Annotated in this window: 97 protein-coding genes and 1 tRNA gene; 56 read left to right on the top strand and 42 right to left on the bottom strand. The window is 62.5% G+C overall.

Annotated features, from left to right (window positions below):
* Nucleotides 1-193 precede the first annotated feature (193 nt).
* Nucleotides 194-514 (bottom strand): hypothetical protein, encoded by a 321-nt coding sequence (locus JWP26_RS18540; protein WP_299731222.1) that lies wholly within the window; start codon nucleotides 512-514, stop codon nucleotides 194-196.
* 336 nt (nucleotides 515-850) lie between these two features.
* Between JWP26_RS18540 and JWP26_RS18535 the strand changes: the two genes are divergently transcribed.
* From JWP26_RS18535 to JWP26_RS18525, 3 genes are all read left to right on the top strand, one after another.
* Nucleotides 851-1,465, top strand: coding sequence for an NADPH-dependent FMN reductase (locus JWP26_RS18535; RefSeq protein ID WP_299731220.1), 615 nt, complete (start codon nucleotides 851-853; stop codon nucleotides 1,463-1,465).
* 185 nt (nucleotides 1,466-1,650) lie between these two features.
* Nucleotides 1,651-3,549: a potassium transporter Kup gene (locus JWP26_RS18530; protein ID WP_299731241.1), complete on the top strand. Its 1,899-nt coding sequence runs from the start codon at nucleotides 1,651-1,653 to the stop codon at nucleotides 3,547-3,549.
* Between the two features lie 15 nt (nucleotides 3,550-3,564).
* Nucleotides 3,565-4,794: an NAD(P)/FAD-dependent oxidoreductase gene (locus tag JWP26_RS18525; RefSeq protein ID WP_299731218.1), complete on the top strand. Its 1,230-nt coding sequence runs from the start codon at nucleotides 3,565-3,567 to the stop codon at nucleotides 4,792-4,794.
* A gap of 86 nt (nucleotides 4,795-4,880) precedes the next feature.
* Here the strand turns inward: JWP26_RS18525 and JWP26_RS18520 are convergent, their stop codons facing one another.
* Nucleotides 4,881-5,312 carry a hypothetical protein gene (locus JWP26_RS18520; RefSeq protein ID WP_299731215.1) on the bottom strand — a complete coding sequence of 144 codons (432 nt, stop codon included), beginning with the start codon at nucleotides 5,310-5,312 and terminating at the stop codon, nucleotides 4,881-4,883.
* 114 nt (nucleotides 5,313-5,426) lie between these two features.
* Nucleotides 5,427-6,554, bottom strand: coding sequence for an NADH:flavin oxidoreductase/NADH oxidase (locus tag JWP26_RS18515; RefSeq protein WP_299731212.1), 1,128 nt, complete (start codon nucleotides 6,552-6,554; stop codon nucleotides 5,427-5,429).
* 195 nt (nucleotides 6,555-6,749) lie between these two features.
* Between JWP26_RS18515 and JWP26_RS18510 the strand changes: the two genes are divergently transcribed.
* The 3 genes from JWP26_RS18510 (at nucleotide 6,750) to ilvC (ending at nucleotide 9,458) form a co-directional block, all read left to right on the top strand.
* Complete coding sequence (locus JWP26_RS18510) at nucleotides 6,750-7,670, top strand: hypothetical protein (protein WP_299731209.1); 921 nt, start codon at nucleotides 6,750-6,752, stop codon at nucleotides 7,668-7,670.
* A gap of 112 nt (nucleotides 7,671-7,782) precedes the next feature.
* Complete coding sequence (locus JWP26_RS18505) at nucleotides 7,783-8,424, top strand: TetR/AcrR family transcriptional regulator (protein ID WP_299731237.1); 642 nt, start codon at nucleotides 7,783-7,785, stop codon at nucleotides 8,422-8,424.
* A gap of 14 nt (nucleotides 8,425-8,438) precedes the next feature.
* Nucleotides 8,439-9,458 (top strand): ketol-acid reductoisomerase, encoded by a 1,020-nt coding sequence (gene ilvC / locus JWP26_RS18500; protein ID WP_299731206.1) that lies wholly within the window; start codon nucleotides 8,439-8,441, stop codon nucleotides 9,456-9,458.
* Nucleotides 9,459-9,537: 79 nt separating this feature from the next.
* On the opposite strand, the gene JWP26_RS18495 is transcribed toward ilvC, so the two are convergent.
* Nucleotides 9,538-9,855, bottom strand: coding sequence for a hypothetical protein (locus JWP26_RS18495; protein ID WP_299731203.1), 318 nt, complete (start codon nucleotides 9,853-9,855; stop codon nucleotides 9,538-9,540).
* Nucleotides 9,856-10,064: 209 nt separating this feature from the next.
* Between JWP26_RS18495 and JWP26_RS18490 the strand changes: the two genes are divergently transcribed.
* From JWP26_RS18490 to JWP26_RS18465, 6 genes are all read left to right on the top strand, one after another.
* On the top strand, nucleotides 10,065-10,562 hold the full coding sequence (locus JWP26_RS18490) for a heme-degrading domain-containing protein (RefSeq protein WP_299731200.1): 498 nt from the start codon (nucleotides 10,065-10,067) through the stop codon (nucleotides 10,560-10,562).
* A gap of 78 nt (nucleotides 10,563-10,640) precedes the next feature.
* Entirely contained in the window at nucleotides 10,641-11,135 is a 495-nt protein-coding gene (locus JWP26_RS18485) for a heme-degrading domain-containing protein (RefSeq protein ID WP_299731197.1), read from the top strand.
* A gap of 66 nt (nucleotides 11,136-11,201) precedes the next feature.
* Nucleotides 11,202-12,095: a PhzF family phenazine biosynthesis protein gene (locus tag JWP26_RS18480; protein WP_299731194.1), complete on the top strand. Its 894-nt coding sequence runs from the start codon at nucleotides 11,202-11,204 to the stop codon at nucleotides 12,093-12,095.
* Between the two features lie 110 nt (nucleotides 12,096-12,205).
* The gene (locus tag JWP26_RS18475; RefSeq protein ID WP_299731191.1) at nucleotides 12,206-12,328 is read left to right on the top strand and encodes a hypothetical protein; all 123 of its coding nucleotides are present in this window, start codon (nucleotides 12,206-12,208) and stop codon (nucleotides 12,326-12,328) included.
* Nucleotides 12,329-12,440: 112 nt separating this feature from the next.
* Nucleotides 12,441-14,003 carry a 2-isopropylmalate synthase gene (locus JWP26_RS18470; RefSeq protein WP_299731189.1) on the top strand — a complete coding sequence of 521 codons (1,563 nt, stop codon included), beginning with the start codon at nucleotides 12,441-12,443 and terminating at the stop codon, nucleotides 14,001-14,003.
* A 51-nt stretch (nucleotides 14,004-14,054) separates the two neighbouring features.
* On the top strand, nucleotides 14,055-14,504 hold the full coding sequence (locus JWP26_RS18465) for a GNAT family N-acetyltransferase (RefSeq protein ID WP_299731186.1): 450 nt from the start codon (nucleotides 14,055-14,057) through the stop codon (nucleotides 14,502-14,504).
* 29 nt (nucleotides 14,505-14,533) lie between these two features.
* On the opposite strand, the gene JWP26_RS18460 is transcribed toward JWP26_RS18465, so the two are convergent.
* Nucleotides 14,534-15,670, bottom strand: a complete 1,137-nt coding sequence (locus tag JWP26_RS18460) for a pyridoxal phosphate-dependent aminotransferase (protein ID WP_299731183.1) — start codon at nucleotides 15,668-15,670, stop codon at nucleotides 14,534-14,536.
* Nucleotides 15,671-15,930: 260 nt separating this feature from the next.
* Here JWP26_RS18460 and JWP26_RS18455 point away from each other — a divergent pair, with 260 nt between their 5' ends.
* The gene (locus tag JWP26_RS18455; protein ID WP_299731181.1) at nucleotides 15,931-16,137 is read left to right on the top strand and encodes a hypothetical protein; all 207 of its coding nucleotides are present in this window, start codon (nucleotides 15,931-15,933) and stop codon (nucleotides 16,135-16,137) included.
* A 4-nt stretch (nucleotides 16,138-16,141) separates the two neighbouring features.
* Here the strand turns inward: JWP26_RS18455 and JWP26_RS18450 are convergent, their stop codons facing one another.
* The 3 genes from JWP26_RS18450 to JWP26_RS18440 are packed head-to-tail and all read right to left on the bottom strand — an operon-like array spanning nucleotide 16,142 to nucleotide 17,849.
* Nucleotides 16,142-16,408, bottom strand: a complete 267-nt coding sequence (locus JWP26_RS18450) for a mechanosensitive ion channel domain-containing protein (RefSeq protein WP_299731178.1) — start codon at nucleotides 16,406-16,408, stop codon at nucleotides 16,142-16,144.
* A gap of 19 nt (nucleotides 16,409-16,427) precedes the next feature.
* Complete coding sequence (locus JWP26_RS18445; protein WP_299731175.1) at nucleotides 16,428-16,934, bottom strand: mechanosensitive ion channel domain-containing protein; 507 nt, start codon at nucleotides 16,932-16,934, stop codon at nucleotides 16,428-16,430.
* A 54-nt stretch (nucleotides 16,935-16,988) separates the two neighbouring features.
* Complete coding sequence (locus JWP26_RS18440; RefSeq protein ID WP_299731172.1) at nucleotides 16,989-17,849, bottom strand: mechanosensitive ion channel domain-containing protein; 861 nt, start codon at nucleotides 17,847-17,849, stop codon at nucleotides 16,989-16,991.
* Nucleotides 17,850-17,988: 139 nt separating this feature from the next.
* Between JWP26_RS18440 and JWP26_RS18435 the strand changes: the two genes are divergently transcribed.
* From JWP26_RS18435 to JWP26_RS18415, 5 genes are all read left to right on the top strand, one after another.
* A tRNA-Lys gene (locus JWP26_RS18435) sits at nucleotides 17,989-18,064 on the top strand.
* 149 nt (nucleotides 18,065-18,213) lie between these two features.
* The gene (locus JWP26_RS18430) at nucleotides 18,214-19,077 is read left to right on the top strand and encodes a PDZ domain-containing protein (protein ID WP_299731169.1); all 864 of its coding nucleotides are present in this window, start codon (nucleotides 18,214-18,216) and stop codon (nucleotides 19,075-19,077) included.
* Between the two features lie 215 nt (nucleotides 19,078-19,292).
* Nucleotides 19,293-19,994 carry a YjbE family putative metal transport protein gene (locus JWP26_RS18425; RefSeq protein WP_299731166.1) on the top strand — a complete coding sequence of 234 codons (702 nt, stop codon included), beginning with the start codon at nucleotides 19,293-19,295 and terminating at the stop codon, nucleotides 19,992-19,994.
* Between the two features lie 108 nt (nucleotides 19,995-20,102).
* Complete coding sequence (locus tag JWP26_RS18420; RefSeq protein WP_299731163.1) at nucleotides 20,103-21,284, top strand: GNAT family N-acetyltransferase; 1,182 nt, start codon at nucleotides 20,103-20,105, stop codon at nucleotides 21,282-21,284.
* Entirely contained in the window at nucleotides 21,281-22,603 is a 1,323-nt protein-coding gene (locus tag JWP26_RS18415; RefSeq protein ID WP_299731160.1) for a lipopolysaccharide biosynthesis protein, read from the top strand. Before JWP26_RS18420 ends, JWP26_RS18415 begins: the two co-directional genes overlap by 4 nt.
* A gap of 4 nt (nucleotides 22,604-22,607) precedes the next feature.
* Here the strand turns inward: JWP26_RS18415 and JWP26_RS18410 are convergent, their stop codons facing one another.
* On the bottom strand, nucleotides 22,608-23,174 hold the full coding sequence (locus JWP26_RS18410; protein ID WP_299731157.1) for a hypothetical protein: 567 nt from the start codon (nucleotides 23,172-23,174) through the stop codon (nucleotides 22,608-22,610).
* Nucleotides 23,175-23,340: 166 nt separating this feature from the next.
* On the opposite strand from JWP26_RS18410, the gene acs reads away from it, so the two are divergent.
* The 6 genes from acs to JWP26_RS18380 all read left to right on the top strand — a co-directional run bounded on the left by acs (nucleotide 23,341) and on the right by JWP26_RS18380 (nucleotide 31,178).
* Entirely contained in the window at nucleotides 23,341-25,284 is a 1,944-nt protein-coding gene (acs, locus tag JWP26_RS18405) for an acetate--CoA ligase (RefSeq protein ID WP_299731154.1), read from the top strand.
* Nucleotides 25,285-25,537: 253 nt separating this feature from the next.
* Complete coding sequence (locus tag JWP26_RS18400; RefSeq protein ID WP_299731151.1) at nucleotides 25,538-26,632, top strand: glycoside hydrolase family 3 N-terminal domain-containing protein; 1,095 nt, start codon at nucleotides 25,538-25,540, stop codon at nucleotides 26,630-26,632.
* 150 nt (nucleotides 26,633-26,782) lie between these two features.
* Nucleotides 26,783-27,577 carry a UDP-2,3-diacylglucosamine diphosphatase gene (locus JWP26_RS18395; protein ID WP_299731234.1) on the top strand — a complete coding sequence of 265 codons (795 nt, stop codon included), beginning with the start codon at nucleotides 26,783-26,785 and terminating at the stop codon, nucleotides 27,575-27,577.
* Nucleotides 27,517-28,596, top strand: a complete 1,080-nt coding sequence (locus JWP26_RS18390; RefSeq protein WP_299731148.1) for a glycosyltransferase family 1 protein — start codon at nucleotides 27,517-27,519, stop codon at nucleotides 28,594-28,596. The genes JWP26_RS18395 and JWP26_RS18390 overlap by 61 nt, the downstream gene beginning before the upstream one ends.
* A 94-nt stretch (nucleotides 28,597-28,690) precedes the next feature.
* Nucleotides 28,691-29,881: an MFS transporter gene (locus JWP26_RS18385; protein ID WP_299731145.1), complete on the top strand. Its 1,191-nt coding sequence runs from the start codon at nucleotides 28,691-28,693 to the stop codon at nucleotides 29,879-29,881.
* Between the two features lie 97 nt (nucleotides 29,882-29,978).
* Nucleotides 29,979-31,178: an MFS transporter gene (locus JWP26_RS18380; protein WP_299731142.1), complete on the top strand. Its 1,200-nt coding sequence runs from the start codon at nucleotides 29,979-29,981 to the stop codon at nucleotides 31,176-31,178.
* Here JWP26_RS18380 and JWP26_RS18375 read toward each other — a convergent pair.
* Together JWP26_RS18375 and JWP26_RS18370 are read right to left on the bottom strand one after the other, a co-directional pair.
* A complete protein-coding gene (locus JWP26_RS18375) occupies nucleotides 31,175-32,359 on the bottom strand; it encodes a low temperature requirement protein A (protein ID WP_299731140.1) in 1,185 nt (394 codons plus the stop codon). The genes JWP26_RS18380 and JWP26_RS18375 overlap by 4 nt on opposite strands.
* 368 nt (nucleotides 32,360-32,727) lie before the next feature.
* Nucleotides 32,728-38,208 carry a hypothetical protein gene (locus JWP26_RS18370; protein ID WP_299731137.1) on the bottom strand — a complete coding sequence of 1,827 codons (5,481 nt, stop codon included), beginning with the start codon at nucleotides 38,206-38,208 and terminating at the stop codon, nucleotides 32,728-32,730.
* Nucleotides 38,209-38,608: 400 nt separating this feature from the next.
* On the opposite strand from JWP26_RS18370, the gene JWP26_RS18365 reads away from it, so the two are divergent.
* Entirely contained in the window at nucleotides 38,609-39,001 is a 393-nt protein-coding gene (locus JWP26_RS18365) for an Hpt domain-containing protein (protein ID WP_299731134.1), read from the top strand.
* Here JWP26_RS18365 and JWP26_RS18360 read toward each other — a convergent pair.
* Nucleotides 38,998-39,357: a VOC family protein gene (locus JWP26_RS18360; protein WP_299731131.1), complete on the bottom strand. Its 360-nt coding sequence runs from the start codon at nucleotides 39,355-39,357 to the stop codon at nucleotides 38,998-39,000. The two genes, JWP26_RS18365 and JWP26_RS18360, sit on opposite strands and share 4 nt — an antisense overlap.
* Before the next feature lie 95 nt (nucleotides 39,358-39,452).
* Here JWP26_RS18360 and JWP26_RS18355 point away from each other — a divergent pair, with 95 nt between their 5' ends.
* The 9 genes from JWP26_RS18355 to JWP26_RS18315 all read left to right on the top strand — a co-directional run bounded on the left by JWP26_RS18355 (nucleotide 39,453) and on the right by JWP26_RS18315 (nucleotide 48,998).
* Complete coding sequence (locus JWP26_RS18355; RefSeq protein WP_299731128.1) at nucleotides 39,453-41,054, top strand: peptide chain release factor 3; 1,602 nt, start codon at nucleotides 39,453-39,455, stop codon at nucleotides 41,052-41,054.
* On the top strand, nucleotides 41,051-42,229 hold the full coding sequence (locus JWP26_RS18350) for an SAM-dependent methyltransferase (RefSeq protein WP_299731125.1): 1,179 nt from the start codon (nucleotides 41,051-41,053) through the stop codon (nucleotides 42,227-42,229). Before JWP26_RS18355 ends, JWP26_RS18350 begins: the two co-directional genes overlap by 4 nt.
* 21 nt (nucleotides 42,230-42,250) lie before the next feature.
* A complete protein-coding gene (locus JWP26_RS18345; RefSeq protein WP_299731122.1) occupies nucleotides 42,251-42,571 on the top strand; it encodes a 2Fe-2S iron-sulfur cluster-binding protein in 321 nt (106 codons plus the stop codon).
* A 350-nt stretch (nucleotides 42,572-42,921) separates the two neighbouring features.
* Entirely contained in the window at nucleotides 42,922-44,316 is a 1,395-nt protein-coding gene (gene cysG / locus JWP26_RS18340; protein ID WP_299731119.1) for a siroheme synthase CysG, read from the top strand.
* A gap of 2 nt (nucleotides 44,317-44,318) precedes the next feature.
* A complete protein-coding gene (locus tag JWP26_RS18335; RefSeq protein ID WP_299731116.1) occupies nucleotides 44,319-44,639 on the top strand; it encodes a DUF2849 domain-containing protein in 321 nt (106 codons plus the stop codon).
* Entirely contained in the window at nucleotides 44,626-46,284 is a 1,659-nt protein-coding gene (locus tag JWP26_RS18330; protein ID WP_299731113.1) for a nitrite/sulfite reductase, read from the top strand. Before JWP26_RS18335 ends, JWP26_RS18330 begins: the two co-directional genes overlap by 14 nt.
* Complete coding sequence (locus JWP26_RS18325; RefSeq protein WP_299731109.1) at nucleotides 46,271-47,542, top strand: phosphoadenylyl-sulfate reductase; 1,272 nt, start codon at nucleotides 46,271-46,273, stop codon at nucleotides 47,540-47,542. The genes JWP26_RS18330 and JWP26_RS18325 overlap by 14 nt, the downstream gene beginning before the upstream one ends.
* A 95-nt stretch (nucleotides 47,543-47,637) precedes the next feature.
* A complete protein-coding gene (locus JWP26_RS18320; protein ID WP_299731106.1) occupies nucleotides 47,638-48,666 on the top strand; it encodes an NAD(P)/FAD-dependent oxidoreductase in 1,029 nt (342 codons plus the stop codon).
* Nucleotides 48,666-48,998: a 2Fe-2S iron-sulfur cluster-binding protein gene (locus JWP26_RS18315; protein ID WP_299731103.1), complete on the top strand. Its 333-nt coding sequence runs from the start codon at nucleotides 48,666-48,668 to the stop codon at nucleotides 48,996-48,998. Before JWP26_RS18320 ends, JWP26_RS18315 begins: the two co-directional genes overlap by 1 nt.
* Nucleotides 48,999-49,175: 177 nt before the next feature.
* On the opposite strand, the gene JWP26_RS18310 is transcribed toward JWP26_RS18315, so the two are convergent.
* Nucleotides 49,176-49,751: an NADPH-dependent FMN reductase gene (locus JWP26_RS18310; RefSeq protein WP_299731100.1), complete on the bottom strand. Its 576-nt coding sequence runs from the start codon at nucleotides 49,749-49,751 to the stop codon at nucleotides 49,176-49,178.
* Nucleotides 49,752-49,846: 95 nt separating this feature from the next.
* Between JWP26_RS18310 and JWP26_RS18305 the strand changes: the two genes are divergently transcribed.
* Nucleotides 49,847-50,263, top strand: a complete 417-nt coding sequence (locus JWP26_RS18305; RefSeq protein WP_299731097.1) for a helix-turn-helix domain-containing protein — start codon at nucleotides 49,847-49,849, stop codon at nucleotides 50,261-50,263.
* A gap of 170 nt (nucleotides 50,264-50,433) precedes the next feature.
* Here the strand turns inward: JWP26_RS18305 and JWP26_RS18300 are convergent, their stop codons facing one another.
* The 5 genes from JWP26_RS18300 to JWP26_RS18280 form a co-directional block, all read right to left on the bottom strand.
* Nucleotides 50,434-50,739, bottom strand: a complete 306-nt coding sequence (locus JWP26_RS18300) for a hypothetical protein (RefSeq protein WP_299731094.1) — start codon at nucleotides 50,737-50,739, stop codon at nucleotides 50,434-50,436.
* Between the two features lie 591 nt (nucleotides 50,740-51,330).
* Nucleotides 51,331-51,627: a hypothetical protein gene (locus tag JWP26_RS18295; RefSeq protein WP_299731090.1), complete on the bottom strand. Its 297-nt coding sequence runs from the start codon at nucleotides 51,625-51,627 to the stop codon at nucleotides 51,331-51,333.
* A 299-nt stretch (nucleotides 51,628-51,926) separates the two neighbouring features.
* Entirely contained in the window at nucleotides 51,927-52,934 is a 1,008-nt protein-coding gene (locus JWP26_RS18290; protein WP_299731087.1) for a YcjF family protein, read from the bottom strand.
* Nucleotides 52,931-54,382 (bottom strand): YcjX family protein, encoded by a 1,452-nt coding sequence (locus tag JWP26_RS18285; protein WP_299731084.1) that lies wholly within the window; start codon nucleotides 54,380-54,382, stop codon nucleotides 52,931-52,933. Before JWP26_RS18285 ends, JWP26_RS18290 begins: the two co-directional genes overlap by 4 nt.
* A gap of 84 nt (nucleotides 54,383-54,466) precedes the next feature.
* Entirely contained in the window at nucleotides 54,467-54,883 is a 417-nt protein-coding gene (locus JWP26_RS18280; RefSeq protein ID WP_299731081.1) for a hypothetical protein, read from the bottom strand.
* 161 nt (nucleotides 54,884-55,044) lie between these two features.
* On the opposite strand from JWP26_RS18280, the gene JWP26_RS18275 reads away from it, so the two are divergent.
* Entirely contained in the window at nucleotides 55,045-55,485 is a 441-nt protein-coding gene (locus JWP26_RS18275) for an SRPBCC domain-containing protein (protein ID WP_299731078.1), read from the top strand.
* A 21-nt stretch (nucleotides 55,486-55,506) separates the two neighbouring features.
* On the opposite strand, the gene metA is transcribed toward JWP26_RS18275, so the two are convergent.
* Together metA and JWP26_RS18265 are read right to left on the bottom strand one after the other, a co-directional pair.
* Nucleotides 55,507-56,418, bottom strand: coding sequence for a homoserine O-succinyltransferase (gene metA, locus JWP26_RS18270; RefSeq protein ID WP_299731075.1), 912 nt, complete (start codon nucleotides 56,416-56,418; stop codon nucleotides 55,507-55,509).
* 71 nt (nucleotides 56,419-56,489) lie between these two features.
* Complete coding sequence (locus JWP26_RS18265; RefSeq protein ID WP_299731072.1) at nucleotides 56,490-57,356, bottom strand: ATPase; 867 nt, start codon at nucleotides 57,354-57,356, stop codon at nucleotides 56,490-56,492.
* A 273-nt stretch (nucleotides 57,357-57,629) separates the two neighbouring features.
* On the opposite strand from JWP26_RS18265, the gene JWP26_RS18260 reads away from it, so the two are divergent.
* From JWP26_RS18260 to JWP26_RS18250, 3 genes are all read left to right on the top strand, one after another.
* Nucleotides 57,630-59,399 carry a flagellar hook protein FlgE gene (locus JWP26_RS18260; protein ID WP_299731069.1) on the top strand — a complete coding sequence of 590 codons (1,770 nt, stop codon included), beginning with the start codon at nucleotides 57,630-57,632 and terminating at the stop codon, nucleotides 59,397-59,399.
* 72 nt (nucleotides 59,400-59,471) lie between these two features.
* A complete protein-coding gene (gene flgK, locus JWP26_RS18255) occupies nucleotides 59,472-61,313 on the top strand; it encodes a flagellar hook-associated protein FlgK (RefSeq protein ID WP_299731065.1) in 1,842 nt (613 codons plus the stop codon).
* A gap of 11 nt (nucleotides 61,314-61,324) precedes the next feature.
* Complete coding sequence (locus JWP26_RS18250; protein ID WP_299731062.1) at nucleotides 61,325-62,941, top strand: hypothetical protein; 1,617 nt, start codon at nucleotides 61,325-61,327, stop codon at nucleotides 62,939-62,941.
* Nucleotides 62,942-63,094: 153 nt separating this feature from the next.
* Here the strand turns inward: JWP26_RS18250 and flaF are convergent, their stop codons facing one another.
* The 7 genes from flaF to JWP26_RS18215 form a co-directional block, all read right to left on the bottom strand.
* Nucleotides 63,095-63,433: a flagellar biosynthesis regulator FlaF gene (flaF, locus tag JWP26_RS18245; RefSeq protein WP_299731059.1), complete on the bottom strand. Its 339-nt coding sequence runs from the start codon at nucleotides 63,431-63,433 to the stop codon at nucleotides 63,095-63,097.
* On the bottom strand, nucleotides 63,417-63,842 hold the full coding sequence (gene flbT / locus JWP26_RS18240; protein WP_299731056.1) for a flagellar biosynthesis repressor FlbT: 426 nt from the start codon (nucleotides 63,840-63,842) through the stop codon (nucleotides 63,417-63,419). Before flbT ends, flaF begins: the two co-directional genes overlap by 17 nt.
* 129 nt (nucleotides 63,843-63,971) lie before the next feature.
* Entirely contained in the window at nucleotides 63,972-65,399 is a 1,428-nt protein-coding gene (locus JWP26_RS18235; RefSeq protein ID WP_299731053.1) for a flagellin, read from the bottom strand.
* Nucleotides 65,400-65,760: 361 nt separating this feature from the next.
* Nucleotides 65,761-66,108, bottom strand: coding sequence for a hypothetical protein (locus JWP26_RS18230; RefSeq protein ID WP_299731050.1), 348 nt, complete (start codon nucleotides 66,106-66,108; stop codon nucleotides 65,761-65,763).
* Between the two features lie 102 nt (nucleotides 66,109-66,210).
* Nucleotides 66,211-66,678 carry a flagellar protein FlgN gene (locus JWP26_RS18225; RefSeq protein WP_299731047.1) on the bottom strand — a complete coding sequence of 156 codons (468 nt, stop codon included), beginning with the start codon at nucleotides 66,676-66,678 and terminating at the stop codon, nucleotides 66,211-66,213.
* Nucleotides 66,675-67,007 carry a rod-binding protein gene (locus JWP26_RS18220; protein WP_299731044.1) on the bottom strand — a complete coding sequence of 111 codons (333 nt, stop codon included), beginning with the start codon at nucleotides 67,005-67,007 and terminating at the stop codon, nucleotides 66,675-66,677. The genes JWP26_RS18225 and JWP26_RS18220 overlap by 4 nt, the downstream gene beginning before the upstream one ends.
* The gene (locus JWP26_RS18215; RefSeq protein ID WP_299731231.1) at nucleotides 67,007-68,065 is read right to left on the bottom strand and encodes a flagellar basal body P-ring protein FlgI; all 1,059 of its coding nucleotides are present in this window, start codon (nucleotides 68,063-68,065) and stop codon (nucleotides 67,007-67,009) included. The genes JWP26_RS18220 and JWP26_RS18215 overlap by 1 nt, the downstream gene beginning before the upstream one ends.
* A gap of 324 nt (nucleotides 68,066-68,389) precedes the next feature.
* On the opposite strand from JWP26_RS18215, the gene JWP26_RS18210 reads away from it, so the two are divergent.
* Together JWP26_RS18210 and dksA are read left to right on the top strand one after the other, a co-directional pair.
* Entirely contained in the window at nucleotides 68,390-68,812 is a 423-nt protein-coding gene (locus JWP26_RS18210; RefSeq protein ID WP_299731041.1) for a flagellar assembly protein FliX, read from the top strand.
* A gap of 199 nt (nucleotides 68,813-69,011) precedes the next feature.
* Complete coding sequence (gene dksA, locus JWP26_RS18205) at nucleotides 69,012-69,431, top strand: RNA polymerase-binding protein DksA (RefSeq protein WP_299731228.1); 420 nt, start codon at nucleotides 69,012-69,014, stop codon at nucleotides 69,429-69,431.
* 1 nt (nucleotide 69,432) lies between these two features.
* On the opposite strand, the gene treZ is transcribed toward dksA, so the two are convergent.
* Nucleotides 69,433-71,334, bottom strand: a complete 1,902-nt coding sequence (gene treZ / locus JWP26_RS18200; RefSeq protein ID WP_299731038.1) for a malto-oligosyltrehalose trehalohydrolase — start codon at nucleotides 71,332-71,334, stop codon at nucleotides 69,433-69,435.
* A 384-nt stretch (nucleotides 71,335-71,718) separates the two neighbouring features.
* Here treZ and JWP26_RS18195 point away from each other — a divergent pair, with 384 nt between their 5' ends.
* Entirely contained in the window at nucleotides 71,719-74,154 is a 2,436-nt protein-coding gene (locus tag JWP26_RS18195; protein ID WP_299731035.1) for a methyl-accepting chemotaxis protein, read from the top strand.
* A 63-nt stretch (nucleotides 74,155-74,217) separates the two neighbouring features.
* On the opposite strand, the gene JWP26_RS18190 is transcribed toward JWP26_RS18195, so the two are convergent.
* The 8 genes from JWP26_RS18190 to flgF all read right to left on the bottom strand — a co-directional run bounded on the left by JWP26_RS18190 (nucleotide 74,218) and on the right by flgF (nucleotide 79,904).
* On the bottom strand, nucleotides 74,218-74,367 hold the full coding sequence (locus tag JWP26_RS18190; protein ID WP_299731032.1) for a hypothetical protein: 150 nt from the start codon (nucleotides 74,365-74,367) through the stop codon (nucleotides 74,218-74,220).
* 50 nt (nucleotides 74,368-74,417) lie between these two features.
* Nucleotides 74,418-75,908, bottom strand: coding sequence for a carboxypeptidase M32 (locus JWP26_RS18185; protein WP_299731029.1), 1,491 nt, complete (start codon nucleotides 75,906-75,908; stop codon nucleotides 74,418-74,420).
* Nucleotides 75,909-75,947: 39 nt separating this feature from the next.
* A complete protein-coding gene (locus tag JWP26_RS18180) occupies nucleotides 75,948-76,127 on the bottom strand; it encodes a hypothetical protein (RefSeq protein WP_299731026.1) in 180 nt (59 codons plus the stop codon).
* A 142-nt stretch (nucleotides 76,128-76,269) separates the two neighbouring features.
* Complete coding sequence (locus JWP26_RS18175; protein WP_299731023.1) at nucleotides 76,270-76,434, bottom strand: hypothetical protein; 165 nt, start codon at nucleotides 76,432-76,434, stop codon at nucleotides 76,270-76,272.
* Between the two features lie 217 nt (nucleotides 76,435-76,651).
* Nucleotides 76,652-77,389, bottom strand: a complete 738-nt coding sequence (gene flgH / locus JWP26_RS18170; protein ID WP_299731020.1) for a flagellar basal body L-ring protein FlgH — start codon at nucleotides 77,387-77,389, stop codon at nucleotides 76,652-76,654.
* Nucleotides 77,390-77,410: 21 nt separating this feature from the next.
* Nucleotides 77,411-78,355 carry a flagellar basal body P-ring formation chaperone FlgA gene (flgA, locus tag JWP26_RS18165; RefSeq protein ID WP_299731017.1) on the bottom strand — a complete coding sequence of 315 codons (945 nt, stop codon included), beginning with the start codon at nucleotides 78,353-78,355 and terminating at the stop codon, nucleotides 77,411-77,413.
* A gap of 14 nt (nucleotides 78,356-78,369) precedes the next feature.
* Nucleotides 78,370-79,155, bottom strand: coding sequence for a flagellar basal-body rod protein FlgG (gene flgG / locus JWP26_RS18160; RefSeq protein ID WP_299731015.1), 786 nt, complete (start codon nucleotides 79,153-79,155; stop codon nucleotides 78,370-78,372).
* 11 nt (nucleotides 79,156-79,166) lie between these two features.
* Nucleotides 79,167-79,904, bottom strand: coding sequence for a flagellar basal-body rod protein FlgF (gene flgF / locus JWP26_RS18155; protein WP_299731225.1), 738 nt, complete (start codon nucleotides 79,902-79,904; stop codon nucleotides 79,167-79,169).
* A gap of 284 nt (nucleotides 79,905-80,188) precedes the next feature.
* Here flgF and JWP26_RS18150 point away from each other — a divergent pair, with 284 nt between their 5' ends.
* The 5 genes from JWP26_RS18150 (at nucleotide 80,189) to JWP26_RS18130 (ending at nucleotide 86,887) form a co-directional block, all read left to right on the top strand.
* Nucleotides 80,189-80,668 (top strand): flagellar basal body-associated FliL family protein, encoded by a 480-nt coding sequence (locus JWP26_RS18150; protein WP_299731013.1) that lies wholly within the window; start codon nucleotides 80,189-80,191, stop codon nucleotides 80,666-80,668.
* Nucleotides 80,668-81,831: a flagellar motor switch protein FliM gene (gene fliM / locus JWP26_RS18145; protein ID WP_299731011.1), complete on the top strand. Its 1,164-nt coding sequence runs from the start codon at nucleotides 80,668-80,670 to the stop codon at nucleotides 81,829-81,831. The genes JWP26_RS18150 and fliM overlap by 1 nt, the downstream gene beginning before the upstream one ends.
* The gene (locus JWP26_RS18140; RefSeq protein ID WP_299731009.1) at nucleotides 81,828-82,265 is read left to right on the top strand and encodes a DUF6468 domain-containing protein; all 438 of its coding nucleotides are present in this window, start codon (nucleotides 81,828-81,830) and stop codon (nucleotides 82,263-82,265) included. Before fliM ends, JWP26_RS18140 begins: the two co-directional genes overlap by 4 nt.
* The gene (locus tag JWP26_RS18135) at nucleotides 82,262-83,374 is read left to right on the top strand and encodes a hypothetical protein (protein WP_299731006.1); all 1,113 of its coding nucleotides are present in this window, start codon (nucleotides 82,262-82,264) and stop codon (nucleotides 83,372-83,374) included. The genes JWP26_RS18140 and JWP26_RS18135 overlap by 4 nt, the downstream gene beginning before the upstream one ends.
* 153 nt (nucleotides 83,375-83,527) lie before the next feature.
* On the top strand, nucleotides 83,528-86,887 hold the full coding sequence (locus tag JWP26_RS18130) for a hypothetical protein (protein WP_299731003.1): 3,360 nt from the start codon (nucleotides 83,528-83,530) through the stop codon (nucleotides 86,885-86,887).
* 180 nt (nucleotides 86,888-87,067) lie between these two features.
* On the opposite strand, the gene fliP is transcribed toward JWP26_RS18130, so the two are convergent.
* Nucleotides 87,068-87,853, bottom strand: coding sequence for a flagellar type III secretion system pore protein FliP (fliP, locus tag JWP26_RS18125; RefSeq protein WP_299730999.1), 786 nt, complete (start codon nucleotides 87,851-87,853; stop codon nucleotides 87,068-87,070).
* Complete coding sequence (locus JWP26_RS18120; RefSeq protein ID WP_299730996.1) at nucleotides 87,828-88,490, bottom strand: flagellar biosynthetic protein FliO; 663 nt, start codon at nucleotides 88,488-88,490, stop codon at nucleotides 87,828-87,830. Before JWP26_RS18120 ends, fliP begins: the two co-directional genes overlap by 26 nt.
* Nucleotides 88,491-88,660: 170 nt before the next feature.
* Here JWP26_RS18120 and flgB point away from each other — a divergent pair, with 170 nt between their 5' ends.
* From flgB to JWP26_RS18080, 8 genes are all read left to right on the top strand, one after another.
* A complete protein-coding gene (gene flgB, locus JWP26_RS18115; protein ID WP_299730993.1) occupies nucleotides 88,661-89,068 on the top strand; it encodes a flagellar basal body rod protein FlgB in 408 nt (135 codons plus the stop codon).
* A gap of 11 nt (nucleotides 89,069-89,079) precedes the next feature.
* Nucleotides 89,080-89,493, top strand: a complete 414-nt coding sequence (gene flgC / locus JWP26_RS18110; protein ID WP_299730991.1) for a flagellar basal body rod protein FlgC — start codon at nucleotides 89,080-89,082, stop codon at nucleotides 89,491-89,493.
* 11 nt (nucleotides 89,494-89,504) lie between these two features.
* Nucleotides 89,505-89,840, top strand: coding sequence for a flagellar hook-basal body complex protein FliE (gene fliE / locus JWP26_RS18105; protein ID WP_299730989.1), 336 nt, complete (start codon nucleotides 89,505-89,507; stop codon nucleotides 89,838-89,840).
* A gap of 140 nt (nucleotides 89,841-89,980) precedes the next feature.
* Nucleotides 89,981-90,247, top strand: a complete 267-nt coding sequence (fliQ, locus tag JWP26_RS18100) for a flagellar biosynthesis protein FliQ (protein WP_299730987.1) — start codon at nucleotides 89,981-89,983, stop codon at nucleotides 90,245-90,247.
* Between the two features lie 3 nt (nucleotides 90,248-90,250).
* A complete protein-coding gene (fliR, locus tag JWP26_RS18095) occupies nucleotides 90,251-91,018 on the top strand; it encodes a flagellar biosynthetic protein FliR (RefSeq protein WP_299730985.1) in 768 nt (255 codons plus the stop codon).
* Nucleotides 91,019-91,024: 6 nt separating this feature from the next.
* A complete protein-coding gene (flhB, locus tag JWP26_RS18090) occupies nucleotides 91,025-92,110 on the top strand; it encodes a flagellar biosynthesis protein FlhB (RefSeq protein ID WP_299730982.1) in 1,086 nt (361 codons plus the stop codon).
* A gap of 156 nt (nucleotides 92,111-92,266) precedes the next feature.
* The gene (gene cckA, locus JWP26_RS18085) at nucleotides 92,267-94,834 is read left to right on the top strand and encodes a cell cycle histidine kinase CckA (protein ID WP_299730979.1); all 2,568 of its coding nucleotides are present in this window, start codon (nucleotides 92,267-92,269) and stop codon (nucleotides 94,832-94,834) included.
* The gene (locus JWP26_RS18080; protein WP_299730977.1) at nucleotides 94,831-95,226 is read left to right on the top strand and encodes a DUF2237 domain-containing protein; all 396 of its coding nucleotides are present in this window, start codon (nucleotides 94,831-94,833) and stop codon (nucleotides 95,224-95,226) included. The genes cckA and JWP26_RS18080 overlap by 4 nt, the downstream gene beginning before the upstream one ends.
* Nucleotides 95,227-95,230: 4 nt before the next feature.
* Here JWP26_RS18080 and JWP26_RS18075 read toward each other — a convergent pair whose 3' ends face one another.
* From JWP26_RS18075 to araD1, 4 genes are all read right to left on the bottom strand, one after another.
* On the bottom strand, nucleotides 95,231-95,743 hold the full coding sequence (locus JWP26_RS18075; protein WP_299730975.1) for an SRPBCC family protein: 513 nt from the start codon (nucleotides 95,741-95,743) through the stop codon (nucleotides 95,231-95,233).
* A gap of 10 nt (nucleotides 95,744-95,753) precedes the next feature.
* The gene (locus JWP26_RS18070; RefSeq protein WP_299730974.1) at nucleotides 95,754-96,107 is read right to left on the bottom strand and encodes a helix-turn-helix transcriptional regulator; all 354 of its coding nucleotides are present in this window, start codon (nucleotides 96,105-96,107) and stop codon (nucleotides 95,754-95,756) included.
* Nucleotides 96,108-96,176: 69 nt separating this feature from the next.
* Nucleotides 96,177-97,196 (bottom strand): aldo/keto reductase, encoded by a 1,020-nt coding sequence (locus tag JWP26_RS18065; protein ID WP_299730972.1) that lies wholly within the window; start codon nucleotides 97,194-97,196, stop codon nucleotides 96,177-96,179.
* A gap of 76 nt (nucleotides 97,197-97,272) precedes the next feature.
* Nucleotides 97,273-98,262 (bottom strand): AraD1 family protein, encoded by a 990-nt coding sequence (araD1, locus tag JWP26_RS18060; protein WP_299730969.1) that lies wholly within the window; start codon nucleotides 98,260-98,262, stop codon nucleotides 97,273-97,275.
* A 267-nt stretch (nucleotides 98,263-98,529) separates the two neighbouring features.
* On the opposite strand from araD1, the gene recA reads away from it, so the two are divergent.
* The coding region (gene recA / locus JWP26_RS18055; RefSeq protein WP_299730966.1) for a recombinase RecA at nucleotides 98,530-99,186 on the top strand (657 nt) is incomplete at its 3' end.

Here is a 99,186-nt window from a genome sequence, read left to right as displayed (position 1 = left end):
CGGCGCCTTCTTCGATGGCACCGCCAAGCCGATGGTTATCGGCATCGCCATCTGCGCCATCATCGCCTTCGCGCTGACGCGGCTGACGATCAAGAGCACGGTCGGGCAGCCGGTCGCCGCGGAATAGCTTCCGATAGGACACAACAAAAGGGGGCGCAGCCGCAAGCTGCGCCCCTTTGTCATGCATGGCCGGTTATGGGTTGAAGTTGAACTGGTTCAGTTCGCACACATTGTTGTTGCGCGAGACGACCTGGTCGTCGTCCTCGAACACAGCCAGGAAATCGAATTTGCAGTAGCCGCTGCCGTCATCGATATTGATGATGACGCTCTCGCCGGAGGGGAGGATGCCGCGGCCCAGAATGTCCTCTTGCCAGTCATTGGTGCCTTTATTGGAGGCATAGAACTGCACGATATCGTAGCCGGTATTGTTGTTGATCTGTACGCGCCGGTCCAGCGCCGAAGCCGATGAAATGCTCAGCGCCACCAACGCGCCGGCGACCGCAAGAGCGGTCAATTGTCGTGTCCACATGATTGTTCCCCAAAGCCGGCCCCCCGGCCCATGACTCATAGGGTGGTCGCGATCGCCGTGCACCCCCAATTCGGGGAGGGCGACAAAGAGTTACCACTGATCGATATTTGCGAACGGTTCGTTCCGTGCCCGAGCTTTATGGTGCTGAAGGCAGGCCCTAGAACGGGGTTCGACGGAAAAATCGCAAGTGGCACCAATACTTACCTTTAGGTGCCTATGGCAGTTCGATGTGCCTGCGCCACAACTTCGTGCCTCCTTGTGAGGATCTGACAAAGGCACATATATCGCCTCAGTTACGATTTGTTACCAAGGAGGGCTCAAATGTCCAAACTCAAGATTGCCGTGATTATCTCCTCGACCCGCCCGACCCGGTTCGGCGAACTGCCGGCCAAGTGGATCCTCGACAAGGCCAACGAGCGTCCCGAGATCGAAGCCGAGATCGTCGACATCCGCGACTTCGACCTGCCGTTCTTTGACGAAATGGCCTCCAATGCCTGGATGCCTTCGGCCAACCAGAACGCCGTCAAGTGGCAGAACAAGATTGGCGAATTCGACGGCTATATCGTCGTTACCGCCGAGTATAACCGCTCGATCACCGGCGCGCTGAAGAATGCTTTCGACCAGGCCTACAAGGAATGGACCAAGAAGGTCATCGGCTTCGTGGGCTACGGCACCGTTGGTGGCGCGCGCGCTGTCGAGCATGCCCGCACCATCGCTGTTGAGCTGCAGATGGTCCCTGTTCGTTCGGCCGTCCACATCGGCGGCGCTGATTTCGCCGCCGTGCATCCCGGCTTCGGCGGCACCAAGGCGATTGCCGACCTTGAGGGTTCGATCGGCAATTCGGCCAAGGACATGCTGGACCAGGTGATCTGGTGGGGCAATGCCACCAAGGCCGCCCGCGCCAATGACGCTGCGGTCGCCCAGGCGGCTGAATAAGCTTTACGAAGACCTCCAAAGTCGTCGTTTACCGGCAAGGGCCGCTCCGAAAGGGGCGGTCTTTGCTGTTGTGGCTTGAACCATCGCGGCGGGAAAGTGTTGTGTGTGTCCGGGGCCGGGTGTAGAGAGGCGCCGCCTTTGACCAAGAGAGCGCACGGTTCATGACGCAGACGAACACGCCCGGCATGACTGCCGGTGTCGATGCGAGCGACCAATCCGGACATTCCCGCAAAGACCTCAACATGCTCATTCTGGGCGCTCTGGGTGTCGTTTACGGCGATATCGGTACCAGTCCGATCTATGCGTTCCGCCAGGCGATGAGCATTCGCCCCGGCGCCTCATCACATACCAGCGAAATCCTGGGGCTGCTGTCGCTGATCGTCTGGGCGCTGACACTGACGGTTGCGGTCAAATACGTGTTCTTCGTGACCCGCGCCGACAACAATGGCGAAGGCGGCACGCTGTCGCTGGTCGCATTGGCCCGCAAGACTTTCACCAAGCCGCCAGCCTGGATTACGGCATTGGGGGTGCTGGGCGCGGCGCTGTTTTTCGGCGACGCCATTATTACCCCCGCCATTTCGGTGCTCTCTGCTGTCGAGGGCCTGGAACTGGTGGCGCCGGACCTGACCCGCTGGGTGGTGCCGATCACGCTGGCGATCATCGTGGGCGTATTTTTCGTGCAGCGGTTCGGCACGGCGAAGGTTTCGGCGGTGTTCGGGCCGATCACCGCGCTGTGGTTCATCGTGCTGGGGGTTTCCGGCCTCGTGCATATTGTTGGCGAACCCAGCGTGTTGCAGGCGATTAATCCGTTGCTCGGCGTGCAGTTTTTGATCACCCATATCGGCATCGCATTCGTGGTGGTTGGGGCCATTTTCCTGGCGGTGACAGGGGCGGAGGCGCTGTATGTCGATCTGGGGCATTTCGGGCGCAAGCCGATCGTCATCGCCTGGTTCGGGCTGGTGTTTCCCTGCCTGCTGCTGAACTATTTCGGGCAGGGCGCCTATGTGCTGCAGGTTGGCGTCGAAAACGTCAAAAGCCCGTTCTTTGAGATGCAGCCTGAATGGGCGCTGGGGCCGTTCGTGGCACTGGCGACGCTGGCCACCATCATCGCTAGCCAGGCGGTGATTTCGGGCACGTTCAGCCTCGCGCAGCAGGCCATCGCGCTTAACATGCTGCCGCGCATGGTGGTGCTGCACACCTCCGAGACGCAGAGCGGGCAGGTCTACATGCCGCAGATCAATTCCATGCTGATGGTGGGGGTACTGGTGCTGGTGCTGGCGTTCCGCAGTTCGGAGGCGTTGTCCAATGCCTATGGCATCGCGGTGTCCGGCGTGATGATCGTGACGCTGCTGCTGCTGCTGGTGGTGATGTGGCGCAACTGGAAGTGGCATCCGTTGGCGGTGATCGCCTTCGGGGCGCTGTTTACAGTGATCGATCTGGGGTTCTTTGCCTCCAACGCCTCCAAGCTGTTCCAGGGCGGCTGGATGCCGGCATTGGTGGCGGGCGTGGTGGCTCTCGTCATGGCAACCTGGATTTCCGGCCGGCGGCGCCTGGCCGACAAGACGCGGCGCGACGAGGTGCCGTTGCAGTTCCTGGTGGATAATCTGTCCAAGAAAAAGCCCACCATCGTGCCAGGCACGGCGGTGTTCCTGACCAGCGATATCGAGGGGGCGCCGACGGCGCTGCTGCATAGTCTCAAGCACTACAAGGTGCTGCATGAGCAGAACGTCATCCTGACGGTCAACACCTCGGCCTCGCCGCGCGTCAACGATGACGAGAAGGTGCGGATCGAGGCCTATAACGAGCTGTTCAGCCGCGTCATCGTCACCTTTGGCTATATGGAAACGCCGAATATCCCCAAGGCGCTGGCGCTGGGCCGCAAGCTGGGGTGGAAGTTCGACATCATGAGCACGTCGTTCTTCCTGTCACGGCGCTCGCTCAAGGCCGGCAACAAGCAGGGCCTGCTGCGGTTCTGGCAGGATCGGCTGTTCACGCGGCTGGCCCGTAACGCCAGTGACGCGACGGAATATTTCCACATCCCGACGGGGCGCGTGGTGGAGATCGGCACGCAGGTCGTGCTTTAGGCTGACAGGGGCGCGATGCCGAAAGTGCTCGACATCGCTGTGTGCGGCGCTGGACCGGCGGGTCTGGCAACAGCGCTCTATCTGCAGCGACTCGGACATGATCCGATTGTTTTCGAACGCTTCGATGCGCCCAAGCCGATCGGCTCGGGGCTGATCCTGCAGCCGACAGGGCAGGCGGTGCTGCACGATCTGGGGCTGCTGCCGGCCATTGTGGCGCTAGGATCGCCGATCGATCGGCTGTGCGGCACCGATGCACGCAGCGGCCGCATGGTGCTCGATGTCGGCTACAAGGCATTGCCGAAACTGGGTCGGGGTCTGGGCATTCACCGGGCAGCGCTGTTCGATGTGTTGCATGAGGCCGTGCGGGCCGCGGGCATTCCGATCCATACCAGCAGCGAGGTCGTGACACTCCGAGACGCGGCGGGGGGAAAGCGCGCGCTGGTGTTTGCTGGCGACCGGCAGTCGGAGGGCTTCGATCTGGTGGTCGATTGCCTTGGTGCGGGCTCGCCGCTCAAGAGCCACTCCCGGGCGCCGGGCAAGGCGCGTCCACTGGCCTTTGGCGCGATCTGGGCGACGCTGCCCTGGCACGGTGTGGGGTTTGACGCCGCCGCGCTGTTGCAGCGTTATCGCGCAGCGAGCGTGATGGCGGGGGTGTTGCCAATCGGGCAATCAAGCGATGGCGCGCCGCTGGCGGCACTGTTCTGGAGCCTGAAGGCGTCGGACTACGAGACGCTAAAGCGCGATGGCCTCGACGCCTGGAAGCGGGTGGTATTGGAGAACTGGCCAGAGACCCAGCCCTATCTCGACGCTATTGCGAATTTTGAGACTATGACCCTGGCGCGCTACGTGCACCACACCATGGCCGATCCGACGGGCGATGGGCTGGCGTTTGTCGGCGACAGCGCGCATTCGACCAGCCCGCAACTGGGGCAGGGCGCCAATATGGCACTGCTCGATGCGCGGGCGCTCTATCTGGGCCTGCGTGATAATGGCGACGACCTGACGGGGGCGCTGGGCCATTATGCGGGGCTGCGGCGGAATCATGTGCGGCTCTATCAGGCGCTGAGCGGCATGTTCACGCCGTTCTATCAATCCGATAGCCGCGTGCTGCCAGCTATTCGCGATGTGTTCGTATCGGCACTGGCGCGAATTCCGCCGGCACCACAGTTTCTGGCGGCCATGGTTTCGGGGTCGCTGCTGTCGCCGATCAGGAAGCTTGGGCTGGAACAGCCGCCGAAGTTTTAGCACCAATCGCCATTCCGCTGATGCTGGCCTGCCCCCAATGACGCAGGGGTTATCTCGACTAGCTAAGTCGGTTGGTGGGTTGGAGCTTACTTTACCATATCGGGGCACAGATAGGGCACGGTGGCCGCGACGAAGTGCTGTTCCTGGATGTCCTTGCCCAGCTTGAGGTTCAGCACGAGTTCGGTGGGGCTAACAGACGCAATATCGGCGTTGATGGTCATGCCGTCCTCGTCCCAACTGATGGCGGTTTCGGAGACCTGCTGCCATTTGGAGAGGCGGTAGGTTTCCCAGCAGCTATCGGTCACCAGGGTTCCGTCTTCGAGGAAAATCTGCATCGGGCCGGGCAGGCTGGGATCGGCATCAGAGCGCACCCAGACCTTGTTGAGCAGGGGGTTATCGGCATCGTCGCCGGCATCGTCGGTCGCGTCCTCGGTATCCTGGCCCAGTGCCGGGGCGGTCGCCGTAGCGCCTACGCCCCAGACGGTCAGCAATGCGATGATGGCTGCCTTGGTATCCATGCCCATACGAAATCTCCCTGTGCCCATCCTGATCTGGTGATCAGTTCGCGACGCTACAAGAGTGGCGTCGCGAAAGCGGCGATTTTGCGTTGCGGGAAGGGTCGTTTGACGATGCTATTGTGCGAAGGCGCGCCGCTGCAGCGAGCGGTCGAGGCTTTCCACACGCTTGGTCGGGTTGGGCCACAGATCATATTCGGCCGAGCCCAGTTCCAGCTTGGCATGGACGGCCCAATTGGGATCGTCCAGGGCACCGCGGGCCAGGGCGACAAAGTCGGCCTCGCCGCTGGCGATGATGGCCTCGGCCTCGGCGGCCTCCGAAATCAAGCCAACCGCCATGGTGGGAATATCGGCGCCCTTGCGCACGGCCTCGGCGAACGGCACCTGGTAGCTGGCGACGGATTTGATCTGGCCGCCGTGGAAGCCGCCGCTCGAGCAATCGATGGCGTCGACGCCGCGAGCCTTAAGTTCCCTGGCCAGCACCACGCTGTCCTCGACCTGCCAGCCATCGGGATGGTTGTCGCTGACCGAGATGCGCACCAGCAGCGGCTTGTCGGCGGGCCAGACGGCGCGCACGGCCTCCACCACTTCGAGGGGAAGGCGCATGCGATTTTCGCGGCTGCCGCCATATTGGTCGGTGCGCTTATTGGCCAGGGGCGAGAGGAACTGGTTGAGCAGATAGCCGTGCGCGGCGTGGATTTCCACCGTGTCGAAGCCGGCCTGTTCGGAGCGGATCGCGGCAGCGACGAAGGCATCGATGATGCCACGGATGCCGGCCAGGTCCAGCTCAGCTGGGAGTGAGAAGCCCGGCTCGTCGCTATGAGGCTCGGCGGTCGGCGCTACGGGCGTCCATTCGGTATAGGCGACGGAGGCGCGCCCCTCGTCGGTGGCCAGCAAATTGCCATTCCAGGTGACCGGGGTCGATGCCTTGCGGCCCGCATGGGCAAGCTGGATACCGGCAGCGGCGCCCTGGTCGTGCAGGAAATCGACAATGCGGGCCAGTGGGGCGATCTGTTCGTCCTTCCACAGGCCGAGATCTCCATAGGAAATGCGGCCCTCGGCGGTGACGCCGGTGGCTTCCAGGATAACCAGCCCGAACCCGCCAATGGCGAAACGCCCCAGATGCACCAGATGCCAGTCATTGGCGAAGCCATCCTTGGCCGAATATTGGCACATCGGCGCAACGACGGTGCGATTGCGCAGAGTGAGACCACGCAGAGTGGCGGGGGAGAACAGTTGGGACATTTTGGAAGCTCGTGGTTGTCGCGGCGGAAGATTTTTGGACCATGCACCGGATGACATCCATCGGCAAGTGCCGATGGAGTGAACCTGCTCTCCACCCTCTGCATGGAACAGGCAGCGGGCTTGGCGACAAGCGTGCGGCGCGGTATCAATGCGCGAAGTGGCGGGGGCCATCTGCTTGCTGAGGGATACGCCACCGTGAAAGTCACGCTCGATCTGGATGCGCTGGTCGCCGCCGGCAAACTTTCCAATGCCGAGGCCGCACGGCTCAAGACCATGGCTGCCGCCGATACCGGGGCCCTTGGCACCAATATTTTCCTTGCCTTCGGCGCGGTTGCGGTGGCGCTGGGTGTAGGGATTTTCCTGCCGACGCCGCAGACGGCGATCGTGATCGGCGCGCTGCTGGCCGGACTGGGACTAGCGCTGACGCTCACGCGCTCCATGCATTGGGCGGTGTTCGCGCAGATCGTCACAGTGATCGGCGCGCTAGGCATCCTGGGCGGCGTGTTCCTGCTTTCGGATGGGTCGATCTGGATCAACCTCGCGATGACCGCGCTGCTGGCCGTCGCGGCGGTGGTGGCATCATCCGGGCTGCTGGCCGCGCTCTCGGTCCTGATGCTGGCGGTGGCGCTGGGCAGTGGTTCGTCCTATTGGCAGGCGGGTTGGTTCCTGGGTTTCGACCGTCCGGCGCTGACGATCGGCGCGCTTTCGCTGCTGACGCTGGCGCTGTATCTGGTGTCGCTGCGGCTGAAGCCGGTGCAGGAGCGGTTGGCGATCATCGCCATGCGCACCGCCATCCTGATGATCAACGCTGTTTTCGCCATCGGCTCGCTGTTCGGCGATGCGCTTCTGGGCTGGCCCGCACAGGTGTTCAGCATCGGCTGGGCAATCGCGCTGCTCGCTGTTGGCGTCTGGGCGATCATGGTCAACAGGCGCTGGCTGGTGAATACTGTCGCGGTGTTCGCGGCCGTGCACTTCTTTTTTCGCTGGTTCGAGCTTCTCGGGCCCAACCCATTTGGTATTCTTGGTGCCGGCCTGCTGCTGATCGGTTTTGGCCTTGGGTTGGCGCGATTCAACCGCTGGATCGGGTTGCGGCGCGAAGGCATCGTTGCTGGTTAGGGTCTACATTCTCCCGGGGGGCGGCTAATCTTTCCCCTTGCGCAGAACCGTACCGTACGGTACGCCTGGGTTCCAGAATGAAGGTGGGATCAGGACAGTGTTGCGCGTGCCGATGATCAGCAAGATCGAAGAAGAGGTGTTCACGCCCCGCCAGCAGGCGGTGCTGACGGCCGCGCTCGATCTGCTGGTGGAGAACGGCGACGGGCTGACCATGACCGCGGTGGCGCGACGCGCCTCCTGCTCCAAGGAAACGCTCTATAAGTGGTTTGGTGATCGTGACGGGTTGCTGACCGCCACGGTGCAGTGGCAGGCGGCCAAGGTGCGCATGCCCCAGGTCAACCGCTCCAGCCTCAACGCCAAGGCGCTGCGCGCCAGTGTCGAGCAATTTGCCCGCGACCTGCTGACGGTGCTGATCGGGGAAATCTCGATCACGCTCAATCGGACCGCCGTGACGCACGCCGCGCAGGAAAAAGACAGCCTGGGGGCCATCGTGCTGGAAAATGGCCCGATGGCGATCCGCCGGCGGCTGAAGCCCATTCTCGAAGCGGGGCGCGATGCGCGGCTGCTGCGGTTCGACAGCAGCGAGGATGCGTATCGCACCTTTTTCGGGCTGGTGGTGCGCGATGTGCAGATCCGGCTGCTGCTGGGCGACAAGACGCTGACCCAAATCAATGTCGAGGCGAACATCGAAGCCGATGTGCAGACCGCGACGGACCAATTCTTTGCCCTCTATGGGGCGGATAAAACGCAATAAAAGGGAGAACTCCAATGCGCGTTTATTACGATCGTGATGCCGATCTCAACATCATCAAATCCAAGAAGGTCGCGATTGTCGGCTACGGCTCGCAGGGCCATGCCCATGTGCTGAACCTGCGCGACAGCGGCGTGACCGATGTCGTCGTCGCCCTGCGCCCAGGCTCCCCGTCGGCCAAGAAGGCCGAGGGCGAAGGCCTCAAGGTGATGTCGGTTGCTGACGCATCCAAGTGGGCGGACGTCATCATGATGCTGACCCCTGACGAGCTGCAGGCCGATATCTACAAGCAGCATATCGAGCCGAACATCCGCGACGGCGCGGCGCTGGCATTCGCGCATGGCCTCAACGTGCATTTCAACCTGATCGAGCCCAAGTCGACCGTCGACGTGATCATGATCGCGCCGAAGGGCCCGGGTCACACCGTGCGTGGCGAATACCAGAAGGGTGGCGGCGTGCCGTGCCTGATCGCTGTGCATCAGGACGCTTCGGGCAATGCCCATGACATCGCGCTGGCCTATGCGTCGGGCGTTGGCGGCGGCCGTTCGGGCGTCATCGAAACCAATTTCCGCGAAGAATGCGAAACCGACCTGTTCGGCGAGCAGGTCGTGCTCTGCGGCGGCCTGGTCGAGCTGATCCGCGCCGGCTTCGAAACGCTGGTGGAAGCCGGCTACGCGCCGGAAATGGCCTATTTCGAGTGCCTGCATGAAGTGAAGCTGATCGTCGACCTGATCTACCAGGGCGGCATCGCCAATATGAACTACTCGATCTCCAACACCGCCGAGTGGGGCGAATATGTCTCCGGCCCGCGCATCATCACCTCGGACACCAAGGCCGAGATGAAGCGCGTGCTCAAGGACATCCAGTCGGGCAAGTTCACCGCCGAGTGGATGCAGGAAATCAAGGCCGGCGGTAGCCGCTTCAAGGCGACCCGTCGCCTGGCCGACGAGCACCAAATCGAGGAAGTCGGCTCCAAGCTGCGCGACATGATGCCCTGGATCAAGGCTGGCGCGCTGGTCGACAAGGCCAAGAACTAAGGGTCTTCCGGGATTTGGAACGGGGGCTTTGGCCCCCGTTTTGTGTCTTAGGCCAGATCAGCAGCCTGCGGACCCGGCCTCATTTTGAGTCCTTCAGCTCTGTAGCAATGGTGGAAACTGCGGTCTGCAAAATTGCGCGGGCCAGACTGGGATCGCGGTATTTTATCATCGCGTGGCTTTTCGACCAGAGCTGGTTCAACTCGTCATCCGAAAGGCGGGCCAGCATATCCTCAAGGCACAGCTTGAGCTCCCCAAGAGAATTTGTGCGTCCAGGCCCGCCAAAAGCGCTAATGCCCCAGAGCACCCGCTCCTCATCGCTGGAGTCATAATCGGGTGCGGGATCAACAACGCTGTCGGCGAACTGGAAGAATATTTTTGGGGCCTGCACCGCAGTCATCGCGTGAACTCTTCATTTGGGATGTTATTTGAAGGGTAGGCAGTAACTACTCTGTACCCCGGATAAACTCCTGGAGTGCGAGCGATTAGGACCGCCACCCAGAATGTTGGTCTGATGATGGGCGTCGAGTGGCCATCGGTCCTATTGCCGCGACAAGAGTCCAGGTTATCGATAATACGATGAGCTAAAATCAAACGGGGAGTGGGTTCGTGTCTGTGCAAAGTGACCTGGAAATCATCGTCGAGCAGGAGCGTCAGCTGGTTTTCACGCAGTTCGACGAGGACGTGGCCTTCGCTATCGGGGCGCATGTGCGCGAGGCGGGCAGGGCGCTGGGCAAGGGCGTGGCAGTGGGGGTGACGCTGTGGGACCGGACGATGTTTTATGGCGTGACGGCGGGCGCTTCGGCAGGCAACCGTGCCTGGGTCGAGCGCAAGAGCAATACGGTGCAGCTGCAGATGAAAAGCACCTATCGCATCGTGCTCGAACGCGGCGACAAGCCACGCCTGTTCGAGGATAGCTGGGCGCTGGACCCGGCGCTTTATGTAATCGCCGGTGGCGCGTTTCCCATCGTGATGAAGGGGATTGGCATTGTCGGCGCGGTGGCCACGTCGGGACTCAGTGAGCGTGACGACCATGAATTGTCGCGCCGCGCCATTGCAGTAGCGATCGGCCGAAATCCGGACGATTTGGCGTTGCCGCCGGCATAGCGGCCTTCTACGCACTCGCGGTTTGGGCTAAGCCTGACGCGGTTCGATCCATCCGAATCGAGCGAGGGAGACGCTGACATGGCCGCTGCTGACGATATCGCGCTGATCAAGAGCCAGGAGCAGGAACTGGTCCTGCCGGCGTTCGACGAACATGTCGCCTTCGCGCTGGGCAGCTCGATCTATCAGCGGGCGACGGCCGAGGGGCTGAGCCTCGTGGTGGATATTCGCACCTGGGACCGGCAGATGTTTTTCGCCGCGACGCCGGGCACCAGCGCCGACAATGCCGAATGGGTGCGGCGCAAGATCAATACGGTGCGCCGCTTCCAGAAGGCGAGCTATCGCCTCGTTGCCGAGCGCGGGGGCGATGCGATGTTCTCCGAGATCGTCAATGCGCCGGCCACCGACTATGTCATCGCCGGCGGCGGATTTCCGCTGCGTGTGGCGGGGGCGGGCATTATCGGCGCCCTGACCATTTCGGGCCTGCCGGGACGCAGCGATCACGGCGTCGCGGTCGACGCGCTTTGCGATTATCTGGGGCGCGACAGGGCTTTGTTTGCTTTAGCGCAGGAATAAGCGCAGCAGCACGTTGACTATAGTGATGCTTTGGGCCGTGTTTATTCGTATCGATGAGGCCTGCAAATGAAACTCAATTACCTGTTGCTCGACGTGTTTACGCGCGAACCGCTCAAGGGCAATCCGCTGGCGGTGGTGCTCAAGGCCGATGGCCTGCTCGATGGCGAAATGCAGGCAATTGCGCGTGAGTTCAATCTCAGCGAAACGGTGTTCATCCAGAAGCCGCATGCCGAGCGTAACACTGCCTCCCTGCGCATCTTTACCCCCACCGTGGAGCTGCCCTTCGCGGGGCATCCGACGGTCGGCTCGGCGGTGGTTCTGGGCCTGCAGAACAAGCTCAGCGCGGTGCGGCTCGAAGAGCAGATCGGGCTGATCACCGCTTTGTTCGAAAAGAGCGACAAGCGCTCGGGCGAGGCCCGTTTCGCGCTGCCGCGCCTGCCCAGCCAGGTCGTGCCGCTCAATGACAAGCTGATCATGGCCCAGGCGCTCGGCATCGAGGTCGAGGATATCGGCTGCGGCTCTTACAAGCCGGGCGTGTACTCGGCCGGTGTCGAATTCCATCTGGTGCCGGTGCGCGACGCCAATGTGCTGCGTCGCATCGAGCGCAATATGGCGATCTGGCCGGTGGCGTTTCCGCATGGGCGGCACTCGGTCTATGTGTTCACCGAGACCCCAAATGAGCCGGATAACGACCTTGCTGCCCGCATGTTCGCGCCGGGCCTGGGGATGGGCGAAGACCCCGGCACCGGTTCGGCCGCTGCCGCGCTGATCGGGCTGTTGTCAGAGCATGTGCCGCTGGGCACCGGACAGGCCGATTTTGTACTGCGCCAAGGCACCGAGATGGGCCGTCCCTGCCGCATCACCATCCAGTTGCGCAAGGACAACGATGTTTTGGTGCATGGCGGGATTGGTGGCCATGCGGTGATCGTCGGGGAGGGCGTGCTGGATCTGGGCGACTGAAGCGCTCAGCTAGCGACGCGCCGTTAAAGGAAAAATCAGGATGCGCGGTTGGTTGTGCTTGCACGGCTGAAAAGATTCGCGCATTCTAGGGATGAACCGGGATCGGACCTATGCAGCGCAAGCGCGCTATCGCCATCGCAATCGAGCAGCAACAGACCCACAAGGTCCGCTTGATCGTGGCTTCCGGCCTGCTGCTCAGCACGGCACTTCTCCTCCTTCTTATCAGCCCCTGATAACCGACAGCTCGTTAGGCGAGCGGGTGGTCAGGGGATTGTGTCACATGCCGAACAGCAAATGTCCGGCCTGCAGAGCTTTGACTCTGGGCCGTTTGATAGGAATTCAGAGATGTCCGCCGTAACCTCCGACACCAATAAAGACCGCATCTTCATTTTCGACACCACGCTGCGCGACGGCGAGCAATCGCCCGGCGCCACTATGACGCTGGAGGAAAAGCTGCAGGTCGCCGAAGCGCTCGACGAAATGGGCGTCGATATCATCGAAGCCGGTTTCCCCATTGCCTCCAATGGCGATTTCGAGGCCGTGGTTGCCGTCGCCAAGCGCGCCAAGAATTCGGTGATCGCCGGGCTGGCCCGCGCCATTCCGGCCGATATCGACCGCGCGGCGGAAGCGGTGCGCCATGCGCCGCGCGGGCGTATTCACACGTTCGTATCGACCTCGCCGATCCATCTGGCCCATCAGATGCGCAAGACGCAGGACGAGGTGCTGGAGATCATTTCCAAGACCGTGGCGCAGGCGCGCAACCTGATCGATGATGTCGAATGGTCGGCGATGGACGCCACCCGCACGCCGATCGAATATCTGATGCGGTGCGTCGAGGCGGCGATCAAGGCCGGCGCGACGACGATCAACCTGCCGGATACTGTGGGTTATGCGATCCCCGAAGAACATTTTCAGATGTTCAAGACCATCATCGAAAAGGTGCCGGGCGCCGATAAAGCGATCTTCTCCACCCACTGCCATAACGATCTGGGCCTGGCGGTCGCCAATTCGCTGGCCGGTGTGCGCGGTGGTGCGCGGCAGATTGAATGCACGATCAATGGGCTGGGCGAACGCGCCGGCAATGCAGCGCTGGAGGAAGTGGTGATGGCGTTGCGGACGCGTGGCGACGCCATGCCGTACCAGACCCAGATCGAGACCACGCATCTGGCCCGTGCCAGCAAGATCGTCTCGGCGGCGGCCAATTTCCCGGTGCAGTACAACAAGGCCATCGTCGGCAAGAACGCCTTCGCCCACGAAAGCGGCATCCATCAGGACGGCATGCTCAAGAATGCCGAGACCTATGAAATCATGACCCCGGCCAGCGTCGGGATCAAGGAAACCACCCTGGTGATGGGCAAGCATTCGGGCCGCGCCGCCTTCAAGGACAAGCTGAAGGAGCTGGGCTACGAGCTGGGCGACAATGCCTTTCAGGAAGCCTTCGTGCGCTTCAAGGATCTGGCTGACCGCAAGAAGCATGTCTATGACGCCGATATCGTGGCGCTGGTGGATGACGAAGTCGGCTCGGTCGGCGACCGTATCCGCATCGTCGCCATGGAGGTCGTCTCCAAGATCGGCGGCGTGCATAAATGCGATATGACGCTGACCATTGATGGCGAGGAAACCAGCGTCAGCTATGAGGGCACCGGCTCCGTTGACGCCATTTTTAACGCCATCAAGCAGGCGGTGGGGCAGGAGCCGAACCTGGTGCTCTACGCCGTCGATGGCGTCACCGGCGGCACCGATGCGCAAGCCAGCGCCCATGTGCGGCTGGAAATGAACGGGCGCATCGTCTCCGGCAACGCCGCCGAGCCCGATACGCTGGTGGCTTCGGCCCGCGCCTATCTCAACGCCTATAACCGCCTGCTGATCGAACGCGGCGCGGCGGCACAAGGCGCCATGGCTGGCTAACCATAGAATTCCCGTGCCCCGACCCATCGTGGCTGGGGCACGGAGGATTGAATGGATTACGATCTGGTTGACGTCACCGACCCTGCCGACTGGCTGGCCTACCACGCCATCCGGCGCCAGGAATTGTTCGAGGGCAAAGGTCGGCACGGCATTTACGACGAGAATTATCCGGGCGAACGTGCGCCCAACATGCATCACTATTTGCTAAAGCGTGGTGGCGAGGCGCTTGGCACGACGCGCCTGGAGTTGCGCGAGGGCGCAACCGCAATATTCCGCCTTGTCGCGATCACCGCCGCCGCACAGGGGCGAGGGCATGGCCGTGTGCTCGGCCAGATGGTTGAAGAGCGGGCCAAGGCCTTCGGCGTTACTCTCCTGTTGGTCAACGCTGCGCCCGAAGCCGTTGGCTTTTATGAAAAGACCGGCTGGCACGCCCACGAATGGGACCGGGAGGAATTGGTCGGTATCGCCGCCACCTGCGTGCAGATGCGCAAACCACTATAATCGCCGCGAAATTCGCGGCCTTCCGAGCGTCAGCGACGTGCGGTGGTCAGCGCCTCCGGCAGCGCCGTCTCCAGCACGTTCAGCATCGCGTCCGTGCCTGCGGTGATGCGGATGCAGCGGTCGAGCCTCGGCGCCATCGGCTTGCGGATGAACACGCCAAGGTCGGTGAGGGCGTTGAGGACATTTTGCGCGAAGGCGCCATCGCGGCCACAGTCCACGGCCACGAAATTGGTCGCCGAGGGCAGGGGGATGAGGCCGTTGGCCCGCGCGATGGTGTCAATGCGTTGTCGCGCTGCGCCGGTCTGCGTCACGACCGAGGCGAGATAATCCTGATCGGCCAGGGCGGCGAGCGCCGCGGCCTGGGTGATGCTGGAGACGCCGAAATGATTGCGGACGCGGTTGAAGGCGCCGGTCAGCGGCCCGGGTCCGATGGCGTAACCGCAGCGCAATCCGGCCAGGCCGTAGGCTTTGGAGAAGGTGCGCAGGTGCAGCACACTACCTCGGCCGGTATCAATGGGCGGCAGTGTCCCCGGTGGGGCGAATTCGCCATAGGCCTCGTCGAGCAGCAGGAGCGTCGTCGGCGGTAGAGCATCGGCGAAGGCGGTCACGGCGTCGGCGTCCCACCAGGTGCCCATCGGGTTATCGGGATTGGCGAGGTAGACGATTTTCGCGTCCGTCTCCCGCACTGCCGCCAAGAGGGCGTCGAGGTCTTCGCGGTCGTCGCGATAGGGCACGGCATGCAGGCGCGCTCCGAAGCTGGTCACGTGATAGTTGAACGTCGGATAGGCGCCGATGGAGGTCACCACCACATCGCCCGGCGCGGCAAATAGCCGGATGCAGTGCCCCAATAGTCCATCGATGCCTTCGCCGACGCTGACCTCATCGGGGGTGACGCCATGATGGCGGGCCAGCGCCTGGCGCAGGTCGAACACCTCGGGATCGCAGTATTTCCAGCTTTCGGGCGCTGCGGCGGCGATGGCGGCGATCACTGCCGGCGAGGGGCCGAAACTCGATTCGTTGGCGCCGAGCCGAGCCCGAAAACGTATGCCGCGGGTTCGCTCGATGGATTCGGGGCCGACGAAAGGCACGGTTTCGGGCAGGCTGGCGGCGAGTGGCGTCAGGGCAGGCAAGGGCATCAGGGCGGCCTTGATTCGGGACTGCGCCATCGTAAATCCCGATTTGGGGGCCGCGCCAAGTGCGCTTCGGCGGCGGCGCAGATGGCAGCGCACTGGTTATGCACAGGCCGGGTAAATAGGTCACGCGGCCTATCCCCTTGTACTACAGGGCCTTGCGCCGGCTTGTCCGTTACTTGGCATTTGAAACAAATTGCGCCGGTCGCGGCAAGCTTGCGGAAGGCATGACGGCCCACATTGGACCCGTGCTGGTGCAGGCACTCTCCCCTCTGAATAACCATGGAGCTTCGTCGATGCCGCCAACCTTTGTGCACGCCCGCGATCATCTGGAACGTGCGGTAGCAATCCTGCAGGGGTCCGACAGCCGCTCCCGGCAGTTGCGCCATATCATTGAACGCACCATCGGACTGATCGAGGAATTCGACGGTCACGTGCCGCCCGAAGGCGACAATGTGCTCGATCTCGACGCCTTCCGTCGCACCAAGCAGGGCTGGATGTGACGCCCTAAACTGCCGGCGCGAACGCATCCTGCGCCAGCGCCGTATCCACCTCGGTCTTGACGCGCTCCTGCAGTGCCGAGCGCGCCACCGACCAGTCTGCGCTCTTGACGACCGCGCGCAGCACGACAGTCACGGCGGCGTCGCCGAGGCTCTCCACCCGGACCAGTGGTGCCGGATCGTTCAGCACATAATCAGATGCGGCGGCCTGCAGCAGGGTGTCGCGCACCCGTCCGATATCGGCGCTGCGCGGCACGTTGATGCTGATTTCCACGGCCCGGACCGGCTGGCGGCTATAATTGATGATCTTGGCATTGGACAGTTTCGAGTTGGGCGAACATGTAGACGCCCTCGGGCGTGCGCATCTGGGTCGCGAACAGCCCCACCTCGACGACACTGCCGACAATGCCATCGGCGTCGATATTGTCGCCCACATTGAACGGCCGCAGGAAGATCAACAGGATGCCGGCGGCGATGTTGGACAGAGTTCCCTGTAGCGCCAATGCGACCGCCAGGCCCGCGGCGCCGAGCACGGCGAGGATGGAGGCGGTCTGCACGCCGAACTGGCCGAGCACGATGATGACGGTCACCAGCAGCACGCCATAGCGCACCACCTGCGACACCAGGGGCGCAATGGTCTGGTCGCGATGCAGGGGGCGTGGGAGGAGCCTAGTGATGTGGTCGGACAGGAATTTGGCCAGTATCCAGCCGGCGATCAGTACAATCAGGGCGATGAGCGCCGACCAGACATTGGCGATAATCCAGGCGCTGGAAATGGCAAAGGCGTCACTATTGGGCATGTTCGGCTCCGTACATCCACCCGAGGCGAATGCAGCGGCGGCGCAAAGGTTGCCTCAATCGCGAGCTGGCGCGGGCTGGCTTTCGGGGCTCGGGTTTGCCGGATTGGGGGCGACGGTGATGTTGGATTTATCCTCGGCGCTGCCGCTCAATTCGCGGTTCAGCGCCAGCTTGGCCTCTTCGGTCAAGGAGTAGAGAGTCGGCAGATAATCGGGGGTCAGCACCCAGGCGCGCATCTGCATGTTGACGGCGGCGCCGCTGAAGCTTTCGACATGCACGGTCGGCACCGGATCCACCAGCACGCGCTTGTCCATGGTGGCAATGCGCAGCAGGATCTTGCGCGATTTGGGGATGTCGATGGTGTCGGGTACGCTGACATTAACGTCGATGCGGCGGCGCGGCTCGCGGCTGTGATTGGTGATCGCCGAGGCCCACAGCTTCTGGTTGGGGGTGAAGATGTAAAGCCCGCTGCTCGAGCGCAGCCGCGTGCCGAAGAGGCCGATTTCGACCACCACGCCGGCCACGCCATCGCCCTGGATGAATTCGCCGATGGCGATAGGCCGCAGCCAGATCAGCATGATGCCAGCCGCGATATTGGCCAGCGTGCCCTGCAGGGCTAGCGCTACCGCGAGGCCCGCGGCGCCCAATACGGTCAGAATCGAATTGTTGGCGACGCCCAGCAGGTTCAGCGCCGTCACCACTGCAAAGATGATGATGGCATAGCGCGCGGCCTGCGACAGCAGCGGTGCGAAATTCTTGTCCACGCCGTAGGCCAGTGGCAAAAAGCGCCTGATGGCCCGCGCGGCGATACGCGCCACGTACCACCCCACCACCAAAACCGCGATGGCCGCCAGCAGACTTCCGCCGTTATCGAGCAGCCAATTGCCGGCGAGAACTAAAAAATCGGGCAGGTGCATGTGGAAAAGCCTGACATTACAGGGCCAAACCGCCCCATTATCATCCTAACGAAGCCTCGTCCGCAGGAAAGTGGCGCTGGGCTGTAGACAGGGGAGAATCCCTTTGCTAGAGAGCGTCCACTTTGGAAGCCCAAGCAATGGGCGAGTAGCTCAGCTGGTAGAGCAGACGACTCTTAATCGTCGGGTCCACGGTTCGAATCCGTGCTCGCCCACCAAAGTATCCCCTTGATATCGATGTGATTTCGGCAACGCGCAAGCGTTGTCGGCGGCATGTGAAATGTGATCGTCACGGCCGCTGAACGCGTATTGTTTTACGCAAATACCAGCTAAGAATGCGCGTCTTAAATTCCCATGTGGAACAAAAATGCGCAAAGCCGCCCGGTCTCTCGTTCTCATCGCCGCCGCCGCCCATCTGGCCGTCGCGCCGATCGCCTATTCGACGCAGTCGTTCGCCTTGGCTGGCGATGTTCAACTGCCCAACCCCTATGTGTCGCGCGCGCTCGATGCGGTCCTGATCCCGATCGACGCCGTGGTGCGCACCACCTTCGCGCTCGATGCGAAGGACCAGGGCGTGCTGGTGCTGTCGGTGCAGCCCGGCGGCGTTGCCGACCAGCAGGGCATCCTGCCCGGCGACGTGATCTCGCAGGTGCGTGGCCACAAAATCGTCAACCCGATCGACCTGGACGAGGTGGTTTACTACTGGATCCAGAAGGGCAGCTTTGATTTCTCGCTCAGCTACTACCGTGCCGGGGTTCTGGCCACGGCAGCTGCGCTGATCACGCTGGAACTCTATAGCGAAGTGTTTGACATCGCTTCGATCGCCACTTGGCAATCGTGGTCGGTCGCGACCAGCTTTAGCTATGCGGAGTTCTACTCGGAATATTCCGAGGAAATCACGACCAGCTACGAAAGCTCCGAAACCACGATCGAGGAGACCACCAGCTCCGAGGAATTCTCCAGCGAGGTGACCTCCGAGGAAACCGCTTCCGAAGAGACCAGCTCCGAAGACGCCACGACCGATGATGCCGCCAGCGACCAGGATGGTGACGGCGTCGATGATGCGGTTGATACCGAGGACGGCAATGAGGGCACCGATGACGCGGGGGCTGACGACAGCGGCAATGATGCGGCCGATGACGCTGGCGCCGATGATGCCGCCGACGATAGCGACAGTGGCGGTGACGATAGTGGCAGTGACGATAGCGGTGGTGACGACGGCGGCGACTGATATCGCGCTGGTTTGATTGATGCGGCCCCGACCCTAACCGGTCGGGGCCGTTGTCTTTTCAGCCAATGCCAATGGTTTGTCCCTTGCAAACCGCTCGTGCGACCTCAATTTACGGTAAAGTTTGCAACTTTTGTAGCATCCGCCCGGTTCGGTCTTTCCCTGCAGCATCGTGACCGCTATAGCGCCAGCAACAGATTTTCGTCCCGAGGTCACTCATGCCGTTTCTCGACCCCAGCTTTCTTAGCTCGCTGCTGCAAGTGGTTCTGATCGACCTGGTGCTGGCCGGCGATAATGCTGTTGTCATCGGGTTGGCGGCCGCTGGGCTTGCCAGTGACGTGCGCAGGAAAGCGATCCTGATCGGCATCCTGGCGGCGACCGTGCTGCGTATCTTCTTCGCCCTGATAACCACGCAATTGCTCGCGCTGGGCGGCGGGCTGCTAATCGCCGGCGGCGTATTGCTGCTCTACGTCTGCTGGAAGATGTATCGCGAACTCACGACCTCCCATAGCGATGAGCATAATGCTCAGGAAGCGCTTGAGAACGTCGATAGCAACGCCGACGGCACCGTTGGCGGCAAGCGCCGCAAGACACTGCGCCAGGCCGTCATCCAGATCATCATCGCCGACGTCTCGATGTCGCTCGACAACGTGCTGGCCGTGGCCGGCGCGGCGGCGCACCACTTCGAAGCCCTCATCATCGGGCTGGCTCTTTCGGTGGTGATGATGGGCGCTGCCGCCACGTTCATCGCAGGCTTGCTGCACAAGCATCGCTGGATTGCCTGGGTCGGTCTGGCGATCATCCTGCTCGTGGCGGTCCGCATGTCGCTCGAGGGTCTGGGTGCATTCATCACCATCCCGGAAATTCCCTTGCTCTACACGCCCCACGTCGTAGGTGCAGCTGCTACCGCCGCGCATTAGTCTTTGGTAACCAAGGGCTGAGTTTTGCGGCATTTGTCGGGGCGGGATAGGGATTTACTCATCTTGCGGGACTAGTTTTGCGGCGATTGCTCCGCCGGAACCCGCAAGATGTCCGCCATTGCCGACCGCCTGGCCCCAGCCGCCGCAGTTCTGCCCGCGCGCCAGACCAGTGCCACGGCCGGGCTCCGGCTCGAAATGCGCCTTGTCAGCGGTCCGGAATGGGACCGCACGATCGCCGAATTCGACGAGGTCTGCCAGGAACAGTTGCACGTCTTTGCCAGCGCGCGCTGGCCCGCCGTCGAGCAGGAGCCGGTGATTTTTCTCGCCGAGGGCGAGGTGGTGGGCGGCTCGTTGATGATGGTCCAACGGCTGCCGTTGGGGATTGCCAAAATCGCGGTTTCCAAATGGGGCCCGATGCTCAAGGACGCCGCCAGTGCCGGTGCGGCCGATATCCGGGCGGGCATGATCGAGGCGCTGATCGGCGAATACGCCGTGCGCCGCGGGCTGATGCTGTCGGTGCTGCCGCGCGCTTCGCTGGCGCCGGGCAATCCTGAATATGCCAGCCTGATCACGCGCGGTTTTCAACGTGGGTCCGAGCTGGGCTTTCCGAGCCGCTATATCGTCAACCTACGGTTGAGCGACGGCGAGCAGCGCAAGAGCTTTGGGCAGAAGTGGCGCTACCATCTCAACAAATCCGAACAGGCCGGGCTGACCTTCGAGCGCGCCGGTGCGGAGCGGATCGGCGAGTTTGATGCGCTCTACACGGCGATGACGGATCGCAAGAAATTCACCGACCACTCGGCCTATGAAACGGTGCACGAGCTGATGGCGCTGGAGGTCGAGGCGCTACGGCCCGAACTGTTCTTCGTGCGCCACGAAGGCGAAGTTGTCGCCGGAGCGCTGATCTTCAAGGCGGGGGACCGCGCCGTCTATCTCTACGGCGCCACCAATGACCAGGCGTTGCCGCTGCGCGCCGGCTATTTCATCCATTGGAATGTCATCCGTTGGTTGCGCGATAATACCACGGCCAAGTGGTACGACCTCGGCGGCACGGATGGCTTTCACGGCCTGCATCAGTTCAAGAAGGGCATGGTGGGGGAGGCAGGCATCATCACGCCGGTACCGCCGGTGGCCAATTATGCATCGCGGCCGCTGCCTTTCCTGTTCGGCACAGCGGCCTTCTGGGGGCGTGACGTGATCCACCGCAGTCGCGCCAAGCTCAAGGGTCTGTTGCAGCCCAAGGCGCGCCCCGACCAGGCGCCGATCAGTTCGGATACGAGCGCACCATGAGCCTGCAGCGGCGGCTGGCTTCGCAATCCACCATGATCTTTGGTGCCCGCCTCGGCGGCTCCGGACTGGTGTTTCTTACCCAGGCGCTGATCGCGCGGTTTTGGGGCGCCGAGCTATTGGGTGAATATCTGCTCGTCACCGCTACGGTCAATCTGATCGCCGTGGTGATGCCGCTAGGCTTTCACACAGTGGGTGCGTATTTCGCTGCCGATTACCGGGCGCGCGGAGAAAAGCGTCAGCTCACTCAATTCATGACGCGTGCCTATGGCCACGTACTGGGCACCTTCGCGCTGTTGCTAGTGGCAGGGTATCCGTTGCTGAGCTTGCTCGGGCAGACCGATTCCGCGTTGGGCCAGCATTTTGCGCCGCTGGTGGTGTTGGCGCTCAGCACGGGACTGGTGCATGTCAACGGCTCGGTGCTGATCGGGCTCAAGCGGCCGCTGGCCGGCTATTTCGCCGATGCAATTTTTCGCCCCATGGTGGTGTTGGCGGCGTTTCTCGTGGCGCTGTCGTTCGCGGTGCCGGCCGAGGCGTTCGACCATATGCTGTGGATCATCGCTATTGCCTATGTGGCGGTGGCGCTCGGTCATTTCGGCTTCGTGATGGCAACGCTCAAGACGGTGCCGGATACCGCGGCGGTACGCACCGAGGACGTGCGCCGCTGGTGGCGGTTCGCGTTGCCATGGGTGCTGATTTCGTTGGCCACCGACTTCTTCTTCGATATCGACTTGCTGCTGTTGTCGCATTCACTGCCCAAGGAAGAGTTGGCGATTTTCGGCGTTTGCACGCGGATTTTCTCGCTGGTGTCGTTCGGAGTCGCTGCTGTCTATTCGGTGACGCTGCCGGACATTTTCGAGAGCGAGGTCAATGCCGATCGGGCGGCGTTCAATCGCAAGATCGGGGATGCGAACCTTGTCGCCAGCGGGTTGTCGCTGCTGCTGTTTGCCGGCATGGCCATTGTGGGGCCGTTCGCGCTGATGCTGTTCGGGCCCAGCTTCACTGCAGGCGCCATGCCGCTGGCGATCCTGTGCCTGGCGCTGGTGGTTCGCTCGGTGATGGGGCCGGCCTCGGTGGTGCTGTCGATGCATGACAGGCCCTATGCGAGCCTGCCGGCGGTTGGGTTGGGGATTGTCGCGCTGGTGGCGCTGAACTGGCTGCTGGTGCCGCCGATGGGCCTGATGGGCGCAGCCATGGCGGCAACGCTGGCGATCACGCTATGGTCGGTGGCACTGTGGTGGACGGCGTTGCGCACAGCGAAGCTCGATGTGTCTATCATGCAGCGGTTTCGGCGGGCGGCGGACGTGGCTGCGCCCGTCTAGGGCTTTACGCCCCCACCAAATTCCCCAGCCTCTGCTTCAATCGTCCCAGCCGCCCCAAATTAACGCCGTGGTCATAGCCTTCGCTAGCCTTGGTGTATGGCTTTTCCACGAACACGTAGTCTTGCCCGAACAGGTGCTTTTCCATGGTGAAAAGGGCCTTGTAGCCGTAGCGGCGCAGCAGGAGCAGGGCGACTTCGTTTTCGGGACGCACGAAGGTATAGGCCTTGTGGAAGCGGTTGTTGTCCCAGTGCTCGTCGAAGGCGCGCATGCCGAACATGCCCAGCTTGGTGTCGCGGAATTTGGGGAATACCCAGCTCCAATAGCGGAAAATCGCGCCATATTCGGGGCCCGACACCATGGCGCCACCGGGCTTGCCGTCGCTCATCATGATCATGATGTGCCAGGGATCGTGGGCGACCAGCGCCCGCAGGAAGGGCTTGGTCAGCCGGCCCATTTCATGGGCCTTGAAAATGTCGTTGTAATGCGGCGAGCTGGCGATCACGTCCATCAGTTCGGCATGGATCATGTCGATATCGGCGTTGGTCGCCGGTCGGATCTGCATTTCGGCCATGGCATCACCTCATCTGTCCAACATTGTAGCAAATTGAGAGCACAGCCCGAAGCGCGCGCCGCTGCCGCAGTTAATGGGTTGTGGTGGCGCGCGTTGGGAAACCTGCTTGCCCGGCGCGAGACCGGTCACTAGAACAGGGACGGGAGAGCCGAAGGGAGCCAAATCCATGACCGAACAACACATATTTCCGCCCAGCGCGGCCACCATCGATCACGCGCTGGTCAATCCGGAACAATATGCGGAAATGTATGCCCGCTCGGTCAGCGACCCCGACGGCTTCTGGGCCGAACAGGCCAAGCGCATCGACTGGATCAAGACACCGACCAAGATCAAGAACTCGACGTTCGCCTATCCGGATGTCTCGATCAAATGGTTCGAGGACGGGGTGCTTAACATTTCGGCCAATTGCATCGACCGGCATCTGGCGACGCGTGGCGACCAGGTGGCGCTGATCTGGGAGGGCGATACGCCCGGCAGTGACGCCAAGGTTACCTATAGCCAGCTTTATGCCGAGGTGTGCCGCTTCGCCAATGTGCTCAAGGTCCAGGGCGTCAAGAAGGGCGACCGCGTCACCATCTACATGCCGATGATTCCGGCCGCCGCCTATGCGATGCTGGCCTGCGCGCGGATCGGCGCGGTCCATTCGGTGATTTTTGGCGGCTTCTCGCCCGATGCCGTTGCCGGCCGCATCGAGGATTGCGCCAGCACCATCGTCATCACCGCCGATGAGGGCCGGCGGGGTGGCAAGACCATTCCGCTCAAGGCCAATGTGGATGCGGCGCTGGCGAAGGCGCCGGGCGTCAAGACGGTGCTGGTGGTCAAGAATACCGGTGCTGCCGTAGCCATGCAGGCGGGCCGCGATCTCTGGTATGACGAGGCGGCCAAGGGCGTTGCGGCCGAATGCGCGCCCGAGCCGATGAATGCGGAAGACCCGCTGTTCATCCTTTATACGTCGGGCTCCACCGGCAAGCCCAAGGGCGTGCTGCACACAACGGGCGGCTACATCGTCTATGCGGCGATGACGCATGAGCTAACCTTCGACTACCATGATGGCGATATCTACTGGTGCACGGCCGACGTCGGCTGGGTCACCGGGCACACCTATATCGTCTATGGCCCGCTCGCCAACGGCGCGACGACGCTGATGTTCGAGGGCATTCCGACCTATCCGGATGCAGGGCGCTCTTGGGCGATCGTCGACAAATACAAGGTCAACATCTACTACACCGCGCCCACAGCGATCCGCTCGCTGATGGGCATTGGCACGCAGTTCCTCGACGCGGCAGACCTCTCCAGCTTGCGCGTCATCGGTTCGGTGGGCGAGCCGATCAATCCGGAAGCATGGATGTGGTATCACACTCATGTGGGCCGCGGCCGTTGCGCCGTGGTCGATACTTGGTGGCAGACCGAGACGGGCGGCCACATGATCACCTCGCTGCCGGGCGCTATCGCCACCAAGCCCGGCTCGGCAAGTTTCCCGTTCTTCGGCGTGCAGCCGGTCGTGCTTTCGCCCGAGGGCAAGCTGCAGGAGCAGACCAAGGCCGAGGGTGTGCTGGCCATCGCGGATAGCTGGCCGGGGCAGGCGCGCACCATCTGGGGCGATCATGCGCGGTTCGTTTCGACCTATTTCGAGACCTACAAGGGTTATTATTTCACCGGCGACGGCTGCCGTCGTGATGAGGACGGCTATTACTGGATCACCGGCCGCGTCGATGACGTGCTCAACGTGTCCGGTCATCGTCTTGGTACTGCAGAAGTGGAAAGCGCTCTGGTGGCGCATCCCAAGGTAAGCGAGGCGGCGGTCGTTGGCTATCCGCACGACATCAAGGGGCAGGGGATTTACTGCTATGTCACACTGATGGGCGGCGAGGTTGGGACTGACGCGCTCAAGAGCGAATTGCGCAACTGGGTGCGCAAGGAAATCGGCCCGATTGCGTCGCCGGACCTCATCCAGTTCGCGCCCGGCCTGCCCAAGACCCGCAGCGGCAAGATCATGCGCCGGATTTTGCGCAAGGTCGCCGAGAACGACTTTGGGTCATTGGGGGATACGTCGACGCTGGCCGACCCGGCAGTGGTGACCGATCTGATCGAGAACCGGCAGAACCGGTAGACCCAAAAAAATCGGACGGGAACCCCAAGATTCCCGTCCGACAAATCGGCGGCAGCCCCGTGCTGAAAGGTTGAAAAACGGCACGGGCCCCTAACCGCCAGAATCGACATTTCACTGTTTTGCCAATGCCAGCATCCCCTATTTGGGGGGAACTGGGCAAATAATCTGAGCCGTACCACTTTGCTCACGCCATTGTTTCGGCTGGTTTTGCCCATCATCGTGCCAGCAGCGATTCGTTACCGGGATCTTCCTCTTGCGCACACTTTCGACCAGGCTGCTGCTGGCGCTGGCTCTTTTGGCCACGCCGCTCGTTTCCGCCAATGCGGCAACGCTCGAGCAGATGGCTGGGCAGATGATCGTGATCGGCTTTCAGGGTGATGACGCGGACGATGCCTCGGTGAAGGCCCTGCGTGACGAAATCGCGGCCGGGCGCCTGGGCGGCGTCATGTATCTCAAGACCAATGTGAAAAGCCTCGATGCCGTCAAAGCAATGAACAGCGCGTTCAAGGCCGCCTCGCCGGAATTGCCGCCGTTTATCACCCTCGACCAGGAGGGTGGCGCAGTCGAACGGTTGACGCGCGATGTCGGTTTCCTCGAAATTCCCAGTGCCGCGACCGTCGCCTCCGGCTATTCACCGCAGAAGGCCGAAGCGATCTATTCCAGCATGGCGCAGGATATCGCGGCGCTGGGGTTCACCGTCAATTTCGGGCCAGTCGCCGACGTCAACGTCAATCCGAACAATCAGGTCATCGCCAAGTTCGGGCGCTCGTTCAGCCCCGATCCTGCGGTGGTGACGCAATACGACCAGGCCTTTATCAATGCCCATCACAAGGCGGGGCTGCTGACGTCGCTCAAGCACTTCCCCGGCCACGGTTCGTCCACGGCCGATAGCCATGCGGGGTTCGTAGATATCACCGGCACCTGGAGCAAGGCCGAGCTTGATCCCTATCGCGGGCTGATCGCCGATGGCTACGAGGACATGATCATGGTTGGCCATCTCTACCATGCCGACTATTCCGGCACCGACCAGAAGCTGCCGGCTTCGCTGTCGCCGCAATGGATCACCGGTGTGTTGCGCGACGAACTCGGCTTCAAGGGTGTCGTCATCAGCGATGATCTGGAAATGGGCGCCATCCGCAAGCTTTTCGATTTGCACGACACGGTCACCCGCGCCGTCCGCGCCGGCACCGATGTGCTGCTGTTCTCCAATACCGCCGCCTATCACGCGGGGCTCGACAAGGAGATATTGGCTATCCTGGTCGACGAGGCCGGCAAGGACCCCGCCTTCGCGGCTCGCATCGAGGAAAGCTACAACCGCATCGTGGCGCTGAAATCGCGATTGCATTGATGCCGATTCGGTCCTGACCAAACGATCCTCGCCTTGTGAATCACCCGCGTTCCGGGTCTTTCACGCTGCCTGTTCCTTCTTGCGTGCGTGGCGGATAAGATAGCCGTCCGCGCTGGTCGCGGGGGGCAGCAGGAGACAGCGCGCTTGACGATCGAAGGCCGGGAAACGCGCCGCGTGCGCGCGATATTCATTTCAGATGTGCATCTGGGCATGCGCCCGATCCGCGTCGGTCAGTTGATCGCGTTTCTGCGCGCCCACGATGCCGATACCATTTATCTGGTCGGCGACATTCTGGACGGCTGGCGGCTGGCCAAGTCGTGGCACTGGCCCAGCGAATACAATGTGCTGGTGCAACTGCTACTCGACAAGGCGCTGGCCGGCACGCGTGTGGTCTATCTGCCTGGCAATCATGATGAATTCCTGCGCGAATATCTCGGCACCTATTTCGGCGAGGTCGAAATCGTCGACCGTACCATCCACACCACGGCGCTGGGCAAGACGTATCTGGTCATCCATGGCGACCAGTTCGACGTGGTGGTGATGAACGCCAAGTGGCTCGCCCATGTGGGTGACTGGGCCTACAATTTCGCCCTGCGCGTCAATATCGCTATCAACTGGACGCGGCGGCGGCTGGGGCTACAATATTGGTCGCTGTCGGCCTGGGCCAAGCAGAAGGTGAAGAACGCCGTCAGTATTATCGGCCGTTTCGAGGAGGCTTTGGTGCACGAGGCCAAGGTTTCGGGGGTCGATGGCGTTATTTGCGGCCACATTCATTTTGCCGACATGCACGACAGGTTAGGTATCCACTACATCAATACGGGTGACTGGGTGGAATCGTGCACAGCGATCGTGGAAACCCCGGATGGCCAGTTCGAACTGGTCAAATGGACCGAGATGGCGGCCGGAGAGCCGCGCAAATTCAGGCTGCGGCGCGCCGCGTCCTGATCGTTACCGATGCGTGGCGGCCCCAGACCAACGGCGTGGTTCGCACGCTCGAATCGCTCGGGCGAGAACTTGAGCGGCGCGATATCGAGGTGCGATATCTGACGCCGGAGCGGTTCTGGACCCTGCCGGTGCCGACCTATCCCGAAATAAGGCTATCGCTGGCGACGCAGAGCAGCGTGGGTGCCTTCATCGACGGGGTCGCGCCGCACCATATCCATATCGCTACCGAAGGCCCGCTGGGGCTGCAGGCGCGGCAATATTGCCTCGATCGGGGCCTGGCCTTCACCACGAGCTTCCATACGCGGTTTCCCGAGTATCTGGCCGCCCGCATGCCGGTACATCCTGATTGGAGTTACGGTTACTTCCGCTGGTTCCACCAGCCGGCCACGAGCACAATGGTGCCGACGCCGTCGCTGCTGGCCGAATTGTCCGAGCGGGGGCTGGGCAATCTGGTGCTGTGGTCGCGCGGGGTCGATTCGGCGCGTTTCTCGCCGGGGCCAAAATCGCGCTTCCTCGATCTGCCGGGGCCGCACCTGCTCTATGTGGGCCGGGTGGCCGCCGAGAAATCGGTTGAGGACTTTTTGCGGTTGAATGTGGAGGGCACCAAGATCGTGGTTGGTGACGGACCGGATCGTGCAGCGCTGGAGCGCGATTATCCCGACGCGGTGTTCCTTGGTTATCAGTTCGGCGAAGAACTAGCGGCGCTTTATCGCAGCGCCGATGTGTTCGTGTTTCCCAGCCGTACCGACACCTTTGGCAATGTGCTGATCGAGGCGCTGGCCTCGGGCGTGCCGGTCGCGGCCTATCCGGTCACGGGTCCCAAGGACATCGTCACCGATTCTGAGGCCGGCGCGCTGGATGTGGACCTCGGCGCTGCGGTCAGCCGGGCGCTGACCCTGTCGCGGCATGCCGCGCGCCGGCTGGGCGAGAGCTTTACCTATTCGGCCAGTGCCGCCCAGTTCCTCGGCGCACTAGTGCCGCTGGGGCAGATGATTTCACAATTGGCCACTGCCGGCTGAAATCGTCGCTCCTGTGGCCGATCCGCCCTTGCGCGGCGGGACGGTTGGCGGCAGGAAACGAACCGGGTGGTTATTTCGCCCGGAGTTCATTTTTATGTCGGCTGCATTGGCGCGCTGGGCGAGCCCCGAATTCCGCGCGTCGGTCTTTCACTTCACGGTCTTCGGCACTGGCGCCGTCGCCTCGGTTTATCTGGGCATCTGGCTGACGCTGAAGGGCATTCATCCCGACCAGATCGGTGTCATCAGCGCCGTGCCGGTATTTGGCCTGCTGCTTCTCAACCTGTTCATCGGGCGCCTGGCCGACAAGGCCGGCGACTGGCGCACGGTCATCCTCATCCTGTCGTTGCTGGGCGCGGCCTTTCCCATTGGCCTGTTCTTCGTCAACGAGTTCTGGGGCATCCTTTTGGTCTGGGCCTTCTGCACCATGTCGGCCGGGGCTATTCCGCCGGTCATCGATGCGGCCACAGTGCGGTTGACCCAGCGCAACGGCACCGATTTCGGCGCTGTTCGCGCCTGGGGCACGGTGGGTTATGTGGTCGGCGCTGCCGGCACGGGCGTGGTCGCCACCGTTTTCGGCCCGCATGCCTTCGTGCCGCTGTTCTTTGCGATGGCGCTGTCCCGCGCCCTGACCGCTTTGCAATTGCCGCGGTTCCGGGCTCCGCCGCAGGCCGCGACCCTGGCCGCCGTAAATGCGCGTCCCGGTGCTAGCCGACTGCGCGAGGTGCTCAAGCCTTGGTTCGTGCTGCCGCTGCTGGCGTTTGCCCTGGTCAATTCCAGCCACGCCATTATCGGGACGTTTTCGGCCCTGCTCTGGCACGTCGATGGCGTGCCCGATTACTATATCGGCCCGTTGCTGGCCATTTCGGCCGCCGCGGAAGCGGTGATGATGTTTGTCTGGCGGCGCATTGGTGGCCGGTTCAGCGCTCGCAATATGATCCTGTTGGCGGCCATTGCGGCAATCGTGCGCTATGCCATCATGGCGTTCAGCCCACCCGTGCCGGTGCTGTTCGTCATCCAGACGCTGCACGCGCTGACCTTCGGGGTCGGCTATTTCGGCGTCGTGCATTTTATCGCCAACTGGACGCGCGAGGAAATCGCAGCGGAGGCGCAGGGATTTGCCAATGTGCTGCAGCAGGGTGTCTCTGTCATCGCGCTGATGGGATTTGGTCTGCTCATTACCCACTTTGGCACGCATGCGTATCTCGCCTCCTCGATTGCGGGCGCTTTGGCGGTGGCCTGCGTGCTGGTGTCGCTGCGCCTGCGCCCCGCCAAGGATGCGCATTGACTGGCCCTATGAAATCGATATGGCTGGTCGATATTGACCGTTCTCTGACTTGCCGCCGCTCGAGCGCGGGCCGCATGCAACCGAGTTATTCTTCAGCATGGCTTTGACCGAGGTGGCTCCCCGCGTTTCCCCCGAACTGCGCACGACCGCCTTTTACTTTACCTATTTCATGGCCGGTGGCGCGTCGGTGGTGTTCCTGCCGATATGGTTGGCAGAGAAGGGCATCAATCCCGAACAGACCGGCATCATCAATGCGTTGCCGATTTTTCTGATCATAGCGCTCAACCTGGTGGTGGGCCGCATCGCCGACCGGGCCAGCGACTGGCGGCAGGTGATCGTCATCGGCGCGCTGATCGCCGGCATCATTCCCATCGGGCTGCTCTGGGTCAACGAATTCTGGGGCATCCTGCTGGTTTGGACGCTGGCCTCGCTGCCGCCCGGAGCCATCGGCCCAGTGATGGATGCCGCCACCATGCGCATGACCCGCCGCAACGGCACCGATTTCGGCACGATTCGCGCCTGGGGCACCGTGGGCTATATGCTGCTCAATGCCGGGACGGGGTTCCTGGTGGTTTGGTTCGGCTCCGATATTTTCGTGCCGCTGTTCATCGGCCTGGTGCTGCTGCGTGCCGCCGTGGCGCTGTTCCTGCCCAAATTCCGCGCTCCGGTGAACGAGGCCACTATCGGCGCGGCCCGGCCGGTAGCGAGCAAGCTGCGCGAAGTGCTCAAGCCCTGGTTCCTGCTGCCGCTGGCGGGATTCTCTATCATTTATGGCACCCACTGGATTCTCAACGCCTTCGCCGCCTTGCTGTGGAAGCAGCAGGGGATTTCGGAGGACATTATCGGCCCACTGATCGCGCTGGGGGCGTTTTCCGAAGCCGCAATGATGTTCGCGTGGCGGTTCTTTGGTGGAAGGGTGTCGGCGCGAACGGTGCTGTTGATCTCGGCGGGCGTCACCGTGTTGCGCTGGGTGGCGATGGCGTTTTCGCCGCCGGTCTGGCTGCTGATTCCGTTGCAGATGCTGCACGGCGTCACCTTTGCGCTGGGCTATCTGGGTGGGGTGCACTTCATCGCCAACTGGACCAGCGAGGACATCGCTGCCGAAACGCAGAGCTATTTCGTGGTGGCGCAGCAGGCCATGTCGGTCATCGCCCTGGTGGGCTTCGGCTGGATCGTCGGCGCCTTGGGGCCGCACGGCTATTTCGTCGCGGCGGCTTTCGCTGCCGTGGGCGCACTGTGTATCTGGTTGTCCAAGGCCATGGTGGCGCCCAAGAAGGATGCTCTGAGCGTCAACTAGGCGTGCGCGTTTGCGCGGCGTTCGCGCAAAATCGTATCCCACGCGCCAAGGCCCACTAGTACCAGCGCCGTTATCGCCGCCAGCGGCAGTGGTTCGACGTTGCCGCCGATCAGGCACAATCCGATCAGCAATACGATTGCTACACCGGTGGAGACTGGCCATCGCCGGCGCACCGTGCCCTGGAACAGGCTGGTGCCGCACAGATAGAGCAGGGGGCCGCCCACAATGGTCAGCACCGTGCCAAGGTCGGCATGGTGCCCGGTCGGATGGGCCAGCACCAGTTCGTCCCCCACGGCGGAGACGATGATGCCGGCGACGATGATGGTGTGGAAATAGGTGTAGGCATTGCGCGCCAGGTCGCTGCTGCGCTTGACCGTCTCGGCATCCATGTGGTCGGGCACGGTGTGGTGCTCGGCGCTGTTGTTGAAATAAATCCACCACATCGCCACCGAGCCGATAAAGGCCACGATGAACGCCGTCACGGTCAGTCCATCGAAATGGGCCTCACCGAAGGTAGCGCCAGTGACCAGGATCGATTCGCCCAGCGCGATGATGATGAACAGGCCGGCCCGTTCGGCCATGTGGCCGCCTTCGACATCGAGCGCGTTGAGGGCCGTCTTGCCCAGCCAGGGTGTCCAGAAGGCAAGCGCCGGGGAAGCGTATTCGACGATTACGGCGATGGCCCAGACCACCATGCGCTGGTCTTGCGGCAGGAAGGCGCCGCCAATCCAGAATACGCCGCCAAACGCCTGCCATGAACTGATGCGCAGGAAATTGACCGCGTTGTCGGGCGTGTCGCGCCGCATCGCCCAGGCGGTGAACAGGCAGCGGCCCACTTGCATGAACACATAGGCGAGTGCAAACGGCAGGCCGCGTTCGCCGAAGGCCTCGGGGATGGAGGTGGAAAACACCAGTCCCGCAAGCATCAGCACGAACAGCATCAGCCGGACCACGGGGCGCGTCGGATCGAGCCAATTGGTGGCCCAGGCGGTGTAGATCCAGACCCACCACATGGCGAATAGCACGATGGCCGCCTGGATCGCGCCCTGCCAGCTCAAATGCGCCAGCAGGGTGTGGGACACCTGGGTGACCGCGAACACGAACACCAGGTCGAAGAACAGCTCCGCAAAATCCACATGCGCCGCTTCACCGACGACGCGCTGGCGCAGGTAGGATCGCATGGTGGGCCCTCGGTCTACTGACAATGAGCCTAGATGGCCGCTACCACGCTGTCACCGCTCGACGGTCTTCTTGCACAGGCCTCTTTCGAGTGTTCTGCCGATGGGTTGATCTGGATTTGCCCCGAAAGAGTGGAGCGGCTCCTCCCCCTTTGACGGGGGAGGCAGGGTGGGGGTGCTCGGAGCTACGATTTTGGATCGTGGCTAAACATTCCCCCACCCTTGATCCCTGCCCGCAAGGGGGAGGGTGACGACTGCTCAGCAGGTTCATCCCGTCAGTTGAAGCACGCTCTTTCAGGCCCTAAAACCCCCCACAAACCAAAACGGCCCCGGTTTCCCGGGGCCGTTTTGGCGACGTTGCCTCAAAAAGCTTAGTTCAGGCGGCCGCTGGCATGGGCCAGGGTGGTGTAGACCTTGCCGCGGTCGGAGAGCAGGTATTCGTGGGTTTCGGCGGCGGCGCGGGGGCCGGCGGCGGCGCGTTTCAGAAGCTGCTCGAACTCGGACATATAGGCGTTGGCGGTGCGGGCGAAGTCGGCGTCGCGCTGGAACTTCTTTCGCACTTCATCATAGGTGCCCTGGCCGGTCAGCGAATAGATGCGGCGCGAGAACACGTTGGATTCGCCGGCCTGGTAGCGGGTCCAGGCATCGGCAAGGGCCGCGTCGTCGATGGAGCGGGCAATCTCATCGGTCAGGCCGGAGAGGCCCTGCTGCTGCGGCTGGGCGCTGGCCTGTTTGGCGGTGGCATTGCGCAACACGTCGCGCAGCCAGCCGCCGTCATTGGCCGACGGCGCTGCCGATGCGGCTTCCGCAGCCACGGGCTGGGGCTCGGGCTCGCGCTGTGGCGGTGCCTGGCGCTGGGGTTCGGGACGATAGGTGTCCGGGCGAGCCGGTTCCTGGCGCTGCGGGGTCGGACGCAGCACGTCCTGGATGGCCGCCTCCTGACGGACAGGCTCCTGGCGCACGGGTTCCTGACGGACTGCCTCCTGGCGAGCCGGCTCCTGCCGCTGAGGCTCTGGGCGATAGGTCTCGACCTGGCGCGGAGCCTGATAGGGGGCCTCGGCGCGGGGTTCCGGACGGCTCGGGGCCGGTGGGCGGCGGTCGTTAAGGTCGCGCGTTGCCGGCTGGGCCCGCACGATGGCGTTGAGTTCGCTCAGGGCCTCGATCTGCTCGGCCACGACGCGGCGCATGGCGGCGGCGCTGGCACGGGTTTCCTCTGGCAGTTCGCTGACGCCGCGCTGTAGCTCGGAACGGGTGGCTTCGAGTTCGCTGCCCACTTCCTTGGCGGTGTCGCGCATGGCCTTGGCGGTATCGTTGAAGCGCACGGTGGCTTCCTCGATGGCCTTCTGCATTTCGGCGATCATGGTCTGCTGGGCTTGGCGCAGGGCAGCATTGGCGCGCTGGCCCTGGGTGTCGGCAGTGTCGCGGAAATCGCCGAGACGGGCGGCCACTTCCTCGGTGGTCTGGTCCATGGCCTGGCGGAACGTGCCGGTGGTCTGGTCCAGCGCCTGGCGCAACTGGCCAGTATGGGAGGCCACGGTATTGCGCACGTTGGCCGAGCTTTCGCTGATTGCATCGGCCAGCGTGCCGGTGGTCGAGTTGAGGACGTCGTTGACGTTGCCGGTGGTGATGGCCAGCACTTCGCTGACCCGCTCGCTGGTGTGGCTGAGCGTATCGTCGATGCGCGCGCTGGTCTGGTTGAGGGTCTCGTCCACGCGGGCGGCATTGCTGCTGAGCGCCGCGTTGACCCGCGAGGCATTGTCGGAGAGCAGCGAGCTGACCTGGCCGGCATTGTCGGAGAGTGCGTTCTTGACGACGTTAGTGGTCTGGCTGAGCGCGGCGGCAGCGGCATCGCTGGCGCGGAGCAGGGCGCCATCGACCTGTGCCGAATTAGCGTTGAGCGTCGTGGTGAAGCGCTCGCTGGTCGAATACATCGCGTCGTTGACGCTCGACGTGGTCGAAGTCAGCACGTCGGTGATGTTGACCGAGGTGGTGGTCAGCGCTTCATTGACGGCCGCCGTCGTGGTGGTGAGCGCGTTGGTCACCGTATGGGTCGTGGCCTGCAAGGCATCGTCCATGGCGCGGCGGGCGCCGATCAGGCGGCGTTCGGTATCGTTGACCGTATCGGCGATCGATTGCGCAAACAGGCGCATGCGGCCATCAATGTCGTCGGCGCGCGAGGCGAAGCTGGAGGCCAAGGCATCCATGGCGCCGCGGCGGTCTTCGAGGGTTTCCAGAGCCACGCCGCTGGTATTGGCCAGCGAGTCCGAGGCTTGCTGCATGTTGACGGCTTCGGCATCGAGCTTGCCCAGAACGCTGGAGAATTCGCCGACCATCGAGCGGATGGTGGCCTGCAGGGCGCCGACGTGCTGGCTGACCATGGCGCCGGCCTGTTCGGTCTGGCCGATGGCCTCGCGGACGGTCGACGAATAGGTCGAGGTCTGTTGGGCGACGGTGGATTCCAGGTTCGCCAGGTTCGCGGTCGAGGCATCGAGCACGCGCTGCAGCAGCAGGTTGCTGTCGTTCAGCTTGCCCAGAGCGGCGGTGACGTCGGTGAGGATGCGCGAGGTCGAGACCGACATGATGGCTTCGGCTTCGCGGGCATTCTCGCCCAGAGCGTCGCGCAGCAGGTTGCCATGGCCGTGCAGGGCATTCTGCAACTGCTCGGATTTTTCGCTGACCAGCGCCGCGAAGGCATTGGTCTGCTGATCGACGGAGCGATTCACATCGGCCAGGCGCTGGCTGATAGTATCGACGGCGCCGACGGCACGGACCGAAACGAGCTGGTCGATATCGGTCGCGGCGACCCGGATCTGGTCGAGCGCCGAGCGGACAGCCAGGTCCATGCGGTTGGCAGTGCTGGTGACGTCGTTGGAGATGGCCTCTGTCGCCAGCGTGATGCGGGTGGAGATGGTTTCCTCGATCCGGTCGGCGCCGGCTTCGAGATCGGCCATCGACTGGGTGATCGAGGTATTGATCGAGGCATTGAGGGCCGAGAGGCGCTCAGCGGTGATATCGGCGCGGGCGGTGATGGCCTCGGGCAGGGTGCCCAGGCGCTGATCGACCAGATCGGTAATGGTCTTGCGGGCCGAGTTGACGTTGCTTTCGATCAGGTCGGCGGCCTTGCGGGCGCTATTGCTGACGGTCTGGCTGGCATGGTCGATGCGGGCGGTGACGCCGGCTTCGGCATCGGAAATGCGCTTGACCGCTGTGTCGATGCCCTGGCCCAGATTGTCGTTCACTTCGGCAACCTTGAGGGCGATCATCTCCGACATGGACGAGACGCGATCGGTCATGGTGTCGGTTGCGGTGCGCATCGAGCCGTCGATCTTGGCGCGGGCGTCTTCGCTCTGGTGAATGAGGGTGTCGGCCAGCTCGCTGGTGCGCAGGCCGATGGTCTCGCCGATCGAGGTGGTGTGGGTCGCCAGGGTATCGGACAGCTGCTGGGTGCGGGCGCCCAAGGCGTCTGCAAGCTGCTGGGTGCGAGTGCCCACCGCGCTGGCTAGCTTTTGCGTGCCGCCGTCCAGCGCGCTGGTCAGGGCTGCGCCGCGTTCATCCAACTGGCTGGTGAGCAGGCCGGCGCGCTCGTCGATCTGCGTCGAGAGTTCAGTGGTGCGCTCGGCCAAGGTGTCGGCCAGACGCTGCGTACGACCCGAAATGGCCTGGTCGAATGCCGACGTGCTACCCGCGAGGGTTTCGCCCAGCTCCTGCGAGCGCAGCCGGATGGCTTCGCTCATCTCCTGGCTGCGGCCAGACAGGGTCTCGTTCAGTTCCTGCGTGCGGGTGTCGAGCGCGGAATTGATTTCGCCAGCGCGCGTTGTCAACAACTCGTCGAGTCGCTGCGTGCGGCCGTCCATGGCCTCGGTGATGAGGTCGGCATGGCCGAGCAGCGAGTCGGTGATTTCGCGCGAATGGCCCTCAAGCGTGTCATGGATGGCCTTGGTGCGGCCTTCCAGTGCGTCGTTGAGCTGCCTGGTGCGGCTTTCCAGCGCTTCGCTGAGGGTAGCGGTACGGCCTTCCAGCGTATCGCCGAAGGTGGCCGTGCGACCCTCGAGGGCTGCGCTGAGCGCTGCCGTGCGGCCTTCCAGGGTTTCGCTGAGAATCTGGGTGCGGCTTTCCAGGGTGTCGTCGAGAGCTTTGGTGCGGCTGTCCAACGCATTGTTGACGGTTCGGCTGCCGCTTTCCATCGTTGCGGCAATCCCAGCCGTGTGCTGGGTGATGAGGTCGTTGAAGCGACCCGATTGTTCGTCCAGCGCCATTTCCAGCACATTGGCGCGGGCGGCAAAGCTTGAGCCCTGCGCGTCGAGACGCTCGATCAGGTTGTCGCCCTTGTCGCCGATAACGCCATCCAGCGTCTGCAGGCGCGAGTCGAGAATGCCTGCGATTTCAGTCAGCCGGGCGTCGAACTGGCCCAACGAGTCGGCACCGGCCGAGCTGAGGGTGATGCGGGCGCGCTCGGACGTATCGTCCAACGCGCCGTTGATTTCGATCAGCGCCGATTGCAGGCGGCTATCGAGCGAGTTGAGCTGGATGGAGACGCTCTCATCGAGCTGGCGCGTCAGCGAGGTCAGCATCGACTCGGCTTCGTTCGAACGCAGGCCGATATTCTCGGCAATGCGCGAGCCGACCAGATCGAGCGCGGTGCTCACCTGCTCGCCGCGGTCGCGGAGCTGTTCTAGCAGCGTCGAGCCGCCTTCGGTCAGCACGCTCGACAGCGCATTGGTGCGCTCTTCGATGGCGCCCGAGAGGGTGGTGGACCGGCTATCGAGCGCATCGGTAAGCGCCGTCATGCGGTTGTCGATGGTCGAGGACAATTCGATGGTGCGCGTTTCAAAGTCACGCGACATGGTGGAGGAATGGTCTTCGAAGGTCAGCGCCAGGCGGCCGGCGCTATCGTCGATGGCCGACAGGAATTCACCGGTGCGGTTATCCACCAGCGTGACGAAGCCTTCGGTGCGATCGCCGAAGGCATTGGTCAGCGTGTTGCCGGCGGTTTCCAGCGCCTTGGTGAGGTTGCCGCCGCTTTCCACGATGGTGCCGGCAATGCGCTGGCTGATCATGTCGAGGTCGAACACCAGGCCGGTATGGCTTTCAGTGATGGCTTCGCGGACCCGCTCGGTATTAGTCAAAACGCTTTCGCGCTGGCTGGCCAGTTCGGAGATCAGGGCGCGCATGCGTGATTCGTTGTCGGAATAGGTGCGTTCGAGCGCGGTGACCTCGTTGTGGATCATCACTTCGAGCTCGCCGGCACGCGACAGGGCGCGTTCCAGCCCGTCGCCCAGCGCGTTGACCTCGCGGCGAACGGCCTGGCCCACCGAGGCGACCTTGTCGGCAGCGGTGACTTCGGGCTCGGCCAGCCGGATCGCCGCCTGAGTGATCGATGAGGCGGCATTGCGCAGGTCGGCGGCACGGCGGAACAGGGTTGCGACGGCGAAAAAGCCGAGAACTGGCAGCACCAGAATGGCGACCATGCTGATGAAATCGAGGGTGCCGACAAAGCTGCCCAAATTGTTCAGCTGGGTGCCATAGCGGATATAGGCGGCGGCCCCGGTGGCCACCAGCCAGATGATCGACAGCACCAGCGCGATCACGGTCGGCGCGTTGGACGACTTGCTCTGCAGGCCATAGAGAATTTTGGACGTCGGGAAGCGGTCGTCATTGGCGATATTGCCGGCCTGACTGGCGATCTTATCGGCAGCGCGCAGGCGTTCAGAGCGGCCGGGTGACGGCGCAGCGGTCGTTGAGGTCGATGACGAATCGCTCAGGCGTCGTTCGGAAGCAGTTTCCTTGGGCGCCGGTGCATCCAGACCGAAAACCGATTCCTTGAGGGCATCCTCAACCGCTGAGAATGCCAAGGCGGCGGGATCGTTTGCTGGGGTGGGGTTATTCGCCATACTCTTTACAACTCTCGCGTCGGCTCGGCAGCGACTGTGCAGCTATGATGAGTTGTAATGACGCCACAGCCCTTTTCGGACCGCTCGCCATTTGGAGACAATTTGATGCAAAGGCATCCAACCGTCTCCCCAACCCTCCGCCGCCGCGCGCTGGTTAATTGCCAGTAATACATTCAATTTGAACCAAACCGAATGCTTTCTTACCCAAAGGTTAATTTTTTGAGTGGGAAACTCGGCGCACCAAACGGGCTAACAAAGGCGAACGTGTGGCTTAATGACCTGTTCACCCGCCTCTTCTAGGGTTGTGGCATGCGGAATTTTCCACAGCCGGAAGCTGGCCGCGTGAACGAGGTGATGCTGGATGGCCCAGAACGCAGTCTCCGCCGAAAATCCGGGCGCCGACATTTCCCGACGTCCAGCGCGCCCGATCGACCTGGTTCATCTGGCGCGCCAATGCCTGGGTGATGCCGGTCTCGAGCATGAAATCCTGCGGCTGTTCGACACCACTGCCAAGACGTATTTTGCGCGGCTGCAGCAATCGAGCACCTTCGATGATCTGGCGTTGAACCTGCACTCGCTCAAAGGCGCCGCCAGCGGCGTTGGCGCCTGGTCCATCGCCGAATTGGCCCGCGCCGCCGAGACCGAGCTCAAAGCCGGTCGGCCGCTCAGCCCCGAGCAGATTGATGACATTGGCGTAGCGGTGGAAGAGGTTAGCGCGTTCGTTGCGGAAATGCTGAGCAACGAGCCGATCTAGCTCTTCGCCGCGCGACCGACCCGGACCAGCGTCCCGCTGGGATCACTGACGGCGAACTCGTAGGTTCCCCAAGGCTTGAGGTGTGGCGCGCCTTTCTCGATGATGCGATCGCGCACCCTGGCCGCGACAGCGTCGACATCGTCCACATATAGATAGAGGCCGAACGGATTGTCCTCAGGCGTGGGCGGCCAGTTGGCCTGTTGCCGTAGGTGAAGATCCCAACCTCGCCCATCGGTCAGGATTCGATAGTCGCCGTAGTCGCTGGCCAACGTAAACCCGAGAAGCTCGTAGAAGGCCTGACTGGCATCAAGGTCGCTGGTCGGGATGATCGCCGTGGCGCGGTGCGTTTCGCTCAATGAGCTGCTCCTGCAATTTGACCCTGTCCGCGCCAGCGCCTATATAGCGCGCAACTTGCCGCCAATGCTGCGGCCGCAACAGTTCAGCAGTACCCATGACCATGTCAACCGCCGCCGAGGTCAAAGCCCGGCCCATCGTCGAAGCGTTCCGCACGCGCCGGACCTTCGCCATCATTTCGCACCCGGACGCCGGCAAGACCACGCTGACGGAACGGCTGCTGTCGGCTGCCGGGGCGATCCAGCAGGCCGGCGCGGTGCGCGGCAAGGCCGGGGCGCGTTCGACCCGTTCGGACTGGATGGAAATCGAGCAGCAGCGCGGGATTTCCATCACTTCGTCGGTGATGACGTTCGAGTTCGACGGGCTCACCATGAACCTGCTCGATACGCCAGGCCACTCGGACTTTTCCGAGGACACCTATCGCACGCTGACTGCAGTAGACGCCGCCATCATGGTGATCGACGCGGCAAAGGGCATTGAATCCCAGACACTTAAGCTGTTTGAGGTTTGCCGCCTGCGCGACATTCCGATCATCACCTTCATCAACAAGGTGGACCGCGAGGGCTTGGCGCCGCTCGACCTGATCGACGAAATCCAGAGCAAGCTGGCGCTCGACCTGACGCCGGTGCTGTGGCCGATCGGGCAGGGCGTCGATTTCGGCGGCTATTTGGACCTGCAAGAAAAGCGCGTCGTCAGCCCGCAGGGGAAGCCGATTGCGGAGTACAATGCCATCGAAGACCTGCTCGATAATGAGAGCTTGGTCGATAATGCCGTATTCATGACGGCGATTGAGACGCTGGAAATGGCGACGGCGATGCTGCCGGCGTTCGACCTGAAAACCTTTCACGAAGGGCATTTGAGCCCGGTGCTGTTTGGGTCGGCGCTTAAGGGGATTGGCGTGGCGGAACTGTTGCGGACGCTGGGTGAGTGGGGGCCGGAGCCGCGCCCACAGCCGGCAATTCCTGAGCCGATTCAACCAGATGACAGCAAGGTCAGCGGGTTTGTGTTCAAGGTGCAGGCGAATATGGACGCCAATCACCGGGACCGGATTGCGTTCGTGCGGCTATGTTCGGGCACGTTCGTGCGCGGGATGCGGCTGAAGAATGTGCGGTCGGGCAAGGACATGGCCGTGTCCAATCCTATGTTCTTTTTTGGGCATGATCGTGAGCTGGCGGAGCAGGCGGTGGCGGGCGATATCGTCGGCATTCCGAACCATGGCACGCTGAGCGTTGGCGATACGCTGACCGAGGGCGCCAATATCAATGTGACGGGCATTCCGAACTTCGCGCCGGAAATCATCCGCCGTGTGCGCCTGACCGATCATATGAAGACCAAGCAGATGGCTAAGGCCTTGAGTGACCTCGCGGAAGAGGGCGTGGCGCAGGTGTTCCGCCGCGTGCTGGGATCGGACTGGATCGTGGGTGTCGTGGGGCCGTTGCAGCTTGAAGTGCTGGGCGCCCGCATCGCCAAGGAATATGGCGTGCCGATCACCTTCGAGAGCCTCAATTTCGAGGTGGCGCGCTGGATCGAGAGTGACGATCCGGAAGAGCTGAAGAAGTTTATCGCTGTGCAGAAAACGAACATAGCCGAGGACCGTACTGGGGCTCCGGTGTTCCTGGCGCAGAACGCTTGGTGGGCCGATCGGGCTAAGCAGGACTTTCCAAAATTGCGGTTTATGACCACCAAGGAACGGCATTGAGTTCCTCCGAACGCACCGAAGAATTTCTGGGCGAAGTCAAAAACTCCTTTGCTAACAATGCGTTAGTGAAGTTGAAGCTTGCTGGTTACCACGGGGGCGAGGTCGATTTGAAGTCGATCGACGTCAAGAAGATCGTGGTCAAGGGCGGGGATAAGTTCAGCTTCACCTTCCACTACAAGACGCGCGATATCATCAAGAACCTGATCCAGCCGGAGGCGATCGGGGCTTTGCGGACGGCGCTGACAGCGGAGTTCCGCAGTGCGCAATTGGCGACGACGGGGTTCGATATGAGCTTCGAGCGGAACGGGGATAAGGTTCGGCTGAAGCGCACGGACGTGGCGGGACGCGAAGCGCCGTCGGGCGACCATGACCGGGCCAAGAACCGCATGATCGACGCGGGCAAGAAGCCGTATCTGCATGCGCTCAAGATCACAGGTGCCGATGGCAACGTGCTCAATGGCAGCCAGGATAAGTTCCGACAGATCAACAAGATGGTCGAAATCTTTGCGCCGCTGATTCAGGCCATCCCGGGGGATGTTCCCAGGATCGTCGATATGGGCGCGGGCAAGGGATATCTGACGTTTGCGCTCTATGACTACCTGGTCAACGTGGCCAAACGGCCGGTTGAAATGGTGGGTGTCGAGTATCGGGCAGAACTGGTCGAGCTGTGCAACGACATCGCTCGCCAATCGGGATTCGATGGGCTTCGTTTCGAGCAGGGTTCGATCATCGACTATGACGCCAGCGGCGCCGATGCGGTCATTGCATTGCACGCCTGCGACACGGCCACTGACGACGCCATCTTCAAGGGGATAAGTTCAGGGGCGTCTCTCATCACAGTTGCCCCTTGCTGCCACAAACAGATCCGCCGCCAGATGGAATCGCACCCGCAACCAGCCAGCATGCTGGATTTCTTGTTGCGCCATGGCACGTTCATGGAGCGGCAGGCGGAAATGGTAACGGATGGGCTGCGTGCGATGCTGCTGGAACAGCATGGCTACAAGACCAAAGTCTTCGAATTCATCTCCGATGCGCATACGCCCAAGAATGTGCTGATCGTTGCGGAGAAGCAGAACAAGCCCGCCGACGCGAAAACCGTCGCCGACAAGATTGCCGCCACAAAAGCGTTCTTCGGAATCGACTATCACCATCTCGAACGGCTGCTCGACGCTTGAGCGCCTCTATAGGATTTTGACATGGCTAAAGTGACTTTCGTCGAGCCCGATGGCGAGCGCATCGAGACCGAGGCGCAGAACGGTTCGACCGTGATGGAGACCGCGGTGATCAATGGCGTGCCCGGCATTATCGGGGAATGCGGCGGGGCGTGTACCTGCGCGACGTGCCATGTTTACGTGGATGATGCCTGGACCGAAGTCGTCGGGCCGCCGTCGAACATGGAAGAAGACATGTTGGATTTTGCGTTTGATGTGAAGCCGACGAGTCGGCTGGGGTGCCAGATCAAGATCAAGGATGTGCTTGATGGGTTGGTGCTGCATGTGCCGACGCGGCAGGGCTAATATGATGAAGCGCTGAGCGCTTCATAAACTCGATGCGGCTCCTCCCCCTCGACGGGGAGGTTGGGTGGGGGTGTTCGGAGCCACGATGTTGGGACCGGGCCAAACATCCCCCCACCCTTGATCCCTCCCCGCAAAGGGGGAGGGTGTCGACTGAGGGATTTGCTCCTTAAGCGAAGTAGAATTTTCTTCTCTCCGGCCCGGCAAAGATTCTTTTAGCGGGTTTGCCAACAAGTCCCGCGCGGCGTTCTACGGGCGCGCCTCAGCGGGAAATATAAAAGCGATTGAATTTCAATGCCTTGCTGTGAAGTCCGCATTTGCTGTAGTTTCCGGCTCTCACTGACAGGAATCCAATGGGCGACCTCAACACATTTCCGTTGAGCTACAAAGTTCAGGGCAAACGCATCGTCATCATCGGCGGTGGTGAAGAGGCCCTCAACAAAGTCCGATTGGTGACTAAGACGACCGCTAAGGTCGTGATTATTTCCCAGCACATTGAGATCGATTTTTCGGCGTTCGTGGTCGAGGTTTTGCAGCGCGGGTTTGTTGCGTCAGATCTCGATAATGCGGCGCTGGTTTTCGTGGCCGAGGACAGCGCCGATGCGGAGGCCGCCAAGGTCGCTGCGCGGGCGCGGAACATTCCGCTCAATGTGGTCGATGTGCCGGCCGAATGCGATTTCTATACGCCATCCATTATCGATCGGGCGCCGCTGACGGTGGCGATTTCGACCGAAGGCGATGCGCCGGTGCTGGCGCGGCTGGTGCGGGCGCGGATCGAGGCGATGCTGTCGCCAAGGATCGGCGAAATCGCCAGGCTCGCCGGTGGGTTACGTCAAAAAGTCGAGAGCCTGATTCATGAAGGTGCGGCGCGCCGGCGGTTCTACGAAGCGTTGGTGACTTCGCCCGAAATCGAGGCGGCGGAACTGCATGGCGGCGGCGAGGCTGCGGCTTCAGCTTTGCTGGAGCGGCATGCTGCAGGCCAGACCGGGCAGGGCGTGGTTTGGCTGATCGGGGCTGGTCCGGGTTCCGAGGATTTGCTGACGCTGCGGGCGCAGCGGCTGCTGCAGGAAGCCGATGTGATCGTGCACGATCAGTTGGTGCCGTCGGCGGTGGTCCAGATGGGTCGTCGGGATGCCGAGCAGATCGATGTCGGCAAGGCCAAGGGGCATCATTCGTTTAGCCAGGCGCAGATCAATACGCTGATCGTGCGGCTGGCGCGTGAGGGCAAGAAGGTGGCGCGGCTGAAGTCGGGCGATCCGATGATCTTTGGGCGCGCGGGCGAGGAAATCGCGGCGCTGCGCAAGGCCGGTATCGGCTACCAGATCGTGCCGGGCGTGAGCGCGGCTTTGGCGGCGGCGGCCGATACGGCGACACCGGTGACGCTGCGCAAGGTTTCGAGCGGGTTCGTGATGGCGACGGCGCATGGCGCCGATGACAGCGACCTGGCCCATTGGGCCTCTCTAGCGCAGTCTGGCCTGACGCTGGCGCTCTACATGGGCAAGTCGATTGCGCCTGAAGTGGCGGGCCGGCTGATCGGGCAGGGCGCTTCGGCAGGCCTGCCGGTAGGCGTGGTGGTGAATGCCGGGCGCGCCAATAAGTCATTCTATCGCAGCACGCTGGGCGCACTGTCGGCCGGCGCGCTGGAGCTGGCCGAGGGGCCGGCAATCATTTTCGTAGGCGAAGCCGTTGCGGCTGGCGATTGGGCAGACAATGCCGCGATCGCAGCGCAGGGCTTCAAGGTGGCATGAGCATGGAAATACTAGCAGCCAATGAGCTGACTTCGGGCGCGGCGGTATATCTCGACAAACACGGCGAGTGGCAGGACAGCCTGCAGGCGGCGCGACTGTTCGGCAAGGACGAGACCGAGGCGCGGGACGCAGCAATTGCTGCCTCCAAGGCGACCGGGCGTATCGTCGGGGTAGAAATCGAAGAGGTCGAGGACCTCAACGGGCACTTGATTCCCAAGCGCATGCGCGAGCGCATCCGGGCCGCCGGGCCAACGACAATCGCATGGAACGGCGAGACTTTCGGCCGCCAGCATCTGGATGAGGACGGTCATGTATCGATATGACGAATTCGACGCGGCTTTCGTAGAAGGCCGCACGGCGCAGTTTGCCGATCAGGTGGCGCGCCGTCTGTCGGGCGAATTGAGCGAAGACCAGTTCCGGCCGCTGCGGCTGATGAACGGGCTCTATCTGCAATTGCACGCCTATATGCTGCGCATCGCGGTGCCCTATGGCACGCTCAATGGCCGGCAGATGCGCAAGTTTGCCCATATCGCGCGGACCTATGATCGCGGCTATGGCCACTTTACCACGCGCCAGAACATCCAGTTCAACTGGCCCAAGCTGCGCGACGTGCCGGCGATCCTGAGCGAACTCGCCTCGGTTGAAATGCACGCCATCCAGACCTCGGGCAATTGCATTCGCAATACGACGGCGGATCAGTTTGCCGGAGCCGCTGCCGACGAGATCATCGATCCACGCCCTATCGCCGAGATCATCCGGCAGTGGTCGAGCCTGCATCCCGAATTCACCTATCTGCCGCGCAAGTTCAAGATTGCCATGACGGGCGCGCCGAACGACCGGGCGGCTATTCGTTTCCACGATATCGGCTTGCAGGCGGCCACCAATGGGGCCGGCGAAATCGGCTGGGAAGTCTGGGTTGGCGGTGGTCTCGGCCGCACGCCGATGATTGCCAAGCTGATCAACAGTTTTGTGCCCAATGAGCACCTGCTGGCTTATCTCGAAAGCATCATGCGCGTGTACAACCGCTATGGCCGCCGGGACAATAAGTACAAGGCGCGCATCAAGATCCTGGTGCATGAAGAGGGCCTGGAGACCATCAAGGGCCAGGTGGAGGCGGAGTTCGCCGAAGTGCGCGGGGGCGTGTTGACGCTGCCGCAGGACGAAGTGGATCGCATCACCGCCTATTTCGCGCCGCCGGAATTCAAGACCGGGACGGCGACCAAGATCGACGTGGCGTATGAGTCGATCATCGATCCGGCCTATGGGCGCTGGCTCGACAACAACATCAATTCGCATCGCCAGCCGGGCTATGCCTCGGTGACGATTTCGCTGAAGCCGATTGGCGGCGCGCCGGGCGACGCTACGGATGCGCAAATGGACGCCGTGGCCGATATCGCCGAGCGTTATGCGTTTGACGAACTGCGCGTCAGCCATGAGCAGAACCTGGTGCTGCCGCATGTGGCGATCAGCGATCTGCGCGTGGTTTATGATGGGCTGGTGGCTGCTGGGCTGGCCGAAGGCAATGCCGGGCTGATCACCGATATCATCTGCTGCCCCGGGATGGATTTTTGTGCGCTGGCGACGGCGCGCTCGATCCCTATCGCGCAGGAAATCGGGCGCAAATTCGCTGCGCCAGAGCGGCAGAAGGACATCGGCGATCTCAAGATCAAGATTTCCGGCTGCATCAATGCCTGCGGCCACCACCATGTGGCCCATATTGGCATTCTGGGTGTCGAGAAGAAGGGCGGCGAGCTGTACCAGATCACTCTGGGCGGCGACGCCACCGAGAACGCTTCGATCGGCAAAATCATCGGCCCCGGCTTTGAAGCCGAGCAGGTGCCTGACGCCATCGAGACACTGGTGGATACTTATATTGCGCGCCGCATGAGCGCCGACGAGAGCTTCATCGCCGCCTATCGGCGGCTGGGTGAGGCGCCGTTCAAGGAGGCCCTCTATGGCAACGCTTAATATGCTCCATTCAGAACGCAAACCCGACAAGCTGCGCTCGCTGGGCATTCTGGCGCTCAACGGCATGTTCGATGAGATGGACGCGGTTGCCGTGCTGCGGCAGGCGGCCCATGAAATCCTGCCGGGGGATCTGGCGATCGTGTCGTCGTTTGGGGCCGACTCGGCGGTGTTGCTGCACCTGGTGGCGCAGGTCGATCCGAGCCTGCCGGTGTATTTCCTCGAAACCGGCAAGCATTTTCCCGAGACGCTGGCTTATGTGGAGACGCTCAAGAAGCAGCTCGGGCTGATGAATGTGATCGCCATCCATCCCGATCCGACGGACATCAAGCGCTTCGATCCGACGGGCGAGCTGTGGGAAACCGATCCCGATAGCTGCTGCCATATTCGCAAGACGGAGCCGCTGGAGCCGATTACCGAGCAGTTCGGCGGCTGGGTGACCGGACGCAAGCGCTTCCAGACCAAGGAGCGCGGCGTGCTGCCGCATTTCGAATTGACCAGCGACGATCGGATCAAGGTCAATCCGTTGGCCTATTTCAGCGATGCCGATGTCAACCAGTACAAGATCGATCACGGCTTGCCCGAGCATCCGCTGTTCTCTATGGGCTATAAATCAATCGGCTGCGCGCCTTGCACCTCGGTGGTTGCCGAGGGGGAAGATCCGCGCGCCGGACGGTGGCGCGGCCTCAACAAGAAAGAGTGCGGCATCCACTTCGATTTCAACGGAGCGATTGCCTCGCCGATGAACGCTGCCAAGTTCACGCTTTTCAAGGATGGCGCCTTTATCGCCGATCCCTTCCATGCCTGGGAGGACAGCGACGAGGCTGCGTCCGCGCGCTACAAGCACGTGCCGCTGCTGGTGTTCCTGGCCAATCGCGAGGCGTTTCTGGATAACCAGGCGCCGCTCGGTTTGCTGGTGTCGCCGGGCGACAATGTCGAGACGGTGCAGGGCGATCTGGGCCGGTTCTCCTCGATCGCGATCAAGTTCCCGGCGTTTACCGATGGGCGGGGCTATTCGACGGCGCGGTTGCTGGCGGAGCGCTATGGCTATGAGGGCGAAATTCGCGCCGTTGGTGACGTGTTACAGGACCAGATCCCACTGATGCGCCGCTGTGGTGTCAATGCGTTCGTTGTGACGCACCAGCCGACGCGCGAGGCGCTGGAAGAGAACCGGTTGCCGGAAGTGGCGATCTTCTACCAGCCGGTCGGGATCACCGAAGTGCCGGTCGGCACGCGGCCTTACCTGCGCCGGGCGCACTAAAGGCGGGCTTGCCCTCTCGCGCGAAGATTGGCAGAACGCGCCAATTCCATGACCATTGAGGGCGTGACACCCTCTCAACGAGACTTGAGACCATTATGAGCGGAAATGAAATCGTCACCGATGTTGTCGTGATCGGCGCGGGGCCCTGCGGGCTGTTCGCGGCGTTCGAACTCGGGTTGCTCGATCTCAAATGTCATTTCATCGATATTCTGGACCGGGCCGGCGGGCAATGCGCCGAGCTTTATCCGGAGAAGCCGATCTATGACATTCCGGGCTTTCCGGTGGTGACGGGGCAGGCGCTGGTCGACAACCTGATGGCGCAGATTTCGCCGTTTGCACCGGAGTTTCATTTCAACCGAATGGTCAATTCGCTGGTCAAGCAGGACGATGGCTCGTTCGTGCTCACCACCGATGCCGATGAGGTTTTTCGCGCCAAGGTGGTGGTGATCGCGGCCGGCGGTGGCTCGTTCCAACCCAAGCGCCCGCCGGTGCCCGAGATCGAGCAGTACGAGAACAAGTCGGTGTTCTATTCGGTCCGCAAGATGGACGACTTCCGCGACCAGGACGTGGTGATCGTCGGAGGTGGCGACTCGGCGCTGGACTGGACGTTGAATTTGCAGCCCATCGTGCGGTCGCTGACGCTGGTGCATCGTCGCGATGCGTTCAAGGCGGCGCCGGCTTCGGTCAACAAGATGCGCGAACTGGTGATGGACGGGAAGATCAACTTCCTGCTCGGCCAGGTGGCCAAGCTCGATGGCGCGGACGGTCAGATCAACCATGTGCACCTGACGATGGATGCGGGCGATCTGTCGATTCCGGCGACGCGGTTGCTGCCATTCTTCGGGCTGACGATGAAGCTGGGTCCGGTCGCCGATTGGGGGCTGGAGCTCAACGACAACCTGATCGTGGTGGATACCGAGAAGTTCGAGACTTCGGTGCCCGGCCTGTTCGCGATTGGCGATATCAATACCTATCCGGGCAAGCTCAAGCTGATCCTCAGCGGTTTCCACGAAGCGGCGCTGATGGCGCAGCGGGCCAAGAAGATCGTGTCGCCCGATGAACGGGTGGTGTTCCAGTACACCACGTCCTCGACCAAGCTGCAGAAGAAGCTCGGGGTCGCCTGATGATCGTCAACGTCACGGATCAGGCGGGGGTAGACCACGAGCTGGAAGCTCTCGAGGGCTGGCGCGTGATGGAAGTGATCCGCGACTGGGGCCTCAACATCAAGGCCGAGTGCGGCGGGGCGATGGCCTGCGCGACGTGCCACGTCTATGTGGATGCCGATTGGCTCGATAAGGTGGGGGCGCCGAGCGACGAGGAAGAGGACATGCTCGATACGGTCGGGGATGTGCGGTCGAACTCGCGGCTGAGCTGCCAGATTTTGATGAGCGATGCGCTGGATGGGCTGAAGGTCACCTTGGCGGCCAGCGCCGCCAAGGATGACGTAGCGGCCTAGACACATATCCGGAGGCGAGGCTTGCCTTCCTTCACCTCTCCCTTTGGGGGAGAGGTCGGCGCGTAGCGACGGGTGAGGGGGCCTTTCCCAGGCATCGCACCCGGTAAAGGCCCCCTCACCCGACCCAAGAGGGTCGACCTCTCCCCCTAGGGAGAGGTGAAGAGGTGCCCAGTCAGCCTACTCGGCCGCGATGGCGCGGACTTCACGAGGACCGTGGTGGTCGATGAAGCGGGTGAACTTGTCGAGGTAGCCAGTGAGGAAGCCGCGAGTGGTGTCGTCGGTGACCTCGAAATGCTCGTCGATCAGGCCGGGCTTGGTCTGGAAATAGACTTCGGGCTGGCCCATGACGACCAGGTCGAACAGCGGCAGGATGGTGCGCAGGTGGCTTTGGCCAACGGCGGTGCCGACGGCGCCTGGCGTGGTGCCAACGAGCGAGACGGGCTTGCCCAGCCAGGCGCTCTGGCCCCAAGGGCGCGAACCCCAATCGAGGGCGTTCTTGATCACACCGGGGAACGAGCGATTGATCTCCGGCATAACGATCAGCACGGCATCGGCGGCGGTGATCTGAGCCTTGAGCTTGGTGACAGCCTCGGGCGGGTTATCCCACAGGTCGTTGTTGTAATGGGGCAGGCTGCCGATATCGAGATAGTCGAACTTGAGCTGGCCCGCAGCCAGCTTTTCCAAGGCCTTGGCAAAAGTGGCGTTGATGGAATTCTTGGTCAGGCTTCCGACCATGACTGCGACAGTTTTCACGATAATCTCACTGGTATCCGTTGGTGACTGACGCTATATGAGTGACTGTGAAATTCGCCGCAAGACGGCACTTTTTCGATACGTCAGGCACCAAAATGAAACCAATTGATCCCCACCACGATTGCCGTCCAGTCGGCGAAATTTTGCACCAGATCGGGGGCAAATGGACCGTGCTGATCATCACCCAATTGGCGGGCGGGCCAATGCGATTCGGCGAGATCAAGCGCACCATCGGCGGCATCAGCCAGAAGGTTCTGACAGCGACGTTGCGCGATCTGGAGATGGATGGCTTCGTGACCCGCACGGTGACCCCATCGATTCCGCCGCGGGTGGATTATGAATTGACCGATCTGGGGCGTGACCTGCAGGTGCCGCTCAAGGCAATCGGCCAATGGGCGACACAGAACCGACCGAAGGTGCTCGATGCCCGCCGGCAGTATTTTGCCGAGCATCCCGATGCCATGCCAGCCCGGATGGGCCGGGTGGCGGAGTTCAAGCAGGCGGCGGAATAGCCGAAGCAGCGCCTGCTGGGCAGCGGTGTCGGCAAGTCGCGTCCAGGGGGCGGGTGGTCGGATGGCGTCTCGCCCACTCCGGCCCGGAGCTCCGGCAATTCCGGGTCGGGGTATACAATCATCAGCGAGTGATTGCCCGGCGCCCGTGGGCGCCCTGGCATCGTAGCGAATTAGTCGCCCATGATGCTCAGCGGCATATCGTATTTGGGCGCTGCCACGGGGGCCTTCGGGGCCACCTTGATCGCCTTGGCGCCGGGCTGGCGGACCGAAACCTCGGACGCTACGACATCGCAGCGGAAGCCCTTAGCATCGGCTGCGGTGACAGCATCCTGCATGGCATCGCTGTGTTCGACCAGCGACTGGCTGGACTGGTCAGGGGCAAGGCAGCCGGGAGCGGCATAGGCGGAGCCGCCAGTCGCCAAAATTCCCAGGCCAACAACAGCAGCAGCAAAACCCGATTTCACATAGGTGTTCATGTTACTTCTCCTTTACTTCAGGCCATACCCGGCAGCGGGCGATCCAGCTGCGCTGAAAGCCATTGGGTAGGGTGGTGATGGCGGCTGATTTTCGTTTGTTTTCAGTCGTCTAGGTGAAATTTAAGCAGCGTCGGGGCGGCTTTCAAGTTAAGAGATGGTCATGCTTTGGCCATCTATGGCCAGCACCGGCGCAGATGTGGCGGTCGGCCGGGCGCAGATGCCCGGAACTGCCAAAAGTATCTCCCAAGAAACTGCCCGGCGTTTAGCAATATGCGGCCAGATCATTTCAGCTATGCGTCTATGTGCTGGCTTGGCTTGGTTGGGAACCGATAGCGCGGCATGGCAACTTCTGAGTTTCGAGCGACCGCGGGCCGCGCCTGAATTTTGGCGGTATAAGCGACAGGGCACAAAACAGCGCGCCGCCAACCCCGTGAGGGCAAGCGGTGACCGTCATTCAGATTTTTTGTGGATCAGGTGGTCGGAGGGCGTCTCGCCTACTCCGGCCCGGAGCCCCTGCAATTCCGGGTCGGGGTATACATTCGTTTGCGAGAGATTGCCTGGCGCCTCTGGGCGCCCTGGCATCGTGATAGATTAGTCGCCCATGATGCTCTGGGCCGTTTCCTGCTCAGGAGCGGCCTGGAAGTAGACCTTCGGGGTCACTTTGGCGGCGGGCTGCTGAACCGAATATTCGGAACCCACGACATCGCAACGGAAGCCCTTAACGTTGGCTGCGGCGGTGGCATCAAAGTCCGCGTCATCGTGGCCCATCAGCGACTGTGCAGTCTGGTCGGGGGTCAGGCAACCGGCGGCAAACGCAGAACCGGCACTCGCGAACAGGCCAAGGCCAACAACTGCAGCAGCGAAAGAAGATTTCAAATAGGTGTTCATTTTACTTTTCCTTTATTTACGGACACAGTTATTCTCTCGGCCCCCAGCTATGCTGAGGTCCGCTAGATATAACTGCGGTAGCGTTTGATTTTTTAGCGTTATCAATCGCGTACGGTGAAGGTAAGCACACTTACGATCGGTTTCAAGTCATCAGATCGTCATGCTTTTGGTGTCGATGGGCGGCTTCCCGCATAGATGTTGTAGGTCCGCATTGGCAGGCGCCCGGAATATCCAAAAGTATCTTAGAAGAAACTGCCCATATTTAGGTGATATGCAGCAATATCATTCCAGCCATGCGTCTAGGTTGCAGGTTGGGCGACTTTGGTCAGTTCCGGAATAAAGTCGCGGACCATGGGCTGTTTTTGCGTTTCGAAGGGCAGCGGGCGGACGACGCGCATTGCGGCGATGCCGACGCGAACCGTCATCAGGCCGTTAACGACGCCCTCACCGAGTCGCGCGGAGAGCTTGGCGGCAATGCCCTGGCCGACCAGTTGCTCGACAATGCCATCGGTGAGCACGAGGCCGCCGGTGACGGCGAGATGGGCGAGGATGGCCCCTGTGAGCCGCCAGAAGCCAAAGAAGCCGGGGCGGGCGCCGTAGAGGGCGGCAATGGCGCCGGCGAGGCGGATGCTTTCGTAGATGACGAAGGCAATGTCCACGAGGGCGCGCGGCGATACGGCGGTTACTAAGGCCACGCGGCGGGCGGAGGCGGCGGTCAGGGCCTTGGCGCGGGCATCGAGGGGCGCCATCAGGCTGCGTTCGGCGAGCGCGACGATTTCATGGCCGTCGAACAGGTGGGGGACATTGTCGGCGACGGACTGGCGCGCGCGGGCGAGGTCGGCGCGGCCGGAGTAGATACCCTCGAGGCGGCTGACGACGTGCTGGGCGGCATGTTGGTCATTGTTGGCGGTTGCGAGTGCGGCGTCGCGCTTGAGGCTGTCCAGGACCTTGAGGCGGCGCAAGGCGAAGATTTCGCGGGCGGCGAGGACGATGACGGCGAGAACGAAGATGGCCAGCACGCCGATGCCGGCCCAGCCGAGCCATGCATTGGCGGCGAAGAGGTCGCGGATCAGACGGTCGGCGGCTAGCCCGATACCGGTCGAGACCAGAATGTTGCCAGCGGTCCAGGCGGCGCGGGCGGCCCAGCCAATTGGTTTGGGGGCGGGGGCGACGAGGGCTTCGTCGGTTGCGGGATCGAAATCGGTTTCGGTGATTTCGACCTTGGCGGGCAGGAAGGCGCGGGGCAGGCGGATGCTGTCGTCGGGCTCGGCAGTGGTGTCGGTGGGGCGGGCGATGGGGCGCTTCATTTGAGCCAGTCTCCAATGAGGAAATCCAGCGCCCGGTCGAAGCGAATGTGCGGCAGGATGGGATCGCCCGCGGCGTTGCGGTCGAGCTTTTGCGGGGGCACGAAGCGCAGGAAATTCAGCGAGACCGGCGTGCCGTCTTCGAAGAGTGAATCCGGGCGTTCGGGCAAGTCACCGGGAAATAGAGCGATTTCGGTTTTGCCGTCATATTTGGTGCCATCGAGCACTTCGCCGGCCATGGGGGTGCCGATGATGGTGGGCAGGGTTTCGCCGGCTTCACTGATGGTGCCCTCGCGGGTGGCGCGAATGGCAGCCAGGGCGATGGAGCGGGTTTCGGCGCCGACGAAGCGGGCGCGCTTGCTGGCATCGGCAACGAGGCGGTTGAGGATGCTTTCCAGCCGGTCGTGGCTGGTGTGGTGGACGTGATCGGCCTTGGTGGCGGCAAACAGGATGCGGTCGATCTTGCGCACGAAGGGGCGCAGCAGCAGGTTGGCGTCGCCCTGGCGGAAGCAGGAGAGCACTGAAGTCAGCGCGGTTTCCAGATCGGCAACGGCGGCGGGGCCGGCATTGAGGGCGCGCAGGGTATCGACCAAGACGATCTGGCGATCGAGACGGGCGAAGTGGTCCTTGAAGAAGGGGCGAACCACCTGGTCTTTGTAGGCCTCGTAGCGGTGCTCCAGCATGGCGTAGAGGCTGGAATTGCGCTGCGGCTGGGTGGGTGGCGGCAGCGGGGCGAAGGTGAGGGCTGGCGAGCCCTCCAGATCGCCGGGCAGCAGGAAGCGGCCGGGGGGCAGGGTGGAGAGGGCGCCATGTTCGCGACTGCGGCGGAGATAATCGGTGAAGGCGGCGGCAAGCTTTTCGGCGTCGGGGTCGTTGGCGTCCTTCTTGGTGTCGATGCTGGCCAGGATGTCGAGGAAGGGGCCGGCCTCCTTGCCGGAGCCGGGGCGCTGGGCGCGCTCCAGGGCGTCGCGGCTCCAGTCGGCGAAGCTCATGGTCAGCAAGGGGAGGTCAAGGAGCCATTCGCCGGGGTAGTCGACGATGTCGAGGTTGAGCGTGGAGGGGCCGCGCATGCCCGAGAACCAGGCGGTGGACTGGTATTTGAGCACGATGCGCAATTGCGAGATACGCCGGGTGCTTTCGGGCCAGGTCGGGGTTTTGCCGGTCAGGGCTTCGAGGTGCTGCTCGTAGGCGAAGCGGGGAATGGTGGCTTCGGGATATTCTGCGAGGCGAGCGCCGATGAAGCGGCCCTCAGCCAGCGGCGCAAAGCCGGGCAGGCGGCCGCCGGTCAGCAGGTTATGGATCAGCGCGGTGATAAAGATGGTCTTGCCGGCGCGGCTGAGGCCGGTGACGCCAAGGCGCAGGGTTGGGGTGAAATTGCCGGTGGCGGCATCGGCGAGATTGGTGAGGGCAATGCCCAGTTCGTCGACGATGGTCGTCGGAGATTGTGCCAAGCGATCATCCTCGGTGTGCCGGCAGAAAGTAGGGTGTTGGTGGGGCAATGCAAGGGGCTGGAGGCAGCCCCTGCGCGTGCCGGTCTATTCGGGATCGTCCTTGGCCCAGGAATCCAGCCCCTGGATGTGGCGGCCGAGCGACCAGTTGAAATCGATGCGGCTATCGAGGTTGGAAAAGCTGTCTTCCTGCATGATCCAGTCCTGGCCGCCGTCTTTGGGCTGGCTATTCCAGATGGCGCAGAGCAGCAGTTCACCGCCTTCATTGTAGGCGGCATAGTCCTCGATGCGCAGGCCTTTCTCGCGCAGCTCGCCCTTGCGGTCGATCAGCCCCTTCCAGGTGTCGCGCAGCGATACGAGCTGGTTATAATCGCCACTTTCGTAAAGGCCCAGATACCAGCGCAGCTTGCCGTCGTGGAATGTATCGATCGAGACCAGCCGCTGGCGATTGTCGCGGCGCTGGCGCCAGTCCGAAATTGCACGATAAGGCGAAGCCAACCGCATGAGGCTCCGCCGGAAAGCGGCGAGGACTTACCCTAGGATAGTCCGGCTGGAGCGGCAAGGCAGGCCAGCGGCCAGGTCCGGGATGGGTAGGTGTTGGTGGGGCAATGCAAGGGCGGAACGGGTGCATGGCCCAGGCGTTTTCCTCTCAAAGGAGACGTGCCATGCAAAAACCTGTTGTCGAAGTCGATACCGTTATCGCGGCCGATCCCAAGACGGTGTGGTCAGCCATGACGGCCAAGGGGAAGTCGGCGCTGTTCGCCGGCACCGACGTGAAGACCGATTGGAAAGTGGGCCACGAGATCACCTTTTCGGGCGACTGGAAGGGGAAGAAGTTCGAGGACCACGGAGAGATTCAGCGGTTCGAGGAGGGCAAGGAGCTCAGCTTCACCCATTGGAGCGCGATGAGCGGGGAGCCGGATCGGCCTGAGAATTATCACGTGGTGCGTTATGTGCTGGAGCCCAGCGGGGGCAAGACGCGGGTGCGGCTGAGCCAGATCAATATGGACGACAAGCCGGATCTCGATGCCAAGACCAAGGCGGAATACACCAAGAACTGGAAGATGATGCTGGATGGGCTGAAGGAGAGCGTGGAGAAGCGCTGAGGGCGCCGAAGCGCCCCCATTCTATTTCCCGATCTCGGCCATCTCGTATGGCGTCGTCTGGTACATCTCGTTGATCCAGTTCTGGAACAGGAGATGGGCGTGGCTGCGCCAGCGGTTCTCGGGGATGGCGGTGACATCGCCATTGGGGAACAGGTTCGTGGGCTGCTTGGGCGCGAGGCCGACCTTGACGTCGCGTTCGTATTCGTCGGCGAGCGAGCGGTTGTCGTATTCCAGGTGGTTGAGGAAATAGATCGCGCGGCGCTGCAGGTCGCCCAGCATGCAGACGCCGATTTCGGCGTTGTCGATGAGGACTTCCAGGTTGGCGCCCAGTGTCGATTTGTCGATGTCGTTATAGCGTGACACCGGGATCATCGGGCTGTCGGAAAAGCCGCGGAGGAAGGGCGAGAGCGGGTTCGTCACCTGATGGCGGAACACGCCGAAGGCCTTTTCGGGCATGCGATAACGATGGGCGCCGTGGAAATGGTGCAGGGCGGCCTGCGCGCCCCAGCAGATGAACATGGTCTGGTGCACGTTGGTGGCGGTCCAGTCCATGATCTCGAGCATTTCGGGCCAGTAGCGGACCTCTTCGAAGGGCATGTTGGCCACAGGCGCACCGGTGACGATGAAGCCGTCGAACTTTTGTGTCCGCACCTCTTCCCAGGTTTTGTAGAAGGTCTTGAGGTAGTCCTCGGGGGTGTTCTTGGACTGGTGATCGGAGACGCGGACGAGCGTCAACTCGATCTGCAGCGGCGTCGAGCCGATCAGCCGGGCGAACTGGGTTTCGGTGCGTTCCTTGTTGGGCATCAGGTTGAGCAGGCCGACATGGAGCGGGCGGATGTCCTGGCGCGCGGCGCGGGTGGAATCCATGACGTTGACGCCCTCGGCCTCAAGCGTCTTGCGGGCGGGCAGATCATCGGGAATGCGAATAGGCATGTGACCCTCTTTCGGGTTCGTAATTGGCGACAGATGGCGATGCAGGCAGGCGCGTCTCCAATGGAGGCGCGCTAGCGCATTCGCTGCTCGATCGCGGCAGCCATCAGGTCGACGAATTCGTCGCCGTCGCGCACAATGGCGAGGTCGGAGGCCTCCACCACATAGCCGAAATTGTCGGCCAGCGTCTGGTAGCGCGGCAGCCGGTCGTGGAGCAGTGCCTCGAAGCCCCAGGCGCCAAAACCGGCTGGATCGACGTCGCAATCCTCGGCGATCTTGTTCAGCGCTTTGTATTCGGCCCATTTCCGAACGAGGAAAGCCGGGGTGTAATACATCGGCTTGGGGCTGGCCTTGAAGCGGGCGACAAGTTGGGCGGCGTCCTTTTCGGTGCCGCGGATGTAGAGCAGGGCGGTGCTGGCGGTCAGCGTCTCGATGACCGGATCATGCGGATCGGTAGGGTCGACGACCTCGATCAACGAGCCGCCGGTATCGGCGATGAAATCGTCGTAGCCATAGAGCGCCCTGGCGCGCTCGATGAAATGGGGCACGTCGCGCAGGGCGGCGATTTCGGAGACGCGGTGCTGCTCCTGCCGGCGCTGGTATTCCTCGAGCGGCAGGCCGCCTTTGTCGGGATTGCCGGGCGTGCCCAGATAGGTCGACAGCGGGTCGAGATTGGCGAAGGTGATGTTGGACGAGATGTAGATCGAGTCCGAGCGCAGCAGTTCGGCCAGAAAGGGGTTCTTCATGGCTTCGCGCTTGAAGTTGTCGACGATGTGCTCGCCCATATAGCGCGTGCCGATGCGGTAATCGGCCGAATAGTGGAACCAGTTCGAGCTGCGCAGCATGGCGCTCAGCCGCGTCTTGCCGACGCCGGCCATGCCGAACACGGTCACCGCGCGATGGGTGGATTTGACGAACTCATCGGCATTCTTGAACAGCATCGCGGCCCTTCCATCCCACCACGCCACGCCTTGCAAAGGGGGAATGACGCCGGGGGAGCAACTGGCTTTGCGTTTAATCGAATGGCGGCAACTTCACAAGCAGGCGGCAATTTCTACCATCGGCCCGGACGGAGTTGCCGGTTTGGGCGGTTGTGTGGCCGGGCGCCACGTTAATTAACCAACGAAATCAACGATTAACCAAGTTGGCACCGCAATTGCATTGCTATGGGCGAAGGCGTCGCCTGGCGCCAATGGATTCCACGGAGTTTTTTGATGGGCATTTACGGGGCTCTTTCCACTGCGGTCAGCGGTTTGCGGGCTCAGTCCCATGCGCTGGAGAACATTTCGGGCAACATCGCGAACTCGCAGACCGTGGGTTACAAGCGCATCGAAACCTCGTTCTCCGATATGATTGCCGATGCCCCGGTCAAGCAGCAGGTGGCTGGTGCGGTCTCGGCGCAATCGCGTGGCACCAATGGCGAGAAGGGCGATATCAAGTCCGTCACCAACGAGACCTTTATCGCGCTCAATTCCAATGGCTTCTTCGTGGTCGAGCCCAAGAGCGGCATGTCGGATGGTTCGCCAACCTTTTCGGGCGCTGATTTCTATACTCGTCGCGGCGACTTCGAGATCGACAAGGATGGCCTGCTGGTCAACGGCGCCGGATATTATCTCAAAGGCCTGCCGGTCGATATCAAGACCGGCAACGTCTCCGGCGCAGTCCCTGGCGTGATCAAGCTTTCCAATGCCTTCCTGCCGGCGCAGCAGACGACGCGCATCAACTATCAGGCCAACCTGCCTCAGTTGCCCAAGAATGCCAGCTATGACGCCACCGTTAGGGGCAGCGAGCTGCTGAATACGGTCGATTACGCCGCCCCGGCGACAACGACCGGTATGGGCGGGCTGAGCGGCGCTGCCACCATGGACAGCATTGTGAACGCCGGCGACATCGTCACCTTCAAGGCGAGCACCGGCACGGCAGTGAATTTTGAATTCTTCGATGGCGCCGCCGGTGCCTATGCGGGCGCCAATGTGGGTGTCGACATTCGTACGGTCCCGCCGGTCAGCATCGATGCCGCGCTGGCCGACATGCAGACCAAGTTCCGCACCCTTGGTGGTGCGGGCGCCGAAAGCGCGACCGTGGGGCTGAGCGGTGGACAGATCTCGGTTTCCCTGGGCAGCAACAAGACGGCGACGTTGAGCGCGACGGCCGCCGGTGGCGTTTTGGGCCTGCCAGCGACGGGTAGCCCCGATTCCATCCCGGCTCCGGTTCTGGCGCGTCTCTCCACGATCCCGGCCAGCAGCAATTCGCAGTTCCTGGCCGACTCCGTGGCTGGTGGCTCGCTCACCACCTACGCCAAGAACGGCGCGCCGGCCGTCGTGGTCATGCAGTGGGCCAAGGTGGACAGCGCGGCTTCGGGTGTCGGTCACGCCGATACGTGGAACCTCTATTACATGTCGGACAGCACCGCGACCGGCACTGCCCCCATGTGGACGCGCGTCGACCAGGAATATGTCTTTGGTCCCGATGGTTCGATGAACCCGCCGGTGACCTCCACCACCATTACCGGCCTCACGGTCAATGGCGTCAGTGTGGGCAATGTCGAGCTGCAGCATGGCGCTGGCGGCATGTCCCAGCAGGCCGACGTCAACGGCAAGGTAAGTACCTCGACGTTGAACCAGAACGGCTATGGCGCCGGCGAATTCGTGTCCGTGGGCATCAGCGATAACGGCCGTGTCGTGGCGACCTATTCTAACGGCGAGCGCATCGACATGGCCCAGGTGGTGACGGCGCAGTTCAACGCCGTCAACCAGCTCAAGCGTATGGATGGTGGCGTGTTCACGGCGACCAAGGAGTCGGGTGAGCCCATGCTGGATACCAATGGCACGGGCATCCTGGGTGGCTCGCTGGAAGCGTCCAACTCGGACATCTCGGACGAGTTCACCAAGCTCATCATCACCCAGCAGGCCTATGCCGCCGGCACCAAGATCGTCAGCACGGCGAACGACATGTTGCAGCAGGCTCTAAGCATGATCCGCTGATCCAGAATTTGGATCAACTCCGGGCCCGGTCAATTTTGATCCGGGCCCAAACCCTTTGTGAGGAACTCAAGAATGGGTCTTACAACGTCGCTGAATAACGCGGTTTCCGGCTTGCACGTCAATCAGGACGCGCTGGCGGTACTGAGCCGCAATATCTCCAATGCGGGGACACCGGGCTACCACAAGCAGTCGCTGAACATCATCGACTACAACTCGGCCAATTCGACCTATGGCCGAACGGCGGGTATCAACCGGGCGTTCAACACCAGCCTGCAGACCTATTATACGCGGCAGGTTTCCGACACAGCGACGTCCAGCGTGCAGGCGAACTACCTGGATCGCTTACAGGGTGTGATGGGCAAGCCGGGCTCGGCGGGTTCGCTCGATACGCTGTTCGGCAAGCTCCAGAACTCGTTGCAGACCCTGGCGACCAGCCCCGACGACTATACGGCGCGCGGGCAGGCCGTGCAGACGGCCCAGGACATGGCCAGCAACCTCAATAGGCTCTCCAACTCCGTGCAGGACCTGCGCCGCGAGACCGAGGGTCAAATCGCCGTCGACGTCGAGAGCCTCAACGGCTTGTTGTCGTCGCTGCAGGACGTCAATTCGCGCATGCTCGACCTGGGCACTGGCGACGCGTCGCGTGCCGCGCTGGCGGATCAGCGCGACCGGCTGGTGTCCTCGGTGTCCGAGCTGATCGACGTGCAGGCCGACTATCGGCCCAATGGTACCGTGGCGCTGATGACCCGCTCAGGCGTCGGTATTATCGACGGCGCCGTGTCGGTGTTCAGTTTCGACAGCGCCGGGAGTCTGGCGGCCACCTCGCAGTTCGACACCGATCCGAGCAAGACCAAGACCGGCAAGCTGACGCTGACGACGCCCTCGGGCCTCAAGGTTGACCTGGTCGAGCATAGCGTGATCCAGGGCGGCGAGCTGGGTGGACTGCTGACGTTGCGCGACAAGACGCTGGTCGAGGCGCAGTCGCAGCTCGACGAAATCGCCGGCAACCTGGCCCAGGCGTTTTCGACCGTCCAGACGCCCGGCACGGCGATCCCCAATGGCTATTCGTCGAACACGACGAATGTGGCCCCTGGCAACGATCTGATGCTGAAGGTCAAGGTCGGCGGCGTCGAGCAGACGGTCAAGATCGTCAATACCAAGCAGCCTAACGTGGATTACCGCGATGCCTCGGGGAACCGTGTCATCGGCGTCGACATGGCGTCGGGCGATGCGGCCGTGGTCAGCCAACTGACCGCAGCGTTTGCCAGCACCGCCAATGGGCCCTCGCTGGGCGTAACCGTCACCGCCAATGCCGGGCAACTGGACTTTACGGGCGCCGGCACTACGCAGGTGACGGGCCTCACCAAGCGCAGCACCTCCACGGGACTGCAGGGGCAGGGCCTGGCCCTCAACCTGTTCGTGGATTCCGACAACGGCGCCTTCACCAACGATCTGGACGGTAACCCGCCGCAGAAGCTCGGCTTCGCGGCGCGTATCTCCATCAACAATGCGGTGCTGGCCGACAATAGCCTGATGGTGCGGGCGCAGGCCGGCCAGACCCTGGGCGACGCGGCGCGGCCGAACATGATGATCGACCAGCTCAACAGCATGCAGTTCGTCGGCGGCGGTAATCCGGCGTCCGACAAGGGGCAGTTCCAGCTCAGCGGCAAGCTCGGCGATATCATCGGCCAGGTGATCGGCTTCCAGGGCTCCAGTACGCAGAAGGTGTTGACGCAAAGTTCTGACCGGCAGCTCGCTTTGGACACGATTGTTCAACAGATGGGCGTTGAATATGGGGTCAATGTCGATGAGGAAATGGCGCGCCTGATGGACCTGCAGAACTCCTATTCTGCCAATGCGCAAGTGGTGGGAGTGGTCAAGGAACTGCTGACCGCCCTGCTGAACGCCGTCTGAGGAGAACCAAGATGATCGTCAACAAAACGATGTTCCCGGTGCAGACCGGTTTCTCCGTGATCTCGCAGATGCAGCAGCAGCTATCGGACATGCAGATGCAGCTCGGCACCGGCCAGAAGGCATCAACGCTGGCCGGCATGGGGCGCGACCTGCCGATGTCGCTCAGCGTGCGCTCGCGGCTCGACAAGATCGAGGGCTATAAGGGCAATATCGACATCATCGACCTGCGCCTGAGCTTTCTCGACAAATCCATGACCCGGTTCGACGGGATCGAGAGCGAAGCGCGCACCGCGGTGACCACCGGCGACTACGGCACCAACGACATCAACATGGCGACGCTGCCGGGCCTGTCGCTTGCCCGGCTCGACGAAGTCGTCACCATGCTGAACCAGGATGTTGCCGGGCGCTATCTGTTCGGCGGCAATGTCACCGACAAGCCGCCGGTGCAGACCACCGACGTGCTGCTGAACGGTGAAGGCGGCCGGCTCGGCTATCGGCAGATCCTGTCGGAGCGCCTGGCCGCCGACCAGGGTACTGACAAGATGGGAAGGCTGAGCCTGCCCGCAGTCGTCGCCGGCAGCGGCGCGGTACACCTGGCCGAGGATGGCACCCATCCGTTTGGCTACAAGCTCTCCACGATCTCCACCAACGGCGCTCCGGCGATTGCGGTGACCCAGGCTGCCGGTACGCCGAAAGACCTGTCGGTGACCTTCTCTGCCGAGCCCACGCCGGGTCAGCATGTCATCATCGGCCTGACGTTGCCGGACGGCAGCGAGACGCAGGTTACCCTGACGGCCACGACCGATGCCATTCCGGGCGACGGCGCGTTCACGATCGATGCCGATCCGGACGTGATGGCGGCCAATTTCCGCACGGCGCTGGAGACCAGCCTCAAGCAGAAGAGCGGCGGGGAACTGCAGGCGGCATCGACCTTCGCCGCCGCCAACGATTTCTTCGACGATAATGGCGTGCCCAAGCGCCCCGCGGGCGGCCCTCCGGCCACCAGCCTCGTGGATGCCGATCCGAATGACGTGGTGTTCTGGTATGCCGGCCAGACCAGCGCCGACCCTCGCGCCAGCGTTGCTGCCAAGGTCGACGATGCGACGACGGCCAAGTATGGCATCCAGGCCACTGAAAGCGGGTTGCTGAAGCTGGTGCGGACGCAGGCGGCCTTGGCGGTGACGCAGTATCCGGTGGAAGCCGATGTACGGGCCAAGCCGAGCATCGAGCAGATCAGGCTCGACGCCATGGCGCTGCCGGACGATGCCACGCGCGTGGCCAAGCTGGAAGAGTACGAAGCCGCGGTCAGCGCCGGCTACCGGCAATCGCGGGAACTGTTCGATGGCATGGCCAGCCGGCAGCAGAAGGCAATGTCGGAAGGCCACAATTCCGAGGCCGGCTCGATCGAGCGCATCACCATGGATCTGTCGGTGGCCACCATGGCCAGCCACAGCGCCACGGAGCGCCACACCAACTACAAGAACCAGTTGGAAAACCTGCTGACCAATGTCGAAACGGTCAGTCAGAACGACACCGCAATGGCGATCCTGGCGCTGCAGACCCGGTTGCAGGCGAGCTACCAGGTGACGGCAGCGGTGAGCAAGCTCAGCCTGTCGAACTATATGTAACTCGCGATCAGCGATGATGAAGCCCCTGGCCTTGGCCGGGGGCTTTTTTGTGTGTCGGCGAGGCCGAGATCAGAGCGGCGTGGTTTTCAAAACTCTACGAACAAAAAAGCCCCCGACCGAAGTCGAGGGCTTTTTGTTTTTCTGTCCTGCCGATCAGGCTGGCATGGCGCGGAGGCCGGCGGCGATCTGGCGGTTGATATTGATGATGCCGTCGAGTTTGTGCGGCTGTGGTTCCATGGTCAGTTCGCGCGTCTGGTTCAGAATGAACAGGCCGAGGTTGACGATGTTCTGGCGGACCTGCTGGGGGAGGGGGCTGTTCTCCATGGCGGCGGAGCTCATGAAGATGGTCCAGAGCTTGCGGTTGAATGTCAGGGCCTTGCTCAGCTGGTCGAAGTCTTGCGGCCAAGTATCGCGAATATTCTGCAGGGAAGCGGCGGCTTTGATCAGGAGTGCCGCTTCACGCTCGCGGGGGGTCTCAACGGTCTTGGTCACCTGCTGATAAGCTTGCGCCCCGTGATGCTGCATTTTCGATAAGATCCTGTTCGAATTGAATAAGTTGCTTCGCCGACTTAAGAGCTTTGTACAATGCCCCCGTTAAGATGTCGTTACTAATTCGATCCACAATGGCCATACTGGACGGGGCGGCCGTGACGATATCGTTGATCAGGGAGAAGTATTCTCGACGCAGCACATCAGTATTATTCTCTATATACATGATCTGGACGGCCAAGTAGACGCGCTTTGCGGGCGTATCGGCTGTAGTTGGCGTCAGTATATCTTTTTCGCGAAGAATAGGCGCCTGGCCCTCTATAAACAGCCGCGTGCGCTGGTCGGAGTTGGTGATGATGCAATTGCCCACCAGCAGCTTCTCACCCGGCTTCAGTTCGACCTTGAGCGCCAATTGCATGCCTCCGAATTGAATCAATTCGTGATCGTTGTAGCCTAATCCATCTCGGCGTGCCGATAGGGGAGGCGAAAAAAGAAAAGGCGGGCACGAGGCCCGCCTTTTCCGATATTTGCCGAACCGAGATTAACGGAGCAGCTGGAGCACGCCCTGGTCGGCCTGGTTGGCCATCGACAGGGTCGACTGAGCCAGCGACTGACGGGTCTGCAGAGCCAGCATGTTGGCAGCTTCCTGGTTCATGTCGGCCAGGGTCAGGTTGCCAGCGCCGGTTTCCAGAGTGTTGGTCATGGACTTGGTGAAGTCCTGACGGTTCTGGACGATCGAGAGGTTCGAACCGAAGGACGAAGCCTGCGAACGAACCGAAGTCAGCGCGGTGCCGATCTGAGCGATGTAGCCGTCGATCTGATCGTCGCTGTCCAGATCCTTGGCAGCAAGCGTCGTCGTGACCTTCAGGTTGGACGAGTTGACGGCCTTCTGGCCCTTGGTGCTGATGTCGATCGAGGAGGTGCCGGTTTCGTTGAAGGTGATCTTCAACTTGTCGCCACGCAGCAGGTTGATACCGTTGAACGAAGCGTCATCCGACAGCTTGTCGAGCTGGTCACGCAGCTGGTTGAACTGGGTGGCCAGATCGGAGCGGACGGTGTTGCCACCGATCGAGCCCTGACCGGTCATGTAGGTGCCGCCGGTAACGGTCAGCTTCTGGGTCGAGTCGTTCTCGAGACGCAGCTTGCCGTTGTCGTTCGACGCACGAACCTTGCCCTGAAGGGCGACGGTGTCGTTGATCGTGTTGACCATTTCATCGGTGGTCTTGGCGGCAAAGGATGCAACCGAAGCGCCGATGGTAGCAGCACCACCAGTGGTGGTACCTTCAGTGATCGTCACAGCAGTGGGCGTGCCCGTGCTGGTGGTGTTGGCGATCGCGAGCTTGCCGGCAGCGTCAACCGAAGCCGAAACCTTGGCGTCAGCGGAGCTGGCAGCAGCATTGATCTTGTCGGCGATCATCTGGGCAGTGTCGCCAGTGGCCAGGGTGATGTCGGAAGTGGTGGTGACGCCATCGCTGATCTTGAGCTGCTTGCCATTGTCAGCCAGGGCAATGCCGCCGGCAGCAATAGCAGTCGCCTGAGTCATGACGGCCTTGCCGGTGAGAACGGTGGCAGTGCCGAGCGAGCCGCCAGCAAGCGTGAACGAGCTGGACACGGTTGCAGCCGGAGGAGGGGAAGCCAGAGTGTAGGAGGCGGTCAGGAACGACTTGTCCTGGCGAGCCTGACGCAGAGTGGACTGCATCGATTCCAGGTTCTTGGTGATCGAGGTCAGGCCGTTATTGGCAGCTTCGATGGTCTTGACGCCATTGGCCATCGAATCCATCAGGTTGTTCAGGTCGTTGGAACGGCTGTTCAACGAGGCGGCCGTGAAGAAGTTGGTCGGGTTGTCGAGAGCGGAGTTGACCTTGTTGCCGGTCGAAAGGCGGTCCTGGGTCTTGGCCATCAGGGTCGCAGTGCCCTGGAGAGCCGACAGGTTTGAACGGACGGCTGCCGTCAAATTGATATTTGCCATTCTTGTAGTCCTTTTCTAGGATTCGATTAGTTACGAACGCCTCTTCCTGAGACGCCCTGATCCTTGCCCGACAGGATATAAAAATTGGTTAATTGGCCCATCGCATTAGCAACTATCTGTGCGATTTCAGCGGCCGGTTAACGGCGTGTGAAGCTGCGGGTTCGGGCGGAAAACGCCTGATAGCGCGGCGCTCGGCAAGGTTTGCCGGGTGGCTGGCAGGTGCATTGCGAATGCCGCGAGCGCGTGACGCCGGCTCCGGGCCATTTCTGTACCGGCGGAGGAGGGCGCCCCAACGAGAATCGCCGCCAACACGGGAGTGGCCCGGTGCGGCGGCTGTTCAGCGGCAATGGGAACGTCGGCGCTAAACCGCGAAGTCGCGGAGCTGAAATTCGGATTCGGGGGGAATCCAGGCGCTGCCGATGCGTGCGTAAACTTCTTCCAGAGTTTCGGGGCGCGGCGACAGGCGGCCGGCAATAACGGCTGCCGCGAACATCGCGCCCGGAGGCAGCAACGGCGCTACGGGCTCTTTATGCTCGGGTTGCGACTGCTGCTCGGGATCAGGAAAGCGACCGCCGGCGTCGGAATTCTTGGGGGTCGGGAGGACGCCGTCCTGCAACAGCGAGCGCTCGCCGGTCACTTGGCGCGAACGAAAATCGGTCAGGCTGTGGGTGCTGACCAAAATGGGATCGGACGCGATTCTGGCGACCATAAAACTATCCTTTGCGGCTTCAATGCCGTTCGCAGGATAGATGCATGGGCTTTACGCCAGTCTTGCCCGATCTCCAGGGTTTTTAATCAAATGGGAGACAAATCAAAGGGAGCGATTGACCGCGATGCCGCGGGCCGAGGAAGCCGGATCGACGGAAATGGCGCCGCTTTTGCCGTAAATGCGGGCCTTGTCGTGTTGTCCGACCATTTCGGCGACGTCGGACAGCAGGTCTTCGGTGACCGTGCGGGCCGTTGCCAATACGCGAAGATTCTCCGCCATCTGGGTGGCGAGGCGCTCGTGGCCATTGCGCAGGCGATCGATCAGCTCGGGTGCGTCGGCCTGAAGCCGGGCCGCCTGGCGCTGCACCGAGCGGGCCAGCACCACATAATCCTGGGCCAGACGCGCCTTCTCGGCGGTCAGGGCGACGGCCTGGTTGTGACGGCCGGCGCGCAGCAGGGTGGTCTCCTGGTTCATCACATCGACCAGAGCCGTCAGCGCGATTTCCGCCTGGCTGCACAGATCGGGCGATGGCATGGTGTCGAGAGCTTCAATGCGGGCTGCGGCGGTCATCGTGTCGATGCTCCCTTAGAGGTCATATTGTAAGGATTTTGGGCGGCTTCCTGCATCTTCACCAAATCGCCCATCATCTGGTCGGCAATGCCGAGCCCGCCGTTCTGGGCCATGGAATTGGCGATCTGTTCGGACTGCATCGAGCGCCAGGTTTCTTCCCCGAAGCCGCCGCCAAACGAGGCCTGGTCGGTCTTGAGGGAGGAAAACATCTGCTTGGTCAGCGTGTTGAGGAACACGCCTTCGAGTTCTTCGGCCTGCTTGCGCAGGCGGCCCATGGCGGCTGGATCAAGGCTGGTGGGCTGGGTTGGCGTGGCGCCACGCAGTTCCATTACAGCACCTCGATTTCGGCTTGCAGCGCACCGGTAGCCTTGATGGCCTGCAGGATAGCGATGAGGTCGCGCGGGGCGATGCCCAGCGCATTGAGGCCATCGACCAGTTGCTGCAGTGTCACCGACTCGTTGACGACGGCTAGAGCGGTATTGGAGAGGTTGGCGTTGATATTGGTGCTCGGCTGCACCGCCGTCACGCCGTTGCTGAGCGGGGCGGGCTGCACCACGGTGGGGTTTTCGGCGATGGTTACGGTCAGGTTGGACTGAGCCACAGCGACGCTGGAAACCCGCACATCCTTGCCGATGACGATGATGCCGGAATTCTCGTCGATGACGATCTTGGCGGTCTGGTCGGTTTCGATGACCAGTTGTTCGATATCGGTCACCAGGTCGACGATATTGCCGTTGAAGCCGCGGGGCAGGGTGAGCCGCACGGTGGAGGGGTCTTCGGGGGTCGCGGTTGGGGTGCCGATAAAATCGTTGATGGCCAGGGCAATGCGGCGCGAGGTGGTGAGGTCGGGATTGCGGAGGGCAAGACGGAGCGTGGACTGGGCGCCCAGCTTGAAGTCGATTTCGCGTTCGATCACGGCGCCGGAGGAAATGCGGCCGGTGGTCGGCACGCCCGAGATGATCGTGGCGGCGTCGCCTTGGGCCTTGAAGCCGTTGATGGAGACCGGGCCCTGGGCGATGGCGTAGACTTCGCCATCGGCGCCGAGCAGGGGGGTCACCAATAGGGTGCCGCCTTGCAGGCTCTTGCTGTCGCCGAGGGAGGCGACCGACACGTCCATGCGCGAACCCTGGGTGGAGAAGGGCGGCAGGTTGGCGGTGACCATCACGGCGGCGACGTTGGCGGTGCGCACGTTCTGGCCGGCGGTGTTGACGCCGAGCCGCTCCAGCATGGATTGCAGCGATTGCTTGGTGAATGGCGAATTGTTGAGGCTGTCGCCAGTGCCGTCGAGGCCGACTACAAGGCCGTAGCCGACGAGCTGGTTTTCGCGGATGCCTTCGACATCGACGATGTCCTTGATCCGCGCCGCGGCGGCCTGGGCGGGCGCCATCGGCGCGATCAAGGTCGCTGCCGCGATCCAGCCCGCCAATACAATCCGTAACAGCTTTGCCATAGTCTTGGGTCCCCGATGGGGCAGCGCCATCCCCATGGCACCGCTTCACCCTCCCATTAGCGAAAACCGTGCCAAAGCAGATACACTGCGGTTAACGAGCTGATAAATATGGGGTTTTGTGATGTCCAAGCTGTCATCTGCCGCCGCGATGGCCTTGGCGAGGGGCGGGGTAAGCAATTCTTGCCGGGCCTGTTAACGTCTTGTTAAGAGATTGCGGCAGATTTTGCCGGATATAGACACCAATTCATTTGAGTCCCCTCCTTGCGCATCGACACTGTCCAGCGAAACAACGGCGTCAATGGACGCGGCCCGGCGGGTCGCGATCAGGGCGGCGCTGTCTTCAATCCGACGGGTGCCGAGGCGCCGGCCCGGGCCGCCACCACCGCACCGGCCGCCGCCGCCGCGTCGCTGGATTATCTGCTGGCGCTGCAGGGTGTCGAAGACCCGCTGCATGGACGCAAGAAAAAGGTCATCATGCTTGCCCGCACGCTGCTCGATGAGCTGGAAGAGGTGAAAGCCGATCTGCTGGCCGGACAGGTCAGCCCCGAACGGCTCAACAATCTCATGGCCATGGTGGCCCAGGCGCGCGAACGGTCCGAGCCGGGCCTCGATGGTCTGCTCGACGATATCGACCTGCGGGTGCGGGTTGAGCTGGCCAAGCTCGGGCTGTTTCCAGCCTTTTGAGCGGCCATCTGACTTGCCGGAACGAGTTTCCAAACGGTCTTTGAGAGACAGCGTCGTTACAATGTCATCGATCGGGCGCTATGCGCCTGATGCGAAAGGGGTCTCACAAGTTAATCACAGCGCCGTTGGCCGCTTGCCGGTCCTCGCCTGCTGGACTATAGAGGCCCACTTATGGGGTGCATTGGAGTTGAGTCTGCTGATGTCTTCGGTTGTTGACGTAGTTGAATACCGGCCCAGTGACGACGAGCCGTTCATGAACCCGCGGCAGCGGGAGTATTTTCGGGCCCGCCTGAACGGCTGGAAGGAAGATATCCTTCGCGAAAGCCGCGGCACCCTGGAAAACCTGCAGGAAGAAAGCCAGAACCATCCCGATATGGCCGATCGTGCCAGCTCGGAAAGCGATCGTTCGCTGGAACTGCGGACCCGCGATCGTCAGCGCAAGCTGATCTCCAAGATCGACGCCGCGCTTAAGCGGATCGACGACAACACGTATGGTTATTGCGAAGAAACCGGCGAACCCATCGGGATCGCCCGGCTCGACGCCCGCCCGATCGCCACGCTCAGCCTGGAAGCCCAGGAAATGCACGAGCGCCGCGAGAAGGTCTATCGGGACGAATAGGTCACTGCACCGAGCGCCTGATCGAACTTATGAGGCTCGCAGCGATGCGGGCCTTCATATCGATGGCGCCAAACAATAGCGCGCTCCGGCCGGGCAAAATCCAGAATTTGCTCATATCCGAGGCGTAGCGACCGGACCCGCCATAGTCGGGATGCTCGCTCGACCAGATCGCTTCCCAGTGCCGGCCCGCCGGTGGGGCCACCAGGGGATCGGGAATGATGTTCATGTGCCGGTCGTGGCCGAGATTGATGAACAGCAGGCGGTCATCGCCGTCTTCCGCCAGATAACGCAGGAAAAACGCCTGGTCGCCCAGCACGGCGCCATCGATGTGCGCGCCCTTGCCCTGTTGGGTGAAGGCGGTTTCGCTGCGGCGCAGGCGGAGCAGGTCGCGGTGCAGGGCGACGATTTCGCCGTGCTGGTCGTATTCGGCCCAATCGAGCTTGCTGGCGGCAAAGGTTGCCGGGTCGGCCGGATCGGCAAGACGCTCATCCATGGCCGGGTCGGAAACGCCGGCGAACTGGCGCAGGTTTTGCGCGCGACCCTTGGCGATGGCGGCGGCGGTTTCGCCGGTGAAGCCGGCAAAATAGAGAAAGCGCGTCGAGGCGCCGAATTCCTGGCCGTGGAACAGGCAAGGGGTTTGCGGCGAGAGCAGGAATAGCGCGGTAATCGCCCGCACGGCGCCGGGCGATCCGAGGCGATCCATCCGCAGGCCACGCGCCGAATTGGCGACTTGATCGTGGTTCTCGAGGAAATGCACGAAGTTGGTGGGCTTGAGGTTCAGCGACGGGGTGCCATAGGGCTGTTCGCGCATGTCGGAGCGCTGGCCCTGATAAAGGAAACCGTATTTGGCGGCGGCGAGCAGTTCGCTCGGCGTGCCGTGGTAGTCGCGATAGTAGAAGTCGTTATGGCCGGTCAGCGCGACGCGGGCAGCATGGTGAAAGTCGTCATTGCCGATAGCATCGATGCCATAGCCGCCGGCTTCGGGGCGGTCGACGAGGCGGCGGTTCTGCGGCTGGTTTTCCGCCACGATGAAAAGTTGGCGATCCGGCGCCGCGGCGCGGGCGGCGGCGGCGATTTCGGCGATGATGTGGGTGTCGCTGTCGTCGAACAGCGCCTGGGTGGCGTCCAGCCGCAGGCCGTCGAAGTGGAATTCGCGGACCCAATAGACGGCGTTCTGCACCATGAATTCGCGCACACCGGCCGCGCCGTCGTCGTCGAAGTTGAAGATGGCGCCCCATTCGCCCTGATGCTTGGTGCTGAAATAGTGGGGGCTGAAATCCTTGAAGCGATCGCCGAGGCCGGCATGGTTGTAGACCACGTCGAGAATGACGCCGATCCCCAGCGCGTGGGCCCGGTCGATGAAGTGGCGCAGATCGTCCGGCTGACCGTAGAGGTGGCTGGGGGCGTAGGGCAGGACGGTGTCGTAGCCCCAGCCGAAGGTGCCATTGAATTCCCCGATCGGCATGACCTGCAAGACGGTGATGCCGAGGTCGCGCAGGGTCTGCAACCGTTCGATGGCGGCGTCCCAGGTGCCTTCGGGGGTGAAGGTGCCGATATGGACCTCGTACAGCACCTGCCCGTCGGGAGGGACGCCGCGCCAGTGGGCGTCGCCCCAGGCGAAGATGTTGTCTGTGACGACGGATGGACCCTCGGGGCCTTCGGGCTGCCAGCGCGTGGCGGGATCGGGCAGGGCCTCGCCGCCGTCGAGCTGGAACCGGTAGCGCGTGTCCGGCCCGATATCAGGCACGAAGACGCTGAAATAGCCGTCCTCGGCCGACTGCATCGGCAGCGGTACATGACCTTCGAGAACGAGCGATACGGCCCGGTGACCTAGAGCCCAGACACGGAAATGCGTGCCATCGGGCGTGGCCTCGGCACCAATTGGGTAACGGCGTGCGGTCATGAGGCTCTACCGGAAACGCGGGCAGGCGAGCGGGCGTGATTGAATTTGTACACGGGTGCTTATGGATGGAATGGCGACGGTTGGAAACGGGCGCTCGTCACAAACGTTCCGGCCCAATGTGTGGTTTGGCCTGCCGGGGCAGTGAGCGTCTGGGCGGTGGGCTTGTCGTGGGCCATCCGAGCGGCCAATTCCCGGTGTATTATCCTTTAGCAGTAGGGATTTACGCTTAGGGGGCAGCGCTGCGACACTTTAGCCGGGCGGTGCCATGGATATCTTTGCGGGGCAGGCCGGAAATTGACCTTCCGTTAACGACGAATCCGCAGATTCCCATAGACGCGCATGAGGCGCCGAAACGGGCAGCAGAACGCTGCGGGGCAGAATCAAATGTCAAAAACCTCTAATTTCCGGCTGCCGGCGCTGAAGATGCGCGGCAAGCTGATCCTCGCCGCTGCGGCGGTTTTCACAATCGCCATCGCGGGCAGCTTGTTCTACGTGGTCAGTACCATCCGCGAGGGCGACCTCAGCGACGCCGACCGGGTCGTGCTCGGCATTGCCGAAAACAAGGCGGCCGCCATCAATGTCGAACTGGGCCGTTACGTCGCGGCGAGTACGGCAAATGCGGAGACGGCGACGGCCCTGCTCTCGACGCAAACCATGATGCCGGATGCCTACGGCGCCATCGTGCTGCAGCAGTTGGAAAGCCTGCCCAAGGCGAGCAGCGTTTCGATCGTGCTGACGCCCGACGCCGGGGTTGCCGCCAATCAGTTCTATGCCTCCTCACCGTTCATGACGCCGGATGGCCACTTTGCCGCCTTTGCCCAGCGCGATGCCAATGGCAAGGCCAGCATTGTCCCGTTCCCAATCGCGACGGCGGCCTTTAGCTGGATGGATGCACCCGTGGCTGCCGACGGTCCGACCATCCAGGGTCCGATCAATTATGACGGCATCCTCTACACCTCATTCTACAACACGATCCACGACGCCAGCGGCAAGGTGGTTGGCGTCTCGGGCATCGATTTCGACTCGCGCCAGATCCAGGCCGTGGTCGGCGCCGAGGCGCCACTGGGCAGCGGCTTTATCGGCGCTCTGGACGAACAGCAGGTCTGGCTGCTCAACGCCGACGACAAAGTGCTGGGCACCAAGGCGGAAGACGCCTGGGTGGTCAACGCCGTCAACGCGCTCAAGGACAAGGACGTATATCAATATGTCGACACCGTCGGCGGCGCGTCGTGGCGCGTGACGGTCAAAAATTTCGACGTTCCCAACACGACCGAAAAATGGATGGTCATTGCCGCGGTGCCGGAGGCGACCCTGCTCGCAGCGGCCGACCAGCAGCGCAATATCATGATTGGCGGCGGCATCGGCGTGCTGCTCGCGGCGATTGCGGTGTTCTGGCTGGTGGGTAATTCCATCGCCAAGCCGGTGATGCGCATGACAGCGACGATGCGCCGGATCGCCAATAGCGAGTTCGATATCGAAGTGCCCTATGCCGGCCGAAAGGACGAAATCGGGCAGATGTCGAACGCCGTCGAGGTGTTCCGCCAAAACGGCCAGCGCGTTGCGCAGATGACCGAGGCGGAAGCCGCGCGGATCATCGCCGACCAAGCTAACCGCGCCGCCATGATGAGCGAGTTGCAGAGCGCCTTCGGGCTGGTGGTCGACGCCGCCATCGCGGGCGACTTCAGCCGCCGGGTCGAGGTGGAATTTCCCGATCCGGAACTCAATGGCCTGGCGTCGAGCGTCAATGGTCTGGTGGAAACCGTCGAGCATGGGCTTTCCGAAACCGGCGACGTGCTGGCTGCGCTGGCCGATACCGACCTGACCAAGCGCATGGAGGGCGAATATTCCGGCGCCTTCGCCAAGCTCAAGGCCGACACCAATGCGGTGGCGGACAAGCTGACCGATATCGTCGGGCAGTTGCGCGAGACGTCGGGTGCGCTCAAGACCGCCACCAGCGAAATCCTGTCCGGCGCCAATGACCTGAGCGAACGCACCACCAAGCAGGCGGCGACGATCGAAGAGACTTCGGCGGCGATGGAGCAGTTGGCGGTCACGGTGGTGCAGAACGCCGAGCGGGCCAATAATGCCAGCGTGGCGGCCGGTACGCTGACGCGGACGGCCGAAGAGGGCGGGCAGGTGATGAGCCAGGCCAATCTCGCCATGGACAGGATCACGGCGTCATCGTCCAAGATCTCCAACATTATCGGGCTGATCGACGATATCGCCTTCCAGACTAACCTCTTGGCGCTGAACGCGTCGGTGGAAGCGGCGCGGGCTGGTGAGGCCGGCAAGGGCTTTGCGGTGGTTGCGGTGGAAGTGCGGCGACTGGCGCAATCGGCGGCGCAGGCGTCCAGCGAGGTCAAGCTGTTGATCGAGCAGAGCGCCAGCGAAGTGAATGGCGGCAGCAAGCTGGTGGCGGAAGCCGCTGGCAAGTTGCAGGCCATGCTGGTGGCGGCGCGCCAGAGCCATGAGCTGATGGATGGGATTGCCCGCCAAAGCCGCGAGCAGGCCTCGGCGATCGAGGAAGTCACCGTGGCGGTTCGCACCATGGACGAGATGACCCAGCACAATGCCGCGCTGGTGGAAGAGACCAATGCGGCGATCGAGCAGACCGAGGCGCAGGCCAGCGAGCTCGACCGCGTAGTGGGGATTTTCACGCTGGACGAGCATCGGGTTGCGGCGCCATCGCGGGCTCCGGCACGGGAGCCGGCGCCGCGGAGCATGGGCATCAAGGCGTTGCAGAAGAAGGTGGTTTCCGCCGCGCGCACGTATATGACGCACGGTAATGCGGCGGTGGATAAGGACTGGAACGAGTTTTAGTTCTGTCGGCATTTGATGAACGAAACAGGCCGCCCCTCGGGGCGGCCTCTTGCTTTTGGGCGGTCAGTGCCGCTTGAAGTATTGGACTTCGCGCTCGTGTTTTTCGGCGGCGGCGCGGTTGTCGAAGGTGCCGAGGTTGCGCCGCTTGTGGGTTTCCGGGTCGACCTTGCGGGAATAGAGCCGGTATTCGCCCGATTTGAGCTTGCGGATCATGGCGTTTCTCCTTTCAGGGAAGGAAAAACGCCGATGCCGCCGAGCCGTTCCTAGCCGAGATAGCGCTGCTTCAGATGTGACTTGAACACCGCGGCGTTGAGCGGCTCGCCGGTGGCGCGGGTGATGAGGTCGGGGGTGGAATAGCGTGAGCCCTGAGTCCAGATGTTATCGCTGCGCCATTGATTGACGCCGGTGAAGTCGCCCTTGGCGATGTCGGAGCGGACATTGGGATTGGTCTTTTCCAGCGCGGCCCATTGCTGGGCGGCGATCATGGCGCCCAAGGTGTAGCTGGGGAAATAGCCGAATGCGCCGCCAGGCCAGTGGACGTCCTGCATCGGGCCATCCTTGGGATCGGCGAGGGTCGACAGACCGAGATATTCGGTCATCTTGGCGTCCCAGGCTTCGGGAATCTGGCTGGCCTCAAGCTTGCCGTTGACCAGGTCCTGTTCCAGTTCGTAGCGCAGGATGACGTGGAGCGGGTAGGTGACCTCGTCGGCATCGACGCGGATATAGCCGCGTTCAACGAAGTTCACCTCGGCCAGCACATCCTCGATATCCCAGCCGGGGATGGCGTCGGCGCCAAGGTGCAGGTGCACCAGCGGCAGGGCGAATTCCCAGAATTCGGGGGAGCGGGCAAGCTGCATCTCGACGAACAGCGACTGGCTCTCATGGATGCCCATCCCACGCGCCTTGCCGAGCGGCCAATGCGACCAGGCTTTGGGCAGGCCCTGCTCGTAAAGGGCGTGGCCGGTTTCGTGCAGCACGCCCATCAGGGACGAGAGGAATTCGTCGGTGCGGTAGCGCGTGGTCATGCGCACGTCGGTGGGCACACCGCCACAGAACGGGTGGTGCGAGACGGCGAGCGAGCCGTGGGTGAAATCGAAACCGACGGCGCGCATGGCGGCGAGGCCGAGTTCGCGCTGCTTTTCGATGGGGTAGGGGCCGTTGAGGGATTTGCGCGGGCGCTTGGCGAGGCGTTCGGCCTGGGCGTCGAGCGCCTCGGGGACGAAGCCTTTGAGGAAGGTCTTGAGATCGGAAAATACGGTATCGAGTTCGGCGGTGCGGTTGCCGGGATCGTATTGTTCCATCAGGGCGTCATAGGGCGCCAGCTTGAGGGCATCGGCGCGCAATTGGGCTTCCTCGCAGACCAGGGCGACGACGCCTTCGAGCGCGGGCAGGAAGCTGTCCCAGTCATTCTTGGCGCGCAGTTCGCGCCAGAGTTGTTCTGACCGCATGGTGGCGGCGGTGCGGCGTTCGACGAACTCGGTGGGTAGGCAGGTGGCGTTGATGTAGCTGCGCTTGAATTCGGCGAGGGCCAGACGCTGATCCTCGGATTCGGGTTTGGCGGCCTCGATCCAGTCGGCGATCTGGGGGGCGGTGGCCTGCGCGTGGTACATGCCGGCCAGGTTCGACATCGCCTCGGCGCGCTTCTCGCCGCCGCCGACGGCCATGTGGGTGGCTTCGTCGGCGCCGAGAATGGAGAGGGCATGTTCGAGCGCTTCGAGCTTGTAGCCGAGATCGTCGAGTTTGGCAAAGGACATGGGAGGCTCCGGATATCAGTGCCGGAGATGTTCCACAGCCTAGCGCCAGATGAAAGGCCAGTGCAGGGGTTTTTCGTGCGTCATTGCCATCAGCACCACCGCGACACCAGCGCCGATGGCGACACCCAGCGCCATGCCTAACATCAAGTTTCCAGTGGCGAGGCCAATGATGAGGCCGAGACACAATCCAAATGAAATGCCGAGCGGAAGAAAAGCCATAGCGCGTCCTCCTGAACCCGAAAGAACGCTAAGTTACAGTTTGAAGTTCCACTGGTAAATATTGGTATGGATAATGCTTCGTTAATTGGGCGCTGGATGGAATTTAATGGATCAAGCAATTCCGGCCAATATGATGGAGGGTTTATTTTGGCCGGCTGCTGCCATTTATCGCCTGCCACACACCGCCTATGGCGATGCCGAGGGCAATGCCGATGCCGATTCCCATCGCGATATTGCCCATCACGGAGCCAATCGCGACGCCGAGGACGAGCCCGAGGATGATGCCGGAGGTCAGGGACTTGGTCATTCTGGTTCTCCTTGTCTGTGAGTGTCACACATGGGGACCGGAGCAAGCTTACGAAAGAGCCATGGCCAAAATGGGGAAGAGGCGCAGCCGGGGGACTGCGCCTCTCTGGTGGCCGCCTCTGTTCTGGAGACGAGCCTTGTGGCAATTCCTTCTGGACCTTGCCGAGGAGCCAGCCGCACCAATGGGGGATTGCGCGGCCGGGAAGGGGAGTTCTGCCTTAGAAGGGCAGGATGGCGTCCATCACCTGCTGGCCGTAGCGCGGCTGCTGCACGTCCGTGATCTGGCCGCGGCCGCCGTAGGCGATACGGGCTTCGGCAATCTTGGACGACGGGATGGTGTTGTTGGCCTGGATATCGGAGGGGCGGACAATGCCGGCGACGATCAGGTCGCGCACTTCGAAGTTGACGCGCACTTCCTGGCGGCCCTCGATCACCAGATTACCGTTGGGCAGGACCTGGGTGATGACGGCGGCGACCGAAGTCTGCAGGCTTTCCGAGCGGTTGACTGAGCCGTTGCCTGCGTCCTTCATGCCCGAGGTGATGTCGACAGCGCCGCTGGGGTCGATGGCGCCGGCGCTCAGATTAGTGACCGCGGAGCCCAGGATGCCGCCGAGACCGGCCGAGTTGGACGAGCTGCGGGCGCGCTGGGTGGCGTTGTCGATCTGCGCGTTATCGTTGATGGTGACCATCACAGTCAGGATGTCGCCGACGCGATGGGCGCGCTCGTCCTTGAAGAAGCCCTTGGCCGACATACGGTAGAGCGAATTGGGCTGGTACGTATCTTCGATTGCCTCGGGCATCGGCATGCGGACCGGTACGTAGCCCGCCACCGTCGTGGGGTCCTCGATGGCGGTGAGGCGCGGGGCGTTGCCGACATCGGCGAGGCGGTCGATGGTGTTACAGCCGGCCAGCGCAGCGGTCAGGGCCAGGATTGCGGTGATCTTAAAAAGGGTCATGAGAATTCTCCTGAAAGCTGGTCAGAGGCCGGCGAGAGCGAGCGGATCCTTGCTCACTTCGACGGCGCCGGCGGCGAGCGCCTTGGCGGTGATGACGCGCTTGGACATAAGATTGAGCACCTGGACCGGAGCCCCGGCAACGGCGTTGGTGATGGCCTGGCCCTTGACCGTCAGGGTCATCGGACCCTCGCGGAAGTAGATGGTGACGAGGTCGTTGCGGGCGATCATCGTGGGGGTCGAGACATCGGTTGGCCTGAGCAGCATGCCCTCGCGGCTCTGGCGATTGAGCTGCATGCCGATCAGTTGCGCGGCGTCGGCAAAACCCGTGCTGTCGCCGTTACGAAGCGAGACCGGGCGCATTTCGATATCGGTGGCCGAGATGACGGTGCCAGCCGCCAGGTTTGCCGCCAGATGGGGGGCTTCGACGGTCAGGTCGAGTGTGCCGGAGACATCGAGCGGCTTAGCCATGCCGGCGACGGCGAAGCGGGCGATGAAGACGCCGTTGCCGGGCAGGTAGCGCAGGCTGAGCAGGGTGGCGGGTGCGTCGGTGGCTTCGGCGTTGATGGGGGTGACGGGCGTGGCGAACATGGCCTGGGCATGGACAGCGGCGCCGATAGTGCCGCGGGTCACGAGGTCACGGGCGATCAGGTCGGTCAGGACCGCCTCATCGACCACGCTGGCGCGGCGGATGACGTTGACGCTGTGCAGGCCATTGGCCTCGAAGGCGGCAATGCCGATACGGGCGGCGGCGGCGGTGATGGCGGCGACGGGGACCGAACCGCTGGTGCCGGGATTGGGCGCCCGGAACAGCGGGAGTTCAGCCTGGAGCCCCGCATCGTCGAACATGTCGCCGACGGTGACTACGGCGCCGATGACGACGACCTCGGCCTTGAGCTGCGGGGCGGCAAGAGCACTGCCGGCCAGCAGGGCGGTGGTGAATGCGGCGATGAGGGAGCGCTTGATCATTTACGGAGCTCCTATCAACGCAGTTGCGTGGTCGACTGCATCATCTCGTCGGCACCGCTGATCACACGAGCATTCATCTCGTAGGCGCGCTGGGCGGCGATCAGATCGGCGATTTCGGTGACGGAGTTGACGTTGGACATTTCGAGATAGCCTTCAAGCAGGTCGCCAACGCCATCGGCATTGGGCGTGCCAATCTGCGGGGCACCGCTGGCGGCGGTTTCGCCGAACAGGTTATCGCCGAGGGATTCAAGGCCGGCCTTGTTGACGAAACGGGCGAGCTGGAGCTGGCCCATCTGGGTCGGCACCGAGTCATTGGCCAGCACGGCTTCGACCATGCCGTCGGGCGAGATGCTGACCGACTTGGCGGTGCCGGGGATGGTGATGCCGGGCTGCAGCTCATAGCCGCTGGAGTTGACGATGGTGCCCTGGTCGCTGCGGTCGAACGAGCCGTCACGGGTATAGGCGGTGCGGCCATCGGGCATGTTGATCATGAAGAAGCCTTCGCCGCGGATGGCGACGTCGAGTTCTTTTTCGGTGGGCTCGACGCTGCCCTGGCTCATGATGCGCGGGGTAGCGACGGTGCGCACGCCCGAACCGATTTCGACACCGGCCGGCAGGTTGGTGCCCTGGTCCGAGGTTTGCGAGCCGGCGCGGGTGATCTGCTGGTAGAGCAGGTCCTGGAATTCGGCGCGCTGGCGCTTGAAGCCAGTGGTGCGCATGTTGGCGATATTGTTGGAGATGACTTCGACGTTGCGCTCCTGAGCGCTCATGCCGGTTGATGCGATATAAAGGGCTTTCATGGCATGATCCTTTAAGCGTTAGGGTCGCCGAGGCGCTGAATGGCACTGCGGCGCATATCGTCCTGGCGTTGCGACAGGGCGGCGGCGGATTCATAGGCGCGCTGCACCTTGATCATTTCAGCCATGCTGGAGACGCCCGAGACGTTGGATTTTTCGATGAAGCCCTGCATGACGCGGCTATCGGTCGGCGCGATCGGAGCGCCACCGGAGAACAGATTGCCGCCCTCATGATGGATGGCCTGCGGATTGGCAAATTCGACGATGCGCAGCCGGCCCTTGGCGCCGGCGCTGCTGCTGACGGCACCGTCTTCGGAAATATTGACGTCGGTTTCTTCGGGGCCGAACTGGATCGGGCCGCCGTCGCCGAGCACCGGATTGCCGCTCAGGTCGACCAGCGTGCCGCCGGCGTTGATCTGGAAGGCGCCGGCCTTGGTCCAGCGATCGCCGCCTGCGGTCTGCACGGCAAAGAAGCCGGCGCCGTTGATGGCGACATCGAGGGGGTTGCCGGTCTGCACCATGTCGCCGGCGGACAGGTCGTGCATGGTGGCCCAGTCCTGCACATAGGAGAGCGGCTGGTCCTTGCCCATGAAGTCCTGGTCGCGGGCCACGGGACCCACATATTCTTCAAACAGCGATTCTTCCGCCTTGAAGCCGGTGGTATTGATGTTGGCCATATTGTTGGCCACCACGTCCATCTGGCGCGCCAAGGCTATCTGGCGAGATAGTCCAATCAGTTGCGCATTCTTAATCATCGTTCAGTCCCCGAATATCCCCGAGCCGTCCCGCTTCCCCAAGCTGGCAGGCTCGATGTTAACCTTGCAGAAACCATGCCAGGTCGGAAAGGTGAATGAATTCAACGATCTGGTGCGATGGGGATGTGAATTTTGGCAGGAATTGCCGTGACGGGGCGGCAAATGCTGCCCGGCAATTTTTGCCGCATGGCCGGGATTTGTAACTATTCGTTAACCATCGATCGCTTAGCTGATGGCGGGGACGGAATCGTCCGAAAATCCCCTGTTCTCCGAGGTTTAGCATGGCCGCCGAAGCTGAAGTCGAAAGCGGCCCCGCTGCAAAGAAGGGCAAAGGCAAGCTGATCATCATCGCTGCCGCGGTCGTCGCCGTGCTGCTGGCCGGGGCGGGGCTCTACCTGTTCCTGTCCGCGGGCAAGACTGCGGACGCCGCCGCGGACGCGGCTTTGGCCGCGCATCCGACCTTCATCTTCAACCTGCCGACGATGACCGTCAATCTCAACAACGAGACCGACGGCGAGGCTTTCATGAAGCTGACGGTGGCGCTGGAAGTCGCCAATGAAGAGATGATGACCAAGATCCAGCCCAGCATGGCCAAGGTCGTTGACGCCTTCCAGGTCTACCTGCGCGAGCTGCGCAAGAGCGATCTCGAAGGCTCGGCCGGCATTTACCGGCTCAAGGAAGAACTGCTGCGGCGCGTGAACGTGGCGATCTATCCCGAGAAGGTGGAGAGCATCCTGTTCAAAGAAATCCTGGTGCAATAATGGCTGGTCCCAACGATCAGGATAAACTGGCGGAAGACTGGGGCCTGGACGATGTCCAGAACGGCTCCGAGCCCGCAGGCGAGACCAGCGCCGCCGATGCGGCCGCCGAATGGGCGGCGATGATCGACGCGCAGGCCGGCGCGGTGAATGATGGTGTCGACCGGGTGCTCAACCAGGACGAAATCGACAACCTGCTGGGCTTTGACTCGAGCGCCGCCAGCAATGTGGAACTGACCGGCGTACAGGCGCTGATCAATTCGGCGCTGGTGAGCTACGAACGCTTGCCGATGCTGGAAATCGTGTTCGACCGGCTGGTGCGGCTGGCGACAGTGTCGCTGCGCAATTTTACGTCGGACAACGTCGAAGTGACGATGGACTCGATCTCGTCGGTGCGGTTTGGCGACTATCTCAATTCCATCCCGCTGCCCGCCATCCTGTCGGTGATCAAGGCCGAGGAATGGGAGAATTACGGGCTGCTGACGGTCGACTCCAACCTGATCTATTCGATGATCGACGTGTTGCTGGGCGGACGGCGCACCGGCGGCAATGTGCGCGTCGAGGGGCGGCCCTATACGACCATCGAGATGGCGCTGGCGCGCAAGATGATCGACATCATTCTTGAAGACACCCACCGCGCCTTCGAGCCGGTAACGCAGGTGCATTTCAAGCTGGAGCGCATCGAGACGAATCCGCGATTTGCGGCGATCACGCGCCCGGCCAATGCGGCGATCCTGATCGAGCTGCGCATCGAAATGGACGATCGCGGCGGTAAGGTCGAAATCCTCTTGCCCTACGCCACCATCGAGCCGATCCGCGAACAGCTGTTGCAGATGTTCATGGGCGAAAAATTCGGCCGCGACGCGACTTGGGAAGGCCATCTGGCCACCGAGATTTACGCGGCCGATGTCGAGGTTGAAGCGGTGCTGCATGAGCAGGACCTGTCGCTATCGCGCGTGCTGAGCCTCAAGCCCGGCGATACCATCATGTTCGAACGTTCGCCCAACGATCCGGTGCGCCTGCGTTGTGGCGATGTCGATCTCACAGAGGCCATTATGGGCCATATTGGCAATCATGTTTCGGTGCGGGCGATTCGTCCGCTCAATTCGCCCAAGGTCACCATGGCGGCATTCGAGGCGATCGACGAGAAAATGGAAGGACGATGATGTTCGGTTTGCCTTTGGGGTTTTTCGTGGAATCGGCAGTCGCCGTGCTGATGGCGCTGACGATTGGATATTGCGTCGTGCTCAACAGCCGCCTCAAGCGGCTGCATGCCGACCGCTCGGTGTTGCAGCAGATGGTGGCGGACCTGGTGGGCGCCACTAATCTCGCCAACCAGGCGATCAAGGAACTCAAGACCACCGCCATGGACGCCGACCTGGCGCTGACGGCGCGGCTGGAAGAGGCCGAGCGCTTCGGGATCGAACTGGCCAACCACGTCAGCGCCGGCTCGATGCTGATGGAACGCATCGCCAAGATCACCAGCATCGCGCGCAGCCATCCGGTTGCCGTCGAGCCGGCGCTCGAAGAGACCAACAAGGTGCAATCGGCGCTGCAGCAGTTGAATGCGCGCGCTCGGGCCCGGGAGAACGCGGCGTGAAATCGATCCGTCTGCTGCCTGTCGTTATTCTGGCCGTCAGCGCGCTGCTGGTTCTCAAGACCATGGGCCTTGTGATTACCGGCAGCTACGTGCTCGGCGGCGTAACGACGGTGCAGGCGGAAGAGGGTGGGGGCCACGGTGCCCCTGCGGCTGCCCAAGTTGGCGCGGATGGCACGATGACGCTGCCGGTCGAGCCCACCATGGCCGATAGCAGCCCGACGCTGTCCGATGGCGCCCCGACGCTGGGGCAGCCTGCGGTGGCGGCAGGCGAACACGGCGCTGCGCCAGCCGCAGCGACGGGCGATCACGGTGCGCCAGCGCCCACCGAGGTTGCGCAAGCCGAGACGGGACACGACGCCGCGCCCGCGGGTGAAGGCGAGCATGGCGCACCGAGCGAACACGGCGCGGAGGGTGGTCTTCCCGCCGGCCTCGACGTGGTTTGCCCGCCAAGCGGTGCCGCCACCCCTGTCCTGGGCGAAGGGGCGACCAGTCCGGCGGCACTGGACCCTACGGCGGCTGCGCCTGCGGCTGGCGATCATGGAGCTCCTGCCGCGCCGACGGTTAGTGCCGGTTGCGTGCCGCTGACCGATGCCTTGCCGACGCGGCTGGGCGCCGATGGACAGCCGATCCCGCTGGTTGGCGAGGATGGCCAGACCCTGAGCGAAGCCGCTGTGCTGGAAAGCCTGGGCAAGCGTCGTGCCGAACTGCAGAATTACGAGCAGGAACTGGTGCTGCGCTCGTCGCTGGTCGATGCGGCCGAAAAGAAGGTCGCGGAACGCCAGGCAACCTTGCAGGCGCTTGAAGACCAGATTTCAGCACTCGTGGACCAGCGCACGCAGATGGAAGCCGGACAGTTCGCGGGCATCGTGACGCTGTATCAGAACATGAAGCCCAAGGACGCGGCGACGATCTTCAACACGCTCGACATCGAAGTGCTGCTAAAGGTCGCCAAGCTGATGAATCCCCGCAAGATGTCGCCGATCATGGCAGCGATGGACCCTGCGCGAGCGCAGGAATTGACGGTGCGGATGGCGGCTCTGTCCGACCAGCCACCCGAGCAGATGACGCCCGACGCGCTGGCCGCCCTGCCGCAAATCGTCGGCCAATAATATCGAAGAGTAGCAATGCCTTCTCGGTCTGCGTAAGGCGACGTTAAGTCCGGCGCGCTATGGTCAGCTCCAGTAGAGTTGTAACCCGCGTTTTTGGGAATCCGAAGTCTTGGACTTCGCCCGAAACGCAAATTGCGTCGGGCAGGGCAGCCGGTGGAGACTGCGTTCAAACTAAACTGGCAGAAGGCCGTGCGCGGCCTGCTGCTATCCATCGTGCTGGCGGTGCTTGGGGGGGCGATGGCGCCGGCCTATGCGCTCGACCAGGGCCAGCTTTTCGTTACCGAGGAAGCCGGCGGCTATGCGCGGCTCATTCTCAGCTTTCCCGACCGCGACAGTCTGCCCGCCTATACGATCAAGGCGGACAATGGGGTACTGTCCATCCAGTTTGAGCAGCCGGTCAATATCCAGCTTCCCGACGTTGGCACGATCCTGCCGAATTATGTATCGATTGCCCGGGTCGATCCCGATGGCAAGGGCCTGCGGCTGGCGCTGAAGTCGGGTTTCAATTTCAATAAGATCGATGCCGGCGAGAAGCTGTTCGTCGATCTGCTGCCGCTGAGCTGGCAGGGCATGCCGCCAGCATTGCCGCAGGATGTCATCGACGAGCTGGCGGAGCGCGCGCGCCTTGCCGCCATCAAGGCGGAGCAGGAGCGCAAGGCGGCCGGCGCCCTTGAGCTGAAGCCGGCAGCGACGGTGCGGATCGGCCGCAATCCGACATTCATGCGCGTGCAGTTCGACTGGAGCGTCGATACCACGGCAAAATTCGAGCAGAACGATCAGACCGGCGAAGTGACCTTCGAATGGCCGGTGGATGTGAACATGCTGGCGCTGGCAACCGACCTGCCGGCCGAAATCCTGTCGGTCAACAGCGCCAATACTCCCGACGGCGCAACCGTGACCATGGCGTTCGCCAAGGGCGTGACGCCGCGCTTCTATGAGACCTCGCCGCGTCAATATGTGATCGACGTCGATCTGGCGGGCGCCAAGCTGCCGGAGCTGACGGCGCCGGACCTCGCCAAGGACGCTGCAGCCGCCGATGCGGCAGCACAGGGGGCCAGTGCGCATCCCGACGCCCCCAATCCAATCAATGCGCTCTATCCGCAGGCGGCCCATACGGTAACGCCGTTTGTCAGCGTGCTGGGTTCGACCGTCCGGGTGGTGTTTCCGTTCGAGCAGGATACCCCCGCTGCGGTGTTCCGGCGCGGCGATACGGTGTGGATGCTGTTCGACACCGTCGCCGGCATCACGCCCCCGGCCGATAACGAGGCGCTCAACGCGCTGGCCAGCAACTTCTCGGTGATCTCATCGGGCGACACCCAGGTGGTGCGGATCGACCTGTCGCAGGACCGCCTGGCGACGCTGGGTTCGGAAGGCATGGCGTGGGTGTTGTCGCTGGGCGATATTATGCTGACCCCGACTGAGCCGGTGACGCTGACGCGTCGCCGCGATCTGGAGGGGCTGTTCGAAATGACGGCCGACCTGGCGCGGCCAGCGCGGGTGCACGAATTCCGCGACCCATCGGTGGGTGACGTGCTGGAGGTGGTGACTGCCTATCCACCGGCGCGCGGGCTGACGCGGACGCTGGATTATGTCGATTTTTCCGCCCTGCGCAGTGTGCATGGCCTAGTGGTGAAGCCGGCCAATCTCGATGTCAAAGTGGCCGTCGAGAACGACATAGCGGTGATCTCGACCCAGGACGGACTGACCGTTTCGGCGCTCGATCATCCGCGCGAGCTGGGCAATGGCGCGGCGGAATCGACGCGGTCGAGCTTCATCGACCTGACGCGCCTGGAAGAGCGTGATCCAGCGGCGTTTGTGAAGACGCGCGAAGACCTGACGGCGACCGCTTCGCAGACCGATGGCCGCGAGCGCGATATCGCCCGCCTGAACCTGGCCGATTATTACCTGGCCAACCAGTTCGCCCATGAGGCGATCGGGGTGCTGCATGTGCTTGAGAACGAGCTCAAGGACAAGAACCTGACGCGCAAGGTCCGCATGTCGCTGGCGATTGCCGATACCATGGCCGTGCGGCCCAAGGATGCGCTGGCAATTCTCAATTCGGACTCGCTGGCCGAGGAAGTCGACGCCCTGCTCTGGCGTACGATCGCCCGGACTGACAATTACGAATTCAAGGGCGCGCGCAGCGATGCGCTGGAGGCCCAGGGGATTGTGGGCAGCTATCCGTTGTGGGCGCGCAAGCGGTTCTACTTCGCCGCCGTGCGTTCCGCCGTCGAGAGCGACGACACACCCATGGCCGAGCGGATGCTGAACGAGATTGATTTCGGTAGCCTCGACCTTGAGGAAGTCAGCCTCTATCACCTGCTGTCCGGTCGTATCGACGAGGCTGCGGGGCGGGCGGCGGAGGCCATCGACACCTATGGCCAGGTCATCACTGCCGACTTCCGGCCCACACGGGCGGAGGCGATCTATCGCACGCTTGGCCTGCTCGACAAGCAGGGCAATCTCGACCTGAAGAAGGCCACCGACACCCTGGCGGCCGAGGCGCTGCTCTGGCGGGGCAATCCTCTGGAGTCGGACATGCAGCGCATGCTGGCCGGGTTCTATTTCCGCGAGGGGGACTACCGGGAAGGTTTCGAGACCGTCAAGCAGGCAGTGGCCAATTATCCGGAAAGCACGCCGGTCAACGAACTGCGCGACGATGCGCAGAAGATTTTCAGCGACCTCTATCTCGATGGCCTGGCGGACTCGCTGGGGCCGGTCGATGCGCTGGGGCTGTATTACGATTTCCGCCAATTGACGCCGGCTGGCGCCAGGGGCGACGAGATGATCCGCAACCTGGCGCGGCGGCTCGTGAAGGTGGACTTGCTGGCACAGGCGGCGCAGTTGCTGAACTATCAGTTGGAGAACCGTCTGCACGGCGTGGCGCGCACGCAGATCGCAGCGGACCTCGCGGTAATCTATCTGGCCGACCGCAAACCTCAGGACGCCTTGCGCGTGCTCAACGGCAGCCGGCTGCCCAGCATTCCGCCATCATTGGCACGGCAGCGGCGCGTGCTGGAGGCGCGGGCGCTGATCGATGGCGGGCGCGATCAACTGGCGCTGGATGTCCTGAAAGACATGGATGGGCAGGACGCCGACCTGCTGCGCATCGATGCGCACTGGAAGGCGGGGCGGTATTCGCAGGCCAGCGAGATGATCGAGGCTATGGTGCTGGGGCAAGATCCGGCGCAACCGCTGGGGCCATCGACGCGCATGAACGTGATCAAGGCGGCGGTCGGCTATGTGCTGAGCGGCGACGATTTCGGCTCGGCGCGGCTGCGCTCCAAATTCTCCGATCGCATGGTGACGACGCCGGAATGGCCGATGTTCGACTATGTCACCGGCCAGATCACCACGAACAGCCTGGAGTTCAAGAAGGTCGCCCGCGACGTGTCGGGGCTCGACGGGCTCAACGCCTTCCTTGACTCCTATCGCCAGACCTATGGCAGCACCGGGGCTCTGGCGCCGCCATTCGCCACCAATGGCCAGCCGGCGCTGGCTAGCGCGCAATAGCGCGCTGGGTGAACGGGGCGGTGGGCGCCAACAGGGCTCACTTGGACTGTCATTGCCGGGCTTGTCCCGGCAATCCAGCTCTCTTGGAGGCACCAAGAGCCCGGTGATGCGGTGGTGGGGAGGCCGCGTGCCCGCGTAGAGCGTTTCGAGGAAACCCGTCTAGCGGGTCTCCCGAGGCTCTTAACCGGCCCCGGTAGTGCCGGTGACGAAGCTGCGGACGAGCGAGCCGGCCACCAGATACCAGCCGTCGACGAGCACGAAGAAAATCAGCTTGAACGGTAGCGAGATCACGATGGGCGGCAGCATCATCATGCCCATCGACATCAGCACCGATGCCACCACCATGTCGATGACCACAAAGGGCAGGAACAGCAGGAAGCCGATTTCGAAGGCGCGGCGCAGTTCCGAGATCATGAAGGCCGGGATCAGCAGTTGCAGCGGAATGGCTGCGGGATCGGTCGGGGGCTGCGCATCGGTGAGCTCGTAGAAGAGCTGCAGGTCCTTCTCACGCACATTGGCGCGCATGAATTCGTGGATCGGCTTGCTGCCCAACTCAAACGCCTCGGTGGCCTCGATCTGGCCGGCCATGAGGGGCGCGATGGCCTGGTCATAGGTCTGCTGCAGGGTGGGCGCCATGACGAACAGCGTCAGGAACATGGCCAGCGACACCATCACCGAGTTAGGCGGCGCGGTCTGCAGGCCGATGGCGGTGCGCAGCAGCGACAGCACCACCACGATGCGAGTGAAGCTGGTGACCATGATCAGGATCGACGGCGCCAGCGACAGCAGGGTGATCAGCCCGATAAGCTGGATGGCCCGCTGCGTCAGCGTCGTCTCGTTGCCGAAATCGATGGACAGTTCCTGGCCAAAGGCCAGGCTGGGGGCGAAGGTCAGCGCCAATGCGGCGGCCAGCCCCAACCATGGCAGGTAGCGGCGGCGCCTAGACGCCGTCGGCTTTTCGTTCATCTCGCCGGATATCGCCGTCCTGTTCGTCAAACTCTGTGATTCCAGTGCTGGAGTAGCCCTCAACCTCTTTAGCTGAGTCGTGATCGAGCTGATCTGAATTCTCGGAGAGGTTAACAGCCGGTTCAACCGGCGGGACGGGGCGCATCAGCCCGGTATGACGCAGCGAGCGAAGCTTGGGATTGCGCAGCTTTTCGATGGCGCGGGCAGGAGCGGCCGAAGGCTCGGAATCGACAGTCGGCGCGGTGACGGGGACAGTGCCGACAACGGCAGGCGCAGCGGGACGAATCGGCACCGGGCGGCGCGGCGCGACTGGCAGCGGGCGCCGGCTAGGCTGGACTGCTGCTTCCTCGATGGCAATTCCCGCCTCGATCACGACATCCGCCGGGCCACCGGTCAAAATCAGGTGCTCCACATTGTCGCGGCGGATAATCAGCAATTGCCGCTTGGGATCGAGCGCCAGGCTATCGACCACCGACAGGCGCCGATTGCGGCCGCGCGCGATATTGCCCGAGGCGTTGAACACTACCTTGAGTAGCCAAACGGCCAGCACGATCAAGACGATGACAACGCCGAGCGCGAACAGGGCGGTGAAGAGGGAGCTGCCCTCGCCACCAAAAAGGCTAGTGATGAAATTCACTGTGTATCTCCGAGACGCGCCGACCCTGAGGCGGCATATTTTGCCGATTTAACCCGCAAATTCGCAAATTGCGAGGCTGCTAGGGGGTGTAGCCGCCCTGCGTTAACACTTGGTTAACCATCAGGCGGCAAGAATTGCCCATCACGCCAGAGTCGTGGGGAGTTTGATCTATGGGCCTGCTGGACATGCCAGTCTTTACTGCACTGACCGACAAAATGCACTGGCATCAGGCGCGTCAAGGGCTGCTGGCCGAAAATGTGGCCAATGCGGAAACGCCCGGGTTTCGCGGGCGGGACCTGAAAGAGTTCAATTTCGCCGATCAGGTGGGGCCATTCTCCTCGGCGACCGTGACGACCACTGCCACGCAGCCCAAACACTTTTCCGTGGGCAATGATGGGCAGGGCGCCTTGAGCGGCCAGCCGATGGCCAATTTCGAGATTACGCCAGAAGGCAACGGCGTGTCGCTGGAAGACGAGATGATGAAGGTTTCCACCAACTCGATGGACTACCAGGCGGCAACCTCGCTGTACCAGAAGTCGATCAAGATCCTGCGCACCGCAATGGGCCGGCAGGCCTAGGAGTTTAGAGCATGGCAGATTTCAATGCTTCGCTACGAATTGCGGCCACGGGCCTGCACGCGCAGACCGCGCGGATGCGGGTGATCGCCGAAAACCTGGCCAATGCCGACTCGACCGGCAAGACGCCAGGGGAAGACCCTTATCGCCGGCGGGTGCCTACATTCGACACCAAGTTCGACGCCGATGTGGGTGGCAAGGTCGTCGAGGTCGGCAAGCTGGCCTATGACATGAGTGACTTCCAGAGCCGCTATGAGCCGGGCCATCCGGCCGCCGACGCCAAGGGCTATGTACAATATCCAAACGTCGATCCGCTGATCGAAGCCATGGATATGCGCGAGGCCCAGCGAACCTATGAAGCCAACCTCAATGTAGTGACCGTCACCCGGCAGATGCTGGGCCGGACACTCGACATCCTGCGTGGTTAAGGGACCAGATCATGACGACCGTACCTTTTAATGCGGCCACTGCGGCCTATAACAATGCCTCCCAACTCATATCCCAGGTGTCCCAGCCTTCGACACCGGGCAGCGATCTGCTGGCGCAGCATGCGCTGCAGCCTGACTTCGCCAACATGCTCTCACAAGCTGTCCAGGGCGTCGTCGATACCGGCAAGACCTCCGATGCCATGGCCATGAACATGGTCAACGGCAAGGCTGACGTGGTCGACATGGTCACCGCGCTGTCGCAGACCGAAATCGCCATCGAGAGCATGGTCACCGTGCGCGATCGCGTGATCTCGGCCTACGAAGAAATCATGCGGATGCCGATCTGACGTCAGCCGGTCGGGTATCCCAGCCCAAGCTGGAAGTGATCGCCGGAGCGCAGAATACTGGATTCTGGCTTGTGCCGGAATGATACGACGGGAGTAGAGTGGGGCGACGATTCGCCGGCGAGACGTCACAGGAAGCTACGATGAACGGTGCTGAAGTTCTCGATATTGCCACCGATGGCATCTGGACACTGATTATCGTGTCGGCGCCGATGATGCTGGTTGGACTGCTGGTCGGCGTGGTGATTTCGCTGTTCCAGGCGCTGACGCAGATCCAGGAACAGACCCTGGTGTTCGTGCCCAAAATTATCGCCATCTTCCTGACCATGCTGATAACGCTGCCGTTTCTCGGCGCCACCATGGGCGGCTACATGAATCGGGTGATCGATATGATCATCGTGGGCGGATAGGCCTTGACCATCGGGCTCAACTGGCTGCCCCAGACCGCTTTTATCTATATCCTGCTGTTTGCGCGCATTGGCGCCATTCTGATGCTGATGCCCGCCTTGGGCGAGCAGATGATCCCGGCCCGGATGCGGCTGAGTTTCGCCCTGGCCTTCACGCTGGTGCTTTTTCCCCTGCTGTCGCCCAGCATGCCCGCCTTGCCCGGCGACTCGATGGCCGTTATCGGCTTGGTGTTTCACGAGCTGGCGATCGGGTTGATGCTTGGCGCCATCGTGCGGGTGACAGTGATGGCCACGCAGGTGGCGGGCGCCATCGTGGCATTTCAATCGGGTTTGAGCACGGCGCAGTCCGCCGATCCGACGCAGGCTGGCATTCAGGGCGCGGTGTTCGGCAGCTTCCTGTCGTTTGTGGGGGTGACGCTGATCTTTGCCACCAATTTGCACCACGTGGCGCTGGCGGCGATCTACGACAGCTATATGGTGTTCACTGTCGAAAGCCCGCTGATGTTCGATGACGCGGCGCAGTTGATGATCAAGACCGTGTCGCATGCCTTCATCATTGGCGTGCAGATGTCCGCGCCGTTCATCGTGTTCGGGCTGGTGTTCAACCTGGGCGCCGGCATCCTGGCGCGGCTGATGCCGCAAATGCAGGTGTTCTTCGTGCTGATGCCCGCCAATATTATTGGCGGGCTGATCCTTTTCGCGCTGCTGCTGACCATGATGATGGGCTGGTATCTGTCGGCGTTCGAAGAGCACCTCGCCATGTGGCGAGGATAGGCGGTCATGTCAGACGAAGCCCCAGAAGAATCCAGTAAAAGTGAGGACCCCTCACAAAAGAAGCTCGAGGACGCCCACAAAAAAGGCGACGTGGCCAAAAGCCAGGAGGTGACGACCTGGTTCATGCTGCTCGGCTCGGCGGCAGTATTCGCGATGTTCGCGCCATCGGCCAGCGCCAGCCTGATGGAGTCGCTGCGCGTCCTGGTGGCCAATTCGGACCAGTTTGAGCTGGGTGGCGCGGCGTTCGGTAGTTTCTTCAACGGGTTGGCGCTGTCGCTGCTGGGCATTGTGCTGCCGCCGCTGGCGATCCTGTCGGCCTGCGCCATTGCCTCCAACCTGGTGCAGCATCGGCCGCTGCTGTCGACCGAGCCGATCACGCCGAAATTCTCGAAGGTGTCCCCGCTCGCTGGGTTCAAACGGCTGTTTTCGGCCGAGGCACTGGTCAATTTCGGCAAGGGCCTGGCCAAGATCGGCATCGTCAGCGCGGTACTGTTTTTCACGATCTGGCCCGAACGCGACCGCCTCGACACGATGATGACCGTGGACCCGCGGATGATCCTGACGGATTTCCAGGAAATCGGGGTGAAGATTTTTACGGCGGTGCTGGCGGTGATGACCATCATCGCCATGGCCGATTTCATCTACCAGCGCCAGAAATGGTGGAAGCGGCAGATGATGACGGTTCAGGAAACCCGCGAAGAATACAAGTCGATGGAGGGCGATCCCAAGATCAAGGGCCGCCTTCGCCAATTGCGGCAGGAGCGTTCCCGCTCGCGCATGATGGCGGCGGTGCCGAACGCGACCGTGGTCATCACCAACCCGACCCACTTCGCCGTGGCTTTGCGCTATGACAAGGCCATGCGCGCGCCGATCTGCGTGGCCAAGGGCGCCGATGCGGTGGCTTTGCGCATCCGTACGGTGGCGACCGAGAATAATGTGCCTATCGTTGAGAACCCGCCGCTGGCGCGGGCGTTGTTCTCCAGCGTCGAGGTCAATGACGTCATCCCTGGCGATCACTTCAAGGCCGTCGCCGAGGTCATCGGCTTCGTGATGCGGCTCAAGAGCCGGACCGGCTGGAAGGCGGCTAAGTAAATCCCGGCAAATAGGCGTTGTGGCCAGGGTAGTGCGGTCATTATGCCGCTATCGGGCGGGTGCACCATGTTGATAACCCGCATGCACCTCCCGCACGGGCGGGCCATTTGCTAGAGCTAGGGGCAGCCACTGATTCGGCATCGGAGTGCGACATCCATGACATCGACGCCGCTGGGCGATGGCAATTATCCGGAGCCGCTGCTGGCATCGTCCCGCAGCAATGCCGGCGTGTGGCGTGTGGCCGCGCTGGGGCTGGTGCTCGTCGTCGCGGCAGTGGTGTTCTCGGTGTTCGGGGAGCAGATTCCGGGCGACTGGGTTATCGCCTTTGTCGGCGTGCTGGCGGTTGTCGGTGTGTTCTGCCTGTTCGGACTGGCGGCGGGCCTGTTCCGCTTCGGCAGTACCGAGGAACGGCGGACGGTTTCGCGGGCTGTGGTCGATAGCCTGCCCTATGGCGCTGTGGTGGCCGACCGGGACGGCAAGATTTCCTATGTGAACGGGCATTATGGTTCCTTCGCCGGTGGGGTGAGCAATGGCGTGCCGCTGGGGGTGCCACGCCTGTTTGCCGGGCAATCGGAAGCCAGCGAGGCGATCTACCGCCTGTCGCGGGCGGCCAAGGATGGGCGTGGCGCGGTCGAGGACATTCGGCTGGTCGGCGGGCTCGGCGGTTCGCAGGCCGAGAGCAATCGCGCATTCTGGTATCGCGTGGCCGTGCGGCCGCTGCCGGAGACCGATGAGGTCCGCAAGCCGCTGATCATGTGGTCGGTGGAGGACATCACCCGCGACCGCGACAATAATGAGAGCGCTTTCCGCGATCTGCAGCGGGCTATCGATTATCTCGACCATTCGCCGGCCGGGTTTTTCTCGGCCGACGCGCATGGGGCGATCCAGTATCTCAACTCGACGCTGACCGATTGGTTGGGCTATGACTTGGCCGAGTTTAATTCAGGCCATTTGAGCATGGCCGATATCGTGCGTGGCGACGGCGCGACCCTGCTGATGCGCGGGCGTAGCGATGGCGAAATCCGCACCGAAATCATCGATATCGACCTGGTGCGGCGCAACGGAACTAGCTTCCCTGTGCGGCTGCTGCATCGCGCGGCCCGGATGGCCGATGGCGAGCTGGGCGAGACGCGCACGCTGGTGCTGGACCGTTCGAGCGCGCCGGACAATGAAGAGGAATTGCGCGCGGCCGAAGTGCGGTTCTCGCGCTTCTTCAACGACACGCCGTTTGCCATCGCGACGCTGGATGGCGCTGGCCGGATCATCCGTACCAATGCGCCGTTTGGGCGCATCTTCAAATGGTCGGGCGAGGAGAAGAGCCTCGAACTGCAACCGTTGGCCGAGCTGATCGGCGAAGGGAGCCGCGAGAAATTCGCCAAGGCGATCGAGGATGCGGCCGCACATCAGTCCGAAATCGATCCGGTCGATGCATTGCTGACAGCCGAGGGCGATCATGCGGTGCGGCTCTATGTGTCCGGCTCGGAAATGAGCGCCGGCTCGCCGGAGCAGGTCAATGTCTATGCGCTCGACATGACCGACCAGCGCAAGTTGGAGGCGCAGTTCGCGCAGAGCCAGAAGATGCAGGCTGTCGGCCAGTTGGCGGGCGGCGTGGCGCATGACTTCAACAACCTCCTGACGGCCATTATCGGCTTTTCCGACCTGCTGCTGCTCAAGCACAAGCCGGGGGATCCCTCGTTCAGCGAACTGATGCAGATCAAGCAGAACGCCAATCGCGCTGCCGGTTTGACGCGGCAATTGCTGGCGTTTTCGCGCCGGCAGACGCTGCGGCCGCAGGTGCTGGAACTGCCGCTGATCGTCGACGACCTGACGGTGCTGCTCAAGCGCATGATCGGCGAGAAGAATACGCTGCAGGTTGAGCATGGCCGCAATGTCTGGCCGGTTCGTGCCGACGTGGTGCAACTGGAGCAGGTGATCATCAACCTCGTGGTCAACGCCCGCGATGCGATGCCGGACGGCGGGTCAATTACGCTGCGGACCGGCAATGTGACGCATGACGAAGCCGAAAAGCTGACATTCAAGGGCATGGTGCCAGCCGATTATGTGCTGATCGAAGTGCAGGATACCGGCACCGGCATGAGCGCGGAAATCATCGAGAAGATTTTCGAGCCGTTCTTCACCACCAAGGAATTGGGCAAGGGCACCGGACTAGGCCTGTCGACCGTCTATGGCATCGTCAAGCAGACCGAGGGCTTCATTTACCCGGTCTCTGTGGTCGGGGTCGGCACGACCTTCAAGATTTACCTGCCGCGGCATATTCCGGTGGAAGCCGAGGCGGTCAAGGCCGCAGTGGCGGCGCCGGTGCGCGACCTAACCGGGCACGAGCGCATTCTGCTCGTCGATGACGAGGAAAGCGTCCGCGCCTTTTCGGCCCAGGCGCTGCGCGCTACCGGCTATGAGGTATTCGAAGCCGATGGCGGCGAAGAGGCGCTTGAAGTGTTGGAAGATCAAGACTTCAAGATCGACCTGATGATTTCCGACGTTGCGATGCCGGAAATGGACGGGCCGACGCTGCTCAAGCATGTGCGCGAGACCATGCCCAATCTCAAGGTCATCTTCGTGTCCGGCTATGCCGAGGAAAGTGTGCGGCGCGATATCGAGGACGACCAGAGCGTCGAATTCCTGCCAAAACCCTATTCGCTCGACCAGATCAATACCAAGGTCAAGGAAGTGCTGCAGAAAATCGGCAGGGGCGACGAGGCGTGACCGTCGGCGGGCACTTCCGGTGGCCGGAGCAGTTCAACGTGTTGGGCGAGGAGTTGCAGCCCTGCTCGACCGATCCGTTGACCGGGTTCTTCCGCACTGGCTATTGCGCCGCCGGCCCCGACGGGGCGGCTCAGCATCTGGTCTGCATCGAGGCGACCGACGAATTTCTGGCCTATTCCAGTTCGGTGGGGAACGATCTCAGCACGCCGATGCCGGCCTTTGCGTTTGCCGGCCTCAAGGCGGGCGACCGTTGGTGCCTGGTGGCGATGCGCTGGCAGCAAGCGCACGAAGCTGGTATGGCGCCGCGCGTCTATCTGCGCGCCACCAACCAGGTCGTGCTGGACCTGATTCCGCTTGAGACGCTAAGGGCTTATGCACGCGACCTGAATTGACGATTCAAGCCGGAGCGTCATGCGTTTGAATGATCTGGGCCTGTTCTAGCAACAGATCGAGGTTGGAGAAGCTCATTTCCATGCCCTCGGCCATCGGTGTCGCCAAGGCGCCGTCGCGGGCTTCCTTGGAGCTATAGACGATGGTGTTGACCAGCGTGGTTCGGGCATTGGCTTCGTCGAGCACAATGGTGGAAACGGTCTCGCCGCCGGTCCAATCCTCATCGAAGACTTCGGCGCTGACGATGCGCTCGACCGGCTCGAATTCGCGGATTACCCCGCCCATGGCCATGACATAGCCATCGGGGCTTTTCCATTCGTAGCGGTATTTGCCGCCGACCCTAGGCTCGAACTCGCAGAATGGCATGGTCCAGCCCGGTGGGCCCTTGAGCCAGCGCCGGATCAATGACGGCTGAGTGTAGCAGGCGAATACCAGATGGCGGGGGGCGTCGAACTGGCGGGTGATGACGATTTCGCGGTCGCTCGGCGTCGTAACGATCAATGGCCCGGCAAAGCCCATGCGGTCCTCCTCAGTTGCGATTGCCAGCCAGTTTTTCGAGCCGCTTCAATTCGTCCAGCAGGTCATCGAGGCGCTCGAAGCTGGTTTCCCAGTATTGGCGATATTCGATCAGCCAGCCAGTGGCTTCGGCCAGTGGCTCAGCCTCCAGCTTGCACGGGCGGCGCTGGGCGTCGCGGCCGCGCGAAATCAGGCCGGCGCCTTCCAGCACCTTGAGATGCTTGGAAATCGCCGGCTGGCTCATGGCAAATGGTTCGGCCAGTTCGGTGACTGAGGCATCGCCCTGCGCCAGCCGCGCCAGAATGGCCCGCCGCGTGGGATCGGCGAGGGCGGAAAAGGTAGCGTCGAGGCGCGCCGCGTCCAGCATTTCTATAACCCAGGAGTTCTAAAACTATGTGGTTATATTAGTGCTGGGCGCGGCGTAACGTCAAGCAGATCAGGCGGCGGTATGGGGGACCGGCGTGCCTTCGGCGAGGAGGCCCTTATCGGCCAAGGCCGTCCAGAGTTCAGCAGGAATCTTGACCTGCCACCAATCGAGAATGCCATCGAGTTCGGCGGGCGAACGCGGGCCGGGCAACACGTTGCAGACGGCCGGATGCGTGAGGGGGAACTGCAGCGCAGCGGCGGGCAGAGGCACGTTGAAATCCTTGCACACTGCCTCGATGGCCCTGACCTTGGCGACGATATCGTCGGGCGCCTTGGCATAGTTGAACTTGTCGCCGCCGACCAGAATGCCGGAATTGAACGGACCGCCGACCACGACTGACGCGCCGCGCTCGATGCAGGTGGACATGAAGGGATGCAAGGAGGTCTGCTCCAGCAGCGTATAGCGGCCGGCCAGCAGGAAGACGTCCCAATCGCCGAGCGCGAAGGCGTCCATCAGCACTTCCCACTCGTTGACGCCAAGGCCGAAGGCCGAAATGACGCCGCTATCGCGCAGTTCGCGCAGGGCCTTGTAGCCGCCGCCGGCGAGCTGCGCCCAGAGCGGTTTGTTGGCCTCGGCGCCGTGGGTGGAGACGCCGATATCGTGGACATAGACGATGTCTATCGCATTGAGGCCGAGGCGCTGCAGGCTATCCTCGAACGAGCGCATGACGCCGTCATAGGAATAGTCATAGGCTTGGTTGAAGGGCAGGGGATCGACCCAGGCACCCTTGTCCTGTTCGGCCGCTTTGACGGGCTTGAGCAGGCGGCCGACCTTGCTGGACAGGATCGCGTCGCCACGGCGCTCGCGGATCGCGTCGCCAACCAAATGTTCGGAGCGGCCGAGGCCATATTGGGGGGCGGTATCGACATAATTGATGCCGACATCGAGCGCGTGGGCCACCGTGGCGCGGGCCTGTTCGGCCGGTACGGCGCTGAAAATGCCGGCAAGCGATGCGCCGCCCAGGCCCAGGGTGGTCACCTCGAGCGCGGTCTTGCCGACGCGGCGTTTTTCAAAACTGAGCTTGGTCATGGTTGTCCCTCAAGATTGAGGGACAACTGACATGTTAGGGGCGCGGCGTAAAGCCGGGCCAACGCAAAGTTAAACCTTAGTAGACGTTGCCAACGATGACGGGGTGTTCGGCCTCGATGCGGATCGGATTGCGCAAAGCCGCGCCGAACTGGGCTTCCTCGATCTCGAATACGTCGTTGGGCTGGGTGACGACGCCATCGGCAAAGCTCAGCGTGGCGGTGCCGAACATGTGGACGTGAATGTCACCCGGATTGCGGAACAGCTCGTACTTGAAGTGGTGATATTCGAGGTTGGCGATGGTGTGGCTCATATTGTTCTCACCGCTGAGGAACGGCTTTTCCCAGATCACCTGGCCATCGCGCTTGATGCGCGACATGCCCTCGATGTGGGACGGCAGGTCACCGACGCGCACCTCGGGGCCGAAGGCGCAGGCCCGCAGCTTGGAATGAGCGAGGTAGAGGTAGTTGACGCGCTCGGTGACGTGATCGGAAAATTCATTGGCCAGCGCAAAGCCGAGCCGGCGCGGCTGGCCGTTCTGGTCGATGACATAAATGCCGGCGATCTCTGGCTCTTCCCCGGCGTCGCGGGCGAAGGACGGGGAGGGGATCGGGTGGCCGGGATTGACCACGGTGTAGCCATTGCCCTTGTAGAACCATTCCGGCTGTACGCCCTTGGTACCGTCGGTCGGCTTGCCATTTTCCAGGCCCATCTGGAACATCTTCATTGAGTCGGTCAGCTCGCCGGCCGGCTTGTTGGAATTGTGCATGGCGTCGCGCGTCGAGGCCGAACCCAGATGGGTGAGGCCGGTGCCGGTGACATAGAGATGGGCCGGATCGGGATGGTTGATCGGCGCGAGCATGCGCCCCTCAGCCAGAATTGCCGCCTTGTCGACGGTGGCGCCGACGCCCTTTTCGGCGATCAGCGCGCCGATGCCGATATTGCGGGCGAGCGCGGCGATGGCCAGATCGTAGACGCTGGTGGCGTCATTGACCTGCCGGGTGAGGTCACCGTCGACCTGGCCCACGGCGCGTTCGCCATTGAGGTCGAAATATTGAATGAGATTCATCGCGTGGGGCTCCTGCCGTGGCTGGCCCGGTTCGGGCTGATTGGCCGGCATAAAACGCAACATGTTAGTCAGGGGCAAGCGGAAAGTGGCGTGGGATCGATGGGGCGGGCAGATTCTGGCGGTGTCGGCGAGGTTTGCGCGGAAAGCAAAATTCCCCATTGACAGTCCGGAAACAAAATGAGAACAAATAGGGCACATTCAATGCACAGCTACTTACGGCGTCAGCGCGTTGCCAGGCCCCCAAGAGCGTGAAATAAGGAGAGAATCATGGCTAGCTCGCCGCTTCGCGTTGTTGAAGGTGGATCGATGGATAAGGATAAGGCGCTCGCGGCGGCTCTCAGCCAGATCGAGCGCAATTTCGGCAAGGGCTCGATCATGCGCCTTGGCGAAAGCGCCGCGATCGAGGTGGAATCGATCTCCACAGGTTCGCTGGGCCTCGACATTGCGCTGGGCATTGGCGGGTTGCCAAAGGGCCGTATCGTCGAGATTTTCGGGCCGGAAAGCTCGGGCAAGACCACACTGGCATTGCATGTGATCGCCGAGGCGCAGCGCGCTGGCGGCATCTGCGCCTTTGTCGACGCCGAGCATGCCTTGGACCCGATTTATGCTCGCAAGCTGGGCGTCAACATCGATGACCTGCTGATCTCGCAGCCCGATGCCGGCGAGCAGGCGCTGGAAATCACCGATACGCTGGTTCGAAGCGGCGCTATCGACGTGCTGGTCATCGATTCGGTGGCGGCGCTGACGCCGCGGGCGGAAATCGAAGGCGAGATGGGCGACGTGCAGCCCGGCCTGCAGGCGCGGTTGATGAGCCAGGCGATGCGCAAGCTGACCGGCTCGATTTCCAAGTCGAAGTGCCTGGTGATCTTCATCAACCAGATCCGCATGAAGATCGGCGTGATGTATGGTTCGCCAGAAACGACT

This window comes from Devosia sp. (genome assembly GCF_028290435.1).
Classification (GTDB): Bacteria; Pseudomonadota; Alphaproteobacteria; order Rhizobiales; family Devosiaceae; genus Devosia.
This window is presented reverse-complemented; position numbering and strand designations above follow the sequence as displayed.

Excerpts from the sequence above, each read along its gene's own strand:
- JWP26_RS18275 (WP_299731078.1), top strand. The coding sequence starts at position 55,045 with ATGCAAAAACCTGTTGTCGAAGTCGATACCGTTATCGCGGCCGATCCC.
- flgA (WP_299731017.1), bottom strand. The coding sequence starts at position 78,355 with ATGATCAAGCGCTCCCTCATCGCCGCATTCACCACCGCCCTGCTGGCC.
- JWP26_RS18415 (WP_299731160.1), top strand. The coding sequence starts at position 21,281 with ATGAGCCTGCAGCGGCGGCTGGCTTCGCAATCCACCATGATCTTTGGT.
- JWP26_RS18075 (WP_299730975.1), bottom strand. The coding sequence starts at position 95,743 with ATGGGCTTTGCCGGGCCATTGATCGTTACGACGCCGAGCGACCGCGAA.
- cysG (WP_299731119.1), top strand. The coding sequence starts at position 42,922 with ATGGGCGACCTCAACACATTTCCGTTGAGCTACAAAGTTCAGGGCAAA.
- JWP26_RS18295 (WP_299731090.1), bottom strand. The coding sequence starts at position 51,627 with ATGAACACCTATTTGAAATCTTCTTTCGCTGCTGCAGTTGTTGGCCTT.
- JWP26_RS18385 (WP_299731145.1), top strand. The coding sequence starts at position 28,691 with ATGTCGGCTGCATTGGCGCGCTGGGCGAGCCCCGAATTCCGCGCGTCG.
- fliE (WP_299730989.1), top strand. The coding sequence starts at position 89,505 with ATGACGACCGTACCTTTTAATGCGGCCACTGCGGCCTATAACAATGCC.
- JWP26_RS18315 (WP_299731103.1), top strand. The coding sequence starts at position 48,666 with ATGATCGTCAACGTCACGGATCAGGCGGGGGTAGACCACGAGCTGGAA.
- fliQ (WP_299730987.1), top strand. The coding sequence starts at position 89,981 with ATGAACGGTGCTGAAGTTCTCGATATTGCCACCGATGGCATCTGGACA.
- JWP26_RS18465 (WP_299731186.1), top strand. The coding sequence starts at position 14,055 with ATGGATTACGATCTGGTTGACGTCACCGACCCTGCCGACTGGCTGGCC.
- JWP26_RS18440 (WP_299731172.1), bottom strand. The coding sequence starts at position 17,849 with ATGCACCTGCCCGATTTTTTAGTTCTCGCCGGCAATTGGCTGCTCGAT.
- JWP26_RS18065 (WP_299730972.1), bottom strand. The coding sequence starts at position 97,196 with ATGACCAAGCTCAGTTTTGAAAAACGCCGCGTCGGCAAGACCGCGCTC.
- JWP26_RS18485 (WP_299731197.1), top strand. The coding sequence starts at position 10,641 with ATGGCCGCTGCTGACGATATCGCGCTGATCAAGAGCCAGGAGCAGGAA.
- JWP26_RS18380 (WP_299731142.1), top strand. The coding sequence starts at position 29,979 with ATGGCTTTGACCGAGGTGGCTCCCCGCGTTTCCCCCGAACTGCGCACG.
- JWP26_RS18140 (WP_299731009.1), top strand. The coding sequence starts at position 81,828 with ATGATGTTCGGTTTGCCTTTGGGGTTTTTCGTGGAATCGGCAGTCGCC.
- fliP (WP_299730999.1), bottom strand. The coding sequence starts at position 87,853 with ATGAACGAAAAGCCGACGGCGTCTAGGCGCCGCCGCTACCTGCCATGG.
- JWP26_RS18290 (WP_299731087.1), bottom strand. The coding sequence starts at position 52,934 with ATGAAGCGCCCCATCGCCCGCCCCACCGACACCACTGCCGAGCCCGAC.
- flgH (WP_299731020.1), bottom strand. The coding sequence starts at position 77,389 with ATGACCCTTTTTAAGATCACCGCAATCCTGGCCCTGACCGCTGCGCTG.
- JWP26_RS18375 (WP_299731140.1), bottom strand. The coding sequence starts at position 32,359 with ATGCGATCCTACCTGCGCCAGCGCGTCGTCGGTGAAGCGGCGCATGTG.
- JWP26_RS18410 (WP_299731157.1), bottom strand. The coding sequence starts at position 23,174 with ATGGCCGAAATGCAGATCCGACCGGCGACCAACGCCGATATCGACATG.
- JWP26_RS18260 (WP_299731069.1), top strand. The coding sequence starts at position 57,630 with ATGGGCATTTACGGGGCTCTTTCCACTGCGGTCAGCGGTTTGCGGGCT.
- JWP26_RS18175 (WP_299731023.1), bottom strand. The coding sequence starts at position 76,434 with ATGACCAAGTCCCTGACCTCCGGCATCATCCTCGGGCTCGTCCTCGGC.
- JWP26_RS18445 (WP_299731175.1), bottom strand. The coding sequence starts at position 16,934 with ATGCCCAATAGTGACGCCTTTGCCATTTCCAGCGCCTGGATTATCGCC.
- JWP26_RS18335 (WP_299731116.1), top strand. The coding sequence starts at position 44,319 with ATGGAAATACTAGCAGCCAATGAGCTGACTTCGGGCGCGGCGGTATAT.
- JWP26_RS18515 (WP_299731212.1), bottom strand. The coding sequence starts at position 6,554 with ATGTCCCAACTGTTCTCCCCCGCCACTCTGCGTGGTCTCACTCTGCGC.
- JWP26_RS18390 (WP_299731148.1), top strand. The coding sequence starts at position 27,517 with ATGGACCGAGATGGCGGCCGGAGAGCCGCGCAAATTCAGGCTGCGGCG.
- JWP26_RS18185 (WP_299731029.1), bottom strand. The coding sequence starts at position 75,908 with ATGTCCTTTGCCAAACTCGACGATCTCGGCTACAAGCTCGAAGCGCTC.
- JWP26_RS18070 (WP_299730974.1), bottom strand. The coding sequence starts at position 96,107 with ATGCTGGACGCGGCGCGCCTCGACGCTACCTTTTCCGCCCTCGCCGAT.
- JWP26_RS18520 (WP_299731215.1), bottom strand. The coding sequence starts at position 5,312 with ATGGATACCAAGGCAGCCATCATCGCATTGCTGACCGTCTGGGGCGTA.
- JWP26_RS18345 (WP_299731122.1), top strand. The coding sequence starts at position 42,251 with ATGGCTAAAGTGACTTTCGTCGAGCCCGATGGCGAGCGCATCGAGACC.
- JWP26_RS18420 (WP_299731163.1), top strand. The coding sequence starts at position 20,103 with ATGTCCGCCATTGCCGACCGCCTGGCCCCAGCCGCCGCAGTTCTGCCC.
- flgK (WP_299731065.1), top strand. The coding sequence starts at position 59,472 with ATGGGTCTTACAACGTCGCTGAATAACGCGGTTTCCGGCTTGCACGTC.
- JWP26_RS18480 (WP_299731194.1), top strand. The coding sequence starts at position 11,202 with ATGAAACTCAATTACCTGTTGCTCGACGTGTTTACGCGCGAACCGCTC.
- JWP26_RS18460 (WP_299731183.1), bottom strand. The coding sequence starts at position 15,670 with ATGGCGCAGTCCCGAATCAAGGCCGCCCTGATGCCCTTGCCTGCCCTG.
- araD1 (WP_299730969.1), bottom strand. The coding sequence starts at position 98,262 with ATGAATCTCATTCAATATTTCGACCTCAATGGCGAACGCGCCGTGGGC.
- fliM (WP_299731011.1), top strand. The coding sequence starts at position 80,668 with ATGGCTGGTCCCAACGATCAGGATAAACTGGCGGAAGACTGGGGCCTG.
- JWP26_RS18230 (WP_299731050.1), bottom strand. The coding sequence starts at position 66,108 with ATGGTCGCCAGAATCGCGTCCGATCCCATTTTGGTCAGCACCCACAGC.
- JWP26_RS18535 (WP_299731220.1), top strand. The coding sequence starts at position 851 with ATGTCCAAACTCAAGATTGCCGTGATTATCTCCTCGACCCGCCCGACC.
- JWP26_RS18495 (WP_299731203.1), bottom strand. The coding sequence starts at position 9,855 with ATGACTGCGGTGCAGGCCCCAAAAATATTCTTCCAGTTCGCCGACAGC.
- JWP26_RS18425 (WP_299731166.1), top strand. The coding sequence starts at position 19,293 with ATGCCGTTTCTCGACCCCAGCTTTCTTAGCTCGCTGCTGCAAGTGGTT.
- JWP26_RS18225 (WP_299731047.1), bottom strand. The coding sequence starts at position 66,678 with ATGACCGCCGCAGCCCGCATTGAAGCTCTCGACACCATGCCATCGCCC.
- JWP26_RS18455 (WP_299731181.1), top strand. The coding sequence starts at position 15,931 with ATGCCGCCAACCTTTGTGCACGCCCGCGATCATCTGGAACGTGCGGTA.
- JWP26_RS18195 (WP_299731035.1), top strand. The coding sequence starts at position 71,719 with ATGTCAAAAACCTCTAATTTCCGGCTGCCGGCGCTGAAGATGCGCGGC.
- JWP26_RS18430 (WP_299731169.1), top strand. The coding sequence starts at position 18,214 with ATGCGCAAAGCCGCCCGGTCTCTCGTTCTCATCGCCGCCGCCGCCCAT.
- JWP26_RS18150 (WP_299731013.1), top strand. The coding sequence starts at position 80,189 with ATGGCCGCCGAAGCTGAAGTCGAAAGCGGCCCCGCTGCAAAGAAGGGC.
- JWP26_RS18220 (WP_299731044.1), bottom strand. The coding sequence starts at position 67,007 with ATGGAACTGCGTGGCGCCACGCCAACCCAGCCCACCAGCCTTGATCCA.
- cckA (WP_299730979.1), top strand. The coding sequence starts at position 92,267 with ATGACATCGACGCCGCTGGGCGATGGCAATTATCCGGAGCCGCTGCTG.
- flgB (WP_299730993.1), top strand. The coding sequence starts at position 88,661 with ATGGGCCTGCTGGACATGCCAGTCTTTACTGCACTGACCGACAAAATG.
- JWP26_RS18355 (WP_299731128.1), top strand. The coding sequence starts at position 39,453 with ATGACCATGTCAACCGCCGCCGAGGTCAAAGCCCGGCCCATCGTCGAA.
- acs (WP_299731154.1), top strand. The coding sequence starts at position 23,341 with ATGACCGAACAACACATATTTCCGCCCAGCGCGGCCACCATCGATCAC.
- treZ (WP_299731038.1), bottom strand. The coding sequence starts at position 71,334 with ATGACCGCACGCCGTTACCCAATTGGTGCCGAGGCCACGCCCGATGGC.
- ilvC (WP_299731206.1), top strand. The coding sequence starts at position 8,439 with ATGCGCGTTTATTACGATCGTGATGCCGATCTCAACATCATCAAATCC.
- dksA (WP_299731228.1), top strand. The coding sequence starts at position 69,012 with ATGTCTTCGGTTGTTGACGTAGTTGAATACCGGCCCAGTGACGACGAG.
- JWP26_RS18305 (WP_299731097.1), top strand. The coding sequence starts at position 49,847 with ATGAAACCAATTGATCCCCACCACGATTGCCGTCCAGTCGGCGAAATT.
- flhB (WP_299730982.1), top strand. The coding sequence starts at position 91,025 with ATGTCAGACGAAGCCCCAGAAGAATCCAGTAAAAGTGAGGACCCCTCA.
- JWP26_RS18330 (WP_299731113.1), top strand. The coding sequence starts at position 44,626 with ATGTATCGATATGACGAATTCGACGCGGCTTTCGTAGAAGGCCGCACG.
- JWP26_RS18250 (WP_299731062.1), top strand. The coding sequence starts at position 61,325 with ATGATCGTCAACAAAACGATGTTCCCGGTGCAGACCGGTTTCTCCGTG.
- JWP26_RS18300 (WP_299731094.1), bottom strand. The coding sequence starts at position 50,739 with ATGAACACCTATGTGAAATCGGGTTTTGCTGCTGCTGTTGTTGGCCTG.
- JWP26_RS18180 (WP_299731026.1), bottom strand. The coding sequence starts at position 76,127 with ATGGCTTTTCTTCCGCTCGGCATTTCATTTGGATTGTGTCTCGGCCTC.
- JWP26_RS18320 (WP_299731106.1), top strand. The coding sequence starts at position 47,638 with ATGAGCGGAAATGAAATCGTCACCGATGTTGTCGTGATCGGCGCGGGG.
- flgC (WP_299730991.1), top strand. The coding sequence starts at position 89,080 with ATGGCAGATTTCAATGCTTCGCTACGAATTGCGGCCACGGGCCTGCAC.
- JWP26_RS18365 (WP_299731134.1), top strand. The coding sequence starts at position 38,609 with ATGGCCCAGAACGCAGTCTCCGCCGAAAATCCGGGCGCCGACATTTCC.
- JWP26_RS18325 (WP_299731109.1), top strand. The coding sequence starts at position 46,271 with ATGGCAACGCTTAATATGCTCCATTCAGAACGCAAACCCGACAAGCTG.
- JWP26_RS18265 (WP_299731072.1), bottom strand. The coding sequence starts at position 57,356 with ATGCTGTTCAAGAATGCCGATGAGTTCGTCAAATCCACCCATCGCGCG.
- JWP26_RS18215 (WP_299731231.1), bottom strand. The coding sequence starts at position 68,065 with ATGGCGCCCGCCCAGGCCGCCGCGGCGCGGATCAAGGACATCGTCGAT.
- flgG (WP_299731015.1), bottom strand. The coding sequence starts at position 79,155 with ATGAAAGCCCTTTATATCGCATCAACCGGCATGAGCGCTCAGGAGCGC.
- JWP26_RS18190 (WP_299731032.1), bottom strand. The coding sequence starts at position 74,367 with ATGATCCGCAAGCTCAAATCGGGCGAATACCGGCTCTATTCCCGCAAG.
- JWP26_RS18470 (WP_299731189.1), top strand. The coding sequence starts at position 12,441 with ATGTCCGCCGTAACCTCCGACACCAATAAAGACCGCATCTTCATTTTC.
- JWP26_RS18235 (WP_299731053.1), bottom strand. The coding sequence starts at position 65,399 with ATGGCAAATATCAATTTGACGGCAGCCGTCCGTTCAAACCTGTCGGCT.
- JWP26_RS18505 (WP_299731237.1), top strand. The coding sequence starts at position 7,783 with ATGATCAGCAAGATCGAAGAAGAGGTGTTCACGCCCCGCCAGCAGGCG.
- JWP26_RS18475 (WP_299731191.1), top strand. The coding sequence starts at position 12,206 with ATGCAGCGCAAGCGCGCTATCGCCATCGCAATCGAGCAGCAACAGACC.
- JWP26_RS18525 (WP_299731218.1), top strand. The coding sequence starts at position 3,565 with ATGCCGAAAGTGCTCGACATCGCTGTGTGCGGCGCTGGACCGGCGGGT.
- metA (WP_299731075.1), bottom strand. The coding sequence starts at position 56,418 with ATGCCTATTCGCATTCCCGATGATCTGCCCGCCCGCAAGACGCTTGAG.
- JWP26_RS18280 (WP_299731081.1), bottom strand. The coding sequence starts at position 54,883 with ATGCGGTTGGCTTCGCCTTATCGTGCAATTTCGGACTGGCGCCAGCGC.
- JWP26_RS18530 (WP_299731241.1), top strand. The coding sequence starts at position 1,651 with ATGACTGCCGGTGTCGATGCGAGCGACCAATCCGGACATTCCCGCAAA.